Source organism: Streptomyces calvus (genome assembly GCF_006782915.1).
Classification (GTDB): Bacteria; Actinomycetota; Actinomycetes; order Streptomycetales; family Streptomycetaceae; genus Streptomyces; species Streptomyces calvus.
The window spans coordinates 55796-168945 of record NZ_VCNP01000035.1; the positions used below are offsets into that span (position 1 = coordinate 55796).

109 protein-coding genes and 1 tRNA gene (2 of these 110 running past the window's edge) are annotated in these 113150 nt (G+C 71.8%); 29 read left to right on the forward strand and 81 right to left on the reverse strand.

Translation table 11 applies throughout. The annotated features are described in order from the left end of the window. Together FGW31_RS15845 and FGW31_RS15850 are read left to right on the forward strand one after the other, a co-directional pair. On the forward strand, positions 1-1456 hold the 3' portion of the coding sequence (locus FGW31_RS15845; RefSeq protein ID WP_220450325.1) for an FAD-dependent monooxygenase. It extends 56 nt beyond the left edge of the window; the window shows 1456 of its 1512 coding nt (coding positions 57-1512); its start codon lies off the left edge, out of view; the stop codon is at positions 1454-1456. Between the two features lie 72 nt (positions 1457-1528). Continuing rightward, positions 1529-1816 (forward strand): zinc-ribbon domain-containing protein, encoded by a 288-nt coding sequence (locus FGW31_RS15850; RefSeq protein ID WP_142194063.1) that lies wholly within the window; start codon positions 1529-1531, stop codon positions 1814-1816. Here the strand turns inward: FGW31_RS15850 and FGW31_RS15855 are convergent. Both FGW31_RS15855 and FGW31_RS15860 read right to left on the reverse strand, forming a co-directional pair. Next, positions 1813-2523, reverse strand: a complete 711-nt coding sequence (locus tag FGW31_RS15855) for a TIGR03943 family putative permease subunit (RefSeq protein ID WP_233452494.1) — start codon at positions 2521-2523, stop codon at positions 1813-1815. The two genes, FGW31_RS15850 and FGW31_RS15855, sit on opposite strands and share 4 nt — an antisense overlap. Then, entirely contained in the window at positions 2520-3485 is a 966-nt protein-coding gene (locus tag FGW31_RS15860) for a permease (RefSeq protein WP_233452498.1), read from the reverse strand. Before FGW31_RS15860 ends, FGW31_RS15855 begins: the two co-directional genes overlap by 4 nt. A gap of 263 nt (positions 3486-3748) precedes the next feature. Here FGW31_RS15860 and FGW31_RS15865 point away from each other — a divergent pair, with 263 nt between their 5' ends. Beyond that, complete coding sequence (locus FGW31_RS15865; protein ID WP_142194180.1) at positions 3749-5653, forward strand: NAD-binding protein; 1905 nt, start codon at positions 3749-3751, stop codon at positions 5651-5653. 184 nt (positions 5654-5837) lie between these two features. On the opposite strand, the gene FGW31_RS15870 is transcribed toward FGW31_RS15865, so the two are convergent. After that, positions 5838-7667 (reverse strand): S9 family peptidase, encoded by a 1830-nt coding sequence (locus FGW31_RS15870; RefSeq protein ID WP_142194064.1) that lies wholly within the window; start codon positions 7665-7667, stop codon positions 5838-5840. Between the two features lie 259 nt (positions 7668-7926). Between FGW31_RS15870 and FGW31_RS15875 the strand changes: the two genes are divergently transcribed. Continuing rightward, entirely contained in the window at positions 7927-8769 is an 843-nt protein-coding gene (locus FGW31_RS15875) for an SURF1 family protein (protein ID WP_142194065.1), read from the forward strand. A gap of 121 nt (positions 8770-8890) precedes the next feature. On the opposite strand, the gene FGW31_RS15880 is transcribed toward FGW31_RS15875, so the two are convergent. The 4 genes from FGW31_RS15880 to FGW31_RS15895 form a co-directional block, all read right to left on the reverse strand. Then, positions 8891-9937, reverse strand: a complete 1047-nt coding sequence (locus tag FGW31_RS15880) for a hypothetical protein (protein ID WP_142194066.1) — start codon at positions 9935-9937, stop codon at positions 8891-8893. Between the two features lie 557 nt (positions 9938-10494). Further along, the gene (locus FGW31_RS15885; protein WP_182675249.1) at positions 10495-11091 is read right to left on the reverse strand and encodes a SigE family RNA polymerase sigma factor; all 597 of its coding nucleotides are present in this window, start codon (positions 11089-11091) and stop codon (positions 10495-10497) included. A 535-nt stretch (positions 11092-11626) separates the two neighbouring features. Further along, complete coding sequence (locus FGW31_RS15890; protein WP_142194067.1) at positions 11627-12709, reverse strand: aspartate-semialdehyde dehydrogenase; 1083 nt, start codon at positions 12707-12709, stop codon at positions 11627-11629. Continuing rightward, positions 12709-13986, reverse strand: coding sequence for an aspartate kinase (locus FGW31_RS15895; protein ID WP_142194068.1), 1278 nt, complete (start codon positions 13984-13986; stop codon positions 12709-12711). Before FGW31_RS15895 ends, FGW31_RS15890 begins: the two co-directional genes overlap by 1 nt. A 316-nt stretch (positions 13987-14302) precedes the next feature. Between FGW31_RS15895 and FGW31_RS15900 the strand changes: the two genes are divergently transcribed. Continuing rightward, the gene (locus FGW31_RS15900) at positions 14303-14887 is read left to right on the forward strand and encodes a M23 family metallopeptidase (protein ID WP_233452495.1); all 585 of its coding nucleotides are present in this window, start codon (positions 14303-14305) and stop codon (positions 14885-14887) included. A 79-nt stretch (positions 14888-14966) separates the two neighbouring features. Here FGW31_RS15900 and FGW31_RS15905 read toward each other — a convergent pair whose 3' ends face one another. From FGW31_RS15905 to FGW31_RS15915, 3 genes are all read right to left on the reverse strand, one after another. Next, entirely contained in the window at positions 14967-15626 is a 660-nt protein-coding gene (locus FGW31_RS15905; protein WP_142194069.1) for a DUF5063 domain-containing protein, read from the reverse strand. Continuing rightward, positions 15619-16218, reverse strand: a complete 600-nt coding sequence (gene recR / locus FGW31_RS15910) for a recombination mediator RecR (RefSeq protein WP_142194070.1) — start codon at positions 16216-16218, stop codon at positions 15619-15621. Before recR ends, FGW31_RS15905 begins: the two co-directional genes overlap by 8 nt. Before the next feature lie 68 nt (positions 16219-16286). Further along, positions 16287-16628: a YbaB/EbfC family nucleoid-associated protein gene (locus FGW31_RS15915; protein ID WP_142194071.1), complete on the reverse strand. Its 342-nt coding sequence runs from the start codon at positions 16626-16628 to the stop codon at positions 16287-16289. Positions 16629-17005: 377 nt separating this feature from the next. On the opposite strand from FGW31_RS15915, the gene FGW31_RS15920 reads away from it, so the two are divergent. Continuing rightward, positions 17006-17752 carry an SLATT domain-containing protein gene (locus FGW31_RS15920; RefSeq protein WP_142194072.1) on the forward strand — a complete coding sequence of 249 codons (747 nt, stop codon included), beginning with the start codon at positions 17006-17008 and terminating at the stop codon, positions 17750-17752. A 331-nt stretch (positions 17753-18083) separates the two neighbouring features. Here the strand turns inward: FGW31_RS15920 and FGW31_RS15925 are convergent, their stop codons facing one another. The 4 genes from FGW31_RS15925 to FGW31_RS15940 form a co-directional block, all read right to left on the reverse strand. After that, positions 18084-19622, reverse strand: coding sequence for a substrate-binding domain-containing protein (locus tag FGW31_RS15925; protein WP_142194073.1), 1539 nt, complete (start codon positions 19620-19622; stop codon positions 18084-18086). A 169-nt stretch (positions 19623-19791) separates the two neighbouring features. Then, positions 19792-21663: a serine/threonine-protein kinase gene (locus FGW31_RS15930; protein ID WP_142194074.1), complete on the reverse strand. Its 1872-nt coding sequence runs from the start codon at positions 21661-21663 to the stop codon at positions 19792-19794. A 78-nt stretch (positions 21664-21741) separates the two neighbouring features. Beyond that, positions 21742-22224 (reverse strand): MarR family winged helix-turn-helix transcriptional regulator, encoded by a 483-nt coding sequence (locus FGW31_RS15935; protein WP_142194075.1) that lies wholly within the window; start codon positions 22222-22224, stop codon positions 21742-21744. Then, positions 22221-22826, reverse strand: a complete 606-nt coding sequence (locus FGW31_RS15940; protein WP_142194076.1) for a type 1 glutamine amidotransferase family protein — start codon at positions 22824-22826, stop codon at positions 22221-22223. The genes FGW31_RS15935 and FGW31_RS15940 overlap by 4 nt, the downstream gene beginning before the upstream one ends. 197 nt (positions 22827-23023) lie before the next feature. On the opposite strand from FGW31_RS15940, the gene FGW31_RS15945 reads away from it, so the two are divergent. The 3 genes from FGW31_RS15945 (at position 23024) to FGW31_RS15955 (ending at position 26033) form a co-directional block, all read left to right on the forward strand. Beyond that, positions 23024-24379, forward strand: coding sequence for an aspartate aminotransferase family protein (locus FGW31_RS15945; RefSeq protein WP_142194077.1), 1356 nt, complete (start codon positions 23024-23026; stop codon positions 24377-24379). A 169-nt stretch (positions 24380-24548) separates the two neighbouring features. Beyond that, a complete protein-coding gene (locus FGW31_RS15950; protein WP_142194078.1) occupies positions 24549-25340 on the forward strand; it encodes a GntR family transcriptional regulator in 792 nt (263 codons plus the stop codon). A 42-nt stretch (positions 25341-25382) separates the two neighbouring features. Then, positions 25383-26033 (forward strand): hypothetical protein, encoded by a 651-nt coding sequence (locus tag FGW31_RS15955; RefSeq protein WP_142194079.1) that lies wholly within the window; start codon positions 25383-25385, stop codon positions 26031-26033. Positions 26034-26036: 3 nt separating this feature from the next. Here FGW31_RS15955 and FGW31_RS15960 read toward each other — a convergent pair whose 3' ends face one another. From FGW31_RS15960 to FGW31_RS15980, 5 genes are all read right to left on the reverse strand, one after another. Then, positions 26037-26327 (reverse strand): hypothetical protein, encoded by a 291-nt coding sequence (locus FGW31_RS15960; RefSeq protein ID WP_142194080.1) that lies wholly within the window; start codon positions 26325-26327, stop codon positions 26037-26039. Positions 26328-26483: 156 nt separating this feature from the next. Continuing rightward, positions 26484-29750: an N-6 DNA methylase gene (locus FGW31_RS15965; RefSeq protein ID WP_142194081.1), complete on the reverse strand. Its 3267-nt coding sequence runs from the start codon at positions 29748-29750 to the stop codon at positions 26484-26486. Between the two features lie 47 nt (positions 29751-29797). Continuing rightward, positions 29798-30547 (reverse strand): RloB family protein, encoded by a 750-nt coding sequence (locus FGW31_RS15970; RefSeq protein ID WP_142194082.1) that lies wholly within the window; start codon positions 30545-30547, stop codon positions 29798-29800. Beyond that, on the reverse strand, positions 30547-31848 hold the full coding sequence (locus tag FGW31_RS15975) for an AAA family ATPase (protein WP_142194083.1): 1302 nt from the start codon (positions 31846-31848) through the stop codon (positions 30547-30549). Before FGW31_RS15975 ends, FGW31_RS15970 begins: the two co-directional genes overlap by 1 nt. Positions 31849-31957: 109 nt before the next feature. Then, positions 31958-33241 (reverse strand): adenylosuccinate synthase, encoded by a 1284-nt coding sequence (locus FGW31_RS15980; RefSeq protein ID WP_142194084.1) that lies wholly within the window; start codon positions 33239-33241, stop codon positions 31958-31960. Between the two features lie 185 nt (positions 33242-33426). Between FGW31_RS15980 and FGW31_RS15985 the strand changes: the two genes are divergently transcribed. After that, positions 33427-34287, forward strand: a complete 861-nt coding sequence (locus tag FGW31_RS15985) for a diacylglycerol kinase family protein (RefSeq protein WP_142194085.1) — start codon at positions 33427-33429, stop codon at positions 34285-34287. Positions 34288-34298: 11 nt separating this feature from the next. Here FGW31_RS15985 and FGW31_RS15990 read toward each other — a convergent pair whose 3' ends face one another. After that, the gene (locus tag FGW31_RS15990) at positions 34299-34889 is read right to left on the reverse strand and encodes a Uma2 family endonuclease (protein ID WP_182675247.1); all 591 of its coding nucleotides are present in this window, start codon (positions 34887-34889) and stop codon (positions 34299-34301) included. Positions 34890-34972: 83 nt separating this feature from the next. Then, positions 34973-35470, reverse strand: a complete 498-nt coding sequence (locus tag FGW31_RS15995) for a GbsR/MarR family transcriptional regulator (RefSeq protein ID WP_142194087.1) — start codon at positions 35468-35470, stop codon at positions 34973-34975. 103 nt (positions 35471-35573) lie between these two features. Here FGW31_RS15995 and FGW31_RS16000 point away from each other — a divergent pair, with 103 nt between their 5' ends. Both FGW31_RS16000 and FGW31_RS16005 read left to right on the forward strand, forming a co-directional pair. After that, the gene (locus FGW31_RS16000) at positions 35574-36515 is read left to right on the forward strand and encodes an ABC transporter ATP-binding protein (protein WP_142194088.1); all 942 of its coding nucleotides are present in this window, start codon (positions 35574-35576) and stop codon (positions 36513-36515) included. Next, positions 36512-38116, forward strand: a complete 1605-nt coding sequence (locus FGW31_RS16005; protein ID WP_142194089.1) for an ABC transporter permease — start codon at positions 36512-36514, stop codon at positions 38114-38116. The genes FGW31_RS16000 and FGW31_RS16005 overlap by 4 nt, the downstream gene beginning before the upstream one ends. 22 nt (positions 38117-38138) lie before the next feature. Here the strand turns inward: FGW31_RS16005 and FGW31_RS16010 are convergent, their stop codons facing one another. From FGW31_RS16010 to FGW31_RS16100, 19 genes are all read right to left on the reverse strand, one after another. Further along, positions 38139-39362, reverse strand: coding sequence for a cytochrome P450 (locus tag FGW31_RS16010; protein WP_142194090.1), 1224 nt, complete (start codon positions 39360-39362; stop codon positions 38139-38141). Between the two features lie 38 nt (positions 39363-39400). Next, a complete protein-coding gene (locus FGW31_RS16015) occupies positions 39401-40066 on the reverse strand; it encodes a response regulator (RefSeq protein ID WP_142194091.1) in 666 nt (221 codons plus the stop codon). Continuing rightward, the gene (locus FGW31_RS16020; RefSeq protein ID WP_233288625.1) at positions 40063-41469 is read right to left on the reverse strand and encodes a sensor histidine kinase; all 1407 of its coding nucleotides are present in this window, start codon (positions 41467-41469) and stop codon (positions 40063-40065) included. Before FGW31_RS16020 ends, FGW31_RS16015 begins: the two co-directional genes overlap by 4 nt. A 112-nt stretch (positions 41470-41581) precedes the next feature. Next, entirely contained in the window at positions 41582-42244 is a 663-nt protein-coding gene (locus FGW31_RS16025) for a response regulator (protein WP_142194093.1), read from the reverse strand. Next, complete coding sequence (locus FGW31_RS16030; protein ID WP_161176043.1) at positions 42241-43590, reverse strand: sensor histidine kinase; 1350 nt, start codon at positions 43588-43590, stop codon at positions 42241-42243. The genes FGW31_RS16025 and FGW31_RS16030 overlap by 4 nt, the downstream gene beginning before the upstream one ends. Then, positions 43583-44908 (reverse strand): acyltransferase family protein, encoded by a 1326-nt coding sequence (locus FGW31_RS16035; RefSeq protein ID WP_142194095.1) that lies wholly within the window; start codon positions 44906-44908, stop codon positions 43583-43585. Before FGW31_RS16035 ends, FGW31_RS16030 begins: the two co-directional genes overlap by 8 nt. Beyond that, entirely contained in the window at positions 44901-45896 is a 996-nt protein-coding gene (locus FGW31_RS16040) for an alpha/beta hydrolase (RefSeq protein ID WP_142194096.1), read from the reverse strand. The genes FGW31_RS16035 and FGW31_RS16040 overlap by 8 nt, the downstream gene beginning before the upstream one ends. A gap of 853 nt (positions 45897-46749) precedes the next feature. Continuing rightward, positions 46750-47628: an alpha/beta hydrolase gene (locus FGW31_RS16045; RefSeq protein ID WP_142194097.1), complete on the reverse strand. Its 879-nt coding sequence runs from the start codon at positions 47626-47628 to the stop codon at positions 46750-46752. A gap of 176 nt (positions 47629-47804) precedes the next feature. Next, complete coding sequence (gene kynU, locus FGW31_RS16050; RefSeq protein ID WP_142194098.1) at positions 47805-49001, reverse strand: kynureninase; 1197 nt, start codon at positions 48999-49001, stop codon at positions 47805-47807. Beyond that, the gene (locus FGW31_RS16055; protein ID WP_142194099.1) at positions 48994-49824 is read right to left on the reverse strand and encodes a tryptophan 2,3-dioxygenase family protein; all 831 of its coding nucleotides are present in this window, start codon (positions 49822-49824) and stop codon (positions 48994-48996) included. Before FGW31_RS16055 ends, kynU begins: the two co-directional genes overlap by 8 nt. Positions 49825-49973: 149 nt before the next feature. Next, positions 49974-50387: a DUF3151 domain-containing protein gene (locus FGW31_RS16060; RefSeq protein WP_142194100.1), complete on the reverse strand. Its 414-nt coding sequence runs from the start codon at positions 50385-50387 to the stop codon at positions 49974-49976. Positions 50388-50404: 17 nt separating this feature from the next. Further along, positions 50405-51910 carry an MFS transporter gene (locus tag FGW31_RS16065; protein WP_142194101.1) on the reverse strand — a complete coding sequence of 502 codons (1506 nt, stop codon included), beginning with the start codon at positions 51908-51910 and terminating at the stop codon, positions 50405-50407. A gap of 63 nt (positions 51911-51973) precedes the next feature. Next, on the reverse strand, positions 51974-53005 hold the full coding sequence (gene fbaA, locus FGW31_RS16070) for a class II fructose-bisphosphate aldolase (RefSeq protein ID WP_142194102.1): 1032 nt from the start codon (positions 53003-53005) through the stop codon (positions 51974-51976). Between the two features lie 180 nt (positions 53006-53185). Continuing rightward, positions 53186-53734, reverse strand: a complete 549-nt coding sequence (gene pyrE / locus FGW31_RS16075) for an orotate phosphoribosyltransferase (protein WP_142194103.1) — start codon at positions 53732-53734, stop codon at positions 53186-53188. A 10-nt stretch (positions 53735-53744) separates the two neighbouring features. Continuing rightward, positions 53745-54539: an aldose epimerase family protein gene (locus tag FGW31_RS16080; RefSeq protein ID WP_142194104.1), complete on the reverse strand. Its 795-nt coding sequence runs from the start codon at positions 54537-54539 to the stop codon at positions 53745-53747. 53 nt (positions 54540-54592) lie between these two features. Next, the gene (locus tag FGW31_RS16085) at positions 54593-55495 is read right to left on the reverse strand and encodes an SRPBCC domain-containing protein (protein WP_142194105.1); all 903 of its coding nucleotides are present in this window, start codon (positions 55493-55495) and stop codon (positions 54593-54595) included. An 86-nt stretch (positions 55496-55581) separates the two neighbouring features. Further along, positions 55582-57246 (reverse strand): polyamine aminopropyltransferase, encoded by a 1665-nt coding sequence (locus FGW31_RS16090; protein WP_142194106.1) that lies wholly within the window; start codon positions 57244-57246, stop codon positions 55582-55584. 59 nt (positions 57247-57305) lie between these two features. After that, the gene (locus tag FGW31_RS16095) at positions 57306-57839 is read right to left on the reverse strand and encodes a DUF2617 family protein (RefSeq protein WP_142194107.1); all 534 of its coding nucleotides are present in this window, start codon (positions 57837-57839) and stop codon (positions 57306-57308) included. 435 nt (positions 57840-58274) lie between these two features. Then, positions 58275-58520: a hypothetical protein gene (locus FGW31_RS16100; RefSeq protein WP_142194108.1), complete on the reverse strand. Its 246-nt coding sequence runs from the start codon at positions 58518-58520 to the stop codon at positions 58275-58277. 136 nt (positions 58521-58656) lie between these two features. On the opposite strand from FGW31_RS16100, the gene FGW31_RS16105 reads away from it, so the two are divergent. Beyond that, positions 58657-59850 (forward strand): pyridoxal phosphate-dependent aminotransferase, encoded by a 1194-nt coding sequence (locus FGW31_RS16105; RefSeq protein ID WP_142194109.1) that lies wholly within the window; start codon positions 58657-58659, stop codon positions 59848-59850. 51 nt (positions 59851-59901) lie between these two features. Here the strand turns inward: FGW31_RS16105 and FGW31_RS16110 are convergent, their stop codons facing one another. Together FGW31_RS16110 and clpB are read right to left on the reverse strand one after the other, a co-directional pair. Continuing rightward, on the reverse strand, positions 59902-60426 hold the full coding sequence (locus FGW31_RS16110) for a YbjN domain-containing protein (RefSeq protein WP_142194110.1): 525 nt from the start codon (positions 60424-60426) through the stop codon (positions 59902-59904). Between the two features lie 174 nt (positions 60427-60600). After that, positions 60601-63198, reverse strand: coding sequence for an ATP-dependent chaperone ClpB (gene clpB / locus FGW31_RS16115; protein ID WP_142194111.1), 2598 nt, complete (start codon positions 63196-63198; stop codon positions 60601-60603). A 163-nt stretch (positions 63199-63361) separates the two neighbouring features. Between clpB and FGW31_RS16120 the strand changes: the two genes are divergently transcribed. Then, the gene (locus FGW31_RS16120) at positions 63362-63778 is read left to right on the forward strand and encodes a pyridoxamine 5'-phosphate oxidase family protein (RefSeq protein WP_142194112.1); all 417 of its coding nucleotides are present in this window, start codon (positions 63362-63364) and stop codon (positions 63776-63778) included. 166 nt (positions 63779-63944) lie between these two features. Here FGW31_RS16120 and FGW31_RS16125 read toward each other — a convergent pair whose 3' ends face one another. Further along, entirely contained in the window at positions 63945-64280 is a 336-nt protein-coding gene (locus FGW31_RS16125) for a Rieske (2Fe-2S) protein (RefSeq protein ID WP_142194113.1), read from the reverse strand. A gap of 1 nt (position 64281) precedes the next feature. Next, entirely contained in the window at positions 64282-64428 is a 147-nt protein-coding gene (locus FGW31_RS35030; protein ID WP_167530057.1) for a hypothetical protein, read from the reverse strand. A 105-nt stretch (positions 64429-64533) separates the two neighbouring features. Between FGW31_RS35030 and FGW31_RS16130 the strand changes: the two genes are divergently transcribed. Then, positions 64534-65547 (forward strand): helix-turn-helix domain-containing protein, encoded by a 1014-nt coding sequence (locus FGW31_RS16130; RefSeq protein WP_142194114.1) that lies wholly within the window; start codon positions 64534-64536, stop codon positions 65545-65547. Positions 65548-65564: 17 nt separating this feature from the next. Beyond that, a complete protein-coding gene (locus tag FGW31_RS16135) occupies positions 65565-66539 on the forward strand; it encodes a helix-turn-helix transcriptional regulator (RefSeq protein WP_142194115.1) in 975 nt (324 codons plus the stop codon). Here the strand turns inward: FGW31_RS16135 and FGW31_RS16140 are convergent. The 7 genes from FGW31_RS16140 to FGW31_RS16170 form a co-directional block, all read right to left on the reverse strand. Beyond that, on the reverse strand, positions 66502-67542 hold the full coding sequence (locus tag FGW31_RS16140; protein ID WP_142194116.1) for a helix-turn-helix transcriptional regulator: 1041 nt from the start codon (positions 67540-67542) through the stop codon (positions 66502-66504). The genes FGW31_RS16135 and FGW31_RS16140 overlap by 38 nt on opposite strands. A gap of 127 nt (positions 67543-67669) precedes the next feature. Further along, positions 67670-68776 carry a sugar ABC transporter substrate-binding protein gene (locus FGW31_RS16145; protein WP_142194117.1) on the reverse strand — a complete coding sequence of 369 codons (1107 nt, stop codon included), beginning with the start codon at positions 68774-68776 and terminating at the stop codon, positions 67670-67672. Between the two features lie 273 nt (positions 68777-69049). Then, entirely contained in the window at positions 69050-69499 is a 450-nt protein-coding gene (locus tag FGW31_RS16150; protein WP_142194118.1) for a heat shock protein transcriptional repressor HspR, read from the reverse strand. A 6-nt stretch (positions 69500-69505) separates the two neighbouring features. Beyond that, complete coding sequence (gene dnaJ / locus FGW31_RS16155; protein WP_142194119.1) at positions 69506-70678, reverse strand: molecular chaperone DnaJ; 1173 nt, start codon at positions 70676-70678, stop codon at positions 69506-69508. A 36-nt stretch (positions 70679-70714) separates the two neighbouring features. Further along, complete coding sequence (grpE, locus tag FGW31_RS16160; protein WP_142194120.1) at positions 70715-71383, reverse strand: nucleotide exchange factor GrpE; 669 nt, start codon at positions 71381-71383, stop codon at positions 70715-70717. After that, complete coding sequence (dnaK, locus tag FGW31_RS16165; protein ID WP_142194121.1) at positions 71380-73218, reverse strand: molecular chaperone DnaK; 1839 nt, start codon at positions 73216-73218, stop codon at positions 71380-71382. The genes grpE and dnaK overlap by 4 nt, the downstream gene beginning before the upstream one ends. Positions 73219-73311: 93 nt before the next feature. After that, positions 73312-74349, reverse strand: coding sequence for an MraY family glycosyltransferase (locus FGW31_RS16170; RefSeq protein ID WP_142194122.1), 1038 nt, complete (start codon positions 74347-74349; stop codon positions 73312-73314). A gap of 468 nt (positions 74350-74817) precedes the next feature. Here FGW31_RS16170 and FGW31_RS16175 point away from each other — a divergent pair, with 468 nt between their 5' ends. Together FGW31_RS16175 and FGW31_RS16180 are read left to right on the forward strand one after the other, a co-directional pair. Further along, a complete protein-coding gene (locus FGW31_RS16175) occupies positions 74818-77100 on the forward strand; it encodes a (Fe-S)-binding protein (RefSeq protein WP_142194123.1) in 2283 nt (760 codons plus the stop codon). A gap of 353 nt (positions 77101-77453) precedes the next feature. Continuing rightward, on the forward strand, positions 77454-78491 hold the full coding sequence (locus FGW31_RS16180) for a Yip1 family protein (RefSeq protein ID WP_142194124.1): 1038 nt from the start codon (positions 77454-77456) through the stop codon (positions 78489-78491). 206 nt (positions 78492-78697) lie between these two features. Here the strand turns inward: FGW31_RS16180 and FGW31_RS16185 are convergent, their stop codons facing one another. After that, positions 78698-79060 carry a helix-turn-helix transcriptional regulator gene (locus tag FGW31_RS16185; protein WP_161176456.1) on the reverse strand — a complete coding sequence of 121 codons (363 nt, stop codon included), beginning with the start codon at positions 79058-79060 and terminating at the stop codon, positions 78698-78700. Between the two features lie 106 nt (positions 79061-79166). Between FGW31_RS16185 and FGW31_RS16190 the strand changes: the two genes are divergently transcribed. Continuing rightward, on the forward strand, positions 79167-79544 hold the full coding sequence (locus FGW31_RS16190; RefSeq protein ID WP_233452496.1) for an STAS domain-containing protein: 378 nt from the start codon (positions 79167-79169) through the stop codon (positions 79542-79544). A 108-nt stretch (positions 79545-79652) separates the two neighbouring features. On the opposite strand, the gene FGW31_RS16195 is transcribed toward FGW31_RS16190, so the two are convergent. After that, positions 79653-80162, reverse strand: a complete 510-nt coding sequence (locus tag FGW31_RS16195; RefSeq protein WP_142194127.1) for a phosphoribosyltransferase — start codon at positions 80160-80162, stop codon at positions 79653-79655. Beyond that, complete coding sequence (gene dcd, locus FGW31_RS16200) at positions 80159-80734, reverse strand: dCTP deaminase (RefSeq protein WP_142194128.1); 576 nt, start codon at positions 80732-80734, stop codon at positions 80159-80161. The genes FGW31_RS16195 and dcd overlap by 4 nt, the downstream gene beginning before the upstream one ends. A gap of 521 nt (positions 80735-81255) precedes the next feature. Between dcd and FGW31_RS16205 the strand changes: the two genes are divergently transcribed. After that, positions 81256-81329 (forward strand) — tRNA-Gly (locus FGW31_RS16205). Positions 81330-81418: 89 nt separating this feature from the next. On the opposite strand, the gene FGW31_RS16210 is transcribed toward FGW31_RS16205, so the two are convergent. From FGW31_RS16210 to FGW31_RS16270, 14 genes are all read right to left on the reverse strand, one after another. Further along, positions 81419-82585: a tyrosine-type recombinase/integrase gene (locus tag FGW31_RS16210; protein ID WP_142194129.1), complete on the reverse strand. Its 1167-nt coding sequence runs from the start codon at positions 82583-82585 to the stop codon at positions 81419-81421. Further along, positions 82585-82797: an excisionase family DNA-binding protein gene (locus FGW31_RS16215; RefSeq protein WP_142194130.1), complete on the reverse strand. Its 213-nt coding sequence runs from the start codon at positions 82795-82797 to the stop codon at positions 82585-82587. The genes FGW31_RS16210 and FGW31_RS16215 overlap by 1 nt, the downstream gene beginning before the upstream one ends. Continuing rightward, a complete protein-coding gene (locus FGW31_RS16220; protein ID WP_233452500.1) occupies positions 82790-84106 on the reverse strand; it encodes a replication initiator in 1317 nt (438 codons plus the stop codon). The genes FGW31_RS16215 and FGW31_RS16220 overlap by 8 nt, the downstream gene beginning before the upstream one ends. 134 nt (positions 84107-84240) lie before the next feature. Beyond that, the gene (locus FGW31_RS16225; protein WP_142194132.1) at positions 84241-84480 is read right to left on the reverse strand and encodes a SpdD protein; all 240 of its coding nucleotides are present in this window, start codon (positions 84478-84480) and stop codon (positions 84241-84243) included. Between the two features lie 14 nt (positions 84481-84494). Continuing rightward, a complete protein-coding gene (locus FGW31_RS16230) occupies positions 84495-84689 on the reverse strand; it encodes a hypothetical protein (protein ID WP_142194133.1) in 195 nt (64 codons plus the stop codon). 10 nt (positions 84690-84699) lie between these two features. Next, positions 84700-84891: a mobile element transfer protein gene (locus tag FGW31_RS16235; RefSeq protein ID WP_142194134.1), complete on the reverse strand. Its 192-nt coding sequence runs from the start codon at positions 84889-84891 to the stop codon at positions 84700-84702. After that, positions 84891-85091 carry a hypothetical protein gene (locus tag FGW31_RS16240; RefSeq protein ID WP_142194135.1) on the reverse strand — a complete coding sequence of 67 codons (201 nt, stop codon included), beginning with the start codon at positions 85089-85091 and terminating at the stop codon, positions 84891-84893. Before FGW31_RS16240 ends, FGW31_RS16235 begins: the two co-directional genes overlap by 1 nt. Positions 85092-85111: 20 nt before the next feature. Next, positions 85112-85738, reverse strand: a complete 627-nt coding sequence (locus tag FGW31_RS16245; RefSeq protein WP_142194136.1) for a DUF2637 domain-containing protein — start codon at positions 85736-85738, stop codon at positions 85112-85114. Beyond that, on the reverse strand, positions 85738-85908 hold the full coding sequence (locus FGW31_RS35035) for a hypothetical protein (RefSeq protein WP_182674657.1): 171 nt from the start codon (positions 85906-85908) through the stop codon (positions 85738-85740). The genes FGW31_RS16245 and FGW31_RS35035 overlap by 1 nt, the downstream gene beginning before the upstream one ends. Positions 85909-85990: 82 nt before the next feature. Further along, the gene (locus tag FGW31_RS16250; protein ID WP_142194137.1) at positions 85991-87361 is read right to left on the reverse strand and encodes an FtsK/SpoIIIE domain-containing protein; all 1371 of its coding nucleotides are present in this window, start codon (positions 87359-87361) and stop codon (positions 85991-85993) included. Positions 87362-87366: 5 nt separating this feature from the next. Continuing rightward, positions 87367-87717: an SCO3933 family regulatory protein gene (locus tag FGW31_RS16255; protein ID WP_142194138.1), complete on the reverse strand. Its 351-nt coding sequence runs from the start codon at positions 87715-87717 to the stop codon at positions 87367-87369. A gap of 128 nt (positions 87718-87845) precedes the next feature. Further along, positions 87846-88574 (reverse strand): GntR family transcriptional regulator, encoded by a 729-nt coding sequence (locus FGW31_RS16260; protein ID WP_142194139.1) that lies wholly within the window; start codon positions 88572-88574, stop codon positions 87846-87848. 87 nt (positions 88575-88661) lie between these two features. Continuing rightward, entirely contained in the window at positions 88662-89099 is a 438-nt protein-coding gene (locus tag FGW31_RS16265) for an ATP-binding protein (protein ID WP_142194140.1), read from the reverse strand. 280 nt (positions 89100-89379) lie between these two features. Beyond that, positions 89380-90120 carry a GntR family transcriptional regulator gene (locus tag FGW31_RS16270; protein WP_142194141.1) on the reverse strand — a complete coding sequence of 247 codons (741 nt, stop codon included), beginning with the start codon at positions 90118-90120 and terminating at the stop codon, positions 89380-89382. 135 nt (positions 90121-90255) lie between these two features. On the opposite strand from FGW31_RS16270, the gene FGW31_RS16275 reads away from it, so the two are divergent. The 3 genes from FGW31_RS16275 to FGW31_RS16285 all read left to right on the forward strand — a co-directional run bounded on the left by FGW31_RS16275 (position 90256) and on the right by FGW31_RS16285 (position 93678). Continuing rightward, positions 90256-91296, forward strand: a complete 1041-nt coding sequence (locus tag FGW31_RS16275) for a DUF1152 domain-containing protein (protein ID WP_233452501.1) — start codon at positions 90256-90258, stop codon at positions 91294-91296. 239 nt (positions 91297-91535) lie between these two features. Beyond that, on the forward strand, positions 91536-92291 hold the full coding sequence (locus FGW31_RS16280; RefSeq protein ID WP_142194143.1) for a hypothetical protein: 756 nt from the start codon (positions 91536-91538) through the stop codon (positions 92289-92291). Between the two features lie 478 nt (positions 92292-92769). Continuing rightward, positions 92770-93678 carry a hypothetical protein gene (locus tag FGW31_RS16285; RefSeq protein WP_142194144.1) on the forward strand — a complete coding sequence of 303 codons (909 nt, stop codon included), beginning with the start codon at positions 92770-92772 and terminating at the stop codon, positions 93676-93678. A gap of 582 nt (positions 93679-94260) precedes the next feature. Here FGW31_RS16285 and FGW31_RS16290 read toward each other — a convergent pair. Both FGW31_RS16290 and FGW31_RS16295 read right to left on the reverse strand, forming a co-directional pair. Continuing rightward, entirely contained in the window at positions 94261-94611 is a 351-nt protein-coding gene (locus FGW31_RS16290; RefSeq protein ID WP_142194145.1) for a helix-turn-helix domain-containing protein, read from the reverse strand. Positions 94612-94620: 9 nt separating this feature from the next. Further along, complete coding sequence (locus tag FGW31_RS16295; protein WP_182674659.1) at positions 94621-94983, reverse strand: type II toxin-antitoxin system RelE/ParE family toxin; 363 nt, start codon at positions 94981-94983, stop codon at positions 94621-94623. A gap of 765 nt (positions 94984-95748) precedes the next feature. On the opposite strand from FGW31_RS16295, the gene FGW31_RS16300 reads away from it, so the two are divergent. Further along, on the forward strand, positions 95749-96582 hold the full coding sequence (locus FGW31_RS16300) for a PIG-L family deacetylase (protein WP_142194147.1): 834 nt from the start codon (positions 95749-95751) through the stop codon (positions 96580-96582). A gap of 541 nt (positions 96583-97123) precedes the next feature. Here FGW31_RS16300 and FGW31_RS16305 read toward each other — a convergent pair. Both FGW31_RS16305 and FGW31_RS16310 read right to left on the reverse strand, forming a co-directional pair. Next, positions 97124-98224, reverse strand: a complete 1101-nt coding sequence (locus FGW31_RS16305) for an SPFH domain-containing protein (protein ID WP_142194148.1) — start codon at positions 98222-98224, stop codon at positions 97124-97126. Positions 98225-98253: 29 nt separating this feature from the next. Then, complete coding sequence (locus FGW31_RS16310) at positions 98254-98688, reverse strand: NfeD family protein (RefSeq protein ID WP_142194149.1); 435 nt, start codon at positions 98686-98688, stop codon at positions 98254-98256. 529 nt (positions 98689-99217) lie between these two features. Here FGW31_RS16310 and nhaA point away from each other — a divergent pair. Together nhaA and FGW31_RS16320 are read left to right on the forward strand one after the other, a co-directional pair. Beyond that, on the forward strand, positions 99218-100516 hold the full coding sequence (nhaA, locus tag FGW31_RS16315; protein ID WP_142194150.1) for a Na+/H+ antiporter NhaA: 1299 nt from the start codon (positions 99218-99220) through the stop codon (positions 100514-100516). Positions 100517-100519: 3 nt separating this feature from the next. Next, positions 100520-100954, forward strand: a complete 435-nt coding sequence (locus FGW31_RS16320) for a PP2C family protein-serine/threonine phosphatase (protein ID WP_142194151.1) — start codon at positions 100520-100522, stop codon at positions 100952-100954. A 133-nt stretch (positions 100955-101087) separates the two neighbouring features. Here the strand turns inward: FGW31_RS16320 and FGW31_RS16325 are convergent, their stop codons facing one another. Further along, a complete protein-coding gene (locus FGW31_RS16325; protein WP_142194152.1) occupies positions 101088-102083 on the reverse strand; it encodes a helix-turn-helix transcriptional regulator in 996 nt (331 codons plus the stop codon). Between the two features lie 159 nt (positions 102084-102242). Between FGW31_RS16325 and FGW31_RS16330 the strand changes: the two genes are divergently transcribed. Then, on the forward strand, positions 102243-102551 hold the full coding sequence (locus FGW31_RS16330; protein WP_142194153.1) for a hypothetical protein: 309 nt from the start codon (positions 102243-102245) through the stop codon (positions 102549-102551). A gap of 374 nt (positions 102552-102925) precedes the next feature. After that, positions 102926-104113 (forward strand): aggregation-promoting factor C-terminal-like domain-containing protein, encoded by a 1188-nt coding sequence (locus tag FGW31_RS16335; RefSeq protein ID WP_142194154.1) that lies wholly within the window; start codon positions 102926-102928, stop codon positions 104111-104113. Between the two features lie 83 nt (positions 104114-104196). Here the strand turns inward: FGW31_RS16335 and FGW31_RS16340 are convergent, their stop codons facing one another. Continuing rightward, complete coding sequence (locus tag FGW31_RS16340) at positions 104197-105486, reverse strand: tachylectin-related carbohydrate-binding protein (protein ID WP_142194155.1); 1290 nt, start codon at positions 105484-105486, stop codon at positions 104197-104199. Positions 105487-105854: 368 nt separating this feature from the next. Between FGW31_RS16340 and FGW31_RS16345 the strand changes: the two genes are divergently transcribed. Continuing rightward, entirely contained in the window at positions 105855-106472 is a 618-nt protein-coding gene (locus FGW31_RS16345; protein WP_185907431.1) for a DUF998 domain-containing protein, read from the forward strand. 38 nt (positions 106473-106510) lie between these two features. On the opposite strand, the gene FGW31_RS35670 is transcribed toward FGW31_RS16345, so the two are convergent. From FGW31_RS35670 to FGW31_RS16380, 7 genes are all read right to left on the reverse strand, one after another. After that, positions 106511-107203: a zinc ribbon domain-containing protein gene (locus tag FGW31_RS35670; protein WP_233452497.1), complete on the reverse strand. Its 693-nt coding sequence runs from the start codon at positions 107201-107203 to the stop codon at positions 106511-106513. Positions 107204-107753: 550 nt separating this feature from the next. Then, positions 107754-108317: a phage tail protein gene (locus FGW31_RS16355; RefSeq protein WP_142194158.1), complete on the reverse strand. Its 564-nt coding sequence runs from the start codon at positions 108315-108317 to the stop codon at positions 107754-107756. Between the two features lie 37 nt (positions 108318-108354). Further along, positions 108355-110328 (reverse strand): putative baseplate assembly protein, encoded by a 1974-nt coding sequence (locus FGW31_RS16360; RefSeq protein ID WP_142194159.1) that lies wholly within the window; start codon positions 110326-110328, stop codon positions 108355-108357. After that, on the reverse strand, positions 110328-110750 hold the full coding sequence (locus tag FGW31_RS16365) for a GPW/gp25 family protein (protein WP_142194160.1): 423 nt from the start codon (positions 110748-110750) through the stop codon (positions 110328-110330). Before FGW31_RS16365 ends, FGW31_RS16360 begins: the two co-directional genes overlap by 1 nt. After that, positions 110750-111067: a PAAR domain-containing protein gene (locus FGW31_RS16370; protein WP_142194161.1), complete on the reverse strand. Its 318-nt coding sequence runs from the start codon at positions 111065-111067 to the stop codon at positions 110750-110752. Before FGW31_RS16370 ends, FGW31_RS16365 begins: the two co-directional genes overlap by 1 nt. Positions 111068-111248: 181 nt before the next feature. Further along, a complete protein-coding gene (locus FGW31_RS16375; RefSeq protein ID WP_142194162.1) occupies positions 111249-113072 on the reverse strand; it encodes a VgrG-related protein in 1824 nt (607 codons plus the stop codon). After that, a protein-coding gene (locus FGW31_RS16380; protein ID WP_142194163.1) for a CIS tube protein crosses the window boundary here: on the reverse strand, positions 113069-113150 show its end. 641 nt of this gene lie beyond the right edge of the window; only the last 82 of its 723 coding nucleotides appear in the window; its start codon lies beyond the right edge, outside the window — the gene reads right to left on this strand; it ends in the stop codon at positions 113069-113071. The genes FGW31_RS16375 and FGW31_RS16380 overlap by 4 nt, the downstream gene beginning before the upstream one ends.

The following is a 113150-nucleotide window of genomic DNA, read 5'->3' on the forward strand; positions in this document are numbered from 1 at the left end:
CCTGATGCTCGCCTGCGAACTGCGGCTCGCCGGTGTCGACGTACTGGTGGTCGACCGGCTCGCCGGGCGGACCGGTGAGTCACGGGCCGGCGGGATGCACGCACGGACCATGGAGGTGCTCGACCAGCGGGGCGTCCTCGACCGCTTCCTGGCGGCCGGCGAACCGCGCCCGATAGGCCACTTCTCGGGGCTGTGGCTGGACTTCGAGCAGTTCGAGACCAGGCACACCCGCAGCCTGATGCTGCTGCAGTCCCGCATCGAGCGGCTGCTGGAGGAGTGGGCCGAAGAGCTCGGTGTGCGGGTGCGCCGGTCGTCGGAGGTGACCGGGATCCGCCAGGACGACACCGGCGTCGAGGCCGAACTGGGCGCCGCCGGCGCCACGTTGCGCGCCCGCTACCTGGTGGGCTGCGACGGCGGGCGCAGTGCGGTGCGCAAGCTCGCCGGCATCGGTTTCCCGGGTACGGCGGCGACGGTGACCGCGCTGCTCGGCGACGTCGAACTCGCCGAGCCTCCCGCCGAGCCGCTGTTCATGCAGCGGCGGCCGGCCGGCGACTTCTCCGTGATCGCCTTCGAGCCGGGCTGGTACCGGGTGATCACCACGGAGCACGGCCGTGTCGCCGGCGCGGGCGAGCAGGTGACGTTCGACGAACTGCGCGCATCGCTGCTCCGGATCGCCGGCACCGACTTCGGTATGCGCAGCCCGCGCTGGATCTCCCGGTTCGGCGACGCGGCACGGCAGGCCGAGCGGTACCGGGAGGGCAGGGTGCTGTTGGCGGGCGACGCGGCCCACATCCACTTCCCGGCCGGCGGCCAAGGACTCAACCTGGGCGTGCAGGACGCGGTCAACCTCGGCTGGAAGCTCGCCTCCGTCGTGCACGGCCACGCGCCGGACACCCTGCTGGACAGCTACCACGCCGAGCGGCACCCCGTCGCGGAACGGGTGCTGCACAACACCCGGGCACAGTCGGCGCTGTCCCGTCCCGGCCCGCAGACCGACGCCCTGCGCGACGTACTCCGCTCCCTCATCCGGTACGACGACGTCAACCGGCACCTGGGCGGCATGATCACCGCACTGGACATCAGGTACGACATGGGCGACGGCCACCCGCTGACCGGGCGCCGGGTCCCCGACGCCGATCTGGAGACCGCCGACGGCCGCACCCGTGTCCACGCACTGCTGCACGCCGCCCGTCCCGTGCTGCTCGACCTCGGCGGCGGTGGCGAGCCGGGGGCCGTCGCCGAGGGCTGGACCGATCGCGTCGACGTCGTCCGGGCCCGGCCGGTGACCGACCACTGGCCGGTCTGGCCGGACGACGAGGTCCCCGCCCCGGCCGCGCTCCTCGTCCGGCCCGACGGCCATGTCGCCTGGGCCGCGTCCACCGGCACCGCTCCCGACCCCGCGGCGCTCCGCACGGCCCTCACCACCTGGTTCGGGCCGGCCGCGGTGAAGGCGTGACACGCATTGCCGTCGCCGGCCGCGGTCTGGTGTGGTTGGGTTGGTGGGCCACGCCCCGGGAAGGATCGAGACATGATCATTTTTGGTACCAAGGGGTACCTGTACCAGCTGGCGATACTGACCCTGGTGTGCGCCCAGTGCGGCAATCCGGCCGCGCACACGCTCAGGAAGCGGGTCACGAAGTTCACGCTGTTCTTCGTGCCGCTGTTCCCGTTCTCCACGAAGTACTCGACGCAGTGCACGTTCTGCGGCGCCGAGCAGCAGGTGACCGGTGAACAGGCCGAACAGCTCCAGGCGCAGGCCGTCGGCGGCGCACAGGGACACGGGCAGCACTCCCCGCAGCAGCCGTACCAGTCCTAGCCCTCGTACGGGTCGGGTGGCGCCGGCACCGGTCTGGCGTGCGTGACCTCGACGTACGGGACCGGGCCGTCGTTGACGGGGTCCTTCGTGCGGCGCGGGCTGTAGGTGCCGGTGACCTCCAGCCAGGTGTCCGGCCGCAGCACCGGGGGCATCGCACCGGACAGGGCGATCTTTATCGGCTGGGCGTCCGCGGCACAGCAGTTGAGGGTCATACGGACCAGGTACGGGGCACCGGCGCGGTCCAGCGCCACGAAGCCGGTGATGACGACGGTGCGGCCGCGCAGGTGCCGGCCCTCGTCGTACACCGCGCGCGCCGCGTACTCCCCCACTCCCAGGCGCAGCGGGCCGTTCGCGGGCAGGTCCGGGAAGCCGAAGGGCTCCTGCAGGGCCGTACCGGTGTGGGTGGCGCTGTAGGAGCCGAGGGCCGGCGGGGCCACCAGGATCAGCGCGAAGAGGGGCAGGGCGAGGAGCCAGGCGACACGGGGCTCGCCGTGACCGTCGTCGCCGGGCGGGCGGCGCCACTCGTACAGCAGTGTCGCCGCGGCCGTCACGATCAGCACCGCGCCCGACAGCAGGAGCAGCGGGCGCAGGCCCGCCTTGACGTAGCGCAGGTGCAGATCGGTCAGGCCGGCGTGCACAACGGCCGCGCCGAGCAGGAACAGCAGGGCGGCCTGCGTCTGACGGTTCGGGCTCAGGGCGGACGTCACAGCAGGACCGCTCCCGTCAGGGCCGAGAAGAGCACCGCCAGGGCGAGGGTCGCCGGGGCGAAGCGCAGGGCGAAGGCACGGCCGAAGGTGCCCGCCTGCAGGGCGAACAGCTTCAGGTCGACCATGGGCCCCACCACCAGGAAGGCGAGCCGGGCCGTCGGCGAGAACTGCGTCAGCGACGCCGCCACGAACGCGTCCGCCTCCGAGCAGATCGACAGCACGACGGCCAGCGCCGCCAGCACCAGCACCGACAGCACCGGGTGGTCCGCCGCCGCGCTCAGCCACCGCGCCGGGACCAGCGCCTTCAGTGTGGCCGCCGCCGTCGCGCCGACCACCAGGAAGCCGCCCGCGTGCGTCACGTCGTGCCGCACCGAACCCCAGAACGCCGCACCCCCGCCCCGCGCCCCGTACGACGGACGGGAGGGCGGGCGCAGCCGGTCGGCGCGGCCGAGGCACTGCCACAGCCAGCCCATCGCGCACGCCGTCAACAGGCTCGCCACGAAACGGGCGAGGACCATCCCGGGACGGTCCGGGAATGCGACCGCCGTCGCCGTCAGCACGACCGGGTTGACCGCGGGCGCGGACAGCAGGAACGCCAGCGCCGCCGCCGGAGCCACTCCCCTGCGCACCAGCGCGCCCGCCACCGGCACCGACGCGCACTCGCAGCCCGGCAGCACCGCGCCCGCCGCGCCGGCGACCGGCACGGCCAGCGCGGGACGCCGCGGCAGGGCGCGGACGAAGAACGACGGCGGGACGAACACGGCGATCGCCGCCGACAGCAGGACGCCGAGCACCAGGAACGGCAGCGCCTGGACGACCACCGCCACGAACACCGTCATCCAGCTCTGCGCCGCCGGAGAGGCGAGCGCGCCGCGCACCGGGTCCTGGAACATCACGGCCGTGAGCAGCACCAGCGTGAACAGCAGGGCCGGGTCGAGGCGGCGGGAGTCCCCGGGCGGCACCTCCCGTCCGGCGTGGTGGTCCGGCGGTGCGGCGGCTTCGCGCGGGGTGCGTGTGCGGGTGGCCACGGGCCTGGGGCACCTCCGGACGTGGGCGCGGGAGAAGGGGCCCGCCGCTCGGGGCCCCTCCCTCCGTACGGACGACGGGCAGCGGCCGTTCAGACGCGGCCGGTCCGTCTGGAACCACCCGGGACGATGAGGCAGTCTCTTCCCCTGTGGTGAGCCTCCTTCCGAACCCGGCCCTGCCCGACGAACCCTCCACGCACATGGTGGTGTGCGGTGACGACGGCCTGGCGCACCGGCTCGCCGCCGAACTCCGCGGTGTCTACCGCGAACAGGTGACCCTCGTCGTGCCGCCGGCCGGGCGGTGCGTCCGGCAGCCGGTCGTCGGGCGGGCCCGCGCGGCCTCCGCGGCCCTCCTCGACCGGGTCGTGACCGCCGTGAACCGGGGCAACGGCGGCCCCGAAGGGGCCTCGGCCGCCGGAGAGCGGGTCGTGGAGGCCGCCGAACCGACGGAGGCCGTGCTCGCGGCGGTCGGAGTGGAACGGGCCGCCGCGCTGGCGCTGGTGTACGACGACGACGAGACCAACATCCGCGCCGCCCTGACCGCCCGCCGGCTCAACCCCCGGCTGCGGCTGGTGCTGCGCCTCTACAACCGGCGGCTCGGCCAGCACATCGAGGAACTCCTCGACCAGGCGGCCGAGTTGGCGGGCGGCGGAACGGTGCGCGGAGGGCCCGGCGCGGACATCGCCACGACCGTGCTGTCCGACGCGGACACCACCGCGCCGGCGCTGGTCGCCACCGCGCTCGTCGGCACCAGCAAGGTCGTCGACGCGGAAGGACTGCTGCTGCGGGCCGTGGAGCGCCGGCCGCCACGGCCGGGCGAGGTCGCCGACCCGGGACTGTGCACGCTGGCCCTGCTGTCCGCGACGAGCAACGACCCGGCCGGCGCGGAGGGTTCGGAGGACAGCGGCGACCAGGGGCCCCAACTGCTGCCCGACGCCACGGCGGTGGCGGCGGCGACCGGACGCGGCACGGTCGTGCTGGAGCAGGTGTCGTACTCGGGGCCGTCGTTGCCCGGCCGGCGCGGCGGGGTGCCGCCGTTCGCCTCGCTGTTCTCGCGTCGGCTGCGGTGGTCACTGGCCGGGCTGGTGGCGGCGGTGCTCGCGCTGGCGGTCGCGCTGACCCTGGTGACCCGGGACCATCCGCTGCACGCCACGTACGTCACCCTGCTCGACCTGTTCGCGATCAACGAGCCGGCGCACAACGAGACCGCCGGGCGGCAGGTGCTGCAACTGCTGTCCGGACTGGTCGGGTTGCTGCTGCTGCCGGTGCTGCTGGCGGCGGTGCTGGAGGCGCTGGGGACGTTCCGCACGGCGTCGTCGCTGCGGAAGCCGCCGCGCGGGCTGAGCGGACACGTGGTGCTGCTCGGACTCGGCAAGATCGGGACGCGGGTGCTGACGCGACTGCGGGAACTGCACATCCCGGTGGTGTGCGTCGAGGCCGACCCGGAGGCGCGGGGCATGGCCACGGCACGGCGGTTACGGGTGCCGGTGGTGCTGGGGGACGTCACGCAGGAGGGTGTCCTGGAGGCCGCGAAGATTCACCGCGCCGACGCGCTGCTGGCCCTGACCAGCGCGGACACCACGAACCTGGAGGCGGTGCTGTACGCGCGGTCCGTACGTCCCGACCTGCGGGCGGTCCTGCGGCTGTACGACGACGACTTCGCGAAGGCCGTCTACCGGACGCTGCGGACCGCGCACCCGGGCGCCCTGACCCGCAGCCGGAGCGTGTCCCATCTGGCCGCGCCCGCGTTCGCCGGGGCGATGATGGGCCGGCAGATCCTGGGAGCGATCCCGGTCGAACGGCGGGTGCTGCTGTTCGCGGCGGTGTCCGTGGGCGGGCTGGCGCAGTTGGAGGGCCGGACCGTGGGCGAGGCGTTCCGGGCCGGCGCGTGGCGGGTGCTGGCACTGGACACGGCCGGACGGGCGGACACGGCCGGGCGGGCGGACACGGGCGCGGGCGCGGAGGACGCTCCCGGTGCCGGGCTGGTGTGGGACCTGCCCGACACGTATGTGCTGCGCGGCGAGGACCGGGTGGTGCTGGCGGCCACCCGGCGGGGCCTGGCGGAACTGCTGGGGCGGCGCCGGGGCGCGGGCGCGAGCCGCTGACCGCCCGGCCGGCACCGGTGTCCCGCGCCGGCGCCGCCGGGGTGGGCGGTTCCGTCACCGGTGCCGCCCCGGCGGCCCCGCCGTCCGCCGTCAGGTCCTGTCGTTCGGACCGTCCCGGTGTCGCGGTGCCCGGGCCGGTCGGACGGCACCCGCCGCACGGCCGGGCTGGTCCGGACGACCGGCCCTACGGCCTGGGCAGGTGGCGTTCCGCGAAGTCGAGTTCCAGGCGTACCTGCTTGATGCGTTCGTCGACGACGAGGGAGCCGTGGCCGGCGTCGTAGCGGTACACCTCGTGCACCGCGCCGCGGGACTCCAGGCGCTTGACGTAGTTCTCGATCTGGCGGATGGGGCAGCGCGGGTCGTTGACGCCGGCCGAGATGTACACCGGGGCCTTGACGCGGTCGACGTACGTGATCGGGGAGGACGCCTCGAAGCGGTCGGGAACCTCCTCCGGCGTGCCGCCGAGCAGCGTGCGGTCCATCGCCTTCAGCGCCTCCATCTCGTCGTGGTACGCCGTGACGTAGTCGGCGACCGGAACGGCCGCGATGCCCACCGCCCACGCGTCGGGCTGGACGCCGAGGCCGAGCAGGGTGAGGTAGCCGCCCCAGGAGCCGCCGGTGAGGACCAGCCGGTCCGGGTCGGCGAGGCCGGAGCCGATCGCCCACTCGCGGACCGCGGCGATGTCCTCCAGCTCGATCAGACCCACCCGGTGCTTCAGCGCGTCGGTCCAGGCACGGCCGTAGCCGGTGGAGCCGCGGTAGTTGACGCGGACGACCGCGTAACCGTGGTCGACCCAGGCCGCCGGGCCCGCCGCGAAGGAGTCGCTGTCGTGCCAGGTGGGGCCGCCGTGGATGTCGAAGACCGTCGGCAGCGGGCCGGTCGCGCCGGCCGGCTTCTGCACCAGGGCGTGGATCCGGCCGCCGGGGCCCTCCACCCACACGTCCTCCACCGGCACCGAGCCGGGCGACTTCATCCCGGGCGGGTCCAGCACCACACCGCCCGTCGTGGAACGCACCGCCGGCGGTTCCGCCGCCGACGACCACAGGTACTCGACGCTGCCGTCCGGCCGGGCCGTCGCGCCGGAGACCGCGCCGCGCGGGGTGGGGATCTCCACCAGGCGGCGCTCGGCCAGGTCGTAGCGGAACAGCTCGCCGCGCGCCTCGAAGCCGTGCGCGATGAGCAGGGCGGAGCCGTCCGGGTACCACTCGGCGCTCACGTCGCCGGGCAGCTCCAGCGCGAGGTCCGTCTGCTGCCCCGTCGCCACGTCCCACACCATGGGCTCCCAGCGCCCGCGCCGCTGGTGGCCCACGAGCAGCCGGGTGTCACCCTCGACCGGCGCGAAGCCGAGCACCTCCAGGCCGAGTTCCCGCGTGCCGCCCTCGGTGTCGTCGAGCTCGGCGACCGTGGTGCCGTCGGGACGCATCACGCGCAGCGCCGAGTGCATCGCGTCGCCGTGCTCGGTGTGTTCCACGGCGATCAGCGAACCGTCGTGGGACAGGTCGCCGACGCCCGCCGACTCGCGGTGCCGGTACAGCTCCACCGGCGCCTCACCGGTGCGGGCCAGGTGGATCGTCGTACCGTCCTCGTCCGTGGAGCGGCCCACGACCGCCGTACGGCCGTCCCGGCCGAGCGCCAGACCGGCGGGGTAGGACGGGTCCAGGCCCGGCGCGGCGAGTTCGTCCTCGCCGCCCGTGAAGCGCTGGCGGCGCCACACGCCGAACTCGTCGCCGTCCTTGTCGTCGAACCACCAGATCCACTCGCCGTCCGGCGAGAGCACCCCGTCCGTCGTGCCGTTGGGCCGGTCCGTCACCTGGCGCTGCTCGCCCGTGGAGCGGTCCCAGGCGTACAGCTCGTACGTCCCCGTCGCGTTCGACACGAACAGGGAGCGGTCGGGGGCGTCCTCCGCCCAGTCGGGCAGGGACACCCGGGGCGCCCGGAAGCGCTTCTCCCACTCGGGCATGTCCTCGGTCTGGTCCGGCCGGTCCGGCGCGTCGGACCCGTTGCTCTCAGTCATGGCCCCATACTGCCCGTCCCGGCGGACATCGCGCCGCCGAGGTCTCCAGCCTGTGGACAACTTCCACATGATCTTCCACCGGACCGTCCACGGCGCTGTCCACCGCGCCGTCCACCGCACCGTCCGCCCGACGGCCGCCCCGGCCCCGTCGGCCCGGCTCGTCCGGCCCCGTCGGCCCGGCTCGTCCCTGCTCGTCCCGGCCCGTCGCGGGCGGACCCCGCGGGACGGGAACCGGCCGCGGACCCGTACCGTTGAGGGCGTGTACCGGTTTCTGCTGACGCCCCGCTGGTGGGGGATCAACGTCTTCGTGCTGCTCGCCATCCCCTTCTGCATCTTCATGGGGTCGTGGCAGCTCGGCCGGTTCGAGGACCGGGTGGACGACCACCGCGACGCCGAGGCGCGGGTCACCTCCGACAAGCGGGAGGCGGCCAGGCCGCTGGACGAGCTGCTGCCCGTGACCAAGGCCACCTCCGGCAAGCAGACCACCGCGACCGGCCGGTACGACACCCAGCTCCTGGTGCCCGACCGGAAGCTGGACGGCAAGGACGGCTACTACGTGCTGACCCTGCTGCGCACCGACGGCGGCCGGGCGCTCCCCGTCGTGAGGGGCTGGCTGCCCGGCGACCCCGACCCGGCGGAGGTGCCCGCGGCGCCCACCGGCGAGGTCACCGTCACCGGCGCGCTCCAGGCGTCCGAGACCCCGGGCAACAACGGCGTCAGCGCCCGCGGCGGCCTGCCGGCCGGCCAGACGGCCGCGATCAGCGCGGCGTCACTGGTCAACCTGGTGCCGTACGACGTCCACGACGCGTGGGTCACGCTCAACCGCGGGGACGCGGGGATGAAGGCGGTGCCGGCGACCGCGCCCGGCGGCACGGGGCTCGACCTGAAGGCGTTCCAGAACCTGGGCTACACCGCCGAGTGGTTCGCCTTCGTGGGCTTCGTGGTCTTCATGTGGTTCCGGCTGCTGCGCCGCGAGCTGGAGTTCGCCCGCGACGCGGAGCTGGGGCTGCTCCCCGAGGAGGAGCGGGAACGGCCCGAGCGGGAACGGCAGGAACAGCACGAGCGGCGCGAGACGAAGCCGTCGAGCCCTTCCGGGGTCTGAACGTCGAGCCGCTGCGGGCCCGAACGTCGACTTCGCCCGGGGGTCCGAGCGCCGGAGAGGCGACCGGCGGGCGGTCCCCCCGGAGGTCCGAACGCCGGAGAGGCGACCGGCGGGCGGTCCGTCACATCGCCGTCAGCAGTCCCGTCCAGTAGACCGTGCCCGTGCAGGCGTTGCTCACCGTGGTCGTGGCCGAGCTCGACCCCGTGGACGCCGTGTACGTCACCGCCACGCTGCCGTCGGTGGTGCCGTCCTCCCTGACCAGCTGGGTTGTCGTACCGCTGTCCGTGCCGGTGGAGGTACCGCTCGTGGTGGTCGGGGGGTCGCTGGGGGACGGGTCGGACGAGGGGCCTCCGGTGCCGCCGCCCGTCTCCTCGCCCGGGGCGGGACAGGGCTGGGAGGGCACCCAGGCGAACCGCACCTCGTAGGCCGCGCCCGGCTTGAGGACCAGTTGCGCCGCTTCCAGGGACGGGTCGGGCAGCCCGGCCGCCGCGTCGCCCGCCACGTGCCGCATCGATCCCACCGCGGCGGGATCGGCGGCGCCCTGCGGGGTCGCGCCGACGACACCCGGGCCGTCGACGGTACAGCTCGCGCCGGAGACGTTGGTGACGCGGAAGGAGCCGTAGACCGCGCCCGTGGAGTCGGGGGCGGCGGTGCTCGCGGCCGCCGGGCCCAGCTCGGCGGCGGTGCAGGCGGGTACGCCGGACGCGGTGCCGGCCGAGGGGCCGGCGCCCTCGGTCGTCCCCGAGCCGGAAGAGGTGCTTGCGCCCTCCTCCTTGTCCTTGTCCTTCTTGTCGCCCTTGCCGCTGCCCTCGACCTCGTCGGAGGGGCCGCCCGTGGTGCTCTCGCCGCCGTCGGTGCCCTTGCCCGAGCCGGTGCCGCCCTGGGCCTGCGAGGCGTGGCCGACGGCGGACGGGTTGGCGTCGGGGCCGCCGGTGGAGGAGACGTGGACCAGGGCGGGCACGGCGGTGCCGAGGAAGAGCGCGGCGGCGGCCGCGCCGACGAGCGCCTGGCGCTTGCGCGCGCGGCGGGCGGGGACGGCTCTGCGCAGGTAGTCCAGGGTGCCGTCGCTCGGTTCCACCTCGCGCACCGCCTGATGCAGCAGGGTGCGCAGTTCCAGCTCGTCCGGGTCGAGCCCGTCGGGGCTCTGTTCGTCCAGGCCGTGGTTCACAGTTCCGTTCCCAGCGTGCGTGTGCTTCGGCTCCTGCTCGCGCGGCGTCACGAGCGCGTGCAGCCGCGTGCCGTGCGGCCCCGTGCCGTACGGCCGTGCCGGTCCCTCGGGCTCGTCCCCCGACCCGGCGGCGGACGCGCCCCGGGATCCGGGCGCGGGCGAGGCCCCGTCGTGCGCGGACTCCGTCCCGGGCCCGTCCGTGGCCCCCGCCGCCTCTCCCGGCGCGGACGCGGTCCCGCCCTCCCGCGCGGGCCCCGGCGCAGGTGAGGCCCCGCTCTCCGGCTCGAAGCCCGGCGCGGATGGGCCCCCGTACTCGGAACCCGACGCGGACGAGCCCTCGTTCCCCGGCTCGAAGCCCGACGCGGACGAGCCCCCGTTCCCGGAACCCGACGCGGACGAGCCCCCGTTCCCGGAACCCGACGCGGACGAGCCCCCGTTCTCCGGCTCGGAACTCGGCGCAGGCGAGGCCATCGCCCCGCCGCCGGGCTCCCGCGCGGCGTCCGGGGAGCGCGGGCCCTGCGGCTCGCGCTCCTCGCGCCGCGCGTCGTTGCCGTCGCTCATGCCGGGGCCTCCATGGCCAGGCGCAGCGCCGCGATCCCGCGTGAGCCGTACGCCTTCACCGAGCCCAGCGAGATGCCGAGCGTCTCGGCGACCTGGGCCTCGGTCATGTCCGCGAAGTAGCGCAGCACCAGCACCTCGCGCTGCCGGCGCTGGAGCCCTTTCATCGCCTGGATGAGGGAGTCCCGCTCCAGCTGGTCGTAGGCGCCCTCCTCCGCGCTCGCCATGTCGGGCATGGGCTTGGAGAGCAGCTTGAGGCCGAGGATGCGGCGGCGCAGCGCGGAGCGCGAGAGGTTGACGACCGTCTGACGCAGGTACGCCAGGGTCTTCTCGGGGTCGCGGACGCGTTTGCGGGCCGAGTGGACTCGGATGAACGCCTCCTGGACGACGTCCTCGCAGGAGGCGGTGTCGTCGAGGAGGAGCGCCGCGAGGCCCAGCAGCGAGCGGTAGTGCGCGCGGTAGGTCTCGGTGAGGTGGTCGACCGTGGTGCCGGCCGCCACGAGGTCGTCGGCGCCGTCACGCTGACCGGGAATGCGGGCGGGGCGCGCTGCGGGCATGGGCGCGATCACCGGCATGCCGCCGGACGCGCCGGGCATGCGGGGTCGGAGTGCCTGGCGGGGCGGCCGGAGGGCCGGGCCACGCGGCGCTGTGAAGTCGAGTACCTCAGCCACGCCAGTTGGACACGCTTCCCCCGGTAAGGGTTGTACGTGCCGGGCGTCACTTCTGCGGCGGCCGGTGCGACCGGCCGCCCGCCCGCGTCAGGCAGCACCGCCGGCAGCACCTCGTATGCCTTCATGCGTCCCGCTCTTCCCCTGTGTCCCATGTGAACGGGCGTCCCCACGCCCGGCTCCAGGCGTCCCCACGCCCGGAAGGCATCGTCCCCGCGCCCCCAAAGGGTGACCGCAAAGACGCTCCCCGCCCCCCGCTTGGTTGCGGGGGGCGGGGAGGTGAATCCTCGTGCCGTGCTCGTGCTGTGCTCGTTGTCGTGCCCGCGCCCGTGCCATCCTCAGCTGCCGGACCGGCACGTTCAAGCCTCGGTTGCCCGGTCGGCACGTTCGAGCGCGCCCGGAGGAACGGAATCACGACTCCTCCACAGATCCTACAAATGATTCCTTCGTGATCCAGAACTTTTCAGCGCTCGGCCACGAGCAGTTCGGCGATCTGCGCGGTGTTGAGGGCCGCGCCCTTGCGCAGGTTGTCCCCGCACACGAAGAGCTCCAGGGCCGTGGGGTCGTCCAGGGCCCGCCGTACCCGTCCGACCCACGTCGGGTCGGTGCCGACCACGTCGGCCGGGGTGGGGAACTCGCCCGCGGCCGGATTGTCGAACAGCACCACACCGGGGGCGGTGGCGAGGATCTCGCGCGCCTTGTCGACGGTGACCTCGCCCTCGAAGCGGGCGTGCACGGTGAGGGAGTGCGTGGTGACCACGGGGACGCGGACGCAGGTGACCGCCACGGGCAGCGCGGGCAGGCCCAGGATCTTGCGGGACTCGTCCCGGACCTTCATCTCCTCCGAGGACCAGCCGTCCTCGCGCAGCGACCCGGCCCACGGCACGACGTTCAGCGCGACCGGCTCCGGGAACGGCCCGGTGTTGTCGCCGACGGCCCGCCGTACGTCACCGGGGCTGGTCCCCAGTTCCGTACCGGCGACCAGCGACAGCTGCTCGCGCAGGGTGCGCACGCCCGCGTGCCCGGCGCCGCTGACCGCCTGGTACGAGGAGACGACCAGCTCGCGCAGGCCGAACTCGGCGTGCAGCGCACCCAGCGCGACGATCATCGACAGGGTGGTGCAGTTCGGGTTGGCGACGATCCCGCGCGGGCGCGTCCGCACGGCGTGCGGGTTGACCTCGGGAACGACGAGCGGCACGTCCGGGTCCATGCGGAAGGCGCCGGAGTTGTCGACCACCACCGCGCCGCGCGCGGCGGCGAGCGGCGCCCACCGCTCGGCGACCTCGTCGGGGACGTCGAACAGGGCGATGTCGACCCCGTCGAAGGCTTCCTCGGTGAGCGCGACGACCTCGGTCTCCTCACCGCGCACGGCCAGCTTGCGGCCGGCCGAGCGCGGGGAGGCGATCAGTCGGATCTCGCCCCAGACGTCCGCCCGCTGGGACAGGATCTGGAGCATGACCGTGCCGACGGCACCGGTCGCGCCCACGACCGCGAGCGTCGGCCGTCCCGTCCGTCCGGCCTCTGCGGGCCGTGCGGTGTGGGCCATCAGCGGCCGGTGCCTCCGTAGACGACGGCCTCGTCGCTGTCGGAGTCGAGACCGAAGGCGGAGTGCACGGCGCGCACGGCCTCCGGGACGTCGTCCTTGCGGGTGACGACCGAGATGCGGATCTCGGAGGTCGAGATCAGCTCGATGTTCACGCCGGCGTCGCTGAGCGCGGTGAAGAAGTCGGCGGTGACGCCCGGGTTGGTCTTCATACCGGCGCCGACCAGCGAGATCTTGCCGATCTGGTCGTCGTAGCGCAGGGAGTCGAAGCCGATGGCGCCCTTGTTCTTCTCCAGGGCGTCGATGGCCTTGCGGCCCTCGGTCTTCGGCAGCGTGAAGGAGATGTCGGTCAGGCCCGTGGAGGCGGCGGACACGTTCTGCACGACCATGTCGATGTTGATCTCGGCATCGGCGATCGTGCGGAAGATCGCGGCGGCCTCGCCGGGCTTGTCCGGCACTCCGACGACCGTGACCTTGGCCTCGGAGGTGTCGTGCGCGACACCGGAGATGAGAGCCTGCTCCACCTGCTTGTCCCCTTGCTTCATCGGCTCGCTGCTGACCCACGTGCCCTGGAGTCCGCTGAAGGACGAGCGGACGTGGATCGGGATGTTGTACCGGCGGGCGTACTCCACGCAGCGGTGGAGCAGCACCTTGGACCCGGAGGCCGCCAGTTCGAGCATGTCCTCGAACGCGATCCAGTCGATCTTCCGGGCCTTCTTCACCACGCGCGGGTCGGCGGTGAACACACCGTCGACGTCCGTGTAGATCTCGCACACCTCGGCGTCGAGCGCGGCGGCGAGGGCGACGGCGGTGGTGTCGGAGCCGCCGCGGCCGAGCGTGGTGATGTCCTTGGTGTCCTGGCTGACGCCCTGGAAACCGGCGACGATGGCGATGTTGCCCTCGTCCACCGAGGCCTTGATCCGGCCCGGCGTGACATCGATGATGCGGGCTTTGTTGTGGACCGAGTCGGTGATGACACCTGCCTGGCTGCCGGTGAAGCTCTGGGCGTTGTGGCCCAGGTTCTTGATCGCCATGGCCAGCAGGGCCATGGAGATCCGCTCTCCGGCGGTCAGCAGCATGTCGAGCTCGCGCCCGGCAGGGATCGGGGAAACCTGCTCGGCGAGATCGATCAGCTCGTCCGTCGTGTCGCCCATCGCGGAAACCACGGCGACCACCTGGTGGCCGTTCTTCTTGGCTTCCACGATCCGCTTGGCGACGCGCTTGATGCCTTCGGCATCGGCTACGGAGGAGCCTCCGTACTTCTGCACGACAAGGCCCACGTGCGCTCCTCGCTCAGTCCGTCGTTTTCCACGGTCCGTACACATGTGTGCAGGGCGTGGTCGGCTGTCAGTCTATCGACCGTCCGAAAATCCCCTTGGTGATATCGCATGGTGAGATCCGGTCGCTCGCGCTGGGGCTCATGCCCATCCAGGCGCCAGGCACTCGGAAAAGCGACCCGTGTCACATTCCCGGGAGTCCTCCGCCGACCGGTCCGCCAACCCCCGCCTGCCTGTTGCGGCACTCCGCTCGCCACGGCCCCGCGATGCGCATGAACATGCCATCGCCACCCCCGCCCCCCGAGAGAGGTGTTGCCCCGTGCGCAGATCGACAGCAGTCCGGCGAGGGCCCGCCGCGACAACAGCGGCCCGGCGACGGCTCGCCGCGGCGGCCTGTGCCCTGGCGGCCGCCGCCGGCATGGTGCTCTCCGGCGCCTCCCCGGCCGCCGCAGCCGACTACTACTACGAACTCCCCTACCCGGCCGGCGAGGCCTACCAGGTCACCCAGGGCCCGGAGGGCACCTACTCGCACACCGGCCCCTACAACGAGTACGCCTGGGACTTCGGCCTCCCCGCGAACTACGAGGTGTCCGCCGCACAGGGCGGCACGATCATCGTCTCCGGCTGGTCCCCGTACTGGCAGAACGGCATCGAGGTGATCATCCGGCACTCCAACGGCCAGTGCACCCACTACGCGCACCTGAACCGCGCGCTCTACAACCCCGGCACCTGGGTCCCGCAGGGCCGGGTCGTCGGCTGGTCGGGCAGCACGGGCGCGTCGACCGGGCCGCACCTGCACTTCCAGGTGATCGACTGCAACAGCCGGGTCGGCATCCCCGCGACGCTTCAGGGCTGGACGCCGCCCACCGGGTCCTGGCCGGTCAGCGTCAACGCGTACGCCTGACACCCGGCGCACGCCTGACACACGCGTGCGCGCCCGCTCCCACGGCCGGGAGCGGGCGCGCACGGACGGCCGCGAGGGCTCAGTGGGCCCGGCGGATGCCGAGCGGCTCCCCGATCTCCTCCGCCATGACCTTGCCGGCCTCGAACTCCAAGGTGTCGTCGCCCATGCCCTGGTCGGTGTCGAGGCCGTCCAGCTCGGCCAGCGGCTGGTTCAGCCGGACGTGCGCGACGACCGACTGCAGGGCGCGCAGGGTGGCCGACGCCGTGGAGCCCCAGTTGGAGAAGTAGGAGAACTGCCACCACCACAGCGCCTCCGAGGTGCGGCCGGCGCGGTAGTGGACCATGCCGTGGCGGAGGTCGGTGATGACGTCGGTGAGGTCGTCGGAGATCCGGGCCGGCACGGGCGCCTTGCGCGGCTCGTAGGGGTCGAAGACCTCGGAGTAGACGTCGACCGGTTCGAGCAGCCGGGCGAGGTTCTCGCGCAGCTGGTCGACGTCGGCCTCCGGGCCCGGGTCGGGCTCGTAGCGCTCGTCGGGCACGATGTCCTCGTGGGCGCCCAGCCGGCCGCCGGCCAGCAGCAGCTGGGAGACCTCCAGGAGGAGGAAGGGGACCGCCGAGTCCGGCTCGTCACCCTTGGCGACCTCCGTGACGGCGACCAGGAAGCTCTCGATCTGATCCGCGATCTGGACCGCGAAGTCGTCGGGGTTCCGGTCGGTCGCGTGCAGCGTGGCGTCAGACATCTAGGAGTCGTCTCCCCTCGAAGGCGCGGCCGAGGGTGACCTCGTCCGCGTATTCCAGATCGCCGCCCACCGGGAGGCCACTGGCCAGGCGGGTGACCTTGAGTCCCATGGGCTTGATCATGCGGGCGAGGTACGTCGCCGTGGCCTCGCCTTCGAGATTCGGGTCCGTGGCCAGGATCAGCTCGGTGACCGTGCCGTCGGCGAGCCGGGCCAGCAGTTCCCTGATGCGCAGGTCGTCGGGGCCGACGCCGTCGATCGGGCTGATCGCGCCGCCCAGCACGTGGTAGCGGCCCCGGAACTCCCGGGTGCGCTCGATGGCCACGACGTCCTTGGGCTCCTCCACGACGCAGATGACCGCGGGGTCGCGGCGGGCGTCGCGGCAGATGCCGCACTGCTCCTCCTGCGCGACGTTGCCGCACGTCGCACAGAAGCGGACCTTCGCCTTGACCTCCATCAGCGCGTGCGCGAGGCGGCGTACGTCCGCCGGTTCCGCCTGAAGGATGTGGAAGGCGATCCGCTGCGCGCTCTTGGGACCGACGCCGGGCAGCCGCCCCAGCTCGTCGATGAGGTCCTGGACCACGCCTTCGTACAACGGACTGCCGTCCTTCCCGGTGTTCCTTCAGTACGTACGGTACGGGGCCGCGGCCCCTGAGAGAAAGGTCAGAAAGGCAGGCCGGGGATGCCGCCGCCGCCCAGCCCCTGGGCCAGCGGGCCGAGCTTCTGCTGCTGGAGCGCCTGGGCGTTCTCGTTGGCCGCCTGGACCGCCGCGACGACCAGGTCGGCGAGGGTCTCGGTGTCCTCCGGGTCGACCGCCTTCGGGTCGATCCGCAGGGCGCGCAGTTCGCCGGAGCCGGTGACGGTGGCCTTCACCAGTCCGCCGCCCGCCTGGCCCTCGACCTCCGTGCGCGCCAGTTCCTCCTGCGCCCTGGCCAGGTCCTGCTGCATCTTCTGGGCCTGCTGGAGCAGTTGCTGCATGTTGGGCTGGCCACCACCGGGGATCACGAATCAAGCTCCTTGGTCGGTCGTTCCGTGGGCCCGCCGGTCCGCGCGCCCGTCGGGGCCTGCGGGTCCGTCGGGTCCGTCGGGTCCGTCGGGTCCGTCGGGTCCGTCGGGTCCGTCGGGTCCGTCGGTCCGGGTTTCCCGTTCGGCACGAGCCTACGTGGTCGGGGCAGCCGTCGCCCCGGCACTCTTTCGAGTGAGTCACGGTGAAGGCCCTATACCTGATCAGCGCCACTTTTCGGGCGAAAAAGAGCGCGAACCCCCGACGCCGCCACCCATTGGGCGGTAGGAAGGGGTCCGGCGCCGGGTACGCGGCGTCACACTTCACGCACGGACAGTCGCCGGGAACAGCAGGGGTCAGTTCAGTAGGGAGATACCGGGTGGGTCAGCCGGAGATGCAGCCCGAGGGTCGGCCTCAGGACGGGCGGGGCGAGGGGGCGGCCGGGCTGCGGCCGGGCGATCCGGCCGGGCGGGAGTTCCCGCTCGGGGACTGGGGCGAGCCGGCGGTCCGGCTGGACGAGTTGTACCGGTGGGTGGAGCGGGGCGCTCTGGACACGGCCGCCTGGTACCTCGCGGACCGGATGTGGAAGCGGCGCTGCGCGTGGGCGCTGCGGACCGGGGCGGCCGTGGGCGTGCTGACCGGGGCGGCGCTGCCGCTGGTCGATCTGACCGGGCTGGCCGACGGGGCGACGCCGTGGGGGTATCTGGCGCTGCTGCTCGCGGCGGCCTGTGTGGCCGGTGACCGGTTCTTCGGGCTGACGTCCGGCTGGATGCGGGACATGGCGACGGCGCAGGCCGTGCACCGGCGGCTCCAGGCGTTCCAGTTCGACTGGGCCTCGGAGTGCGTGCGCGAGGTGCTGGGCCCGGCGGAGGGCACGGCGAGCGAGGCGGCCGAGCGGTGCCTGACGGTGCTGCGGCGGTTCTCCGAGGACGTGACGGAACTGGTGCGGGTCGAGACGGCCGACTGGATGGTGGAGTTCCGCAGCGGGGGCGCGCCGCTGGGTGTGCACACGGCGATGGCGGGCGCCGGGCGTGCCGAGGGCGCACTGCCGCACGGCCGCTTCCCCACCCCGCCGGGACCGGCCCGCCCGAACATGCCGCGCCAGCGCCCACCGGAGCCACGGTGACCCGACACGCCACCGCCGGTCCCGCCCACCGGGGCCGCGCGTAGCGGCCGGTCCCGCGGGGCCGCGTGTAACGGCCGGTCCCGCCCACCGGGGCCGCGGTGAGCCGCGCGTAACAGCCGGTCCCGCCCGCCGGGGCACCGCCCATGACAGCCGGTCCCGCCCACCCAAGCCGTGGTGAGCCGCGCGTAACAGCCGGTCCCGCCCGCCGGGGCACCGCCCATGACAGCCGCTCCCGCCCGGCGAAGCCGCGGTGACTCGCGGGTGACAGCCGGTCCCGCGGGGCCGCGCGTAACGGCCGGTCCCGCCCACCGGGGCCTCGGTGAGCCGTGTGTCACGGCCGGTCGCGGCCGCACAGCCGCTGTCCCGTCGGCGCCCAGCACGGCAGGTGGCCGTGGGTGCGGATCACCTCCTGGCCGGTGCCGCGCGTGAGGTACTCCAGGAAGCTCGACGTCAGCGAGTCGGCCGGCGGCTGACCGTAGGTGTAGGCGTACTCGATCTCCCGGTACGGGTAGGAGCTGCGGCCCTTCTCGATGGCGTCGACGGACGGGGGCTCGCCGTCCAGGTCCAGCCGGTGCAGGCCCTGCGCGCGGGTGGCGAGGTTGTGCTCGCTGTAGCCGATCGCGCCGGGGATCTCGGCGACGGCGTCCAGCACCTGTTCGGTGGAGTCGAGTTCGCAGCGGATGACGGGAGCGGTCGGGTCGTCCTTGTGCAGGCAGTCCACGGAGGAGTGGGCGATCTCGCCGCGGCCCAGCACCCGCCGCTGGAAGACCTGCCGGGTGCCCGAGTTGGCGTCCCGGCTGACCAGGTGCACCGGCAGGTCGGAGCCGCCGAGTTCGCTCCAGTTGGCGATCTCGCCCCGGTACAGCCGCCGTACGTCCGTCGTCGACAGGTTCGTCAGGCCCACCGCCTCGTTCACCACCAGCGAGAACACCGACACCGCCACCCGGGTTTCGCGCAGTCCGGACAGGCCGCTCGGCCGGGGCCCGTCCGACAGGGCCAGCACCGGCGGCGTACCGTCGTCCTCCTCCGCCCCGGCCGCCGCGAGGTCCCGTATCCCGGCCGTCGAACCGTGCGGGTCGACCTCGATGTGCGGGTCGTGCTCCTCGCAGTCCTCCATGTACTGGCCGGCGGCCTGTCTCAGCACCGGTTCGAAGGCCGTGGAGCCGGTGAGGGTCAGGGTGCCGCCGCGGCAGCCGATCGGGGGCCGGTCCTGGAGGACGACGATCACCGCGAGCCCGATCACGCACAGCGTGAGCGTGATGGTGATCAGCCGGGCGGCGCGGCTGAACAGCGGAGCCTTCTCGTCCGGGGTGGCGCTGCGGTTGCGGTGCAGCTCGCCCTCGCTCAGGTCGCCGCTGACCTGGACCTCGTCGTCCCCGTTCCCGCCGGAGAGCAGCACCAGCAGCTTGTAGTAGGCGCCCCGGTTCAGCGGGACGCGCGGCAGGCGCAGGGTGCCGCCGTGGTAGCCGAAGCCGCGTTCCCGGGTGAAGTGTTCGAGGAGGTGGCTGGTGGCGGAGGGCTGGGTGACCGAGACGCCGAGGATGGTGCGGTCGCCGAACTCGACGGTCAGGCCGTGGTTTCCGGGGCCCTGGTAGTCGCCGGGGCCGATGGTCTGCGAGCCGTCGTTCTCGATGCGCAGCAGCACCATGCGGGCGTGCGTCATGCCGGGCGCCGAGTCGAACCAGCCGTCCCGCCGGCTGGTGCGGCTGGTCTGCCGGCCGTCGCCGATCGGCGTGTCCAACTGCACCCGGTAGCCGATCCGTTTGCGGCGCGGGACCCGCCGCTCGTACCAGACCATGACGGCGGAGGCGACGATGCCGAGGAACGCCGTCGCCACGGCCACCAGGTTCTCCGCGCTCAGCCACTGCATGGTGCCCCCGCACGCCCGCACGTTCCGACCGGATGGCCACCGTACGGCTGTACGACGGTGGAATCGGCGGTCGTCCACCGGAGTTCACCGGCGTTCGCCCAACGTTCAACCTTCCAGCGTGCCGAGGAACTTGTCGCCCCTGCGTTGTGGGACTTGGCTGCCCCGGAGGTCAGTCCCGCCGGTACGTGAGCTGTTCGCCGTTGCCGGTGTTCACGCGTTTCAGGGAGCCGTCGGGCAGCAGGGTGATCTCGCTGGCGGAGCCGGGGGTGCAGGCGCTGCGCGGCTGTCCGACCGTGACGGTGGACGGGCCGATCACCAGACGGGTCCCGGATCCGTGGACGGCGGTGAGGTCGGCCTCGAAGACGCAGTGGTAGGTGCCGTTCCCGGTGGGCCCGTCGGCGACCAGGGACAGCACGGTGTCGCCGACCTCGCCCTGCTGGACGGTCAGCCGGCGGCTGTGTTCACCACTGGCGTTGTCGATGGTGGTGGACCAGCTGCCGAGGAAGTCCGCCGGGACCGTCCCGTCGGCCGGCGCGGAACTGTCCGGCCCGCCGGTTTCGGACGGCTGGTCGGTGCCGGGCGCGGCGGGGGCGGTGCTGTGCGGTGTGCCGCTGGGCGACGGGGGTGCGGTGGGGTCGTCGGAGGCCAGGGTGTCGCCGCCGCTCATCAGCGCGTACACGGTGCCGCCCGCGGCGAGCGCCACGACCAGCGCGATCACCACGAGCAGCGCGGTGGACCGGCCGTCCCGGCGCGGCTCGGGCGGCGGCGGGTAACCGGGGGCCGGCCCGAACGGCGGTGGCCCGTACGGCGGCGTCTGCCCGGGGCCGTGGCCGTGGTACGGGTAGCCGTAGGCGGGCGGCTGCGGGTGTCCGTACGGGCCGGGGGCCGGGCCGGGCGGCGGGGCCGGGGTGTTCGGGCCGGCGACCACGGTGGGCAGGTGGTTGGCGCCGGGCTGTCCCGGCGGGGGCGGGGCCGGGGTGCCGGGGGGTGCGGCGGGCGGCGGGGGCGCGGCGGAGTCGTCGGCGGCGCGGGCGTGTTCGGGTGGGGCGGCCGGCGGTGCGCCCGGGGGCGGGGCCGCGGGGGTGGGTGACGGGGCGGTGGGGGTGGGGTGCTGCGGTGTCCGGGGGTCCTCCGTGTCGAGCAACCGCACGGCGTGGCGGCCGAGTTGGGCGACCAGGGCGCCGGGCAGCCAGGGGTCGCGGGAGCGGCCGTCGGCGACGGTGTCCTCCGCGCCGGTACGCTCCAGGACCTGGTCGAGGGTGGGCCGTGCCGCCGGGTCCTTGCGCAGGCAGTCGCGCACGAGGTCGGCGAGGCCCTCGGGCACGCCGTCCAGGACGGGTTCCTCCTGGGCGATGCGGAACATCAGGGCGTGCACCCCGCTGTTGGCCGCGCCGAAGGGCAGCGCGCCGGTCGCCGCGTAGGCGAGGACCGAGCCGAGGCAGAACACGTCGCAGGCGGGCGTGATGCGGTCGCCGCGCACCTGCTCGGGCGCCATGAAGCCGGGCGAGCCGACGAGCGCGCCGGTGCGGGTGAGCCCGCCGTCGGTCACCGTCTCCAGGGCCCGCGCGATCCCGAAGTCGATGACGCGCGGCCCGTCGATGGTGACGAGCACGTTGGACGGCTTGAGGTCCCGGTGGATGATGCCGGCGGCGTGGATGTCCTTGAGCGCGTGCGCCAGACCGGCGGCGAGGATGCGCACGGACCGCTCGGGCAGCGCACCGTGGTCGTGTCCGACGACCTGCTGGAGGCTGGGTCCGGCGACGTAGCCGGTGGCGACCCAGGGCACGGCGGCCTCGGTGTCCGCGTCCAGCACGGGCGCCGTCCAGTCGCCGCCGACCTGCCGTGCGGCCCGCACCTCCTGGCGGAAGCGCGCCCGGAACTCCTCCTGCCGGGCCAGTTCCCCGCGCACCAGCTTCACGGCGACGGTGCGTCCCCGGTCGGACCGGGCGAGGTAGACCTGCCCCATGCCGCCGGCCCCGAGCCGCGCCAGCAGGGTGTACCCGCCGATGCGCGGCGGATCCCCGGCCCCGAGCTTCTCCATCGCCGCGCCGCCTTCCCCCCGCAGTGAGCAACAGATCGAGGATAGTGCGGGGCACGGACAGCGTGAGCTGGGTGTCGTCTACGGTTCCGTAACAGGCGGGCCGAGCGTGTCGAGCACCGCCGACAGGCGCTCCAACGCCTCCACCGCCCGGGCGAGTTCGGCCCGTCCCTCCGCGGTGCCGTACGCCTCCTCGTACGCCCTGGCCAGCCGTTCGGCGAAGGCCGCGTGGCCGGGGTCGATGCGGCTGATCGCGGCGCGGCCCTCGGCGGTCGGGGCGAGGAGTTTGGCGCGGCGGTGCGCGGGGTTGGGCCGGTACTCGGCGAGGCCGCGCCGCACCAGCAGGTCGGCGACGCGCTGCACGCTCTGCCGGGTGATGCCCATGGCCCGGGCGATCCCGGAAACCGGAAGCGGCTCGCGGAGGACCGCGCCGAGCACCTGCCACCAGGCGGCGGTGAGTCCGGCGGGCCGGGCCAGTTCCTCGGCGACCGCGAGGAACCGGCCGTTCAGCCGGAACGCGCCGAGCGCGCCCCGGCTGAGCAGGTCCTGGTGGTCCCGGCTCATCCGGCCACGGCCTTCTCGTACTCGGCGTACGCCTGCGGGTCGGAGTCGTGGAACAGGCGGTACCACGCGTCGTTCGCCCGCTCGTCGTGGACGCCGAGCAGCCGGAAGATCTCGCGGGCGAAGGCGACCGGCTCGGTGGGCCCGGCGGTGACGAGGACGCCGTCGGTGACCGCGTCCGCCTCCACGTAGCGCTCGCCGCCCGCGTAGCCCGTGGCGGCCAGGTGGAAGGAGACGGCGCCGGTGTGCGCGCGGTCGTCGAGGAGGCCCTCGCGGGCCAGGCCCGCGGTGGCGCCGCAGATCGCGGCGACGGGCACCCCGGCGTCGAGGAAGGCGCGGGCGGTGCGGGCGAAGGGGGCGAGGTCGTCGCCGGTGTCCCACAGGTCGGCGCCCGGGAGGATCAGCAGGGAGCTGTCCTCGGGCCGCAGGCCGTCCAGGGCGAGGTCGGGCAGGATCCGCAGGCCGCCGGTGCTGGTGACGGGCGCCGTGGTGGGGCCGACGGTGCGGACCGGGTAGCCGGCGCGGGCCAGGTGGGCGGTCGCGTGGCCGGTCTCCCAGTCGGCCAGCGTGTCGTACACGGCGAGGTGGACGGGCTTGTGCGTCATGACCGCTCCTTGGGATGGGCAGACCGAACCCTTGTGACAGCAGCCTGTCATTTATGCAGCATGCTGTCAATGCTTCGGCGTTGCCGCGGTGAGCAGGCCACCGGCGGGCGCCGGTCGACAACGTGTCGCGGAATGCGGTCGACCGCAGACAGGCCGCCGATGTCGCGGACCCGCCCCCGGGGCCTACCCTCGGCGGCATGACCCCTCAGCCGAACCCCGAGATCGGGGCCGCCGTCAAGGCCGCCGACCGCGCGCACGTGTTCCACTCCTGGTCCGCGCAGGACCTCATCGACCCGCTCGCCGTCGCCGGGGCGGAAGGGTCGTACTTCTGGGACTACGACGGCCGGCGCTACCTCGACTTCACCAGCGGGCTCGTCTACACGAACATCGGCTACCAGCACCCGAAGGTCGTCGCCGCGATCCAGGAGCAGGCGGCGCGGATGACGACGTTCGCGCCCGCGTTCGCCGTCGAGGCGCGCTCGGAGGCGGCCCGGCTGATCGCCGAGCGGACCCCCGGTGACCTGGACAAGATCTTCTTCACCAACGGCGGCGCCGACGCCGTCGAGCACGCGATCCGCATGGCCCGGCTGCACACCGGACGCCCCAAGGTGCTCTCCGCCTACCGCTCGTACCACGGCGGCACCCAGCAGGCGATCAACGTCACCGGCGACCCGCGCCGCTGGGCCTCCGACAGCGGCACGGCCGGTGTCGTGCACTTCTGGGCGCCCTTCCTGTACCGCTCGCGCTTCTACGCCGAGACCGAGGAGCAGGAGTGCGCGCGCGCCCTGGAGCACCTGGAGACGACGATCGCCTTCGAGGGGCCGTCGACCGTCGCCGCGATCGTCCTGGAGACCATCCCGGGAACGGCCGGGATCATGCCGCCGCCGCCCGGCTACCTCGCCGGGGTGCGCGAGCTGTGCGACAAGTACGGGATCCTCTTCGTCCTGGACGAGGTCATGGCCGGGTTCGGGCGGACCGGTGAGTGGTTCGCCGCCGACCTGTACGACGTGGTGCCGGACCTGATGACCTTCGCGAAGGGCGTGAACTCCGGCTATGTGCCGCTGGGCGGTGTCGCCATCTCCGGCGCGGTCGCCGAGACCTTCGGCAAGCGGCCCTACCCGGGCGGCCTCACCTACTCGGGACACCCGCTGGCCTGCGCCGCCGCCGTCGCGACCATCGGCGTGATGGCCGAGGAGGGCGTCGTGGAGCACGCGGCGCGGCTCGGCGCGGACGTCGTCGGGCCCGGGCTGCGCGAGCTGGCCGAACGGCACCCCAGCGTCGGCGAGGTCCGCGGCGTCGGCATGTTCTGGGCGCTGGAGCTGGTGCGGAACCCGGAGACCCGGGAGCCGCTGGTGCCGTACAACGCGGCCGGTGAGGCCAACGCCCCGATGGCCGCGTTCGCCGCCGCGGCCAGGGAGCACGGCGTGTGGCCCTTCGTGAACATGAACCGCACCCATGTGGTGCCGCCGTGCAACGCGAGCGAGGCGGAGCTGAAGGAGGGGCTCGCGGCCCTGGACGCGGCCCTGTCCGTGGCGGACGGCTACGTGGAGTAGCCGCCGGCAGCGACAGCGCGACCGGAGCACCAGGGGCGCGGGCGATGTTTCGCCCGCGCCCCTTCGCACGCCGCGCGCCCCACCTGACCGCGTAAGGTGGCGTGCTTGAAGGCATGTGCGCCATGTGCGTGCACACCACTCGACACGCGACCAGGGAGACGCCCCGACCATGCCCGGCTTCAGCGGCAGCGGCGCCGTGACCCGCAGCACCCTGCGGCAGCAGATCGCCGACGCGCTCCGTGACGAGGTGCTGGCCGGGCGGCTGCAGTCGGGTCAGGAATTCACCGTCAAGGAGATCGCCGAGCAGTACGGCGTGTCCGCGACGCCGGTCCGGGAGGCGCTGGTCGACCTGTCGGCGCAGGGGCTGCTCGACGCCGACCAGCACCGCGGCTTCCGGGTGCACGAGTACTCCGCCGAGGACTTCCGGGACATGGTCGAGGCCCGCAGCCTGGTGACCTCCGGGATCTTCCGCGCACTGGCCGAGGGCCACGGCACGCATGCGGCCGTACCGCCCGGACCGCCCAGGAGCCTCCCGCCGGACGAGTCCCGGGTCGCCGCCGTGCTCGCCGGGGTGCGCCGGCGCGGCGAGGAGGCGCAGCGCGCGGCCGTCGCCGGGGACGTCACCGTGCTGATCGGCTACGACCTGCGCTTCTGGCGCGAACTCGGCGCCCTGTTCGGCAACCCGTACCTCACCGACTTCCTCAACCGGCTCCGCGTCCAGACCTGGGTGTGCGTGGTGCAGCATCTGCGGCGGCTGCCCGATCTGCGGGGGCGCCTGTGGGCGGGGCACACCGATCTGGTCGACGCCTTGGTGCGCCGTGACACCGACGCCGCCCACGCGATGGTCGAGTCGTACAACGCGCACGCACTTCGGCTGATCGAGAGCCTGACGGACGGCGGGATGGGTAAGGGACCTGCACGGGGGGAGCCGCCCGTGCCGGGCGCCGATACCCTTCCCTGACCAGGACCCGTCCCGACGACCGTGCTGTGTGAGGAGCCCTCTTTGGCCTGTGACCTGTGGCTGGTGCCGCTCGTCGACGTGTTGTGCCACACGCCCGACAATCCGTTCGCCGAGGAACTCGCGCAGTACAACGCGGTGCTGGCCGAGTCGGGTCTGCCCCCGGTGCCGGTCCACCCGTACATGCCGGGCCTGTCCGGCGACGTGGCGCCGGTGGCGGGTTTCGACTACGACGCGCTGCACTTCCTGCGCCGGGTGTACCTGCTCCAGGTGTGCGGCCTGCCGGTCACACCGGTCGACGAACTCGGCGGCGACTACGAGCAGTTGCTGGAGATGTTCGAAGCGACGGCGCAGCAGTCGCACCTGGTCTGGCACTACGACCACGCGGGCGCCTACGTCCCCGTCGACTTCCCGCAGCCGCTGTCCAGTGACGAACTCCTCGCGGGCGGCGGCCCGTTGGGCTCCTCGCACGCCCTGCTGCGGGAACTGGAACTGGTCGCCCCGGCCATCGGCATCGACCCGTCGAACCCCCCGGCGGCGCCCGAGCCCCCGCTCGGGCCCACCGAACTGGAGGAGCCGGCCGGGCCGGCCCCGTACGACCCCAGCCCCTTCGCCCGCGAACGCCACGTGTGGCTGGGCCTGCACGCGGCGGCGACACGGAGCCTGGCGCAGGGGTCGATGATCGTCTTCAGCTGAGCGTCAGCGCAGCTGCGACAGTCCCTTCTGCAGGTCCTCCGCGTTCATGATCGGGGTGATCTCGAGGCGGGCGTTCATCTCGGTGAAGAACGGCTCGCCCGTCGGGGGGAGTTGCGAGCTGTCCTGCATGTCGAAGACCAGCAGCATCGTCCGCTGCCCGCCCACCGGGCCGAAGTAGGCGGCTTCCGGCTGGAGCCGGTCGAGAATGCCCTTCACCACCTCGGGCATCCGCCCGCCGTGGATCAGCTCGTTCGCCTTCGCCGTGTCCAGGGTCGCCTTGAGCAACACGCGCATCGGACTCACCTTCTTCCAGTCGATGCACGCACCGAATTTCAGCATATGCCCGTTACGCCATGTTCGTTCCCCCGGCTGTGGATGCGGCGCTTTCGGGCCCGTGCCCGTAGCCGGGCAGACCTCCGACCGGTGCCCGACACGCTCCGGTCGCGGCGGTCAGCCGCTGAGGACCTTCGTCAGCGCCTGCCTGATCACCCTCAGCTTGGCGAGCTGCCGCCCCCGCGCCACGCGCTGTTCGTGCCATGCGCCGATGCGTCTTCCCAGCTCGCGCTGGTCCATGATGCCGGGCAGCTCCATCTCCACGTCCACCAGGCGACCGGGGGAGAGAACCGGGGTGTCCCCCGTCATGGTCCGCGCCACGTCGAAGATCCGGCGCTGGACGTGAGGCAGTCGCAGCCACGCCCACAGGTAATCGGTCGACAACAGTTCCTCACCCGGCCTGAGGCACACGACCTGCGCGCTGAAGGTCGCACGAGCCAGTTGCCCCCGCCACACGGCGACTCGCAGCTTCCGATCGGGTGCTACGGCAGCCAGCAGCACATCACCCGCCCTCAGCAGCGCGTCGGCTCCCACCGGGCCGCCCGCATCGAGCCGGTGCAGGCGGGACGGATCGAGGTCGAGCCCATCCGCCGTGATGTTGGCCATCCGAATCACGGGCGCACCGACGGCCCCCGGGCGTGCGCGATGGGAACCCCCGCCGCGCGCGTGGGTGAGGACTTCGCCCAGCGGGCGTCGTGCCACCCGGTCCGCGCCCCCGCGTATCAGCGCGAGAGTCCCCGCCATCTCGTCGAGGTCCAACTTGGCCAGAGCACCTTCGGCCGCCTTCTCGGCGTCGATCAGTTCGTGTACGGCGGCCAGGAGCTCCCGCCGGCCGGCTGCGGTGCCCGCAGCCCTGGAGGTGAGGTTCCAGGTGCGCCGGGCGGACCAGGGGTTGTTCTGTGCCACGCCGTCCCCGTGGCCGTACAACTGGGCCTCGATCTCGCGGAAGGACAGCAGGTACTTCTCCTGCCACCGCTCGTACACCCGGACCAGCTCGAGGCGCCTTCTGGTCAGCAGTTCCTCGAGCCCGTCGGTGACGCGCTTCTTGAAGGTGCCGAGTACGATCTCCCGCGCCGCAGGCTCCGAGGCCGACGCATCCCGGGCGTTGCTCAGCCGAGGCAGGAAGTCTCCTTCCAGTGAGGTGATCACCTTTCTGGCCGAGGTGCGCCGGCGCCGCAGTTCCCGCACCGTCGCCGCGGCGGCCGCTTCATCAGCCGTCGAGTCGTCCTCCCCATCGGATTCCTCCCCCTGGGTTTCGGCCCTCGCACGGGTCTGGTCCAGGACGGCCTGTGCCTCCTGCAGCTGCGCGGTCAGCCCGGTGAGCTCCGCCTCCGCCGCATGCAGCTCGTGCAGGAAGTCGGGCAGCAGCACCCCGACCACCTCGCGCTCGTACGCCTGCTTCCGCTCCGCCTTCGCGGTAGCAAGCGGTTGATCCGAGAGCGGGTCGGTTCCGCCGGTGAGTGTCGCCTCGACCAGCCGGACCCAGCCGTCGACCACTCCCACGGCACCGTTGGCCGCCAGGGCCTTGAGATCGCTCTTCAGAGCACGCCACCAAGCCGACGCCGCACCCATGAGTTCCAGTCGGTCAAGAAGGCCGACCGCGGACAGGCTCGTCCGGAAGGAATCGACCAGGTCAGCGCGCAGGAGCGAGAGTCGCTGGCCAGAGACGCGTTCCGGACGCTCCCCGGCTTCAGGGGGCGTAACCTGAGTGATTCTGTCGGCCGCCCCACTCCACCACTCCTCGAAGGCGTCCCTCAGCTGCTGCTCCCGCCCGCGCACCATCTCGGCCAGTCGGACACCGTCCGGCCGCTCACGCTCGGGAGGGAAGTCGACGTACGCAGGATCGTCGGGACGTACGACGAAGAGATCGCTCGCCTTCAGCCCGTACGCCTCGAGCAGCGCACGGTTGGTCTCGATCTCCGCGACCGGTACTCCACCCTGCAGATACGCCTTGATGTCCTGCGGCTCGGGCGGCGGTGCGCTGTCGACGTACCGGCGCACGCTGAGGTTGTGATCGCTCTCCGCCAGCTCCGTCAGGGACACCACGCGTGAGAAGCGGTCCGTCTCGGCGAAGTCGTGGAAGGTGGCAACGATCTTCTCCACGTGTTCGTCGAGCAGGACGTTCTGTACCCGTCCGGAGTGGGATTCGCGTTCGGCGTTGATGAACAGCACCTTGCCCCGTCGCTCCGGGGCCTTCCTGCCCTGGGCACGGAGCACGAGGACACACGCCGGGATGCCGGTGCCGTGGAAGAGGTTGGGCGCCAGTCCGATGACGGCTTCCAGCAAGTCGTTGCGGATGAGGTGTTCCCGGACGCTCCGCTCCGCTCCGCCTCGGAACAGCACACCGTGCGGCATGACGGTGAACACCGAGCCGCCACGGTCCCTCACCATGTACAACATGTGCTGGAGGAACATCAGGTCCGCCCTGCCGCGCTCCGAGGTGACGCCGTAGGGCATGCGTTCCGCGGAGTCGGCCACGTGCGCCGCGCTGTAATGCATGGCGAACGGCGGATTACTGAGGACGAGGTCGTACGACTCACCCGCGTGCCGAGGGTTGGTGAGTGTGTCCCCCACCTCGAGGCGGAACCGCCGATGCCCGTGGAAGAGCATGTTCAGCGTGGCCATCGTCCATGACCCGTGGTTGGCATCCTGGCCGTCGAGGGTCAGGCCGGAGGAGTCACCGCCGTGCTCGTCGACGTACTCCTTGGCGTGGAGAAGCATGCCGCCGCTCCCCATGCACGGGTCGTAGACGCGCTGTTCAGGCGCCGGTCGCGCGAGTCGCGCGAGCATACGGGCCACCGCGCGCGGGGTGTAGAACTCGCCGCCCCGCATGCCCGCGGCATCGGCATAGTTCTGCAGCAGGAACTCGTAGGCCGTCCCGATCAGGTCCGGGCTCTCCAAGTCTCCCGTGCCCAACTGGAGACGACCGAAGTGGCCGATGAGCGCGGCCAGTTGCCTGTCCGCGGACGCTCCGGTGCCCCCCGTGCGACGGAAGGTTCCGTACGGGTACAGCCCGCGGAGGTGCTCGTTCGCCTCATGGGATGTCAGCGCGGTCAGGGCCAGCTCGAGGTGGCCGGGACCGATGTCGTCCACAGCGCCTGCAAGACGCGCCCAACGCGCCGGTTCGGGTACGTACACGGCGCCGCGGTCGATGTAGTTCTGGGGCGCCTCGGCCATGCCCCGCGCTGCCTCGACAGAGCAGCCCGTCGCCAGCGCTTCCGCGAGGATCGCTTCCCTGTTCCTCTCGAACTCGTCATTGGCTCGTTTGAGGAAGAGCAGGGACAGGATGAGGTCCCGGTACTCGCTGACGTCCATGGCGCCGCGCAGGATGTCGGCAGCTTTGAGCAGATGGCGTTCCAACTCCGCCAGCGTCGTCTTGGGCACGTGCGGCTCTCCTCGTCTGCTGTGCAACGTCACGGTGTGGAGGTGCCCTAGTAGCCGCTGAGGAGCAGCCCGCACTCCACGAACCGCCAGACGTCCGTGTAGGGGTCCCAGGCATGGGGATGGGGCGAGGAGTGACCGCCGTTGATCTTCTGGGCGTGCTTCCTGGCCGTCCGGTACCGGCTGAGGTCGTCCTCGGCGGCCGGGGTCAGCACCTGTCCCTCACGGACGTGTTTCGACTGCTGCTCGGTGACCGTCCGCACACCGCGTCCGTACGTCGCGGCGAAGCCGGGACGCGTGCGCAGCTTGCTGTTGGCGTCACCGCAGACCCCGCCGAAGGTGGACGTGTAGTTGGTGTAGTGCAGCAGTCGCCACAGTTCGAAGCAGGGGTGCGAGTAGGCGACGCGGACGCCCTCCTTCTCGGCGAGGCGCAGGGCTTCGGGGATGCCCTGATGGTCGTCCCGGTCGAAGAGGACCCACACTTGGGGCCAGTTCCAGTCCTTGCCCTGCCTGAGGCCGGCGTCCTTCGCCTCGCGCTCGACCTCGCGCAGGGTGACCACCGCGTCCTGGACCATCCGCAACGGCTTGCGGTGCTTGCCCTCGGCGTTGGGGTTGGCGATGTGGTGCTGCACCGTCCGTCCCGGTTCGGCCCACGTTCCGTTGCGGACGATGATGTCGATGTACTCGGGCTCGGTCACCTCGCCCTCCGTGTACACGTACACCTGGCGCGCCCGGCTCTCCCGGCCCTTCGCGCCGCCCTTCTTGCGGGAGACGCTGTCCCCTCCCCGTGGCCTCGCCATCAGAGCCCTTCCGCCCCCGTCCGTGCGTCGTCGTCCGCCGGGCCGGTGCCCAGGGCGGCCGTCTCCTGTGTGCGCAGCAACCGTCGGCCGATCTGACCCTCCGACATTTTCGGCACGGCTCCGAAAGACCCGGCCAGGTAGGACGACATCAGGTCCTCCTCCTCCGTCGGCTCCCAGTCCGCGACCGGGGTCAGCGTCGTGGCACCTCGCTCGTCCTTCTCCGTCAGCCAGATCTGCCCCGGCTGCAGCAGCCGTCCGCCGCCCGGAGTCCGCAGGAGGGACAGGTCATGGGCGGTGAAGACGAGTTGAGCGCCGTTACGGTTGAGCCAGGGGGCCTGGAAGAGGCGTACGACCTCGGCGGCGAAGCGCGAGTGGAGGCTGGCGTCGAGCTCGTCGACCAGGAGCACCGCTCCAGTGTCGAGAGCGAGCAGCAGCGGGCCGATCAGGGCGAACCAGGAGCGCGTTCCCCAGGACTCGGCGTCCCAGTCGAGCACGGTACGGTCGCCGCCGGTCTCGTGCACGAGACGCACTGTGGGTCGGCCGGAGGACGTCTGCTCGACCTCCACCCCGACGATGCCCAGGTCGGCCACCTTCAGGAGTTCTTCGGCCCGGCGCCGGAAGCTCTCGTCGCGCAGCAGCCGAAGGGCCGTGTAGTCCTCGCGCTGGGTCCGCTCCGTCTCGGGCGTGACGTCCCAGAAGTTGTTCTTGAACCAGTCGAACACGGGGGTGAGCTGCTCGTGCCCGTCGTTCGCCGCACGGGTCAGCAGCAAGGCGTCCGGGCGGGTGGTGCGCGCCAGCCGGGCACGGTCGCGGAGCCGGTCGCCGGGGAAGTCGAAGTCCTTCTCCCGGGTGGCGTCCCGTTCGAACCAGACCTGGCGGCGGCCCTTGGGATAGGCGTAGAGCCACTCGGCTTCCACACGTCGTTGCCCGAGTTCGAAGCCGTAGCTCCAGCGCACCCCGTCGGCGAGGACGAAGTCGGCCTCGTACAGGGAGGTCTCGGCGGCGGCCTTGGGGTCGAGGGCGAACTCGTCGCGGGGAATGCCGTCGTAGGAGGTCCAGTCGGCGTACGACCGCAGCACGCAGTGGCGCATGTTCCTCAGCGCGGCGATCAGGTTCGACTTGCCGGAGGCGTTGGCGCCGAAGACACCGAGGACGGTGTGGACGGGAAGCCGTCGGCCGTCGGAGAGTTCCGTCTCGCGTGCGGTGGCGCGTTCGTTCTCGTCGTCCTCGGGCGCGACGAACGACAGTTCCTGCTCGTCGCGCAGGGACCGGACGTTGGCCACCCGGAATCTCAGCAGCATTCCGCTTCCTTCACGACGGACACAGTGGTCGCCTCCCCCGAACGGGACGGCTGGCCGGGTTCACCGCACCGGCCATCCCATCAGATCTCCGGGTCCCCGGAGGGAGAACTCAGAGGAACGAGTTGATCTCGATCGTCTCGTCGCGGCCCGGGCCCACGCCGATCGCGGAGATCGGGGCGCCGGACATCTCCTCCAGCGCCTTCACGTACGCCTGGGCGTTCTTCGGCAGGTCGGAGAAGGACTTCGCCTTGCTGATGTCCTCGCTCCAGCCCGGCAGCATCTCGTAGACGGGCTTCGCGTGGTGGAAGTCGGTCTGCGAGTACGGCAGCTCCTCGACGCGCCGGCCGTCGATCTCGTACGCCACGCAGACCGGGATCTGCTCCCAGCCGGTGAGGACGTCGAGCTTGGTGAGGAAGAAGTCGGTCAGGCCGTTGACGCGGGTGGCGTAGCGGGCGATGACCGCGTCGAACCAGCCGCAGCGGCGGTCCCGGCCGGTGGTGACGCCCCGCTCGCCGCCGATGCGGCGCAGCGCCTCGCCGTCCTCGTCGAACAGCTCCGTCGGGAACGGACCGGCGCCGACGCGGGTCGTGTACGCCTTGAGGATGCCGATGACGCGGCTGATCTTCGTCGGGCCGACGCCGGCGCCGGTGCAGGCGCCGCCCGCGGTCGGGTTCGACGAGGTGACGAAGGGGTACGTGCCGTGGTCGATGTCGAGCAGCGTGCCCTGGCCGCCCTCGAAGAGGACCACCTTGTCGTCCTCCAGCGCCCGGTTCAGGACCAGGACGGTGTCGGCGACGTACGGGGCGAGCTTGTCGGCGTAGCCCAGCAGCTCCTCGACCACCTGGTCCACGGCGATGGCGCGCCGGTTGTAGAGCTTGGTGAGGATCTGGTTCTTGACGTCGAGGGCCGCCTCGACCTTCTGGGTGAGGATCGACTCGTCGTACAGGTCCTGGACGCGGATGCCGACGCGGTTGATCTTGTCGGCGTACGTCGGGCCGATGCCGCGGCCGGTGGTCCCGATCTTGCGCTTGCCGAGGAAGCGCTCGGTCACCTTGTCCACCGTCACGTTGTACGGCGTGATGATGTGCGCGTTACCGCTGATCAGGAGCTTGGACGTGTCGACGCCGCGCTCGTTCAGCCCGCTCAGCTCGGAGAGCAGGACCGACGGGTCGACGACGACGCCGTTGCCGATGACCGGCGTGCAGCCGGGGGACAGGATTCCGGAAGGGAGCAGGTGGAGGGCGTACTTCTGGTCGCCCACGACTACCGTGTGGCCGGCGTTGTTGCCGCCCTGGTAGCGCACCACATAGTCGACGGAACCACCGAGCAGGTCCGTCGCCTTTCCCTTGCCTTCGTCACCCCACTGAGCACCGAGCAGCACAAGTGCGGGCACGCGCGTACACCCCTTCCGGGCGGGGCATGTCCAAGGTCAGGGGCGCACACGGAGGATCACCGCCGCGTGCACCGCGACCGCCGTTGGCCGCCAACCGTCGGACCGGATGCCCCGGAATAGACGAAGCCCCTGGCGCAATAGCGCAAGGGGCTCTTGCACACCGATGCTACCCGAGGAAGCGAGGCATGGCCGAGGTGGCGACTTCCGCGACGTCCGATCAGCTCCTGGTGGTCATCGATCCGGTCGCCCGCCGGGCCGACGGCGAGTCCGTCAGAATCGCGAAAGACGTGCTCAACGCGGGTGCGGCCGGGACCAAGCTGTGTCTGCCGGACGGTCCCGAGGAGTTCGTCCGGGCGCTGGTGCGGCGGGGTTCGCGGCGGCCGGTGGTGATCGGCGACGACCGGGCGCTGGTGCGGGCGGTGGCGCTGCTGCACCGGCAGCGGGAGCTGGCCGACTGCGCGCTGTCGCTGGTGCCGGTCGGTGCGGCGCTGTCGCTCGCCCGGTCGCTGGGCGTGCCGACGGGGGCGGTGGCCGCGGCGCGGGCCGTGCTGGACGGGGCGGAGCGGCGGATGGACCTGCTGGTGGACGACAGCGACGGGGTGGTGCTCGGCACGCTGCGGATACCGCCGGTCGGGGGCGTGACATCGGTGCGGGACGCGGACGGCGGGGCGGGCCGTCCCTGGCTGCGGACCTGCCAGTCCCTGGTGCGGACCCTGGTGCCGGCCCGGCCGCCCGGGACGGTGTCCGCGCCGGAGGCGGGACCGGCACGACTGCGGGTGGAGGTCGACGGGCGGACGCTCGTCGACCTCGGGCAGCCGGTGGAGGGCGTCTCGGTCGTGCCCGGTGTCCCGGGGGCGGCCCGGGTGGAGGTACGACCGGCGTCGGTGGGCGCGGAGGCGTCCCCGCTGTCGGCCGAGGGCCGCACGGTGACCGTGTCGGGCGCGCACTTCCGCTACCGGGCGGACGCGGTCGTGTCGGGTCCGGTACGGACGCGCACGTGGGTGGTGCGGGAGGCCGCCTGGGGGCTGGTCCTGCCGGCGAGCTAGGCCGTGTCCCGTCAGGGGGCCGTGAACTCGGCCGTGTCCAGCAGGCAGTCGAAGGGCGCGGGGATCGGCAGCTTCTCGCCGAAGGGCCTGGTGCAGCGGGAGGCGTAGCCCTTGGCGGAGGGCGTCCAGAGGACCGTGGCCTGCTCCTCCTGCATGTCGAGGATCAGGTAGACGGGGACGCCCGCCTTCCCGTAGGTCTCGACCTTGTCGGACAGGTCGTCGTCGCGGGTGGAGGAGGAGGTCAGCTCGGCGACGAAGGTGAGGGCTTCGCCGTCGAGGTGGTTGCTGGTGCTTCGACTGACGCTCCGGTGTCCGGCATGGATGTCGGGCCCGTACGCGCGTTCCACTCCCGGGAACACGTACAGGAAGGGCGCGCTGCTGATCCGGTGTTCCTCCGGGAGGTACGGCCGGAGCTGGTCGCACACCAGCTCCATGACGTCGAGGTAGTACCCCTTCGACCACGGCGACACGACGATGTTCCCCCTGATGATCTCGGCCCTGTAGCCGTCGGGCACGTCCAGTCCGTCGAGGGTGTCGAGCAGGCCCTCGAAGCCGGCGGGCTCGGTGCCGTTTGTCGTCGGTCGCTCTGCCATGACTGTCATGATGCGCCCTCCCCAGGAGACGGACCAGCCGCAACTCAGAGTATCCGATCAACTACGGACCAGGGGTCGTCTTCCCGGTCGGCTCACGCCCGCCCGAACCGTTCTGCGCGGTGGGCTCGCCAGCGTTCCATCATCGCCACGACCTCCCGGTCGATGAACTCGAAGAAGGCCAGGGTCTCCGTCAGCCGGCGGCCCGCCGGGGTGTCCGGGCCGAGGCTGGTGACGCCCTCCCGGAGCGCGTCCTCCCAGCGCTTGATCACGGTCTCGCGGTTGGTGAGCGCCTCGTACCACTGGTCGCCGTGCACCCGGTACCGTTCGCGGCGCGAGCCGGGCTCCCGCTCGCGGGAGACCATGTGCACCTGTGCCAGGTAGCGCACCGCGCCGGAGACCGCGGCGGGTGAGATCTTCAGCGCCTCGCTCAGTTCGGCGGAGGTCAGCACGCCCCGGTCGGAGGCGAGCAGGGCGGCGAAGACGCGGGCCGGCATCCGCTGCAGGCCGGCTTCCACCAGCTGGGCCGCGAAGTGCTCCACGAACCTCGAGACCGCCTCCGGGTCCCGGGCCGGCTCGCTCCGTTCCGCCATGCTCCGCTCATCTCCCCTGCTCGGACGCCGACGATCAGTCTAGCCCGCATTTATACACTTCCTTAACTTCACAAATTTCTGAAAGAAGCGTACGTTCCAAAGCATGACCAAGGCCATCACCGTGTCCGGGCTGCACAAGTCGTTCGGCCGGACCCACGCACTGGACGGGCTCGACCTGAGCGTCGAGTCCGGCGAGGTCCACGGCTTCCTCGGGCCCAACGGCTCCGGGAAGTCCACGACCATCCGCGTTCTGCTCGGACTGCTGCGCGCCGACTCCGGCGCCGCGCAGGTACTGGGCCGCGACCCGTGGACCGACGCCGTGGAGATCCACCGCCGAGTCGCCTACGTCCCCGGCGACGTGACGCTGTGGCGCAACCTCTCCGGCGGGGAGGTCATCGACCTGTACGGCAGGCTCCGCGGCGGCCTCGACACCGCGCGCCGGGCCGAGCTGATCGAACGGTTCGAGCTGGACCCGACGAAGAAGGGCCGCACCTACTCCAAGGGCAACCGGCAGAAGGTCGCGCTGGTCGCCGCCTTCGCCTCCGACGTCGACCTGCTGATCCTGGACGAGCCGACGTCCGGCCTCGACCCGCTGATGGAGGAGGTCTTCCAGCGCTGCGTCGCCGAGGAACGCGAGCGCGGGCGGACCGTGCTGCTGTCCTCGCACATCCTCAGCGAGGTGGAGGAGCTGTGCGACCGGGTCAGCATCATCCGCAGGGGGCGGACCGTGGAGAGCGGCTCGCTCGCCGACCTGCGGCACCTGACCCGCACCAGCGTCACCGCCGAACTCGCCGGGCCGCCCGACGGGCTCGCCGGCCTGCCCGGCGTGCACGACCTCGACGTGCGCGGGCACAGGGTCCGGCTCCAGGTCGACACCGACCGGCTGGACGGAGTGCTGCGCGCACTCAGCGAGACGGGTGTGCGGTCACTGACCTCCACCCCGCCGACGCTGGAGGAACTGTTCCTGCGGCACTACCAGGACGACCGGCACGACACCGGCGGCGTCCCGGACACGGCCGCCGACGCGGAGGTGACCGTCCGATGAGCGCCGCGGCCTTCTCCGTACGGCCCCCGAGCTCCCGCCGGCTCGCGGGCACCGGCACCCTCGTGCGGTTCGCGCTGCGCCGGGACCGGCTGATGATCCCGGTGTGGGTCGGGGTGAACGCGCTGATGGTGCTGTCCATGCCGAACACCCTGAAGGGCCTGTACGGCACCCCGGCCGAACGCGCCGACCTGGTCGGCCGGATGGCCACCAACCCCTCGCTGCGCGCCATGGTCGGCCCGGTCTTCGGCGACTCCCTCGGCGCCCTGACCACCTGGCGGGCCGGCGTGTACGCGGGCGCGCTGGCCGCCGTGGTGAGCCTGCTGGTCGTCGTACGGCACACCCGGGACGAGGAGGAGAGCGGGCGTCAGGAGCTGGTGGCGTCCGGGATGGTGGGCCGCCGCGCGCCGCTGACGGCGGCGCTGCTGGCGGCGGCCGTCGCGAACGGGGTGCTGGCGCTGGTGGTGGCGGCCGGGCTGGCCGGGCACGGCGCGGGCGGCGCGGTGGCGTTCGGGCTGGGGCTCGCCGGTGTGGGCATGCTGTTCGCGACCACGGCGGCGATCGTGGCGCAGCTGACGGAGAGCGCGCGGCTCGCGCGGGGGCTGACCGCCGCGGTGCTCGGCGCCGCGTTCGTGCTGCGCGCGGCGGGCGACTCGGCGACCGACGACGGCTCCTCGCCGCTGACCTGGGCGTCGCCGCTCGGCTGGCTGGAGAACCTGCGGCCCTTCGCCGGTGAGCGGTGGTGGGTGCTGGGCCTGTTCGCGGGTGCCGCGCTGCTCCAGGGCGCGGTGGCGTACGCGCTCGCCGGGCGCCGGGACCTCGGCATGAGCTTCCTGCCGAGCCGGCCCGGACCGGCCGCCGGGCGGCTGGGCGGCGCGGCCGCGCTGGCCTGGCGGTTGCAGCGGGGCGGCGTGCTCGGCTGGAGCACCGGCTTCCTGCTCGCCGGGCTGGTGTACGGCGGCATGGCGGACGGCGCGGCCGAGCTGGTCGGCGACAACGAGGGCGCCCGGGAGATCTTCCAGCGGATGGGCGGGCAGACCGGGCTGACGGACGCGTTCCTCGCCGCGATGGCCGGGATGCTCGGCCTGGTCGCCGCGCTGTTCGTGGTGGCGTCGGTGCTGCGGCTGCACGGCGAGGAGACCTCGGGGCGGGCGGAGCCGGTCCTCGCGGGAGCGGTCGGGCGGCTGCGGTGGGCGGCAGGACACCTGGCGGTGGCGTTCGGCGGCTCGGCGCTGCTGATGCTGCTCGCCGGCGCGGGCCTCGCCCTCGGCCACGGCGAGCGGACCGGCGCGCTCCTCGGGGCGTGCCTGGTGCAGCTCCCGGCGGTGTGGGTGGTCGGCGGCGTGACGGTGCTGCTGCACGGACTGGTGCCGCGGGCGGCGCCGGCCGCCTGGGGCGTGGCGGGTGCGGTGCTGCTGATCGGCTGGGTCGGGCCGGCGCTGGACGTGCCGCAGGCGGTGCTGGACCTCTCGCCCTTCGGCCACCTGCCGAAGCTGCCGGGCGGTGAGATGGCGTGGCCGCCGGTGCTGTTCCTCACGGCGCTCGCGGCGGCCCTGGTGGCGGCGGGACTGGCCGGGCTGCGGCGCCGGGACCTGACGACGTGACGGGCCGCCGTCGGCCGGCCGGTCACCCCACGTCCACGGTCAGCCCTTCCAGGCCCCTGATCACGAAGTTCGGCTTCCGCCGCGGCTCCGCCGCCAGGCGCAGGGTCGGGGCCTTCTCCAGCAGGGCCGTCATCGAGGCGGCCAGTTCGATGCGGGCCAGCGGTGCGCCGATGCAGTAGTGGATGCCGGCGCTGAAGGAGATGTGCGGGTTGTCGGCGCGGGTCAGGTCCAGGCGGGACGGGTCGGTGAAGACCGCCGGGTCGTGGTTGGCGGAGCCGAAGAGCATCGCGATCTCCGCGCCCCTCGGGATCACCTGCCCGTCGATCTCGATCTCGTCCAGCACCCAGCGTTCGAAGAGCTGGAGCGGAGTGTCGTAGCGCATCAGCTCCTCGATCGCCGTGGGCACCAGGGAGTGGTCGGCGCGCAGGGCCGCCAGCTGGTCGGGGTGGCGGAACAGGGCCCACCAGCCGTTGACGGTGGCGTTCACCGTCGCCTCGTGGCCTGCGTTCAGCAGCAGCACGCAGGTGGAGATCATCTCCTGCTCGGTGAGCCGGTCGTCGTCCTCGTCGTGGGCGGCGATCAGGCCCGAGATCAGGTCGTCGCCCGGGTTCCTGCGCCGCTCGGCGATCAGGTCGTGCAGGTAGTCGGAGAACTCCACCGACGCCCGGACCGCCTTGGCGGCCGCCTCCTCGGACGGGTTCAGCTCATACATCCCGCAGATGTCCGCCGACCAGGGGCGCAGCGGGGCCCGGTCGGACTCCGGGATGCCCAGCATCTCGGCGATCACCGCGACCGGCAGCGGCTCGGCGACGTCCTTCAGCAGATCGCCGCCGCCCGCCTCGACCAGCGCCCCGGCCAGGTCGTCGGCGAGGTTGCGGACGTACGGCTTCAGCCGTTCCACCGTGCGCGGCGTGAACGCCTTGGACACCAGGCGCCGGATGCGGGTGTGGTCCGGCGGCTCCAGGTCGAGCATGCCGTGATCGTTGAGGGTGTGGAACGGCTCGTGCTCCGGCGGGGGCGTCGTGCGGCCGAACTCCTCGTGGCTGAAGCGGTGCAGATACGTCCGTCCCAGGCGCCGGTCGCGCAGCAGCGCCGAGACGTCCGCGTGGTGCGCGACCAGCCACTGGTCCGTCGGCTCGAAGTACCGCACCCGGCCCCGCTGCCGCAGCTCGGCGTAGGCGGGGTAGGGGTCGGCGACGAACGCGGGGTCCCACGGGTCGAACGCGAGGTCGTCAGGAGCAGCCATGGACGGACCGTAGCCCGCATCCGGCCCGCCGACCAGGGTCAACCCGGCGTGACCAGCCGGGCCTCGTACGCGAACACCGCCGCCTGCGTGCGGTCCCGCAGGCCCAGCTTCACCAGGATGCGGCTCACATGCGTCTTGATCGTCGACTCGGCGACCACCAGCCGTCCGGCGATCTCGGCGTTCGACAGGCCCTGCGCGATCAGCACCAGCACCTCCGTCTCCCGCTCGGTCAGATCGCCGTACGCCGCCTGCGCGGACGGCATCAGGCGCGGGCCCTCGGACAGTTTGGAGAACTCGGTGATCAGCCGCCTGGTCACCGACGGCGCGAGCAGCGCCTCCCCGGACGCGACGATCCGCACCCCGTCGGCGAGCTGGCGGGCGGAGGCGTCCTTCAGCAGGAAGCCGGAGGCGCCCGCGCGCAGCGCCTGGTAGACGTACTCGTCGAGGTCAAAGGTGGTGAGCACCAGGACCTTCGCCGCACCGTCGGCGGCGGCGATCTCCCGCGTCGCCTCGATGCCGTTCAGCTCGGGCATGCGGATGTCCATCAGCACCACGTCGGGGGCGAGTTCACGGACCCGCTCCACCGCCTGGCGGCCGTTGACGGCCTCGCCGACGACCTCGATGTCCGGCATCGCGTTGAGCAGGACCGAGAAGCCTTCGCGCACCATCATCTGGTCGTCGGCGATCAGGACGCGAATGGTCATGCGTCACCTTCGTTCACTGCGGTGACCGGCAGGAACACCGCGATCTCGTAGCCGCCGTCGTCGGTCGGGCCGGCCGTCATCTCACCGTTCAGCATGGTGACCCGTTCGCGCATGCCGGTGATGCCGTGGCCGGCGCCCAGGGGAGAGGGCGGGCGAAGCGCTCCTTCAGGGGTGGTGGCCGGGTGGCGGGCGGGCTTGACGAGGGTCGGCCGGGGCATCGGGCCGTTCACCACGCGCACGCCGAGGCCGCCGAGGACGTACCCGATCTCCACGCGGGCGCTCGCGCCGGGCGCGTGCCGGAGGCTGTTGCTCAGCGCCTCCTGCACGATCCGGTACGCCGACAGCTCCACGCCCTGCGGCAGTTCGCGCACCGCGCCGGTCACCACCTTCTCCACGTCCAGACCGGCGTCGCGCACATTGACGAGCAGGGCGTCCAGGTCGGCGAGGGTGGGCTGCGGGGAGTCCGGGGCCTCGTAGTCCTCGGCGCGGACCACGCCGAGGATGCGGCGCAGCTCGGTCAGGGCGGCCACCGCGTTCTCGCGGATGGTGGCGAAGGCGCGCTCCAGCTCCGGCGGCGGGTTCTCCACCCGGTAGGGCGCGGCCTCGGCCTGAATGGCGACCACCGACATGTGGTGGGCCACCACATCGTGCAGTTCGCGGGCGATGGTGGTGCGCTCCTCCAGCGCGGTGCGCCGCGAGCGTTCGTGCGCGGTGACCGTCTGCTGGGCGGTCACCTCCTGCTGCGCGGTGTGGCGGACGTGCCAGAGGGAGACCACGAGCAGGGCGAACGCGGACGTCACCATCATGGGCCCGCTGTTGGTGTAGTAGTACGCGCCGCTGAAGACGATGTCCGAGAGGAAGGCGTACGCGGCGGTCAGGACCCACATCCAGGCCGCGGTGCGGGGCCGGGTGCGCAGCGCCACGACGACCAGGACCGCCAGGTGGCAGACGAACGCGCCGGGCATCCACGGCCAGTCGCCGCCGCTTCGGTTGAGGATCGCGACCACCGGGGTCACCGCCAGCGACAGCCAGAACGCGCCGACCGGCCGGATCAGCGTGGCCAGCACCGGCAGCGCGCACATCAGGCCGGAGAGGAGCGCCGGGACGTCCCCGCCGGGCAGGCCGCCTCCCACCGCGCCGGCCAGGCAGGCGATCAGCGCGACCGCCCCCACCACCGCGTGCGGCAGGTGTTCCGCGGCCCGGCGCAGCCGGCCGGGCAGCCGGCGGACGAACGGTCCGTCGGTGTGCCGGCGCGGCAGCGGGCGGTAGGCGAAGGCGTCGTGGAACAGGTCCTGGCGCAGTCCGCTCAGCGCGTCCTGGGCCAGCCGGTACTCCGGGCTGCGCGTCCTGGCGCCGGCCGCGGGCGTCGCGGCCCGGGAGCGCGTGTGGGTCGTCTCGGTCACGCTCACACGGTAGGCCGACCGGGGGACGGCGGTCGTCCCCGGTGAGACGGGTTCCGGAAGGTCCTTCTCAGGTACTACGCGGCCCACGCCGGGCCGCCGTGCGGTATCCGGATCAGTACCCGGAGGGCCGGACCAGCCCGGACTCGTACGCGAACACCGCCGCCTGGGTGCGGTCCCGCAGGCCCAGCTTCACCAGGATGCGGCCGACGTGCGTCTTCACGGTCTGCTCGGCCACCACCAGCCGGACCGCGATCTCCGCGTTCGACAGGCCCTGCGCGATCAGCGCGAGCACCTCCGTCTCCCGCTCGGTGAGGTCCCCGACGCGTTGCCTGAGCGGGGTGCGGGGCCGGGCGTCGAGACGGGAGAACTCGGCGATCAGCCGGCGGGTGATGCCCGGCGCGAGCAGCGCGTCCCCGGCCGCCACCACCCGTACCGCCTCGGCGAGCTGGTCGGCGGAGGCGTCCTTCAGCAGGAAGCCGGACGCCCCGGCGCGCAGCGCCTCGTACACGTACTCGTCGAGGTCGAAGGTGGTCAGGACGAGCACCTTGATGTGCGGGGTGGCGGTGGTGATGCGGGCGGTGGCCTCGATGCCGCCGAGTTCGGGCATGCGGATGTCCATCAGGACGACGTCCGGGGCGAGTTCGGCGACCTGCGCGACCGCGTCGAGTCCGTCCACCGCCTGGCCGACCACCTCGATGTCGGGCTGCGTGTTGAGCAGCACGGTGAAGCCCTGCCGGACCATCTGCTGGTCGTCGGCGACGAGTACGCGGATCATGCGGGTCCGTCCTGGGTGTCGGGAGCGGGGTCGGGTGCCGGGCCGGCGGGCGCGGCGGCCGGGAGGTAGGCCTCGACCCGGTAGCCGCCGGACCAGGGGCCGGCCGTCAGGGTGCCGCCGAGCATCACCGCCCGCTCCCGCATGCCGAGCAGTCCGTGTCCGGCGCCGGGTGACGGGGGCGCCGCGCGGGTCGCGCCGGTGTCGACGACCTCCACCCGCAGCCCGCGCGGATCGTAGGCGAGGGCGACGCGAGCGCTCGCGCCGGGCGCGTGCCGCAGCACGTTGCTCAGCGCCTCCTGCGCGATCCGGTACGCCGACAGTTCCACGCCGGGCGGCAGCGGGCGCCGCGTCCCGGTGATCTCGGTGGTCACGGTCAGTCCGGCGGCACGGGTGTTCTCCACGAGCGCCTCCAGCCGGTCGAGGGTGGGCTGCGGGGCGTGCGGGGCGGTGCCGGGTGCGTCCCGGCGGCCGTCGGCGGCGGGTTGTTCGGAGCGCAGCACGTCCAGTACCCGGCGCAGCTCGGTCAGCGCCTGGACGGCGTTCTGCCGGATCCCGGCGAGGTTGTCCTTCAGCTCCTCGGGCGGGTCCTGGACCAGGTGCGGGGCGACCTGCGCCTGGATGGAGATCACCGACATGTGGTGGGCCACCACGTCGTGCAACTCCCGTGCGATGCGGCTGCGTTCCTCCAGGAGCGTGCGCCGGGCGCGTTCCTCGGCGGTGAGGGTGGTCTGCTGCGCGAGTGCCGTGCGGGCCTCGCGGCGGCTGCGCAGGGCCATGCCGAACATGACGGCGACCGTGAACAGGACGGCGGCGGTCACGCCGGTCGGCTGGAAGTTCCGGGCGCCGATGAGACCTTCGACGACATAGGTGGCGAGGACCGTCAGACCCAGCGTCTCCAGGGACACCCGGGGGCGGACGCGCAGCGCCAGCAGCAGCAGGACGAAGAGGTGCGCGACGAGGCCGGCCGCCGTCCAGGGCCAGGTGAACCTGTGTCCGTCGGCCTCCATCAGGGCCCGTACCGCGGACTGGCCCACGAGCATGGCCGCCATCGACAGCCACCACGCCGGCACCGGCCGCCACAGCGCGAGCACCATGGCCCCGGCCTGGGCGAGCGCGATCAGGAAGGCCGACCCGATGTCGAGCCCACCGCCGTCGGCGAGTTGGGCGGCGTCGCCGAGCAGCACCCCGAACGCGGCCAGGCACACCACTCCGTGCGGCACCCAGCGCAGCCACACCGACGGCGGCAGCGGGTCCGCCCGCCCCGTCCACAGGTCGTCGCGCAGCACCCGCAGGCACCGCCGGACGACCTCCGCCCCCTTGTTCGTCACACGGTTCAGCCTAGACATGGCGCCGGACATGACGTACTCCCTCCGTCGGTCCCCGGTCGGTCGGACGGTGCGCGACGACGACCCGGGACCGTCCGTGCCGTCCGCCGCCGCCCCGCTCCCACGACCGGAACGCCGACCGGCACAGCGCGAGGACGAGGACGAACACGGGCAGCCAGGCCAGGCGGGCGGCGACCCAGTCGAGGCCGTCCGGCACGGTGTGCAGTCCGGGGAGGCGGCCGGCGAGCAGACCGGTGGCGGTGGTCGCCATCAGCGCGGTCTGGTGCCAGAGGAAGACCGTCATCACGGACAGGTTGACCAGCGCCACCGCCGCCCAGGCGACCGGTCGGCGCATCGCGCGGCGCAGCCGCTCCCGCAGCAGCAGCGCGAGCCCGCACTGGGCGATGCCGAAGGTGACGGCGGCCAGCGTCGGCGGGTCGAGGTTGGAGACGGCGGCGCCGGGGACGCCGACCATCGACGCCGGATAGCCGGCCAGGAGAAGCAGCGCCGCCGTGGCCGCCGTGCCGCCGAGCAGCAGGGTCCAGCCGGAGCGGCGGCGTTCCAGCTCGCCCCGCGCCCAGGCGGCGCCCAGGGTGTACGGCACCAGCCAGCCGGCGGCGAGGTTCAGCCAGCCGAGCGCGGCCGGGGCGCCGAAGCCGAAGCGGAGCAGGTCGACGTGGAGGACGACGGCGAGCGGCCACAGCGGGTGCAGTCGGGACAGGAGCGGAGTGGCGGCGGTGAGGGCGGCGAAGACCAGCAGGAACCACAGCGGGGACAGGGCCAGTTTCACCAGCGTGCGGACGGTCGCGTACTCGGCGCCGGACAGCAGCAGCGCGGCCGTGACGGCCGTCCACAGGCCGAGCAGCGCGGTGACCGGCCCGAACAGCCGGGCCAGCCGGCCGCCCAGCCACCTGCGGTACGGGATGCCGCGGGCCCGGGCGGAGGCGTGACCGCGGGTCGCCACGTGGCCGCCGACCAGGAAGAACACGGCGAGGGTCTGGAACGCCCAGGAGAGCGGGGCCAGCCACGGCAGGTGCTGGAGCGGGCTGGCGGTGCGCAGGGTGCGGCCGTCCGCGACGAGGGCGGTGACCAGCCAGTGGCCGAGGACGACACCGAGGACGGCGGCGGCGCGCAGCGCGTCCACGGCGCGGTCGCGGCCCTCGGGGGTGACCGCGTCGACGCGTTCGGCGGCGCGACGGGCGGCGGCCCACGGGCCGGTGCGCGGTGAGGTGCGCGGTGAGGTGCACGGTGAGGTGCGCGACGAGGTGCCCGGCAGGGTGCGCTCGGTGGTGCTCGGGAGGGTGCGCGGGGTGGTGCGCGGGGTGGGCTGTTCAGTCACGGGTCACCGCCTGGGTCCGGCCGAGGACGATCCGGGTGAGGTTGGTCAGGGAGGTGGAGCCGGGTGCGAAGTAGTCGCTGTGCCCGCCGTCGCCGGCCGCGAAGACGCGGGCGCCGAACGCCGGGGAGAGGGGGTCGGTGCCGAAGCCGACGGTGGTGCCGAACAGGCCGGCGCTGAGGTGCGGCACGTGCTCGATCCAGTCGTCGGTGCCGCGTGCGGCCCAGACGCGGGCCCGGGTGCGCAGGCCGGCGACGGTGCGGGCGCCGGTGCCGGGGCTGCCGACGAGGGCGATGTCGTCGACGTCGAGACCGGCGGCGGCGCGGGCGCAGACGACGGAGCCGTAGGAGTGGCACAGGAGCGAGACGCGGGGCCGCGGGCCGACGACGGCGCGCACCTCGCGTACGGCGGCGCGGAGTTCGGGTGCGGCCTCCTCCGCCCGGTCCGTGGTGGCGACGGCGGTGCTGACGGTGCCGGGGGTCTCGTAGCCGAGCCAGGCCACGACCGCCGTACGGGTGCCGGGCGGTGCGTCGTCGGTGAGCCGCCGGTGCAGGGCGAGGGCGGCGGCGCGGAACCGGCCGTAGGTGTCGAGGCCGGTGTCGGAGCCGGGGACGAGGACGGCGATGCGGTCGGCGTGCGCCAGCTCGCCGAACACCTCGGTGACCAGCCCCGGACCGCGCCCGTCGAAGGACAGCAACTGCCGTTTGCTGTCCGCGAGTTGGCGGTCGACGGCGGCCCGCTCCCGGTAGCCGTGCGCGGCGGCCGTGCGGGCCGCGGCCCCGGCGGCGGCGCGGTGGGCCGCGTAGGTGGCGTGGAGGGTCGCCGCGGTCGGCGGCGCGAGCACGGCGGGCGCCGGCGCGGGCACCCGCGGCCGTCCCGCCCCGGCCAGCGGCACGGCCACCGCGCAGGCGACCAGCGCCGCGAGCGCCCCGCGCCGCCATCGCCGCCGTCGCGCACGGTTCCCGCTGTCCGGCCCGCGTCGCCGCCCCATGCCCACCGCACCTCCCGGTCCGCCCGCCGTTCGGGCTGCCGGGAAGGGAAGTTACGGAGCGGCGCGCGTAACCCGCGTCCCGCCGGGGGACTCACCTGCGGGGTAGCTCTCAGGTATGAGGGGTATGACCACCGGGCGCCCGCGCGCCGGAAGTCACCAGCCGCCGGACGACCGCCACAGCCACCCGCCGGGAAGTCACCAACCGCCAGGCGACCTCCACAACCACCCGCCCGACGTCACCAGGCGAGCTGTGCGACCTCCACAACCACCCGCCGGGAAGTCACCAGCCGCCGGGCCTCCTCGCCACCCGCCCGAAATCACCAACCGCCAGGCGACCTCCCCAACCACCCGCCCGACGTCACCAGGCGACCTGGGCGCCCTCCGCAACCACCCGCCGGGAAGTCACCAGCCGCCGGGCCTCCTCGCCACCCGCCCGAAATCACCAACCGCCAGGCGACCTCCCCAACCACCCGCCCGACGTCACCAGGCGACCTGGGCGCCCTCCGCAACCACCCGCCGGGAAGTCACCAGCCGCCGGGCCTCCTCGCCACCCGCCCGAAATCACCAACCGCCAGGCGACCTCCCCAACCACCCGCCCGACGTCACCAGGCGACCTGGGCGCCCTCCGCAACCACCCGCCGGGAAGTCACCAGCCGCCGGGCCTCCTCGCCACCCGCCCGAAATCACCAACCGCCAGGCGACCTCCACAACCACCCGCCCGAAGTCACCAGCCGCCGGGCCACCTCCACAACCACCCGCCCGACGTCACCAGGCGAGCTGTGCGACCTCCACAACCACCCGCCGGGAAGTCACCAGGCGAGCTGGGCGACCTCCACAACCACCCGCCGGGAAGTCACCAGGCGAGCTGGGCGATCTCCTCCGCGACCACCGCGCAGGCGTCCGCCGCCGGGTCGATGAGCGGGAAGTGGCCGACGTCCTCCAGCAGCGTCAGCCCCACCACCTCGCCGGCCTTCGCCGCCGCATCCGCGTACGACTCGGCGACCGCCTGCGGCACATCGGTGTCCGTGCGGCCCTGGACCAGGGTGGTGGCGATGCCGGTGGGCAGCAGCAGCGCCGGGTCGGCGTAGGGCCGGCGCTCAACGAAGTGCTCGCTGCCGCCGAGGAGTTGGCGGGCGGCGCCGTCGCACACGCCCAGTTCGTCGGCGACCGCGAGGTCGGCGATCGGGGCGAGCGCGACCACGCCGCGCAGCGGCGCGGGGCCGTCGGTGCGCCAGGGCGCGTCGGCCGGGAGGAGGTGCCGGGCGGCGGCCCACAGCGCGAGGTGGCCGCCGGCGGAGTGGCCGGTGAGGACGGTGCGGCGCGGGTCGGCCCCCGGCAGGTGCGCCCGGGCCAGCCCGTCCAGCGCGTCCAGCGCGACGGCGACGTCGTCGAGGGTGTCCGGCCACCGGCCGGCGACCGCGTCCCCGCCGCCGCGCTCCCCCGGCCCGCGCCGGTACTCGACGCTGGCCACCGCGAAGCCGCGGCCGGCCAGGAAGGCGGCGAAGGGGCTGATGTGGCGCCGGTCGTAGGGGCCGCGCCAGGCGCCGCCGTGCAGGACGACGACCACGGGTGCCGGGCCGCCGGGCCCGCCGGGTCCGCGCGGCGCGTAGAAGTCGATCAGCTGGTCCGGGTCGTCGCCGTAGGCGGCGGTGGCGTCGGGGGCGACGGGCCGGCGGGTGAGGGCGGACTGCTCCTCGGCTGCGGCCCGGGCGGCTGCGACGTCGTCCGACATGCTCAACCTCTCAGCGATGAAACGTATTTGGCGAACCAGTGAAGTATCCGGCCGTTGGCCGGGACGGTATCAGGACGGTGACGTGCGCCGACATCGGGATATCACGCACCGTGAACCTTTACGGAAGGGGCGGCGGTACGGCCCGCCGCCCCTCCCCGACCCGGGACCGGACCCGGTTACTCCGCCAGTACCTCCGCCAGCACCCGCGCCGCCCGCTCCACGTCACCGAAGCCGACGTACAGCGGGGTGAAGCCGAAGCGCAGCACGTCCGGACGGCGGAAGTCGCCGACGACGCCGCGCCCGATCAGCCGCTCCATCACCACACCGGCGTCCGGGCAGCGCAGCGCGACCTGACTGCCCCGCTCCCCGTGCGCCCGCGGGGTCACGCACTCGACCCGGCCCCCGGGGACGTACTCCTCGACGCACTCCAGGAAGAAGTCCGTCAGCGCCAGCGACTTGGCCCGCACCTCCTCGACCGTGACGCCGTCCCACACCTCCAGCGCCGCCTCCAGCGCCAGCATCGACAGGATGTCCGGGGTGCCGACCCGCCCGCGCACCGCGCCCGCCGCCGGCGCGTAGCCCGGGCGCATCCCGAAGGGCTCCGCGTGCGAGTTCCAGCCCGGCAGCGGCGAGTCGAAGCGGTCCTGCCACTCGGCACGCACGTACAGGTACGCCGGTGAGCCCGGCCCGCCGTTGAGGTACTTGTAGGTGCAGCCGACCGCCAGGTCCACGCCGTGCTCGTCGAGTCCCACCGGCAGCGCGCCCGCGCTGTGGCACAGGTCCCACACCACGAGCGCCCCCGCCGCGTGCACGGCGGCCGTCAGCGACGGCAGGTCGTGCAGCCGACCCGTGCGGTAGTCGACGTGGTTCAGCAGCACCGCCGCCGTACGGTCGCCGAGCGCGCCCGGCACCTCGGCCGGGGTGACCGGGCGCAGGGTGCAGCCCGTCATCCGGGCCGCCGACTCCGCGATGTAGCCGTCCGTGGGGAACGTGGTCGCGTCCACCACGATCTCGTCCCGCCCGGCATCGGCGAGCCGCGCCAGCCGCACCGCGCCCACCAGCGCCTTGAACACGTTGACGCTGGTCGAGTCGCCGACCACGATCTGTCCGGGCGCCGCACCGACCAGCGGCGCGATCCGGTCGCCGATCCGCTCCGGCGCCGTCCACCAGCCGCCCTCCGTCCAGGACCGGATGCGCAGCTCGCCCCACTGCCGGCGCACCACGTCCTCGACCCGGCCGGGAACCGCGACGGGCAGCGCGCCCAGCGAGTTGCCGTCCAGGTACACCACGTCGTCCAGCACGAACTCCGCCCGCTTGGCGGCCAGCACGTCGGAGGCGTCCAGCTTCTCCGCCTTCGTGACCTGCTCAGACATAGGACCTCGCCGTCCACAGCTCGGGAAAGACGCTCTTCTGCGCCCGCTTCTCCAGCCACGCCACGCCGGCCGAACCGCCCGTACCGGTCTTGGCGCCCATCGCGCGCCGGGTGGCGACCAGGTGGTCGTTGCGCCAGCGCCACACCAGCTCGGCAACATCGGTCAGCGCCTCGCCCAGACGGGCGACCTCGTCGCGCTCGTCACTCGAGTAGACGGCCGTCCAGACGGCCTCCACCTGCGGGGACGGCTCGTACCGCTGCGACACGTCGCGCCGCAGCACCTCGTCCGGGACCGGGTGGCCGCGCCGCGCGAGGAACCGCAGCACCTCGTCGTACAGGCTCGGCTCGTGCAGCGCCTTCTCCAGCTCGGCGTGCACGCGCGGCGCACCCCGGTGCGGGACCAGCATGGAAGCGGACTTGTCGCCGAGCAGGAACTCCATCCGCCGGTACATCGCCGACTGGAAGCCGGACCCCTCGCCGAGGGCGCCGCGGTAGGAGTTGAACTGCGCCGGGGTGAGCCCGCTCAGCGGCTTCCAGGAGGCGTTCAGCGCCTCCAGTTCCCGCACGGACCGCTTCAGCGCGTCGACCGCGGTCGGTACGTCGTCCTCCCGCAGCGCCTTCGCCGCGGTCTCCCACTCGTGCACGACGACGGTGAACCACAGCTCCATCACCTGGGTGGTGACCAGGAAGACCATCTCTCCGGGATCGTCGGAGAGGGTGTGCTGGAGGTGGGTGAGGACGTCGGCCTTGACGTAGTCCTCGTAGGGGGTCGTCCCCTGGAAGTCGAGATGCGGGGTCTCGGGCTCGTGAGCCTCGTGGGACATCGCTGTCTCCTGAAATGTACTCCGGGTAGCGGTCCGCCCCTGCCGTTACCGGCACGGGGGCCCCGGTCCCCACGGGGCATCCTCCGCAATCGTCCCCCACAGCCGCAAGGCCCGCCTGCTCACAGGCGGGCCCCGCGGTCACGACCGGCTCAGCCGAGGACCTGCGCCGCCGTCGGCGAGGAGTCCTTCAGGAACTGCGAGCAGCGCTCGTACTCCTCCTGCTCGCCGATCGCCTGGGCGGCGCGGGCGAGGGCGTGCAGCGCCCGCAGGAAGCCGCGGTTGGGCTCGTGCTCCCACGGCACCGGCCCGTGGCCCTTCCAGCCGTTGCGGCGCAGCGCGTCCAGACCGCGGTGGTAGCCCGTACGGGCGTACGCGTACGACTCCACGACGCTGCCCCGCTCGTACGCCTCGTCGGCCAGCCGGGCCCAGGCCAGCGAGGAGGTGGGGTGCTTGGCCGCGACGTCGGTGGCCGAGGTGCCCGAGGCGAGCAGTTCGCGCGGGCCGGGGTCGTCGGGCAGATGGGTCGGGGGCGGTCCCCCGAGGAGGTTCTCGTGAATGGACATGGGTCCAGTCTGGTACATCAGCGCGGCTCGGTGCCGCGCGGCCGCGGGGCGGCCGTCCCGTGTTCCTCGCCGCGTTCCGTCTCCGGCTCCAGCGGCGGCACGGCCACGCTGCCGTGCGTGTGGCACTCCGGGTGCCGGCAGTCGGGTGCCGGGCGGCGCACGGTCGCCCAGGCGACGGCCGCGCCCACCACCAGCACGCCCGCGCACAGCGCCATCGCCCGCCGGAAGGCCGCGTCGAAGGCGTCCGGCAGCCGGTACGCCTCCGGTCCCATCCCGGCGAGCAGCGGCAGCGCGGCCACGGCCACCAGGCCGGCCGCGCGGGCGGCGGCGTTGTTGATGCCGCTGGCCAGACCGGCCCGCGCGGTGTCCACGGAGGCGAGGACCGTCGCGGTCAGCGGCGCCACCAGGGTGACCATGCCGAGGCCCAGCACCAGCAGCGCGGGCAGCACCTCGGCGGCGTACGAGGCGTCCGGTCCGACCCGCAGCATCAGCAGCATCCCGGCGGCGCACAGCAGCGGTCCCACGGTGAGCGGGAGGCGCGGGCCGATCCGGTCGCCGAGTTCACCGGAGCGGGCGGACAGCAGCAGCATCAGCGCGGTCGTGGGCAGCAGCGCGGTGCCGGCGGCGAGCGCGGACCAGCCGACGACGACCTGGAGCTGCAGCGCGGCGAGGAAGAAGAACCCGCCGAACGCCGCGTACACGCACAGCGTGACCACGTTGACGGCGGTGAACTGGCGCGAGGCGAAGATGTCCGGCGGCATCATCGGGCCCGGCCGGCGCTTCTCGACCAGGACGAAGGCGACCGCGGCGACGAGCCCCGCGGCCCCGGTCACCGCGACCGCCCAGGAGCCGTCACCGGCCTCGATCAGCGCGTACGTGACCAGCGCGAGGGCGATCGCGCCGAGCGCGGCACCGAGCACGTCGAACCGGCCCTCGCGCTCCCCGCCCACCGACTCCGGCACGTGCCGGACGGCGACGGGCGCGCACAGCAGGGCGAGCGGCACGTTGAGCCAGAACACCCAGCGCCAGCCCGGCCCGTCCACCAGCCAGCCGCCGACGAACGGGCCGACCGCCGCGCCGATCCCGCCGAAGCCGGACCACAGGCCGACCGCGCGGCCCCGGTCGTCGGGGTGGAAGGTGGCCTGGATGAGGGCGAGGGAGCCGGGGGTGAGCAGCGCGCCGCCGACGCCCTGGAGCGCCCGGGCGGCGATCAGCACCCCGGCGTTCGGGGCGAGGCCGCACAGCAGGGACGCGGCGGCGAACCACAGCACGCCGACGACGAACACCTTCCGCCGCCCGTACCGGTCGCCGAGCGCCCCGCCGAGCAGGATCAGCCCGGCCAGCGTGACCATGTACGCGTTGACGGTCCACTGCAGCGCGGCGAGGTCGGCGTCGAGGTCGCGGCCGATGCGCGGGAGGGCGACGTTGACGACGGTGGAGTCGAGCAGGGCCATGCTGGAGCCGAGCACCGTGGTGAGCAGGATCCACTTGCCCCGCGCGGAGGACAGCCGGACGTCGGGCATGGGGCGAGCATACGGAAGAGCCCGGCACCGCGGGCGGTGCCGGGCTCCCGTGCTGCGGGCCGGTTACTTGATCCGGGTGCCCGTCGAACGCAGGTTCTGGCAGGCCTCGACGACGCGGGCCGACATCGACGCCTCGGCCAGCTTGCCCCAGGTGCGCGGGTCGTAGGTCTTCTTGTTGCCGACCTCGCCGTCGACCTTCAGGACGCCGTCGTAGTTGCGGAGCATGTGGTCGACGACCGGACGCGTGAAGGCGTACTGGGTGTCCGTGTCGATGTTCATCTTCACGACGCCGTTCTCCAGCGCGGTGAGGATCTCCTCCGGGGTGGAGCCGGAGCCGCCGTGGAAGACGAAGTCGAACGGCTGGGAGCCGGCCGGCTTGCCGTACTTGGCGGCGACGCCCTCGTTCAGCTCCTTCAGCAGCTCGGGACGGAGGACGACGTTGCCCGGCTTGTACACGCCGTGCACGTTGCCGAAGGACGCGGCGAGCAGGTAGCGGCCCTTGTCGCCGAGGCCGAGGGCCTCCGCGGTGCGGATCGCGTCGTCGACCGTGGTGTACAGGGAGTCGTTGATCTCGTGGGAGACGCCGTCCTCCTCGCCACCGGTCGGGGTGATCTCGACCTCGAGGATGATCTTCGCGGCGCGGGCGCGCTCCAGCAGCTCCTGCGCGATGGACAGGTTGTCGGCGAGGGTCTCCGCGGAGCCGTCCCACATGTGGGACTGGAACAGCGGGTTGCGGCCGGCCTTGACGCGCTCCTCGGACACCGCGAGCAGCGGACGCACGTACCCGTCGAGCTTGTCCTTCGGGCAGTGGTCGGTGTGCAGGGCGATGCTGACGTCGTACTTCTCGGCGACGATGTGCGCGAACTCGGCGAGCGCGACCGCGCCGGTCACCATGTCCTTGTTGTGCTGGCCGCCCAGGAACTCGGCGCCGCCCGTCGAGATCTGGACGATGCCGTCGCTCTCCGCCTCGGCGAAGCCGCGCAGTGCCGCGTGCAGGGTCTGGGACGAGGTGACGTTGATGGCCGGGTAGGCGAACTTCCCCGCCTTCGCCCGGTCCAGCATCTCGTTGTAGACCTCGGGAGTTGCGATGGGCATCTGTCCGCTCCTTATACGTGCGGGTTGGCGTGCTGCGTACTGACGGCCCTGACCTGGAACCTTGGATGCGACGTCATTGTCGGGCCCAATCTTCCCAGACTTGTCCGGCGGGTCGACCGCGCGGCTCAAGTCGTTATGTCGCGTGACGCCGGGCCGGTGCGGCGCCGGACGGGCCGGACGTCAGTCGAGGCCGAGCTCGTCCTTGGAGTAGGCGAAGAGGTACGGCACCCCGGCGCCCTCCTGGATCTTCTCGGCGGCGCCGGTGGCCCGGTCCACGATGGTCGCCACGGCGACGACCTCCGCGCCGGCCTCGCGGACGGCCTCGACGGCGGTGAGCGGGGAGCCGCCGGTGGTGGAGGTGTCCTCGACGACGAGGACCCGGCGGCCCTTGATGTCCGGGCCCTCGACGCGGCGCTGCAGCCCGTGGGCCTTGGCGGCCTTGCGGACGACGAAGGCGTCCAGCCTGCGGCCGCGCGCGGCGGCGGCGTGCAGCATGGCGGCCGCGACCGGGTCGGCGCCCATGGTCAGGCCGCCGACCGCGTCGAAGTCCAGCTCCGCGGTCAGGTCCAGGAGCACCTGGCCGACCAGCGGGGCGGCCTCGCCGTCGAGGGTGATGCGGCGCAGGTCGACGTAGTAGTCGGCCTCCAGACCGGAGGAGAGGGTCACCTTGCCGTGCACCACGGCCTTGTCCTTGATCTGCTGCAGCAGCGCGCCGCGAACTTCGCTCATGCCAGCCAGCTTAAAGCCGGGTCCAGGTCCAGGTGGTCGAGGCCTCCAGCGGCTCCAGGGGGGTGACCAGGCGCGGGTGGGTGTTCAGCCCGTCGGGCGGCCCGGTCTGCGGCTCGACGCACACGGCCTCGCGCTGCTCGTCGTAGACCACCACCCACTCCTCGCGGCTGGTGACCTTCAGCTCCAGTCGTCCCGGCCAGGTGAGGGTGACGTCGACGCCGCCGGGCATGCCGAAGCAGTCGTCCCACGGTCCGGGCTTCGGGTCGGTCCGGTGGCCGGTGGGCAGGTGGTCCTCGCCGCGCTCCTCCTGCCAGGCGGGCGCGAAGTCGATCCGCACGTCCTCACCGCCGTCGCCGAGGGAGCGGTTGAACCAGGGGTGCCAGCCGATCTGCGCGGGGAAGGACGACTCGTACGTCTCCACGCTCATGGTCAGGGTCAGGGAGTCCGCAGTGAGCGCGATCTGCTGGGTGACGCGCCCGGGGTACGGCCACGGCTCCGTGAGGTCGTAGGTGATCACTGCCTCGTCGGTGCTCGTGCGGGCGGTGCGCCAGGCGGCGTCGCGGGCGGTGCCGTGGATGGCGTGCGGCGGGGCGTTCAGCGGCATCCGGTGGACGGTGGCGCCGTCCCGGAACCGGCCCTCACGGATCCGTCCGCACCAGGGCACCATCGGGAAACAACCGAACCGCTCGCCCTGCCGCAGCAGCTCGACGCCCCCGACCCGCAGTCCTCCGACCCGTCCGCCGTTGCCCGGCAGTACGGTCACCTCCGCGTCACCCGCGGTCAGCGTGATGTCTCCGTTCCTCACGCGACGACCCTACTGGTGCGATCAAGAGGGCGCCGTCACGACGGGGGCGGCGGTCAGCGGCGCCTGCGCAGGGCCCGGAAGGCGACGACCGCCGAGGCGACCGCCAGCGCCGCCGCGGGAGCCGCCCAGCGCATCGGGGCCGGGGTGGCGACCGTCTGGGGGGCGGGGACCGGCGCGTAGCGGCCGCGGGGCGGGGCGTGGTCCACCTCCTCGGCGCTGCGGCCGATCATCGTGCGGCGGGCGTGCGCCGCCTCGGCGACGGAGTCGTCGTCCTCGTCCTGTGCGGCCGCGTCGAGCGACGGGGGCGGGATCTCCGTCTCGAAGACGGAAGGTGCCTCGGGGACGGGAGGCGGTGCGTCGTCCGCCGCGGGGGCCGTGTCCTGCGTCTGCGGGGCGGGCGGCTCGGACGCGGGCGGCGGCGGGGTGTCCTCGGCGTCCGGGGTGGTCTCGAAGTCGGTGGTGGCGCGGGGTTCGAAGTCGCCGGCCGCCAGGAGTTCGGGGGACTCCGGTGCGGGTCCGGGTCCTGCCGCCTCGGCCGCCGCCGTGCCCAGGTTCTCCGCGAAACGGTTCAGCAGGCGGGTCCCGGCCGCGGCCACCGCGTCCTGCGGGAGTTCCGTGAGCCGCCCGTCCGCCGTGGCCGTACCGGCGACGGTCAGGGTCGTGCCGCCGTCCGCGGGCCGCAGGCCCAGCCGGAGTGCCAGCCGCACCGAGCCGCTGCCGCGGGTCTCCGTCGCGTCGCCCTCGACGGTGTAGGAACCGTCGTCCCGCGCGGACACCCGGACGGCACCCCGGTAGGTGACGGAGTGGCTGCCGACGCGGATCTTCAGGCGGCCGGCGACGGGGTCCGCGCCGGCGTCGTGCTGGAGCCCGGGCACCGCCCGGGCGACCCGTGCGGGGTCGTCCAGCACTTCCCTGAGCCGTTCCACCTCGACCGGAACGAACACCTCGTGCTCCATGAGTGCGGAGCCTACCCACGCGGCGCCGGAGTGCACCCCCGTCGTCGGGAAGTCGCGCGCGTCGGCGCGGGACGTAGTAAAGGGCGTCAGCCGGAGTAGCGGGGATGGACCAGGGTGGACGGCGGCAGGCCGGGGACGCGGATGCGTTCGGCGGCCCGGGTGTCCGCCGCGAGGGCGGCGTCGGTGAGGGTGCGCGGGCGGGGTCCGGCCGGGTCGAGGCGCGGCGCGGGTTCGTGCCGGGCGGCCAGTACGAAGCCCCAGTCGCGGTGGGCGTGCGCGGTCCGTGCCTGCCCCCGGTCCGGGCCGGCGGCGTACCCGTCCTGCCGGCCGCGGACGCGGTACGCGACGGTGCGGAATCCGGCGGCGCGCACGGTGGCGTCCACCGTCCAGAAGTCGCGCGGGCGGGAGGCCATCGCGCCGCCGTGCACCACGAGCCGCCCGTCCGCCGCCAGCATCCGCCGGGCCAGGCCGTAGAACTCCTGCGAGTACAGCTTGGTGTTCTCGGTGATGCCGGGGTGCGGCAGGTCCGAGACCACCACGTCGTACACCGCGGCGGGCGCCCGGCGCAGCCAGTCGAAGGCGTCCGCGACGAAGACCCGTACGCGCGGGTCGTCGAGGGCGTGCGCGTTCAGCGCGGACAGTGCCCGGTCCCGGCGCGCCAGCCGCACCACGCCCGCGTCGGCCTCGACGACGTCGACCCGGTGCACGCCGGTGTGCCGCAGCACCTCCCGCACGGCGAGCCCGTCACCGCCGCCGAGGACCAGCACGCGGTGGTGCGGGCCGTTCATCGCGGGGTGCACCAGCGCCTCGTGGTAGCGCCGTTCGTCCCGGCCGCTGACCCGCAGCCGCCCGTCGAGGAACAGGTTGAGGGGCCGGCCGTCCCGTCCGCCGGTCAGCAGCACCTCCTGCACGTCGGTGTGCAGGGCCACCCGTACGTCCGCGCCGTACATGGCGTGCCGGGCGGCCCGTTCGAAGTCGTCGACGAGGACGGCGGCCGTGGCGAGGACGGCCAGCACGCAGATGTTGGCGGCCACGAGCAGCCGGCGGGCGCGCGGGGGGAGGTCCTGCCGGAACAGGCCGAGCACCAGCGCACCGCCGACGACCGCGTTGACGGCGCCGGTGATCAGCGCGCCGGTCAGCTGGCCGAGGAACGGCAGCAGGAGGAAGGGGAAGGCGAGTCCGCCGACGAGGGCGCCCACGTAGTCCGCGGCGGACAGGTCGGCGACCGCGCCGCCCGCGTCCTGCCGGCGGATCCGCTGGATCAGCTCCATCAGCAGCGGCACCTCGGCGCCGATCAGCAGCCCGGTGGCGAGGGAGAAGGCGACGAGCAGACCGCGCGGGCCGCTCGCCCAGACGCCGCCCCAGTCACCCGTCCAGGCGAACACGGCGTACAGGACCATCGCGCTGCACCCGCCGACCAGGGCCAGGCCGGCCTCGACGGCGCCGAACGCGGCGGCCGCGTGCCGCCGCAGGCGTTTCGCGGCGAGGGATCCGATACCCATCGCGAAGACCATCACGGACAGCACGACGGACGCCTGGGTGACCGAGTCGCCCATCAAGTACGTGGCCAGCGCGACCAGTTCGAGTTCGTACACCAGTCCGCAGGCCGCGCAGACGAACACGCCCGCGAGGACCAGGAACCGCCCGGTGCCCTGCCGGACGGGCAGCCGCAGCGCACCGCTGCCGGAGCCGCTCCGTCCGCCCCGGGTCCGGGCGGGACGGGGCGGTGCGGCGGCCTGCGGTTCGATCACCCCAGCGACGTTACGTTACGCCTCAAACGCGCAACGTCACCCACACGCGTGATGTTTGTTTACACTCGCCCGATATTGGTACGAGCAAGCATCCGCACTCCCACCTTGGTCCGCGTCGCCACCAACTGCCCGTCCTGCGGGTAGGCGTGCCAGGTCCGCCAGTGGACCTGCCCCTCGTGGCACTGGGCGAGCATCGCGGTGAACGCGTACGGACTGCCGGGGAAGACCCCGACGAGGCCCTGCGGGTGGTCGGAGACCAGGGCCAGCAGCTCCTGGGCCCGGCCCGCGAAGGAGCCCGGCGCGAGCACCTCCACCCGGGCCGCGAACTCGTACTCCCAGTCGCCGACCCGCTTGGCCACGCCCAGCGGCAGCGGCGTACGACTGCCCGGGATGCACGCCACCGTCTCCGAGCAGAGGCCCCGCTCCTCCTCCACCAGCACCTGGTGGGACGCGCCGAGGAGTCTCAACTGGAGTTTCACACCGGTCAGTTCGAGATCGAGGGTGGCGAGCGCGGGAAGCGGCTCGCGTCCCAGGGCCCAGGCGAGGTCGGCCGCGCGCGTGTCGGAATAGGCGGTGTTCAGGGTCGTGAGCATGGATCGGCTCCGCAAGCACACAAGGAGGGGAGAGGTGGGTCCGCGCACCTCGGTCGCACCGGGGAACTCGGCCCGTCAGCCCGGTCGCCCGGCCGGAAGAAGGGTCCGCGGGGAGTCCGAGGGCTGCGTTGGCGTTTTATAGGGAATCATGAACTGTGGCGCCACCACAGCGTTTTTACCCAAGTTCGTGGGCTTTCCATCCCCTAGGGGGCTCCCGCGATCAACTGTTCAACCTCGGCGTGCGCCCCCGAGTCACGGCTCACCCCCGTGCGCCGTCCCGACGCTCCGCCCGGCCGGAACCGGACCCGCCACCATCGCGGAACCGGACCGGCCACCGCCGTTGCACACCGCAGCGGGGCCCGCCCCAGGTGCGGACCCCGCTGTCACGGATGCGTCGCCCCCGAAGCGGAGGCGGACTGCCGGTATGTACCGGAGTCAGCTGCCACCACCGCCGCATCCGCCGCCTCCGCAGGACGACCCGCCTCCGCAGGACGAGCCTCCGTCGGAGGACGATCCACAGGCGGTTCCGGCGCCTCCGCCGCCGCCCGCCCACCAGCTGCCGTCGCCGCTGCCCGAACCCGAGCGGCTGCGCGCCGGCCGCCGCCCGGCCCTGCGGGACGCACCCACGACGACCGCGACGAACAACGCGAAGAGCACGACCAGGATGATGCCGAAGGTCATGGCGCCATCCTCCTTTCCCCCGTGAGCCGGTCGAGGCGGCCCCCCGTGGGCGCCTCCCTCACGTACGTGACCGGGACATGCCCGGCGCCCGCGCGGGCCAAAGCAGAGTTGAGGAAGTCCAGAGCTTCGGCGCAGGATGGCCGCCATGACCTCCAGCGCGCGCCCCCTTCTGAACCGCCGGCTCGCCGAGTTCGGGACGACGATCTTCGCCGAGATGTCCGCCCTGGCCCTGCGGACCGGATCCATCAACCTGGGCCAGGGCTTCCCCGACACGGACGGCCCCGAGGAGGTCAGGGAGGCCGCCGTGAGGGCTCTGCGCGACGGCCGCGGCAACCAGTCCCCGCCGGGCCCCGGCATCCCCGAGCTGCGCACCGCCGTCGCCGCGCACCAGCAGCGCCGCTACGACCTGTCGTACGACCCGGACACCGAGGTCCTGGTCACCGCGGGCGCCACCGAGGCGATCGCCGCCGCGCTGCTCGCGCTGGTGGAGCCCGGCGACGAGGTGATCGCCCTGGAGCCGTACTACGACTCCTACGCCGCCTGCATCGCCCTGGCCGGCGGCACCCGCGTCCCGGTGACGCTCCGCCCGGCCGACGGCCGCTTCCGCCTCGACCTCGACGAACTGCGCGACGCCGTCACCGACCGCACCCGCCTGCTGCTGCTCAACACCCCGCACAACCCGACCGGCACCGTCCTCACCCGCGAGGAACTGGCGGCGATCGCCGCGCTGGCGGTGGAGCGGGACCTGCTGGTGGTGACCGACGAGGTGTACGAGCACCTGGTCTTCGACGACGCCGGACACGTGCCGCTGGCGTCCTTCCCGGGCATGCGGGAACGCACGGTGACGATCTCCAGCGCGGGGAAGACCTTCTCCTTCACCGGTTGGAAGGTCGGCTGGGTGACGGCGGCGCCGGAGCTGGTGACGGCCGTCCGCTCGGCCAAGCAGTTCCTGACGTACGTCTCGGCGGGCCCGTTCCAGTACGCGGTCGCCGAGGCCCTGGCGCTGCCCGACAGCTACTTCGAGGCGTTCCGCGCGGACCTGCTCGCCAAGCGGGACGTCCTGGCGGCGGGCCTGGAGGAGGCGGGCTTCTCCGTCTACCGGCCCTCGGGCACGTACTTCGTCACCGCCGACATCCGGCCCCTGGGCGAGAGCGACGGCATCGCCTTCTGCCGCGCCCTGCCGGAACGCGCGGGCGTCGTCGCCATCCCCACGGCCGTCTTCTACGACCACCGGGAGATGGGCGCGCCCTTCGTCCGCTTCGCCTTCTGCAAGCAGAAGGCCGTGCTGGAGGAGGCGGCCCGGCGGCTGAAGGCCGCCGGGGCCCGCTGAACACGTCCGCCGGGCACGGACGAGCCTCGCTCCTCCGCGCCCGGGGACGGGCTACTCCTCGTCGGGCTTGTCCGCCTCGTTGATCTCCTGCTCCAGGCCGAGCTGCTCGACCAGCCACTTGTCGAACTCGATCGCGGCCCGCACCCAGCTGACCGTCGAGGAGACGAAGTGCTCCAGGCTGACGCCCATGCCGATGAGCATCTGCGCCTCACCGATGAGACGGACGGTGCCGTCGTCATGGGTGTGGGTGTACACCTTGGGCCACAGGGTGCGCCGGTTCCAGTCGTCGACGGACTCGAGCAGCTGCGGCTTCTCGTCGATCTTGTGCGGACGGTCGTAGAACGTCCGGACGGAGAAGATCTGCTGGTCGCCCTCGCCGCGGAACATGAAGTAGGTGCGGAACTGCTCCCACGGCGCCGCGAGGTCACCCTCTTCGTCGACGACGTACTTGAGCTCCATCTGGTCGAGGAGCTGCTTCACGAGGTCCTGATCCGGGACGACGGGGCCCGCCGGTCCTTGGGGCTGCGGCTCGGGCTGGCCCCCGAAATTCGGAATCGAGGACGGGTCGATGGTCACCGTGAATTTCCCTTCGTACGGATCCCGCCATCCTCCCCCATGCGGGGAGGGGGGTGGCAAGCCCCGACGGGCCTGTCAGCCGAGGGCTGACTCGATCCGGTCAGTGCCGGAGTACCCGGTGCGGGACGGGCCCAACGTCCACGGGGACGCCGGGCCCGGAATCACACGGTCCACTCAGAGTGACTTCCCGGTGGCGGGACCCACGAGGAGGCCGTCCTCGAAGCGGTCCACGCGGACCGTGTCGCCGTCCTTGATCTCGCCGGAGAGGATCTCCCTGGCGAGCCGGTCGCCGATCGCGCTCTGCACCAGCCGGCGCAGCGGGCGGGCGCCGTAGGCCGGGTCCAGGCCCTCCTCGGCCAGCCAGGCCAGGGCCCCGGGCGTGACCTCCAGCGCGAGCCGGCGCTCGGCGAGCCGCTTGCCCAGGCGGTCGATCTGCAGCTGCGCGATGCGCTCCAGCTCGGCCTTGGTGAGGGCGGAGAACACCACCAGGTCGTCCAGGCGGTTGAGGAACTCGGGCTTGAAGGAGGCCCGCACCACCTCCAGGACCTGCTCCTTCTTCTCCGCCTCGGTGGTCATCGGGTCGACCAGGTACTGGCTGCCGAGGTTGGAGGTGAGCACCAGGATGGTGTTGCGGAAGTCCACGGTGCGGCCCTGGCCGTCGGTGAGCCGGCCGTCGTCGAGCACCTGGAGCAGGATGTCGAAGACCTCCGGGTGGGCCTTCTCCACCTCGTCCAGCAGCACCACGCTGTACGGGCGGCGGCGCACGGCCTCGGTGAGCTGGCCGCCCTCCTCGTAGCCGACGTAGCCGGGAGGCGCGCCGACCAGGCGGGCCACGGAGTGCTTCTCGCCGTACTCCGACATGTCGATGCGGATCATGGCCCGCTCGTCGTCGAAGAGGAAGTCGGCGAGGGCCTTGGCGAGTTCGGTCTTGCCGACGCCGGTGGGGCCGAGGAAGAGGAAGGAACCGGTGGGGCGGTCGGGGTCGGCGATACCGGCCCGGGAGCGCCGCACGGCGTCCGAGACGGCCCGTACGGCCTCGCCCTGGCCGATGAGCCGCCTGCCGAGCTCGTCCTCCATCCGCAGCAGCTTCTGCGTCTCGCCCTCCATCAGGCGGCCGGCCGGGATGCCGGTCCAGGAGGCGACGACGTCGGCGATGTCGTCGGCGCCGACCTCCTCCTTGACCATGGTGTCCCGCGCGACCTCCTCCTCGGCCTCGGAGGCGGCCTCCAGGTCGCGCTCCACGGCCGGGATCTCGCCGTAGAGCAGCTTGGAGGCGGTGTCGAAGTCGCCGTCGCGCTGGGCGCGTTCGGCCTGGCCGCGCAGCTCGTCCAGCTTCTCCTTCAGCTCGCCGACCCGGTTGAGGGACTGCTTCTCCTTCTCCCAGCGGGCGTTGAGGCCGCGCAGCTCCTCCTCCTTGTCGGCGAGGTCGCGGCGCAGCTTCTCCAGGCGCTCGCGGGAGGCGGCGTCGGTCTCCTTGCCGATGGCCAGCTCCTCCATCTTCAACCGGTCGACGGCGCGCTGGAGTTCGTCGATCTCGACCGGCGAGGAGTCGATCTCCATGCGGAGCCGGCTGGCGGCCTCGTCGACGAGGTCGATGGCCTTGTCGGGCAGGAAGCGGGAGGTGATGTAGCGGTCGGAGAGGGTGGCGGCGGCGACCAGCGCGCTGTCGGCGATCTGGACCTTGTGGTGCGCCTCGTAGCGGCCCTTGAGTCCGCGCAGGATCGCGATGGAGTCCTCGACGGTCGGCTCGGCCACCAGCACCTGCTGGAAGCGCCGCTCCAGCGCCGGGTCCTTCTCGATGCGCTCGCGGTACTCGTCCAGCGTGGTGGCGCCGACCATGCGCAGCTCACCACGGGCGAGCATCGGCTTGAGCATGTTGCCCGCGTCCATCGCCGAGTCGCCGCCGGCGCCCGCGCCGACGACCGTGTGCAGCTCGTCGATGAAGGTGATGATCTGCCCGTCGGAGTCCTTGATCTCGGCGAGGACGGTCTTCAGGCGTTCCTCGAACTCGCCGCGGTACTTGGCGCCGGCGACCATGGCGCCCAGGTCGAGCGCGACGAGCCGCTTGTTCTTCAGCGACTCGGGCACGTCGCCCTTGACGATCCGCTGGGCGAGTCCTTCGACGACGGCGGTCTTGCCGACGCCGGGCTCGCCGATGAGGACGGGGTTGTTCTTGGTGCGGCGGGACAGCACCTGGACGACACGCCGGATCTCCTGGTCGCGTCCGATGACCGGGTCGAGCCTGCCCTCGCGGGCGGCGGCGGTGAAGTCGGTGCCGAACTTCTCCAGGGCCTTGTACTGGCCCTCGGGGTCGGCGGTGGTCACCCGGCGCGCTCCTCTCGTCTCCTGGAAGGCATCCTGCAGCTTCTTCGCGGTGGCGCCCTGCCCGGACAGCACCTCGCCGGCCGCTCCGCCCTTGGCGGCGATGCCGATGAGGAGGTGTTCGGTGGAGAGGTACTCGTCGCCGAGGTCGCGGGCGCGGGCCTGGGCGTCCGCGATGACGGCGAGCAGTTCGCGGTTGGGCTGCGGCGGCGCGACGGTGGACCCGGTCACGCTCGGCAGGCCGGCCAGGACCCGCTCGGCCCCGGAGCGCACGGCGGCCTGGTCGGCGTCGACCGCGGCGAGCAGGTCCGTGATGTTCTCGTTCTCCTGGCCCTGGAGCAGGGCGAGCAGCAGGTGGGCCGGGGTGAGGTCGGGGTGCCCGTCGGTCACGGCGCGGTTGCCGGCGGCGCCCAGCGCGTCCCGGCTCCGGTTGGTCAGCTCGGCGTCCACGTTCGCGTTCTCCTCCTTGGTGACCCTTCAAGCGGCCTTCGCCGCCGACTTTCGGTGCCGACTCGGTGCCGACTGTCGTTGCTGACTCGGCCAACGTACACAAACTTGAGTCTATTCCACTCAAGGTGGTGGGCGGGAGCGTCCGAGGGGCTAAGTTCCGGGCATGGCCACCACGTACTCGGTAGATCCGGGCGATCCGGACGCGTCGTACCTCAGCTTCTGGCGCGAGAAGCACCTGTGCACGCTGACCACCGTCCGTCCGGACGGCACCCCGCACGTCGTGCCGGTGGCGGTGACGTACGACCCGGGGGCGCGGCTGGCCCGGGTGGTCGCGAACCGGTCGAGCGCGAAGGTGCGGCACGTGCTGGCGGCGGGGGCGCAGGGGGCGGCCGTCGCGGTGTGCCAGGTGGACGGGCGGCGGTGGGCGACGCTGGAGGGGCGGGCCGTGGTCCGGGACGAACCGGAACGCGTCGCCGAGGCGGAGCGGCGCTACGCGGAGCGCTACGGGCGGACGCCGCGGCCGAATCCGTCACGCGTGGTCATCGAGATCGCGCTCACCCGCGCGATGGGACGGGGATGAGCCGCACGGGCCGACCCTCACCGAGCGGCCGTTTCCGGCCATAGCGCGATCTGCGCGATACCCGGACATGTCCCGTAAAACTGCAGCGGCGTCACCGTGTTCAGGTCACGGTGACGCCGCTGCGGGGGGAAGCACCTGCGCGATCTTTTACGACGGGGGAATCGCGTCAGGCACTGCGGGGGGTGGCCGAGATGGTCCGGGGGGCCGGGGAGTCGGACTCCGTCTGCCGGCGGTCCCTCTGGTCCAGGTTCACAAAGATCATTCCGTACCGGATGGCACACCGCACGGGCTTCGGCGCTCCCCGGGGCCGCCGCAGACACCGGTACGCCCGTACGTCCCCGTCCTCGTCGCGAGTGACGACGACCGGTTCGCCGAAGACGGTCACCATCAACGAGTCACCGCTGTGGGGGATGGCGGTGACCAGGTCGATGAAGTGCCATCCGGACCGGTAGGCGGTCGCCATCTCCCTGCGGAAGGAGCGGTCGTCGGGTGGAGTGGTCACATCAACGCCCCGAGTCGACGACGATCGACGGCCAGTGGCTGTCGGCCTGTGTCCCGGTCTTCGCGTCGGAGTAACCGCTCAGCGCTCCGAAAGCCGCGACGGCGGAGAGGGCGGCTGCGAGCACCGAGCGAAGCAGTCTCTTGCGCATAGTCGGCTTCGTCCTCACGTGAAAGTCTCCTCGTTCCCCCGTCAGATAAGACGATGGCTCATTCGAACACGTCATGGCCACACAATCGGTGCATCATGTTCCTGCATGTTCAGGACCCTGGGGGGTGGAGATTTCGTGGCAAATCAGACTAAGGCGGAGCATCCCCATGCGGTGACGGAACTGTGCGAGGCAGGCGGCCGACTTTATGCCAACGCGCTCCGTGTGGGGAGACTCGCACGCGAGGAAGCGGAAGCCGCCCCCTGCCTGATCGAACTCGCCCTGCTCCACCCCGACCCGGACGACAAGAACTGGCTGCGCCCGGTGCCGCCGGCCCTCGCCCTCGCCCAGCGCCTGCACCCCATCGAACGCGACATCGCCGAACGCCGGCGGCTGTCCATCCGGCTCGCGGACGCCTTCGAGCCGTTCATGTCGCTCGGCGCCCAGGCCGTCAGCAGCGAGAACTCGATCACCGTGCTGGAGGGCAGCGCGCGCATCAACGCCGCACTCAACCTGGCCGCCACCCAGTGCCGTACCGAGATGCTCACCATCCAGCCCAGCGACGACCGCTTCTCCGAGCGCAGCATCGTGCAGGGACTCGAACGCGACAAACCCCTCATCGAACGCGGCGTGCGGATCCGCACGCTCTACCAGCACACCGCCCGCTACAGCCCGGAGAAACGGGCCTACGTGGAGCAGCTGTCCGCGGGCCGCGTGGAGTACCGGACCATCGACGAGGTGGTGGAACGCCTCATCGTCTGCGACGAGTCCGTCGCCTTCATCCCCCCCCGCGACGACCAGCAGGTCGCCCTGGAGATACGCCAGCCCGGACTGGTCCGCTACCTGATCAAGGTGTTCGAGTTCATGTGGAGCCGGGCGGTGCCGCTGTCCGCCGGCGCGCCCTACGAGACCGCTCCCGGCGGCATCACCGACATCCAGCACTCCATCGCCAAGCTCCTCGTCGAGGGCCACGTCGACGAGGCCATCGCCCGCCGGCTCGGCATGAACGTCCGCACCTGCCGCGCCCACATCGCCAAGCTCGCCGCCACCCTGGGCAGCGGCAGCCGCGCCCAACTGGGCTACCTCATCGCCCAGTCGGGAATCCTGGAGCAGGACCAGTAACCGGGAGCGAGCCACGCATGACCGGCAACGCGCACGACGACGCCCTCAAGGTCCTGGGAGAGGGCGGCCTGGACCTGTACGCCCGCGCCCTGCAGCAGGGCGGCATACCCGCCCCCGCGGCCCCCGAGGCCCCGCGCCTGGTCCGCCTCGGGCTGCTGAACCCCGCCCTGGACGATCCCGACCGCCTGGAGCCCGTCGCCCCGCACATCGCCCTGCACCGGCTGCTGCGGGCCTCCGCCGACCGCGTCGCCGAGGAACGGCGGCGCGAGGAGCGCCTCGTCGAGGCACTCCAGCCGCTGCTGCAGGCCGGCGGCGGCCCGGAACCGGCGACCGCGCTCATCACGCTGCACAGCGACAAGGAACGCATCGGCCAGGTCATCGACGAGGTGATGGCCGAGGCCCGGGAACTCCTGGCCGTCCAGCCCTACAACAGCTACACCAGCGCCGACCCGGCCCTGCACGAGGCCGCGCTGCGGCGGGACCAGGCCCTGCTCGACCGAGGTGGCCGAATCCGTGCGCTCTACCAGCACACGCTGCGTCACGCGCCGCGGCTCGCCGCCCGCTACGAACGCCTCACCGGCGACGTCGAGGCACGCACCCTGGACGAGATCACCGAGCGCCTCATCGTCATCGACCGCACGGTCGCCCTCGTCCCCGCCAACGCCGACCGCAGCTCCGCCCTGGAGGTCCGCCACCCGGCGCTGGTGGGCTACCTCGCCACCACCTTCGACCGGCTGTGGCGGCTGGCCACCCCGATGTATCCGCAGGCCGTCACGCAGCCCACCCTCAACGGCGTCACCCCCCGGCAGCGCGCCATCGCCGCGCTGCTCGTCGAGGGCCACACCGACGCCGTCATCGCCGACCGGCTCGGCATGAACGTGCGCACCGCCCGGGTGCACATCGCCAAGCTCGCCGCGACGCTCGGCAGCCAGAGCCGGGCCCAGCTCGGCTACCTCATCGGACGTTCCGGGATCCTTGATCCGGAAGCGTGAGGGGCACCGGCGCGGGGCGGCGCGGGCCGTCCAGGCCGGCCTGCGCGATCCGGACACCCAGCTGGGTGCGGCTGGCCGCGCCCAGCGTCTCCGACAGCCGGGCGATGTGGGCCCGGCAGGTGCGCACGCTGATGCCCAGCCGTTCCGCGATCACCGCGTCCTGGTGGCCCTCCGCCAGCAGCGCGGCGATGGACTGCTCACGGTGCGAGATGCCCTCGATGCCGGTGTCGGGCAGCGGGGCGGTCAGCGGGATGGCGAGCCGCCACAACCGCTCGAAGACCGTGCCCAGGTACTCCACCAGCGCCGGGTGCCGCAGCTCCAGCGCCATCGAGCGCTCGGCGTTGGCGGGGATGAAGGCGACCGTGCGGTCGAACAGGATCAGCCGCTCGATCACCTCGTCCAGGGTGCGCGCCTCCACCGCGTCGCCCATCAGTTCCAGATAGGTGAGCAGCCCCTGCCCGTGCCGGGCCACGTGCGTGTACAGGTCCCGCATCCGCACCCCGCGGCCGCGCAGCGCCATCGCCCGGTGCAGGCCCTCCGACAGCTCCGCCTCGCGCCGGATGCCGCCCGGCTGCACCGTGAGCACCTCGGTGGTGCACGCCTGGGTGGCCTCGTCCATCGCGGCCTGGATCCGGGCCAGCCCGTCCAGCACCCGGATCGCCGGGCCCTCCGCCGCCGACGGCGACGACGGCACGGGGCGGCCGAGACCGGCGTACCACTCGAAGGCCGCCACGGCCGAGCCGACCCGTCGCTGGCTGGCGCTGATCTCGTCGTACATGCCGCGCAGCAGCCGGGTCATGACCTCCTGCGGGGCGGTCGGCACCAGCCAGTCCATGTCGTCGGGATCCGGGTGCAGCAGCGCCAGCTCCAGCAGGCAGGGCACCGGCTCCGCGTCCCGCCGCGGCAGCCGTCCGCGCCGTACGGCCCGGGAATACACCCGATCCCCGGCCTCGCACAGTCGGTCAGCACCGTGAGGATGCTCGTCCGTCCCGTGCCCGGCCATCGCCCGTTCCACCCCCGGTTCAGCCTCTTCCGCAGCGCAACTATGCGCGGCCGAAACCGGCTGTGCAACACGCTCCCGCCCCGCACCGGCCCGGGGACCGGCCGGGTGGCCGAAAATCGCCGGAGGGTCAGGTCAGGTTGACCGCCGCGCAGGCCGCCTGGAGCCTCGCGGTGCAGATCTCCGACACCTTGTAGATCTTGTCGGCGACGACGGTGTCCCCGATGTTCTCCTTGGTCAGCGCGACCACCGGCACCAGCTGCGCCGGAATGTCCTTGGTGGTGGGGCTGTCCACCCGGTCGCGGGTGAGCGCGTCGAACTGGATGTCACGGCCCTGGACCTTCGCCACCGCCATCTCGGCGGCGCTCTCGGCCTCCTCCGGGTATGACTTGTACACGCTCATGTACTGCTCGCCGGCGAGGATCCGCTGGACCGCCGCGAGCTCCGCGTCCTGGCCGGTGATCGGGGGCATGTCGGTCACACCGGCCGCCTTCAGCGCCTTGACGATGCCGCCCGCCATGCCGTCGTTGGCGGAGTAGACCGCCTCGATGTTCTCCGCGCCGATCGCGTTGATCGCCTCGGTCATGTTGGCCTGGGCGTTCTCCGGCTTCCAGTCCTTGGTGTCGAAGGACTTGGAGATCGTCACCTTGCCCTTGAGCTCGGACATCGCGCCGGCCTTGAACTGCTTGGCGTTCGGGTCGGTCGGCGAGCCGTTCATCATCACGATCTTGTCGGTGATGCTGAGGTCGTCCCCGAGGGACTCCAGCAGCGAGCGGCCCTGCACCTCGCCGACCAGCTCGTTGTCGAAGGAGATGTAGGCGTCGATCGGGCCCTCGGCCAGCCGGTCGTAGGCGATGACCGGGATGCCCGCGTCCTTGGCCTTCTGCACGCCGGGCGCGATGGCGTGGGCGTCGACCGCGTCCAGCACGATGACGTCGACCTTCTTGTCGACCATCGCCTGGAGCTGGCTCGACTGCTTGCCGGCGTCCGCGTCGGCGTTGGCGTACTCGACCCTGCCCTTGTTGTCGGTGAGCGACTCCACCTTCGCCTTGAAGATGGGGTGGTCGAACTCCTCGTAGCGGGTGTTGGCCTTCTCCGGCAGCAGCAGCCCGACGGTGATGTCGTCGCCCTTGGTCGGGCTCGCGTCGTCGCTGCTCCCCGTCGCGTTGAGCACGCCGCAGCCGGCGAGCATGACGGACACGGAGGTGGCGGCCACGGATATGGCGATACGGCGCATGCGAGGGCTCACTTCAGGTGCGTTCCGGACGTGGGCACAGCTTTGTGGCCCATGTGACTGAAAAGACAACGCTTCAGCCCCCACCGTCGTCAAGGGGGACCACTTAACGAGATGGACACAGCACGGTGCGCTGAAATCGTGGAGAACCTGCGGACGGAACGGGGCGGCAGCCTGGACCGGCGCACATACCGCGACCACACATGTGTTCCCGGACAGCGGACGGGCCCGGAGGTTCCATGAACCTCCGGGCCCGGCGCGGTACTTCACGACGCGTCAGTCCGACTGCTGCCGCTTCGGCCTCCACACCACGAGCGCGCTGGTCTGCTGCACTTCCTGGTACGGGACCAGATCGCGGCGGTAGGAAGCGTGCACCGCGGCCTCGCGCTGCCGCATCGCCGCCGCCGCGCCGTCCAGGGCGTCCTCCAGTTCGGCCACGCGGGCCTGGAGGGCGGCGACCTGGTTCTCCAGTTCGATGATGCGCTTGATGCCGGCCAGGTTGATGCCCTCGTCCTGCGACAACTGCTGCACCTGGCGGAGCAGTTCGATGTCGCGGGCCGAGTAGCGGCGCCCGCGGCCGGCGGTACGGTCCGGCGACACGAGTCCCAGCCGGTCGTACTGGCGCAGGGTCTGCGGGTGCAGGCCGGAGAGCTGGGCCGCCACCGAAATGACGTAGACCGGTGTGTCGTGGGTCAGTTCATACGGGTTGCGTCGACGGCCGTCCATCTGACATCAAGCTCCCTTCGCGGCCTGGAACAGCTCCGCCCGCGGATCCTCCTCCGCGGTCGCCTCGCGATACGCCTCCAGCGCGTCACGAGCCTTCCCCGACAGATCCTTGGGAACACTCACCTCGACGGTGACCAGCAGATCGCCCCGGGTGCCGTCCTTGCGGACCGCGCCCTTGCCCCGGGCCCGCATGGTCCGGCCGTTGGGCGTGCCCGGCGGCAGCTTCAGCGTGACCGGCGGACCGCCGAGCGTCGGCACCCGCACCTCGCCGCCGAGGGCCGCCTCGGCGAACGTGACCGGCACGGTGACGGTGAGGTTGTCGTCCTTGCGGCCGAACACCGGGTGGGCGCCGACGTGCACGACGACGTACAGGTCACCGGCGGGACCGCCGCGCTCGCCCGGCGCGCCCTTGCCGCGCAGCCGGATCCGCTGGCCGTCGCTGACGCCCGCGGGGATGCGCACCTGCATGGTCCGCGAGGACTTGGCCCGGCCGCTGCCCTTGCAGACCTCGCAGGGCTCCTCCGCGATCAGGCCCCGGCCCTTGCAGTCCGGGCACGGGTCGGTGAGCGAGAAGCCCCCGCCGGAGCCCCGGGCGACCTGCCCGGTGCCGACGCAGGTCGGGCACACGCGCGGTGTGCCGTTCTTGTCGCCGGTGCCCGAGCAGGCCTTGCAAGGCGCCTGCGACGACATCCGCAGCGGGACGGTCGCGCCCTCGATCGCCTCGGTGAAGCTGAGCGTCACCTCGGACTCGATGTCCTGGCCGCGCCGCGGCTGGGTACGCGTGGTGCCCGCGCCGCCGCGGTTGAACAGGCCCCCGAAGACGTCACCCAGACCGCCGCCGAAGCCGCCCGGCTGGCCGCCGGGCTGCCCGCCGAACAGGTCCCCGAGGTCGAAGTTGAAGGAGCCGCCGCCCGCGCCCGGCCCCGGACGGAAGCCGCCGTTGCCGAAGAGCGCGCGCGCCTCGTCGTACTCCTTGCGCTTCTTGGGGTCGCCGAGGATGTCGTTCGCCTCGGAGATCTCCTTGAACCGCTCCTCCGCCTTGGTGTTGCCCTTGTTGGCGTCCGGGTGGAACTCTCGGGCGAGTTTCCGGTACGCCTTCTTGATCTCGGCCTCGGTGGCGTCCTTGGGGACGCCGAGGACCTTGTAGTAGTCCTTCTCGATGAAGTCCTTGGTGCTCATCCCCGACGTCCCTCCTTCCCTGCGTGAGTGTCGACGTCAGCCCTCCTCCGGGCCACCGCTCTCCTTGTTCTCCGCGTCCGTCTTCGCCTCGGCGCCCTCTTCGGCCGGCTTGGCCGTCTGCGCGCCCGGCTGCGGCTCGGCGACGGCCACCCGCGCGGGGCGGATGGTGCGCTCGCCGATGCGATACCCGGGCTGCAGGATCGCCACGCACGTCGTCTCGGTGACGTCGGGTGCGTAGCTGTGCATCAGCGCCTCGTGGATGGTCGGGTCGAAGGGCTCGCCCTCCTTGCCGAACTGCTGGAGTCCCATCTTGGCGATGACGGTCTCCAGCGACTCCGCGACGGACTTGAATCCGCCCACCAGTTCGCCGTGCTCGCGTGCCCGGCCGATGTCGTCGAGCACGGGCAGCAGCTCGGTCAGGAGGTTCGCGACGGCGATCTCCTTGACCGCGACGCGGTCGCGCTCGACCCGGCGGCGGTAGTTCTGGAACTCGGCCTGGAGGCGCTGGAGGTCGGCGGTGCGCTCGTTGAGCGCCGTGCGCGTCTGGTCCAGCTGGGCCACCAGGGCCGCGTCCTGGCCCGTGTCCCCGGCCGGGGCCGCCCCCTCCTCCGCGGAGGGGGCGGGAGCGGCCTTCGACTCGGCGTCGTCGGAGGGGACGTCGGGCTGCTGCGACTGCTCGTCGAAGCCCGGGGTCTCCTCGGTCACGCCGCACCGTCCTTACGGTCCTCGTCGACGATCTCGGCGTCGACGACGTCGTCGTCGGCCTTGGCCTCGCCGCCGGTGGCGCCGCCGGCCGCCTGGGCGCCCTGGGCGTCCGCGTACATGGCCTGGCCCAGCTTCTGGGAGACGGCCGCGACCTTCTCCGTGGCGGTGCGGATCTCGGCGGTGTCCTCGCCCTTGAGCTTCTCCTTCAGCTCGGCGACGGCGGCCTCGACCTCGGACTTCACGTCACCGGGGACCTTGTCGCCGTTGTCCGCGAGGAACTTCTCCGTCTGGTAGACGAGCTGCTCGCCCTGGTTGCGGGACTCGGCGGCCTCGCGGCGCTTGTGGTCCTCCTCCGCGTAGCGCTCGGCCTCCTCGCGCATGCGGTCGACCTCGTCCTTCGGCAGCGAGGAGCCGCCGGTGACGGTCATCTTCTGCTCCTTGCCCGTGCCCAGGTCCTTGGCGGTCACGTGCATGATGCCGTTGGCGTCGATGTCGAAGGACACCTCGATCTGCGGGACGCCGCGCGGCGCCGGCGGCAGACCGGTCAGCTCGAACATGCCGAGCTTCTTGTTGTACGCCGCGATCTCGCGCTCGCCCTGGTAGACCTGGATCTGCACCGACGGCTGGTTGTCCTCGGCCGTGGTGAAGATCTCGGAGCGCTTCGTCGGGATCGTGGTGTTGCGCTCGATCAGCTTGGTCATGATGCCGCCCTTGGTCTCGATGCCGAGGGACAGCGGGGTGACGTCGAGCAGCAGGACGTCCTTGACCTCGCCCTTGAGGACACCGGCCTGGAGCGAGGCGCCGATGGCGACGACCTCGTCCGGGTTCACACCCTTGTTGGCCTCCTTGCCGCCGGTCAGCTCCTTGACGAGCTCGGCGACGGCGGGCATGCGGGTGGAGCCACCGACGAGGACGACGTGGTCGATCTCGTTGACGGAGATGCCGGCGTCCTTGATGACGTTGTGGAACGGCGTCTTGCAGCGCTCCAGCAGGTCCGCGGTCAGCTGCTGGAACTGGGCGCGGGTGAGCTTCTCGTCGAGGTGCAGGGGACCCTCGGCGGAGGCGGTGATGTAGGGGAGGTTGATCGAGGTCTCGGTGGACGAGGACAGCTCGATCTTCGCCTTCTCGGCGGCCTCGCGCAGACGCTGCAGCGCCATCTTGTCCTTGGACAGGTCCACGCCGTGACCCGACTGGAACTGCTTGACCAGGTAGTCGACGACGCGCTGGTCCCAGTCGTCACCACCGAGGTGGTTGTCACCGTTGGTGGCCTTCACCTCGACGACACCGTCACCGATCTCCAGCAGGGAGACGTCGAAGGTACCGCCACCGAGGTCGAAGACGAGGATGGTCTGGTCGTCCTTGTCGAGGCCGTACGCCAGGGCGGCGGCCGTCGGCTCGTTGACGATGCGCAGCACGTTCAGACCGGCGATCTCGCCGGCCTCCTTCGTGGCCTGGCGCTCGGCGTCGTTGAAGTACGCCGGGACGGTGATGACCGCGTCGGTCACCTTCTCGCCCAGGTACGCCTCGGCGTCGCGCTTCAGCTTCTGCAGCACGAAGGCGCTGATCTGCTGCGGGTTGAAGGGCTTCCCGTCGAGCTCGATCTTCCAGTCGGTGCCCATGTGACGCTTGACCGACCGGATGGTCCTGTCGACGTTGGTCACGGCCTGGCGCTTGGCCACCTCACCGACCAGCACCTCACCGTTCTTGGCGAAGGCGACGACGGAAGGCGTGGTCCTGGCGCCCTCGGCGTTGGTGATGACGGTGGGCTCGCCGCCCTCCAGAACGCTGACGACGGAGTTAGTCGTGCCCAGGTCGATGCCGACCGCACGTGCCATTTCGATTCCTCCAGCTGACTTGAGTGGAACGGACTCAAGCATGCATGACACCCGCCGCAGGGTCAACAGAGCTGAGTCGAGCGGACTCAACTCTTATCCGCTTCTTACACGCAACTGCCCTGTGACCTGCGACGATGCATCGGAAGATCGCTGACGAGGACGGAAAACAAGGGTGACGGGAAGCCGTACGAGCGCCAGTACGACGACGGCGACCACCGCCCCCGTCCACAGCAGCGCCTCCCCGGACACCGCTCCGGTATGCACGCCGACCCCGACGACCGTCCCGCCCAGCGCTCCGGCGCCGAGCAGCATGGTCACCGCACGCGGAGCGAGCCCGAGCCGCCGCAGCCGGTGCCCGAGATGGTCCGGCCGCCCGCGCGTCACCGGCCACCGCGCCAGCCGCCGCCCGAGCACCACCAACGCGGCGTCGGCGCACGCCACCGCGGTCAACGCGAACAACACCCCGGCGCCGGTCCCGATTCCCTGCCCGGCCCGCGCGTACACCGCCGCCGAGGCGACGAGGAACCCCGTGAACAGCGAGCCGCCGGCGCCGAGCCCCGCCCGCGCGGGATGCCAGTTGTGCAGCAGGAACCCGGCGAGCGCGGCGGCCAGCACGCTCAGCAGCACCGCGATCCCCTCCATCAGCTCCACCGCCGCACAGGCCGCCGCCCCGAACGCGGCCACCACCCCCACACCCCCGGCCAGCCCGTCGGCGTGGTCCAGCCCCCGGAAGGCGCCGGCCACCCCGGCGATCCACACCACCGCGAGCGCCCCGCCGGCCACCCCGGTCTCCCCGTACGGCACGACGAGCGCCGCCGCCACCGCCGTACCGGCGAGCGGCACCCACCACCGCAGCCGCCGGACGTCGGCGGCCAGGCCGAGCACCGCGACACAGCCGGCGGCGACCACCGTCTCCACGACCCCGCTGCCGAGCGGCACGACCCCGCTCTCGTCGCCGACGGCCGCGACCAGGCAGGTCACCACCGCGACGGCCACTCCCCCGGACAGCGGCACCGGGCGCCGCCGCCTGCGGTCCACGACGCCCAGGCGCAGGGCGGGGACCCGCAGCAGCGCCGTCAGGACGGCGGACAGCAGCAGGGCAGCGGCAGCGGCGACGATTCCGTAGAGCACGGATATAAGTTAGGGGCATATGGACCGATTTAGCGCGAATAACACGTTCGGATCCCGACCGCCGCCCGGGACGCCCCTCGTGTCGCCGAAACGGGTGGCCGCAACGGCCGCCCGCCGGGACGGACGGCCGGAACGGGCGGCCGAAAACCAGTGGCCGGGACCGAGCGGCCGACAGGAACGGGCGGCCGAGGACCAGTGGCCGGGACCGGACAGTCGGCAGGAACGGGCGGCCGAGGACCGGTGGTCCGGACGGACTCCGTGGCGGCGCGAACCGCCGTGACGGACCCCTCGCTGCACGGACTGCCGGAGTAGGCAACCCTCAGCGACCCAGATCACCCCGTGCCCGGCTACAGTGCGGCAGAAGATGGGGGTAGTCTCGAACGGACTGCATAAGTTACCGCTTAGTAATCACGGGGAAGCCGTTCAGGAGCCCCGACGAATCCCCTCGCAGGCCCGAGGAGCCCCGAAATGCAACTCGCCGCGATCATCGTGTCGATGGTCCTGATGGCAGTCGGCGTCGCCCTGTTCGGCCGTGCCATCCTGCAGATCTTCCGCTTCATGACACTCGGCCAGCCGATCCCGGCCGGATCGCGGACCAACGACCCCGTGCTGCGCACCATCACCGTGGCGAGGGAGTTCCTCGGCCACACCAGGATGAACCGCTGGGGCGTGGTCGGCATCGCGCACTGGTTCGTGGCGATCGGCTTCTACACACTGCTGCTGACCATCGTCAACGCCATCGGCCAGCTGTTCCAGGCCGACTGGGTGCTGCCGATCATCGGCAACTGGGCGCCGTACAACGTCTTCGTCGAGTTCATCGGCACCATGACGATCGTCGGCATCCTGGCGCTGATCGTCATCCGGCAGCTGTCCCGGCCGGGCAAGCCGGGCCGCAAGTCCCGCTTCGCGGGCTCCAACACCGGCCAGGCGTACTTCGTCGAGACCGTCATCCTCATCGTGGGCGTCTGCATCTTCATGCTGCACGCCCTCGAAGGCGCCCAGCACCACGTGGACGGCTACGAGGCGTCGTTCTTCATCTCCTACCCGGTGGTGTCGTGGCTGGAGGGCATGGACGTCTCCACGCTCCAGAACCTCACCTACTTCTTCGCCGGCCTGAAGATCGCGACCTCCTTCATCTGGATGATCACGGTCGCCCTGAAGACCGACATGGGCATCGCCTGGCACCGCTTCCTGGGCTTCCCGAACATCTGGTTCAAGCGCAACGCCAACGGCGACACCTCGCTCGGCGCGCTGCTGCCGATGACCTCCGGCGGCAAGCCGATCGACTTCACCGACCCCGGTGACGACGACGTCTTCGGCGTCTCCCAGGTCGAGCACTTCTCCTGGAAGGGCCTGCTGGACTTCTCCACCTGCACCGAGTGCGGCCGCTGCCAGTCGCAGTGCCCCGCCTGGAACACCGGCAAGCCCCTCTCCCCCAAGCTCCTGATCATGTCCCTGCGCGACCACGCGCACGCCAAGGCCCCGTACCTGCTGGCCGGCGGCGGCAAGACCATGGAGGGCGAGGAGAAGGCGTCCGAGGAGCAGCTGGCCGGGGTGCCCGCGGCGGCGCTGGCCGAGGCCGAGCGCCCGCTGGTCGGCACCGTCGAGGAGAACGGCGTCATCGACCCGGACGTCCTGTGGTCCTGCACCACCTGCGGCGCCTGCGTCGAGCAGTGCCCCGTCGACATCGAGCACGTCGACCACATCGTCGACATGCGCCGCTACCAGGTCATGATCGAGTCCGCGTTCCCGTCCGAGGCGGGCACGATGCTCAAGAACCTGGAGAAGAAGGGCAACCCCTGGGGCCTGGCGAAGAAGCAGCGCCTGGAGTGGACCAAGGAGGTCGACTTCGAGGTCCCGGTCGTCGGCAAGGACATCGAGGACCTCTCCGAGGTCGAGTACCTGTACTGGGTCGGCTGCGCCGGCGCCCTCGAGGACCGCGCGAAGAAGACGACGAAGGCCTTCGCCGAACTCCTCCACATCGCGGGCGTCAAGTTCGCGATCATGGGCGGCGACGAGAAGTGCACCGGTGACTCCGCCCGCCGCCTCGGCAACGAGCCCCTCTTCCAGGAGCTCGGCATGGAGAACGTCATGTCCCTCAACGCCGCCTTCGGCGAGGAGATGGACGACGACGGCAAGGTCACGGCCGAGTCGAAGAAGCCCAAGTCGGCGAAGAAGATCGTCGCCACCTGCCCGCACTGCCTCAACACCCTCGGCAACGAGTACCCGCAGCTCGGCGGCGACTACGAGGTCATCCACCACACCCAGCTGCTCCAGCACCTGGTGGACGAGGGCAAGCTGATCCCGGTCACTCCGGTCGAGGGCCTCATCACCTACCACGACCCGTGCTACCTGGGCCGCCACAACAAGATCTACACGCCGCCGCGCGAGATCATCGGCAAGGTCCCGGGCCTGCGCAACGAGGAGATGCACCGCCACAAGGAGCGCGGCTTCTGCTGCGGCGCCGGCGGCGCCCGGATGTGGATGGAGGAGCGGATCGGCAAGCGCATCAACAACGAGCGCGTCGACGAAGCCCTCTCCCTCAACCCGGACATCGTCTCCACGGCCTGCCCGTTCTGCCTCGTCATGCTGACCGACTCGGTCAACGGCAAGAAGAACGACGGCAAGGCCAAGGAGTCCATCCAGGTCGTCGACGTGGCCCAGCTGCTGCTGGAGTCCGTGAAGACCCCGGCCGACCCGGCGGGCGACGAGGAGAGCGAGAGCGCTCCGGAGCCGGAGCCGGTGAAGTAGCGCTACACCTGAGGCCGGAGGGGCCGTCCGACCGACCGACACCGTCGGTCGACGGGCGGCCCCTCCGCCGTGTCCGGGCCGACTGCTCGACGTCCGCCCCGGCCGGGATGCCCGGCGCCCGCGGCACCCGCCCCGGCGGAATGCCCGCACCCCAGCGGCACCACCCCCACCGTCCCGGCCCCACGTCCGTCTCCGCCACCCCCCTCACCCGCCGTCCCCACTCACCCGCCGCCCCCTCTCACCCGCCGTCCCCCCTCACCCGCCGTCCCCACCGTGACGTCCGTCCTGCGGAGGACCCGACCGCGGCGGCCCCCTACGGCGGACGGAGCCGCGGCCTGACGACCCCTTAGGGGATGTCACAGCTCGGCCGCAATGCCCCTCCCGAAACCCGGGCCCCGGCACGCGACCGCCCGGGACCAGGTACGTTCGAAGGCGTGGCTGGATTCAGGATCGGACGCGGCCGGAACAACAACGGCGCTCCTCACGCGCGACCGCAACACCCCCCGCACGGACAGCAGACGCCGCAGGGGCCGTCGTACGGCTACCCGCAGGCGCCGCAGCCGTACCCGCAGCAGCCGCCGTACGGCAACGGCGGCGGCGCCGGCCCGTGGCCGGCCACGAGCGGCGGCTACGGAGGCCACGGCGGTCCCGGGAGCCACGGCGGTCACGGCGAGCCCGAGTACTTCGGCGACGGCGCCCACCCCGGCGGTCACGGCGCCCCGGGCGTCCCGCACGACCCGTACGCGGCCAACAACCCGGGCCACACCCAGGCGTTCACGATCGGCGAGGACCCCTACAACCAGGGCGACACCTACCGCGCCGGCTCCGCCCCGCCCACCGGCCCGGTCGGCCCCCGCCTGCACTGGAAGGAGCTGCTCAAGGGCATCGTCCTGTCGCCCGCCCAGACGTTCCTGCGGATGCGCGACTACTCGATGTGGGGCCCGGCCCTCGTCGTCGGCCTCCTCTACGGGCTGCTGGCCGTCTTCGGCTTCGACACCGCCCGCGAGGACGCGATCAACGCGACCCTGTCGAACGCCGTCCCGATCGTCCTGACGACGGCCGTCGCGATGGTGCTCAGCTCGTTCGTCCTCGGCGTGGTCACCCACACCCTCGCCCGTCAGCTCGGCGGCGACGGGGCCTGGCAGCCGACGGTCGGCCTCTCCATGCTGATCATGTCCCTCACGGACGCGCCGCGCCTGGTCTTCGCCATGTTCGCCGGCGGCGACGCCCCGTTTGTGCAGATCCTCGGCTGGGCCACCTGGGTGGCGGCCGGTGCCCTGCTCACCGTGATGGTCAGCCGCTCCCACGACCTGCCCTGGCCGAAGGCGCTGGGCGCGTCGGCGATCCAGCTGATCGCACTGCTGTCGATCGTGAAGCTCGGCACGTTCTGACCTGGCGGCCGCCCCCGGACAGGGCTCCCGGTCGACCGGGGGCCCTTTCCTGTGCCCGGGCCCGCCAAGGCGCCAGCGTGCCGTGCCCGTGCGGCGCCCGTCGTCGAAGCGCAACGATGCCTGCGTGACGGCGAGTCGTCCGGGAGACGGGACAGCACGTCGTCCCCCGTGGCGCGGTCGCCCGCCGCGCCGGCATTCCGCGCGCCCTACCTCACGTCGTGGGCGTCCACCAAGCGCGACGGCTGTGCGGAAGCTGCCTGGGAACGGTCGGTCTCGTCCTGCACGAGCAGGGAGAGCAACGAGGCCACGGACAGACCGGCTTCCGCCGGGTGGCGCAGCACCTTGTCCGGCTCGATGCGATACGTGTTCGTACGCCCGTCGCGGGTGTGGGAAAGATAACCGTCCTGCTCGAGATCGGCGATGATCCGTTGAACGGCACGCTCCGTGAGCCGACAGCGGGCTGCGATGTCACGGATCCGGACGTTCGGGTTGTCGGCGATGGCCGCCAGTACACGCGCGTGATTGGTGACGAACGTCCATCCGCTGTGAGATTCAGGGACTCCGACCATGCACGGCATTTTAGCCGCCCTCCATTGCCGGAACCTCGATACATGACATACTTTTCGCGTAACATCCTTCATGATCCTTCGGGATCATCCCAGGAGGGACCCAAAGGTGTACGTGGACGAGGGCGCCGCACCTGGGCGCAAGAGCAGCGGAGTCGCCCCGCAGATACTCGGTGGGATCGAGGTGTCGCGGTACGAGTGGCGCGGCGCCGGCGTCGTTTCAGCCTGCGGCTCCTGTGACATACAGTCCATCCAGCCGCTGGCGGACGCGCTCAGCGCCGCGGCCAGAGACCACCACAGGGTGATCCTGGACGTCTCCGGCATCGGCTTCGCGGACTCCGCGCTGCTCAATCTGCTGATCCTCGCCCACCAGAAGGTTCAGCTGTACGTGGTCGCGCCGACGCGGCAGCTGCAACGGCTCCTGGAACTCACGGGCATGGACTCCGTCCTCGACATACGGGCGACGGTGGAGGAAGCCGTCGCCTGAAAAGTGCCGTTCCCTGGGGCCACCGACACGTGAACCCCCGGCGGACGCCGGGGGTTCACGTTCACATCCCGCTTCCGCGGGGAAAGCCGTGCGAGGGCTTGTCACACGTCAGAGGGCTTCCCGGTTCGGCCGGGCCGTTCCCTGCGACCTGGACACCGGTGGCAGCACACTCCACGGGAAGTTGATCCACTCGTCGGTCCGCTTCCACACGTACTCGCACTTCACCAGCGACTGCGTCTTCTCGTAGACGACGGCGCTGCGCACCTCGGCGACGGCGTCGAGGCAGAAGTCACGGACGAGCTTCAGCGTCTTGCCGGTGTCGGCGACGTCGTCCGCGATCAGCACCTTCTTGTCGGTGAAGTCGATGGCGTTGGGCACGGGCGCCAGCATGACCGGCATCTCCAGCGTGGTCCCCACGCCCGTGTAGAACTCGACGTTCACCAGGTGGATGTTCTTGCAGTCGAGCGCGTAGGCGAGCCCGCCCGCGACGAACACACCACCGCGCGCGATGCTGAGCACTATGTCGGGCTCGTACCCGTCGTCGGCGATGGCCTGCGCCAGCTCGCGGACGGCCGTGCCGAACTGCTCGTAGCTGAGGTTCTCCCGCATCCCGCTCACACCTGCGTCCGATGGAAGTTGACGTAGGACCGCGAGGCCGTGGGCCCGCGCTGCCCCTGGTACCGGGACCCGTACCGCTCACTGCCGTACGGGTGCTCGGCCGGCGAGCTGAGCCGGAACATGCACAGCTGCCCGATCTTCATCCCCGGCCACAGCTTGATCGGCAGCGTCGCGAGATTGCTCAGCTCCAGCGTCACGTGCCCGGAGAACCCGGGGTCGATGAACCCGGCGGTGGAGTGCGTCACCAGCCCGAGCCGCCCCAGCGAACTCTTCCCCTCCAGCCGCGACGCCAGATCGACGGGCAGCGTGATGACCTCGTACGTACTGGCCAGCACGAACTCACCCGGATGCAGAATGAACGGCTCGTCGCCCTCCGGCTCCACGAGCCGGGTCAGATCCGTCTGCTCGACGGACGGGTCGATGTGGGGATAGCGGTGATTCTCGAACACCCGGAAGTAGCGGTCGAGGCGTACGTCGATGCTGGACGGCTGCACCATGGATTCGTCGTAGGGATCGATCCGCACCCGCCCGGCGTCGATCTCGGCCCGGATGTCCTTGTCTGAGAGAAGCACGCCCCGAGGATACGCAAGGCGCGCGGAGCAGCGACAACCGCCGCCGCGCCGCGCGCCCACGCCCTCTGTCTCTACCGCTCTCCCGTGCCCTTCGCTACCGCTTCTGAAGGGTCACCGGCACGACACTGCGAAGCCGCGCACAGCGCGGACACCGCACGAGCCGGCCGGGGCCGAGTCGCTCGGCCTGCTGCATCGGGAACGAGGCGGCGGTGAACACGTGCCCATCGGCACAGCGGACGACGGTGCGCTCCATCAAGTCCAAGAGTCCCTTCCCCAAGAGCCGCGTCTGGCTAACTGCCCTGACGACAAAAGGCACATTACGGGATCAAAGAGACGCCGCTCCAGGCGGCACCCCGGCACCTGCCCGACCCCTCCACCGTACGCCCCAACGCCTGCCCCCCGCAGCCGCATCCACCCCTGAAACACCGTCAGGCCCCCGGGGCTCGAACACCGGAGGCCTGGCATGAGGTAGAGTGAAGCAGCGTCCAGATCACCGCCCGCGGGCGGACCCTGGATCTTACGCGGGTGTAGTTTAATGGTAGAACATCAGCTTCCCAAGCTGAGAGCGCGAGTTCGATTCTCGTCACCCGCTCCATGTGAAACCCCCAGGTCATTGACCCGGGGGTTGTTTGTTGTCTGGACCAGTGAGCGGGCTGCGCACCACAACCGCACCATAGGGACGCGCTACCCGTCGGCGGTCATCTCGCTGTGGTGCGGGTGGTCGCCGGTGTGGTTCTTCGCACGCTCGGCACGGACCATGTCGTCGAGCCCTGCCGCCACGTCGCGCTGCCGCTCCTCGTCGGAGTGCTGATAGATCAGCGCGGCTTTCTCGGACGACTGGCCGGCGCGGACCATCGTGTCCTTGAGGGTGGCGCCGGAACGGGTCGAGAGCGTGTGCCCGGTGTGACGGAGGTCGTAGAACCGGAAATCGTCAGGAAGCCCGGCGGCCGTGCGCGCCCGTCGCCACTTCCGCCCGAACGAGGTGCGCCGGAAGGGCGCTCCCTTCTCCCCGATGAAGACCAACCCGTCCGGCCCCTTCTCGGCGAACCAGGCGAGATGTTGCCGCACCTCCTTGTGCAGGAAGGCCGGGAGGACGACGGCCCGCACACCCGCACCCGACTTGGTCTCGCCGGGAGCACGCTTGCCGTTAGTCCGTTCCGGCTCTGCGACGCGGACGCGGATCACCATGCGGTCGAGGTCGACGTCCCGGCGGCGGAGGCCGGCCAGCTCCTCGGGGCGCATCGGGCCGTAGGCGCCGAGGTAGACCATGAGGCGCCAGCGGATGCCGATCGCGTCGGCGAGGGCGTCGACCTGGGCGACGGTGGCGATACGCCGTTCAGCGGCCGACTCCTTGCCCGCGCCCTTGATACGGCAGGGGTTGCGGCTGATCAGGTCGTCGTCGACAGCCGTCTCGAGGATGCCCTTGAGGAGGCGGTACGACTTGGCGACGGTCGTCTTGGCCTTGGTGGTGCGCAGACGCTCGGCACGCCACTCGCGCACACGCGGAGCGGTGATCTCGTCCAGGTCGAGGGCGCCGAAGGCCGGGAGGATATGCAGGCGCAGGAGGTGGCGGTACAAGTCCTCTGTACGGACCGCCAGCTCTCGTTCTTCGACCCACTTCTCCGCGTACGTGCCGAAGTTGACCGCGCCGGCGTCGGGTGCGCGCCAGTCCCCGCGGCTGAGGTCGGCTTCGACCTGGGACAGCCAGACCTCTGCGTCCTTCTTCGTCTCGAAGGTCTCTTCCGCACGAATGCGCTCGCCATCGGGACCGAGGTAGGAGGCAGTCCAGCGACCGGAGCGGTACTGACGCACCGCGCCGAAGCGGCGACGCCTTCCCTTCTTGTTGGCCATCAGGCAGCCCTTCCGTAGCGAGAGCGGGATCGCCTGATCGGCTCGACCGTGCGGGCCCGGAGGAACTCGTCGACCGCGCTCTCCGGGATGCGGACGTGCCTGCCCACCTTCACGTACCGGATGCGCCGCTCCTCGATGAGGCGACGGGGGAAGCGGGTTGTGGTGCCGAGCAGTTCGGCGACCTGGTCGACGGAGAGATGGCGCTCAGCCATGGGTGGGCTCCCCTTCGGTTCCGGGGGCGGGTTCGAGGGTTTCGGTGAGCCAGGCTTCGGCGTCGGTGAGGCCGGTACCGGCGTAGACCCAGTGGGCGAGGACGAGCGTGGTCGTCTCCGGGCCGTCCTCGTTCGCGGTTGCGGCTTGGGCGCGGCGGTATTCGGCGCGGGCGGTGCGGAGGGCGCCGAGGGTGGTGGAGTAGCGGCGGGACTTGGTGGAGAAGTGGCCGCGGAAGCCGAGCATGTGGGCCCAGGCGCGCAGGCGGAGGTGTTCGAGGTCTTTGCGGGCGCCGAGGGTCCAGGCTGCGCGGATGAGGCGTCGGGCGTGGTCGGTGATGTCGAGCTGGGCGAGTTCGGCGAGGAACTTCAGCGGGCGGTCGAGAGCGCCGGTCGCGGTTTCGGCGCCCTTGGTGGCGTACTTGGCGATGTACGCGGCCACGGCGCGCTCGGTCAGCTCCTGGCCGCCGCTGAAGTCGGCGGAGCGGATGGTGCGGACGTCGAGCTGACGGCCGAAGGCGAAGGTGTGCGCCCGGCCGTCGATCACGGGGCCGTCGACCCGGGCCGAGGTGGCGGCGGCGCGGATGGCATCAGTGAGCAGCTCGGCGGTGGCCCAGACCGGGGGCGGGGTGTCACCGCCTTCCGGGCCGTCGATGCGAATCACCGCATGGAAGTGGACCGCACCGCGCTTCTGGTACTCGGCGACCTTCGCGAAGGACACACGCGCGTACTCGCGGAAGTCCCGCTGTGTCAGGCCGGCCCGCTTGGCGACCTCCCGGCGGAGGTAGATCGAGAAGCGCCGCCACAGGAGGCCGGCGTGCGCGTTCCACAGGACGGCCGCTTCGTAGTCGTAGGTGTCCGGGTCGAGTGGGGTGCCGAGGACGGGGTCGTCCTGGTCGTGAAGGGTGCCGCAGCGGCAGCGGCGAACGGTCCGTGCCGGACCAGTAGGGCGGTTGTGGACCGGGCCGAAGCCGGGGGCGGTGAACGTGGCGAAGACGCGCGGGTGTGCGGCGACACGTTCGGGGACGCCCTTGCCACCACGCAGGCCCGAGGTGATCAGGTGGAAGGTGTCGCGGCGGTAGACCTCTGCACAGGCCGCACAGCGGGTCGTGCGGCGGTTGTTGCAGCGGACCAGAAGGTGACCGGCCGGGAGGCTGGAGGAGTCGAGGTGGTGGAGGACGTTGCCGATCTCACCGGTGCGGGTGTTCACGTCGTACTCGGTGCGGTGGCCGTCGAGGCGGATCGGGTGGGTGCAACCGCCCAGTCCGGAGAGTTGGTGGGCGAGCTGGGGGAGGTTGCCAAGAGAGGCCAGCTTGGAGAGTTCCGCCAGCGGGGGCGGAGTCTGCCGGGTGATGATGGGGGTTCCTTTCGGCTGTTACGGCGGTTGGGAGGGACGGCCCCGGGGCGGCGGGATGCTTGGCGGCTTGTTGCCGCCCCGGTGGCCGGTCAGCGCTTGGTCGCGCTGGTGACGAGGGAGCGCAGGACGACGGCGGCGACGGCCACCGAGACGGCCGTGACGGCGACCGCCGCCAGGAGCGCGGTGAGGACGACGCCGACGACGACCACGGCGGCGACCGGGCCGACGTACGGGGCGAGGGCGCGGCCGGCGGAGGGCGCCGGGTTGTGGGTGTGGTGGTGGGTGGGAGTGGTAGGGGTCGGGACGTCGGGCAGCTTGGGACGGAACATGGCGGATCTCCTTGTCAGTCGTGGGTGCCGTTGATGACGTCGACCCCGGAGCGGGTCCCGGAGTCGATGAGCGGGGCGAAGACGGTCCGGGAGAGCAGGAAGCCGAAGAGCGCGATCACGACGACGATCCAGACGCGGACGCCGAGGAAGCGGACCGCGCCCCAGGCGATGAGGCCCAGGACCAGGACGAGCGGCAGTGAGACGGTCACGGGGGCTCCCTCAGCGGACGCGGCAGCGGTGGGTACGGGCGGCGAGTTCGGCGGCGGCGCGGCTGTCGTAGTCGGCGGCGAAGCCGCAGCGCGGGGCCGTGCAGGCGGCGGTGTGCTTCTCGCGGCCCCGGTCGTCGTAGTAGGTGGCGACCTGGACGGGGCCGATGCGGACGACGCGGCGGAAGCGTGGGGTGCGGGGCATCAGGGCAGCTCCTTCGGGCTCTCGTGGTGTTCTCCGGTGAAGTCGGTGACGTGGTCGAGGAGCCAGCGCCGGATCTCTTCGCCTTCGTACTCGTCGGCGGTGAGGATCACGGGTTCGGCGATGAGCATCGCTTCGGTGAGGCGGTTCTGACGGGTCAGCTCGGCGGCGCGGTTGAGCGCGCGGAGCGTGGACGGGCGCACGGTCGGAGGTCCTCCGTAGATCAGATGAGGTGTGCGGCAATGGCTTCGGCGAGCGGCATCGGGACGCCGAGCCGGGCGCGAAGGGTCGAGGTGTCGATGGCAGTTCCGGTCCGTGTCCGGTGTTCGTCAGCGACCTTGCGGGCCAGGGCGACGAGTGCCGGCGGGACGGAAGCGGGGGCGGAGGCGGTAGGCAGCTCAGGGGCTGTCGGCGCGGCTGGATCTTCGGTCTCCGGGCACCCGGTCGTCTCCGCTTCCGGTGCCTTCGGTGCTTCGGGGAGCGCCCGTGTTCCGTGGGCGAGCAGCGTTCCTCCGAGGAAGGCGACCGCGGGCCATCCGGCGACGAGGATGCGCAGCCAGGCCGGTACGTCGTTCAGGTCGAGGAGGCCGGCGGTCGCGACGTTGGCGCCGAGGGAGGCGACCAGGGCGACGAGGAACCAGCACCAGGCCGACGCCTTCGCGCCGCCGGTACGGAGCCGGTGCCAGGCGGCGACGAGGAGCAGGTCGACGGAGACCGGGTAGGCCCACGCCTTCCATCCGTCCTGTCCGGCAGCGGCGGCGAGGTCGTGGAGGTGGGCGAAGGACAGGGCTCCGGCGATGGCGGCCTGGACGAGGACCGCGTCCGCGCGCACGGCGGTGAGGCGGGCCATCAGGCCGACTCGTCGGGGAAGAGGCCCGGCGGAGGCTCGGGCAGGGACACGGCCAGCGCCGGGCCCACGACCTCCACGAAGGTCGCGTCAGCGCCAGGCGTCTCGGCGTACGTGGCGAAGTGGCCCAGCAGGAGCACGGTACGGGCGAAGTCCTCGCAATCGGGGCACACGGTGGGTGTCTCCTTTCTTGAGGCATGGCGGGGGTAGGGACTTGGCGCGGGACGGCCGCGCCAGCCGTGGGAGTGGTGCGGGCTACGAGGCCGGGTGCGGCGCGGGCACGGGCCAGGACGACTGCACGGGGACGGCCGGGGTCGACGGCCGGAAGGGGGCGAGGGCCGGTACGTCGGGGGCGAGGAGGGATGTGGCGCGGCAGGTGGCCGCGGCTTCGGCGAGGGTCAGGTGCGGCGTGCGGATGCGGGACCAGCCGCCGGAGGTGTCGCCGACGGCGGCGAGGCCGGGCCGTTCGGCGGGGATGGAGCAGGCCGCGTAGACCGCTTCCGGGGCGATGTCGCCGAGGGCCATCTTGGCGGATGCCTCGTCGTTGACGCGGTGGCAGACGCGGCCGGTGAGCTGGGCGCGGAGCATGGTGGCGCCCTTGCCGAGTTCGGCGCCGAAGCGCTGGCCACAGACCTCCAGGTAGATGCCGGCGGCGCGGCCGAGCTGGGCGAGGCGGATGAGCTGGGTGACCATCTCGTCGCGCCGGTCCTCGTCCTTCCTGCTCGCGACGAGGAAGAGTTCCGCCACCTCGTCGATGAACAGCACGATGGGCGGTGGCCGGTCCTCGTCGGGCAGTCCCCAGATGTCCGAGGTGATCAGTTCGTCGGGGGTGCCGGGGGCGATGCCCTGCCGGGCCTTGATCAGGTCGTAGCGGTCCTCCATCTCGGCCACGAGGACGGGCAGTAGGTCAGCGGCCTGCTGCTGGTCGACGGCGAGAGCGGAGAACCGGTCGGCGAAGGGCGACAGTTCGACACCGCGCTTGCAGTCGATGCCGACCAGGACCACGGGCTGAGTCGCCAGTCCGGCGATGAGGTTGCGCAGGTACATGGACTTGCCGGACAGCGTGGCGCCGAGGACGAGTTCATGCGGTACGGCGCGGTAGTCCCGGACGAACGCGGTGGCGTCCTCCCGCAGCGCCACCGGCACCCGCAGCAGCCCGCCCCGAGCACGCCGGGGCATCCGTACGTCGCGCAGCACGTCGAAACCGACGAGCCGCAGTTCGACGACCCCGGGCTTCACGTCACGTACGTACACGGCGTGGACGCCCCAGGCGTGCCGCAGCCGCTCCGCCGAGGCGGCGATGTCGGCAGGTTCCTGCCCGGGAGCCAGCCGAAGCCGCATCCGCAAGCCGGTCGCGGTGGGCCGGATGAGACCACGGCGGGGCGGGACCGGCCGGATCTCCCGGCGGGTGGTGGCCTTGACCGCCACGGCCCGCCAGCGAGGCGGTTCGACGGTCAGGCCGCAGGCGTCCATGGTCGAGGAGTACGAGGCCAGCAGCCGGACCACCGAGGCCGGGAGCCCGACCGCGGACCAGTAAGCGGCAGGGTGGGCGTGCCGGGCGTAGGCCGCGCCGCCTATCGCAGCGAGCGATCCGCCCACCTCCGCCACCGTCAACCAGTCGGTCATGCCGGTCAGCCCGCCTGAGCCATCGGGAAGGCGCCGGGGGTGACGGCGGTGGCACGGTAGGCGATGCCGTGCCGCTGCTGGCCGTTGAAGACGCTTTCCCACGGACGAGCCACCAGGCCGGGCAGGGAGACGGGCGCACCGACGGTCAGACCGTCCGTGACTCCGCTCTCCGGGATGGTGACCTGGATCAGCGACGACTCGCCCTCGTCGATGTAGACGACGCCGACCGTCATCAGGGCCTCACCGCTCACGGCGTCCTTGGCGATCTCCCCGGTCTTCCGGTCGCGCACCTTCGGCGCCGGCGCTTCGGTGAGGAGGACGGTGGCGGACGAGGCGTCGATACGGATCACACGCACAGATGTCTCCTTGAGCTTCTTGAGAGTCGCAACCTGTCACCTGACAAGTTGACTTAGCAAGTTCGAAGCTAGGGATGACAGGTTGACTTGTCAAGTGACATTCGAGGTGAACGGTCCCGCTTCCGGGGTCAGTTCAGACGGTAGGTGTCTTCCAGTTCCTGCCGGTCGGCAGGCAGGAGCACGTCAGAGACTTGCAGTGCCTGCCCGGAGGCGTCACAGGCGATGACGAGGACACTCAGGACCGGTACGCCGTCCGGCAGGTCCAGCAGCTCACGTTCGGTCGCGTCAGGCAGGCGAGCGGAGACGCGCTCCGTCACGTGGTCGAAGCGGACCTTCTTGCGCGTCTCCAGGTGCGTGCGCGTACCGGACTCCAGCACCTCGGCACTCGCCAGATCGGTACCGTCGACCAGGCCGGCAGGGAAGTAGGAGGAGACCAGTTCGACGGCCTCCCCGTCCTCCTCGACCAGGAGGCGGCGCATGAGAGCCTTGGCACGCTTCGGCAGCCCGAGGACCGAGGCCACCCGGGCCGGTACCGATACTTCGGCGACCTGTACGAGCCGCCCGGCCGTCTGCGACTCATCACGCGTGAGCACGTCACGGCCGCGCCGTTCTCTCTCCTCGGCGCCCGCAGGGCGACCGCGCACGATGGTGCCGTACCCCTGCCGGGACTCCAGCCAGCCGTCACGCTTCAGGAGCTCCAGGGCCCGCACGACCGTGGGCCGGGACATCCCGAACGCCTGGACAAGTTGGTTCTCGCTGGGAACGCGGGTACCGGGCGGGTACGTTCCGTCCTCGATGCGACCTTGCAGGGTCTGCGCGAGGCGCACGTACTTGGGGGCCTCCACCTCATATCCCATGAACGCCGCCCGTCACGATTGGCCAAGTCAACTGGTCAACCAGACTAGCGTTGCGCATCCACAGATGCACCAGGGTGGGGTTGCCGCTCATTCGGGCCAGGCATCAGCCATCACGAAGGAGACCACCGTCCCACCGAAGCGACTGGGTCCGGAGTGCCACGACTCGGCCATGGCGTCGACCAGCAGCAGCCCGCGCCCATGCGCGTCATTCGCGCCCGGCCGGCGCATACGCACGTTCGCCGGGAAGCCGGGGTTGTGCACCTCTACGCGAAGCGAGGTTTCCTCCCGGAACCACTCCACGCGCACACGCCACTCCTCGTCCGCCCGTCCGTACAGGATGGCGTTGGTGACCAGCTCGGAAATCATCAGCGCACAGTCGTCGACCGAGCAGGCCGGGTTGTACGGGGCGATGAACTTCCGGAACCAGCGTCGAGCCCGAGGGACGGACTCCGGAACCGGATGCAGGGTCATTGCCCCGAGCCACGGTGATTCCTCGCTGGGGAAGCGGTTGAACCGGTAGGTCATCCGCGCTCACTCCTTGCCGCTGCCGTCGCAGTCGAGGCAGCGCCGCTTCGATGTGGCACGGATGTGGTCGTTGGCGGTGGCGAGGACCACCGACGTACGCGAAGCGACGCGCTTCCAACCGCGCCCCCGGCATCCCCGGCATGCTGCGCGCGTGCCCTGATCCGGCCGCCGACCTGCCACTCCGTGCCCCCTTCCAGTAAGTGGCCTTAGCCACTTACTGGATAGTGGCATTAGCCACTCGCGTCGCGCAAGCAGTTCACTTAACTGACGCACCGTCATGTCACACCAGTGGATAGCCCTGTTCGAACGCCCAACGGTGCGGCGGATAGGTCGCCTCGGCGAACTCCAACGGCCGGTCCTGCATGTCGTAGACGACGTGGTGAACGATCAGCACGGCCGAGCCTGGTTGCAGCTCCAGGTCAGCGGCCTCTTCCTCGGTGGCGCTCCGAGCACACATCCGGTCCTCGGCGTAACTCCCCTGCCGGCCGGTCATGTTCTCGACGTACATCAGGGTCCCCTCCTGGATCCGCCCGGGGTCCGTGAGCTTGGGCGCCCGCTGCCCGACATCCGGGGCGAACCACGAGGTCGACAAGGTGATCGGACCGTCCTGGTTGTTGGTCACCCGTCGGCGGTGCACGGCCCGGCGGTCCTTCACCAGCCCGAGGGCCTCAGCGACGTGGTCCGGTGCGTCCATCCACCCGGCCGACGTGATCACCGCGTACTCACCGGGCGTGTAGATCTTCCCGGTCTGACGGGCCCGGCCGTACAACTCCCGTGCCCGCCGGTTGACTTCCAGGCTGCGCACATAGGTCCCCGAGCCCTGCCGCTTCTCGACGAGCCCCTGATGACTCAGCGCCTCAAGAGCGCGAGCCGCAGTCGGACGGGACACCTTCCAGTCCGCCGCCAACTGCCGCTCAGACGGCACCTCGTCACCCGCTCGCAGGTCGCCCCGAAGGATCTGATCGCGGATGTGGTGAGCGATCTGAAGATACTTCGGCTGCGCCTCCTCGATCTGCGGCACGTTCCCTCCTCGTCCAAGTGGCTATGGCCTCTAGCCACTATAGGGTGAGTGGTAAATACCAGAGCCCGTAATGTTGACCACATGACGCGGTTGATCGTCGCAGCAGGAGGAGGGGGCGACGCAGTCGCCGCCGCAATGCTTCACGCCGCCCTGTACGGCGACGAGGACCAGGCGGTGATCCTCACGTACGCGTGGGACCGCCTGTTGATCGACCCGGTACCGGGTCCGCGCGGCGCGCATGACTTCACCAGCCTGGAGGCCGTCACCCCGTCCGTGTGGTCAGTGCCGGCGACCGCCCGCCCAGTCGCTCCGGCAGGGTCGACGCTCCCTCGCCTCGCCTCCGAACTTCCACAGACACTCGCCCTGCTGGACCCCTCCCATGGAGTCGAGGGCGTAACACGCCAGCTGGAAGAGTTGCTGGCCCACTTGGCGCCGGAGTCGATCGACCTCCTGGACGTCGGCGGAGACATCCTCGCCCGCGGCGACGAACCGACCCTGAAGAGTCCTCTTGCCGACGCGGTGACGCTTGCAGCGTGCTGCCGAGTGAACGCGCCGGTTCGACTCCTGATCGCCGGCCCCGGTCTCGACGGCGAGCTGTCGGCTGACGATCTCCGTCCATCACTGGGCCCTGCCGTCCACACCCTCACGGCGGAGGACGTAGCCCCAATCAGCAACGTCCTGGAGTGGCACCCGTCCGAGGCCACGGGGATGCTCGCGGCGACGGCCCGGGGGACGCGCGGCATCTGCGAGGTACGCGACGCTGGCCTACCGGTACCGCTCACGGACGAAAGCCCGCGTATCCACGAAGTCGACCTGGACGAGGCGCTGAGCCACAACACCCTTGCCCGAGCCATCATGGCGACGACGACCCTGGACGAGGTCGAAGCCCACAGTCGCGAGGTGTGCGGCTTCTCGGAGATCGACTACGAGCGCAACAAGGCCCTGTGGTTGAAGGACCAGGCGCCGGCGCCACTCGACGCCGATACGGTGCTCCGCCAGATTGACGAGTTCGAGTCGGATGCCCGCGCCCGTGGAGTCACACACACGACGTTCCGCCACCTCACCGAGGTCCTGAACCTCAACGGCTCCCAGCGTAGCGACCTACGCCAACTCCTGCTCACTAGGCGTCCGGAGCAGTACACAGCTCCACTCTGGCGCATCCCAGACGCCACCTGAGTTACAACCTTCTTTACTGGTTCAAGGCGGCTCGCTTCGCTCACCGCGCGCGGCCCGGCCCCCGGCCGGGCCTGCGCTCCTGTCTCCGCCCCGCTCCAGCCCGGCCGGCGCCCGCGCCGCGCTCTACAGCGATCAGCCGCTTGAGACAGAGGAGGGGTACGTCGTGGCTGGGGCGGTCGGCTCCACGGCTTTAACTAGTACCTGTCTGGACGAGGTTGGACCCTGCTATAACGGCCTGCATGGCTTCTGTCACACTGGCCGCCGACTGGGCGGCAGCATTAGGCGCTGTTGCGACCCTGGGAGGGGTGGTTGCCACACTCTGCGCCGGCTGGTGGACGTGGCGGGCGGCGGTGCCTCACCGCAAAGCCACGTACTCGGTCGAGATCACACCCCTGCTGTCCTCTACGCACAGCGGACTGAGCGTCAGCCTGGGCGTGGATCAACTTGCCCACCCGCATACTGTCACCCTTAAAGTGACCAACACGGGTAACAGGGAGATCGTCGCGAGCTCCTTCAATGGGGAGCCGATTGAGTTCCAGATGGGCGCCCGCGTCGTCTCCGTCTTGAGTAAGGACACAACAGGTAACCGGCGAGTGCCGCCCACCAGCATCCACGGCAACGCTCTACATATTGACCCTTACGTGCTTCACAAAAAACAGCAGGTGACGTACAAACTTCTCATAGATGGACCGGCACCAGAACTAAAGATCCGTCATTCACTCAGCGCGAGCCTGAAGCCCGACAACACGCAAGCAATGCGATCCGCGCGTTACCTAGCCATGACGGTTGGTGCCGGTATCGCGGCTGCAATGATCAGCATTTGGATAACGCCACTATTGGGCGATTATGAGAGGACTGCGGAACAAGACTTCATTGAAAACGTGAGGAAAGAGGCCTATCAGGATGCCAGACGAGACCTGGAAAAGGAGCTGAAGGAGAAGGGGGCCGCAGGCGTCAGTGCCACCCCTTCTCCCAGCGCGCCGGCAACGCGCTGACGCTCTAGGCTTCTTTCCCTGCCCGAGGGTTCGAGGCGAAATGGCCGTGCCATTCGCATGCCAGACCTCGCGGGAAACCACGGAGAACAGCGGGAACTCGCCCCGAGTGCAACCAGGACCCCAACACCGCTCCGCCACAGGTCAGCACAGCAACCACCGCCAAGAGGCCCGAGCTTCCCAAGCTGAGGGCTCTGGTCGTCGTCACGGGCCGGCCGTAGCCGCTTACTCTGCTCGACAAAAAGCCCGATAGCGTGGCTGAGGCCCGTAGGGGTGCAGCGAGGCATACGCGCGCCTGGTCGGTCGGCGCGCCCGCCGTCGTGGCTGACTGTCGTCGGCTGAGGTTCGTGCCACTGCCGTGCCAGATGCAGGGGGCAGCCACGGTCAACATCGGTGCCCCGCAGTCGAGTAGCCGCTCACTTCCTCGGCCGGCGAAGCCGCAGATCAGCCCGCAGATCACCCAGCCGCTCTCCTAAAGCGGGTGTCGCGCTTCGGCAAGGCCGACGTCGTCACGATCACCGGAACCGGCGCCAAGAGATCCGCCGCCGAACCATCGAAGTCAGCCAGTTCCACGCACCCCACCAGCCACGCGACTACAACAGCACCAAAGCGGCTGCATCCCGAAGTGGTCGCCATCAACTTGCCGCTTCTGTGGTCCCAACTGCTGTCAGTGCAGCCGTTCACAGAGGATGATGCGTCTCACAACAGCACCATCCCAGGGGGGATCATGAGTACCAACATCACGCCGCCGCCGATGCCGGCTCAGCCGCCTCAGCCCGGCAAGAAGAGCCACACCAACGCCTACATCATCGGCGGCGCGGCCATCATTGCCGCCGCCATCGTCGCCACAGGGATCGTCATCTCTGGCCGCAGCGACGACACAGCAAAGCCACAGCCCACCGTCACCGTGACGGAAACCGTCGTGCCTGAGGCCACAGTCGAAGAGGACATCGCAGCAGCAACCGACCAGAACACAGACGCCAAGGTTGGCGAGCAGGCCCGGAACGGCGGAGCCGTCGTCAAGGTCACCAAGGTGGCAGAGGTCGACACCATCGTGCTCGCCGGAGCCCGCAAATCCGCAGGCGCCGACGCCAAATACGTCGTACTCAAGACCGTCGTCAGCAACGAGGGAAAGGCCAGCATGGACCTGACGTGCTCGCTGCCCATCGTCAATGCGCTCATCGACGATCAGGGCCGACGCTTCGACACGATCGAAGATCTTTACGACGTCGCCGGCAACCCAGGATGCAACGCGCAGCTGCAACCCGGCTTCGACGACGAGATGCAGTTCGTCTATCGCGTTCCAAAGGAAGCGGTGGTCACAACATGGGAGTTCTCCGAGTACGACCTTGAGAACGAAGTGACACCCACCCTCGTCAACCTGACCTGACCAGCCACCATCGGGCCTCCACCCCTCAACCAGGAGTCGGGGGCCTGTCGTGCTGTCAGTACCTGCCAGTACAGACGAGGCGAGCGTGGAGTACTCGTCGATTAGGTGGCCTCCTGCGCACTCATTCGTGTGAGCACCGCACCACAAGCGCACCAGATCGAGCGGGGAACAGCGGGGAGTGGCGGTGAGAACGATCGAGCCCGACGAAGGACGCGCCAACTGTATGCGCAGGTCAGCGCCCTAGGGAGCACAGAGCGCCGCAGCTTCCCAAGCTGAGAGCGCGAGTTCGATTCTCGTCACCCGCTCCGCGCGAAACCCCAGGTCGGCGACCTGGGGTTTGTCCTTTGTCGCTGACTCTTCGGCGCTTTTCGCACCCTCGCGCACTCGAAGATTGGGCACGCGGAGGGCACGGACGCTTAGTTGAGACCGGCCAGTCACTACTTCTCACGCCAGTTCATCCCGCTCACCTGCGGTTCGTTTCAAGCTTTGCAGGACCGAACAGGAAGAGCCCTCAGCCTGCCGTTCCCGAGAAACGCTGCCGAACGGTGCGTCGCCTCACCGCGCGCAAAGCTTTCGGGTCGACTACGCCGCTTCGCTGCCCTGATCACCACTTGCCGGCATCCGCAGTGTGTGATCGCCGAAGTCGGCAATCAAGTCCAACCTGCCGCCGAGCGCTTCGACGTAACGTGCAATGACATCGAGAGTGGCGACCTCGCCATGCTCGATCTGGGACACGCGAGCGATACTCACGCCCATCCGGGCAGCCACGTCCCTCTGGGCCAGTCCATACTGCTTGCGCGCCTCAGCGAGTTGATGACCACGGGCTTCCGCCAGCAGTCGACGTGAACCGGCTTCCACCTCAGCGGGAGCCACACCGGCCGAGTACAGCTCCTGCTCCAGGGTCTCCCAGTCCTGCGGGGTCTTCTTGGGCATGCTTACTCCTCAGTCCTCCGTGTCACTGGTGTAGTCGCGGTAGAGCTGTTCAGCCAGAGGAATGCTGTCGCGGTACCAACGCTCCCAGTTTCCTGCCTTGTCGCCCCCGAGGAGCAGCAGGGCTGAACGAGTCGGATCAAAGGCGAAGATAATTCGCATCTCGGATCGCCCACCTGACCCCGGCCTCAGCTCCTTGAGGTGATGCAGTTCCGATCCCTTCAGCCGGTCCACGAGGGGACGCCCCAGAGTGGGGCCTGCGTCACGCAGAGCGGCAACGGCCTGGGCGACCTGGGAGGCAGAACCGAGATCCTCCTTGATCAGCCGCCTGAACCACTCCGCGTACTCATCGGTGACCTTGATCGCCCAGCTCAAGACGGCTCCCCTCGACACTCACGAGTTTAAGGTTTTCCTTAACTTGCGGCAAGCCGACTGTTTCGACGTTGATCCCACCAACAGCGACCGAGTCCGGCTCGACATCGTGCCCGCCTGAGAACGCACCGTGCTCACCAGTCTTCGCGCCCCGTGCCCATAGCGTTCCCGTAAGAGCGGACAACTTCGGTCAACAGCAACGTGTCCGACCCGCACGACCGGCCGAGCGCATGCCATCTGCACAGGGACATAGGGACCAGTCGAGCGCCGTCGCTTCCCAAGCTGAGAGCGTGAGTTCGATTCTCGTCACCCGCTCCACGAAGAAGGCCCAGGTCGCAGACCCGGGCCTTTTTGCTGTCTCTGGTGTTGTCCGCCGCCGCGTGCCGTCTCGTGCCCGGAGGCGCGGCAGGTGGCTTGCCGATCGCTGTGCTTCGCCTTCCGGACGGTGGTGGCGAGGTCGGCGCGGTTCATCTTCCGTGGCGGAATCTCACAGCCGGCACCGGACGGAAGCCGAATGCGACGTGGTGCCGAGACGTGCGGGTCGTGCCTGTCCCCGGTCGCGTTGAACGCCGACGCTCGGAAGGCCGAGTGGCCGCGCCGGGAACAGCCGGTGTGTCCGGCGCGGTTGCACCTACCGAGGGGCCGGCGCCACACGGCGGAACGCTGAGGCCGCAAGGCCGTCCGCCCTCACCAGGATCCGGGCTGCAGGATCGCGGCACGCCCGCCGCGTACTCGGGCCAGGACTCATATCCGCAGGAGGACTGTTTCATGACCGACCGGCCTTTGACGCTCATGGCAGTACACGCCCACCCCGACGACGAGGCCACAGGAACCGGAGGTGTCCTCGCGCGGTACGCGGCGGAAGGAATCCGCACGGTTCTCGTGACGTGTACCGACGGCGGTTGCGGTGACGGACCGGGGGGTGTCAAGCCGGGCGAGCCGGGGCACGATCCGGCGGCGGTCGCCTCGATGCGTCGTCAGGAACTCGAAGCGAGCTGTGACGTCCTGAAGGTCAGCGATCTGGAGACGCTGGACTATGCCGACTCCGGGATGGCGGGCTGGCCGAGCAACGACGCCCCCGGATCCTTCTGGCGGACCCCCGTGGAGGAAGGCGCGAAGCGCCTCGCGGAACTCATGCGGCACTACCGACCTGATGTGGTCGTCACCTACGACGAGAACGGCTTCTACGGCCACCCCGACCACATCCAGGCCCACCGCATCACGATGGCGGCGCTGGAGATGGTTGCGCTGACACCGAAGGTGTACTGGACCACGATGCCCCGCTCGGGGATGCAGCGGTTCGGTGAGATCATGCGCGAGTTTCATCCGGACATGCCGGAGCCGGACCCTGCCGAGGCCGCCGCGATGGCCGAGATCGGCCTACCCGACGATGAGATCACCACGTGGGTGGACACCACCGCGTTCAGCGGTCAGAAGTTCGACGCGTTGGCCGCGCATGCCAGTCAGGGCGAGAACATCTTCTTCCTCAAGATGGGGAAGGAGAGGTTCGGCGAGCTGATGGGCATGGAGACCTTCGTACGTGTCCGGGACACCACCGGCGCGGCCCTGCCCGAGAACGATCTCTTCGCCGGACTGCGCTGATCCGCCCGTAGGACCGGCCGGGCGAGCGCATCGACCGCACGGCGCGACGGAGCGGGTCGCTTACGGCGCTTCGGCGTTACTTCCCAGGCGGGCTTCCCGCGCCTGCGGTCGCCGACGTGCCCATGGCGTGCCCGTTCGACGTGTCGTCCACGGTCGAGGCGGGTGCGCCGTCGGCGCAGGTGGGCGGCTTGGACTTCGTGGGGCCATGGGAGCTGCCTCCCGGCCACGGGCGACGGCTGTCCCTGCGAGGACCAGGCCCGCCCGGCCGGCCCTCGGGCCGAGGAGCGGGTCCGCGTCGGACGACTCCGGCCGGAGCAGAGACCGGGCCTACGCTGACGTCGGCGCGTGCCTGGGAGGCCGGCTGAACTGCGTCGAGACCTGCGTCCGCAGGCCCACTCAACAGGCCGCCCTTTTGTTCTCGGACCCCCTGCCACACCAACCAGGCCAGTGTGATCCCGATCAGGGCGGCTACGGCGAACAGAGCGACAGAGCGGGCGCCGATCCGTAGGTGCGGCTCTCCACACGGGTTCGCGTCGGCTCGCTACGTCCGCCCTCGGCGCGGCATCTGTGGCGACTTCGCGGCCTCGGCCTCCGCCTTGGCGTCGCTCACCGCGGCGGCGGCCTGTTTCTCGGCCTCGTCGGCAGCCGTGGCGGCGTCGAGGGAGACCGTCGAGCCCGCGTCGAGCTGCGGGACTCGGAGGTCGTCCGACGCGTCGTCGACGCCGGCGGTGGCTTCCTCGTCGGACGGTACGGGCCTGGCAGGGCCTGCCGGCGACTCGTCACCGAACGCACGCGTGACGGTCCGTACTGCCTCGGTCAGCTCCCCCGGGATCACCCAGAACGTGTTGTTGTCGCTGTCCGCCAAGTGCGGCAGTGTCTCCAGGTACTTGTAGGCCAGGACCTTCGGGTCGGCATTGTTGCGATGGACAGCCTGGAAAACGAGTTCCACCGCCTTGGCCTCGCCGTCCGCCCGAAGGATCATGGCCTGCTGCGCGCCCTGGGCCTCCAGAATGTCCTTCTGCCTGGTGCCTTCCGCGGTGAGGATCTTGGCTTGCCGCTCCCCCTCGGCGTGCAGGATGGCCGCACGCTTGTCACGCTCGGCCCGCATCTGCTTCTCCATCGCTTCCTTGATGGTGTGCGGCGGATCGATGGCCTTGATCTCGACGCGGTTGACCCTGATGCCCCACTTGCCGGTGGCGTCGTCGAGGACGGCGCGGAGCCGGGAGTTGATCTCCTCGCGCGAGGTGAGCGTCTCCTCCAGATCCATGCTGCCGATGACGTTGCGCAGCGTCGTCACGGTGAGCTGGTCGATCGCCTGCAGGTAGTCGGCGACCTCGTAGGCCGCCGCCCGCGGGTCCGTGATCTGGTAGTAGAGCACGGTGTCGATGTTCACCACGAGGTTGTCCTCGGTGATCACCGGCCTGGGATCGGACGAGTAGACCTGCTCGCGCACGTCGAGCTTGGTGTTGATCCGGTCCGCCACGGGCAGGACGAGGTTCAGGCCGGGTTGCAGTGTCCGGCGGTAGCGGCCGAACCGCTCGATGTTGTAGCGGCGGGCCTGCGGGACGATCCGCACGGTCGAGGCCACGAGGAAGACGACGACGAGGGCCGCCACGAAAATGGTGATGACCACGGGGTCCACAGTGCCTCCGTTGCTGTGTGTTCAGCGGTTCACGGAAGGAGTTCGCGGGGGTAGACGACGGCCTTGGCGCCGTCGATCTCCATGACATCCACCAGCGCACCCACCGGGATCACCAGGCTCTCGTCGAGGGCGCGGGCGGACCATTCTTCGCCGGAGAGTTTGATCAGGCCACGGGTCGCGGTGACCTCCTGCACGACCTCCGCCCGCTTGCCGATCAGCGCATCGCTGCCTTCGCGCACGAGGGGCTGCTCCGCCAGCCGCAGCGCGACAGGACGAACGATGAGGAGCCCCGCCGCCGCCGCTGCTCCGAGGGCCACGAGCTGTCCGAGCATGCCGATCCCGAAACCGGCGACCACGGCGGCGACCAAGGCAGCGCCCGCCAGCAGGCCGAAGAACAGTGTCAGGGTGAAGAACTCCGCGGCAGCCAGCGCCGCGGCGGTGATCAGCCATACGAACCACGGCATGGAATCAGCCTCCTTCAGGGGGCCCTCTCACCACGCTACCTCCCGGAACACCGGGCAGACGGAGATGGCCGCCGGGTTCTCACGCGGTGAGGAGACGCCCTGATCGGCAGAGGTACGCGGCCGTGTGCGCGGCTTCCGCGGTCGTGAACGTACTGGCGGACGATCGAGGAGGCGCCCGCGGGACCGCTCGTGCTCGATCCGCGCCCGCAGGAGCGGACCACCACGGCCGGCAGCGGTGCGCTCGCGTCGGCGCCCACGGACTTTCGCCGGCAGACGGCGTGCAACAGCCTCCGCGTCGGTGGGTTCCACACCGGTCGGTACAGGTACAGCTCCTGCCCTCGGGGGCTCTCACTCCTGCGCGGCCTTCCCGGCCTTCCTGCTCCTGATCAGCCGGGCGACTGGGTGCGGGCTACGGTGGGTGGCATGTGACGAATGCGCCGGCAAGGGCCGGATCGCACCGGACCATCCGGTAGGCACCGGAGAGGGTTCGTGCCCGTGCCCGTCGCACGGCGGCCCGGAGGTCCTCCCGATGTCTGCTGCCCCGCGCGGGCCGTCCGTCTTCCTCGGGCTCCTGCCCCGGCCGGAACGCGTCCGGGTGGCCCGGGCCCTGCGCACGGAGACGGTCGGTGGCCTGGTGCTGCTGATCGCCGCCCTGGTGGCGCTGGTGTGGGCGAACACCCCGTGGCGCGGCACCTACGAGGCGCTGCGCGACGCCCACTTCGGGGTAGCGGCACTCGGACTGGAACTGTCGGTGCAGCACTGGACCGCCGACGGGCTGCTCACCGTCTTCTTCCTGGTCGCCGGGATCGAGCTCAAACGCGAACTCGTGGCCGGCCGGCTGCGCACCCCGGCCACCGCGGTCCTGCCCGTGGTCGCCGCGGCGTGCGGCATGGTGGTGCCCGCGGGGATCTACCTGGCCACGGCCGCGGTCGGCGGCGGCCGGGCCGACGGCTGGGCGGTGCCGATGGCGACCGACATCGCTTTCGCACTCGCGGTCCTCGCCGTGCTCAGCACCCACCTGCCGACCGCGCTGCGGGCCTTCCTGCTCACGCTTGCGGTCGTGGACGACCTCGGAGCGATCCTGGTCATCGCGGTGTTCTTCACCGGCCGCCTGAACCCGGCAGCCCTCGCAGGGGCTGCCGGCGGGCTGGTCGTCTTCTACCTGCTGCAACGGTTCAGGGTGCGCGGATGGTGGTGGTACGTGCCCTTGGCGGTGGTCGTCTGGACGCTGACGTACAACGGCGGGGGGCACGCCACCGTGGCCGGGGTGGCGATCGGGCTGATCCTTCGCTGCGCCCGCGACCAGGATGCGGGCGAGGACGCCTCGCCCGGGGAGCGCGCCGAACACCTGCTGCGTCCGGTGTCGGCCGGTGTCGCCGTCCCGCTCTTCGCGCTGTTCGCCGCCGGGGTGAGCATCTCCGCTCCCGTGCTGGGCCAGGTGTTCACGCGTCCCGAGCCGCTGGGCGTGGTACTGGGCCTGGTCATCGGGAAGGTTCTGGGGATCTTCGGGGGGACCTACCTCGCCGCCCGCTACACCCGGGCCCGGCTCAACCCCGACCTCGCCTGGGCCGATGTCTTCGCCCTCGCCGTTCTGGCCGGAATCGGCTTCACCGTCGCCCTGCTCATCGGCGAGGCGGCCTTCGCCGACCCGGCGGACACCGAGCGGATCAAGGCCGCCGTGCTGGTCGGCTCACTGCTCGCCGCCGGCATGGCCGCGGTGCTGGTCAAGCGCCGTAACAGCATCTACCGCAGGCTGTGGGACGAGGAGCACCTCGACGCGGACGCCGACGGCATCCCCGACGTCCACCGGCGCGGTACGGCGGGCTGAACCGTGCCCGGCGCCGCCGCTGAAGAAGGCAGCCCGCACACCGGCCGGTGGACGCTGCGGTGGACCGGCGCCGCACATCCGCCGCCCCTGCTGCCGGCTCAGGACGGACGGGCGCAGTACCTCGAAGCCGGGCAGGGACTCCTCCTCGGCGCCGGTCCGGGCACCGGTGGCAGCCGGCCGGACGCCGTGCGGTCGCTGCCGCCGGGTTCCACTTTGCTGCTCCACACCGACGGTGTGATCGAGATCCCCGGCAGCGACCTCGACACCGGACTCGCCCGTCTGCGCCGCCACACCCTCGCGCTCGCCCACGAACCGCTGGACACGCTGTGCGACCACCTGCTCGCCCGCACGCCGCCCGGCGGCACCGACGACGTGGCCCTGCTCGCCCTGCGGCTGCCGCCGCCTGAGAGCCCTGCCGGCGCCGGCCGCGGGACGTGACGCTCAGTCTCCAGGACCAGGACGCGAACCGGCCGAGCGGGGCCGTGTCAGGTGTGTCGCCTTCGGCGCACCTCCACCCCCAGGACGCAGTGCCTCGACGGTCCTGGGCACCGGCCGCGGGGCGTGGCGCACGTCAGGGATGAGGCGGCAGCCAGCCCTGCTGGACGGCGCGTACGCCTGCTTCGAAGCGGCTGCGGGCGCCGAGGCGGTCCATGAGTTCGGAGGCGATGCGGCGGGCGGTGCGGTGGGACACGCCGAGGCGTTTGGCGATGGCCTCGTCGGTGTGGCCCTCGGCGAGGAGGCGCAGGGTGGTGGCCTGCTGGCCGGTGAGGCCGTGCGCGTCGGTGGGGACGACCCGGCCGAGGGGCTGCGCGGACTCCCACGTGGTTTCGAAGAGCGCGCACAGGGCGGTGAGCATGCCCTGTCCGGTCAGCAGGACCGCGCCGGCGGCGGTGTCGTCGCTGCTGACGGAGATCATGGCGATCCGCCGGTCCATGAGGATCATCCGCGTGGGAAGCGAGGCCACCGTGCGGACCTGGCCGCCGAGCCGGGCCAGCCAGTTGGCGTGTTCGACGGTGGGCCGGTTGGTGCGCACGCTGTCCAGGTAGATCGTGCGCATCCGCACGCCACGGCCGAGCAGGTCCTGGTTGAGCGGCCGGGAGGCGGCCATGTTCTCCGAGGTCTGCGGCCCGCCCGGCGCGAACGTCAGTAACTCCTCACGCACCTCGCGGGGGAGCGCGGCCAGCCGGTCGCGGATCCGGTCGAGGCCCACCAGGTGCTCCACACCGGGATGGCTGCCGGCCGGCTGCAGTTCGGTGTACTCGGAGATGAGCTGGGCCGCGGCCGCCCGCGAGGCCTCCAGGCGCTGCCGCTGCGCCGCCAGCCGGGCCTGCTGCCGGGCCACCAGGATCTCCATGCCGATGTCCGGCGAGACCGCCCGCAGCCGTCCCGCGTCCCCGGCGGCGGGGCGCACCAGCGCCAGCTCGCTCAGGGTGTCGAGGGCCTCGCGTATCTCCTCCTCGGGCAGCCCCGCGGCGTGGCCGAGGTCCGCGACGCCGGCGGCCGGGTGTCTGAGCATGGTGCGGTACACCGTCTCCGCGACGGAGTCGAGTCCGAGTGCAGTCAGCACGTGAGCCCCCCGTTTTCTGCACACAACGTCCCCTGTCGAGTCGCGATCTTCGCAGAACGGCAGCGCTTCGGCACAGGGTGAGGACGGAACGGGCCACGGCCGCAATCGGCCATCCGGCGAGTGCGCCCGTCGGCCTCTTCCGTTGAGACGCTGAAGCGCATGTACCTCGTCCACGCGCATCTGGAACTCCCTGCGGGCGCGCATCTGCCGCCAGGTGTGCGCGGGTTGGTGCGCTCGGCCATCGTCGACGGGGACCGTGTCGAGCACGTCGCCGTGCATCCCCGCTCCGCCTCCCGGCTCACTCTGGGCTTCTATCTGCTGGCCGACGGGTTGGAGGAGGCCGAGGAACGGGCCGTCCGCGTCTGCGGCCGACTGGTGGGCGCGGTCCCGCAGTTGGCGGCGGCGCGACTGACGGGTGCGGAGGTTCCGCTGGTGCCTCTGGCGTTCGAGGCGCACCCGGTGGACTGAGGCGGCCCGCGTGGACGCATTCGTCCAAGGCCCTTTCCGTCCACCGGGGAGTCCTTCTCACGGGCCCGGGCGGCGACGAACCTGGGATCACCGGCCAGGACGCGCGTCACCGCGGGACGCGACAGCGGGCCGGACCCGTCACCTCTTCCCGGAAGGAACGGACAGCCATGCCTCGCACCCGTGTCTCCAGGGCCACCGCGGTCGCCTCTCTCGTCGGTGCCCCGGCTCTCGCCGACCCGGCCGACGACGCCGGCTGGCAATAGCCGCCCGCCGCCCCGACGGCCGCCGCCGCGGTCCCACCGCCGGCTCGTGCACCACGCCTGCCCTGCTCGTCCGCACGGGCACCCACCTCAATCACCGCGGGGGGAACAGAAGTGAAGAACAGACGTACCAGCGGCCGCAGATCCGCGGTCCTGCTGACCGCCGCCGCCCTCGGCACCGGACTCCTCACGGTGACCGCCCCCACCGCCGACGCGGCCACCACCTGCTCGGGCGGCGTCAACATCTACGGTGTGCTCGCCGACGGCAGGCTCACGTTCAGCCAGATCAACCCGGCCACCGGCGACCTCGCCAAGGTGCTCGTCGGACCCGACCTCGGCTTCGAGCCGCAGGCGATGGCGACCCTCAACTTCAACACCGTCCTGGTGACTTCCACCACCGGCGCCCTCTACCGCGTCGACATCAGGACCAACAACACCAGCCTCGCCCTGCTGAACCCGCCGGTACGGATCGCCGACAGCGGCTGGACCCACGACAAGCTCACCTACGACGGTTACGGCCACCTCTACGGCACGACCGCCGCCGGCCTGCTGCTGCGGTACAACGTCACCGAGGACAAGCCCGCCGGCTCCCAGCACATCGGCGTACGCACCGAGATCGACACCGGCTTCGTCCTGAAGACCCTCACCGCGACCGGCGACGACCGGCTCGGCGCCACCACCTCGGACGGGCGGCTGCTCGACTACACCGTCGCCGGTGCCGGTTCCTGGAAGAGCAACACCCTGAAGTCGTCCGGCTGGTCGGGCTTCAACCAGCTCGTCTCGCCGGGCGGCGGTCTGTACTACGGAAGGCTCTCCACCGGAGCCATGTACTGGTACAAGGACGCCAACCCGGCCGACGGCTCCGGCGCGGACATCACGTACCACCTCGACGACCCGGTCAACACCAGCGGCTGGACGCAGAAGCTGCTGTCCGCGCAGCCCCGCACGTACAGCTGCACCACGTCCGTGGACAGCGTCGACCGCAACGACATCGGCGAGGTCAAGGCGGCCGGGCGGCAGCTGATGAACGAGAAGGACGCGGCCTGGGCCAACTCCACGCAGTGGGCCTGCCTGGAGAAGCTGTGGGACCACGAGAGCGGCTGGCGCTGGAACGCCACGAACCCGTCCTCCGGCGCGTACGGCATCCCGCAGGCGCTGCCCGCCTCGAAGATGGACGTCGCGGGCGACGACTGGCACGAGAACCCGCTGACCCAGATCCGGTGGGGTCTGAGCTACATCGACGGCCGCTACGGCTCCCCGTGCAACGCGTGGAACTTCTGGCAGGCGAACAACTGGTACTAGACCGGCGGTACGGGCACGGCGACAGGGCGGTCCTCCCCTCGGTCGAGGGGGAACCGCCCTGTCGCCGTGCCGGTCGCCGTCCGTCAGGCGATCTTGTCGTAGCGCAGGGCGACGTAGGACGAGGCGGCGTGGCTGTCGATGGTGCCGCTGTACACGTTCGCGGTCCTGTAGTTCATGTCCGACTCCGGGCTGCTCTGGGAGTAGTAGTAGAAGGTGCCCGCATCCTGGTCCTTCCAGCCCGCGAAGAGGACCGCGTGACCCTCACTGCTGGAGTTCAGCGCGTCACCCGGCCTCAGGTTGGCCTTGGAGATCTGAGTGCTCGCGCCGGCGAGGGTCTGCGTCGTCAGCGACGTGGTGAGGTGCCAGGCCATGGACACGAAGCCGGAGCAGTCGGTGCGGTAGGAGTCGTCGCCCTCGATGTCGGTGGCGTAGGCACTCTGGCTGTACTGGATGTTGCGGCTGTACCAGTCCTTGGCGCGGGTGATGACCTCGCTGCGATGGATCGTGCCGCCCTGCACGGACTTCGGCGGGGCCGCCGGCACGTAGGCGCAGTTGTCCGCGTAGGCCGACAGCAGGGTCTGCGTCCAACCGGAGGCGTCGACGGGGTCGTTCGGGTGGTACGCGATGTCGCTGCCGTCCGCGTCGGTCGGGTCGGCGTCGTGGTACCAGTACAGGCCGCCGTTGGTCCGGCCGTAGTAGAGGCCGCCGCCGGGCGAGGACAGCGAGTCGACCGCCGACCAGCCGCTCGTCTTCAGCACCGCGCGGTCCCAGTCGTTCACGCCGTTGATCTTGTAGCTGAGCAGGCGTCCGTCCGAGGTGGAGGCGATGATGCGGTCGTCGCCCGCAGCGGCCAGGGTCTTCAGGACGAAGCCCGTGTCGATCACGACGTGCTGACCTATGTGGGCGGACCCGGCGGGCTTGTCCTGCGACACCAGGTACTGGTGGAGCTGTCCGTCGACCGTGCCGTAGAGGTGGCCGGCGCCGTCGTAGACCATCTTGTCGAAGGTCCAGCCGCCGTCCCAGATCTTGACGACCCCGGCGAGGCCGAGGGACGTGTTGTTGGTCTGGACGTCGACGCGGTAGAGGTCGCCGGTGGTCGAGGTGACCAGCACCGTGTTGAAGTTGAGCGTGGCCATCGCCTTCGGTGTGAAGCCGAGGCCGGGGCCGATGAGCGTCTTCAGGCGGTCGCCGGTGTTCGGTGCGATCTGCGTGTACGTCAGCCTGCCGTCCGACAGGGTGCCGTAGATCGACACGTCACCGGTGCACGACGCGACGGCCTGTGCGGTCCCGCCCGTGACGGTGACCAGGCCCAGGGACATCGCTCCGACGGCGAGGACGGCGGACGTACGGCGCACGGCATTGCTCAGCTTCACGGTTTCTCCTGCGGCACGGAAGTCGAGTGGGCGCACGCACGTCCCTGACCCGCGCAGCTGCCCTGCAGGTGCAGCTGAGCGGGATGTTCACGGGAGCGGCGCCCGGTGGCGGGAACCACTCTCGTCGCGCCTCGGGGGTGCCGGAAGAGTGAAGAGCCGGCCGCAAGGGTCCCTGGCCGGTTGCGTCCTGAGGCGTGTCCGCCGGTGGTGGGAGGACGTCCGGCAAGGCGTCCCGCGCGGCCGTGCCCGCTTCTGCTGCGCGGCCACCGCAGGAGCCGGGCATGCCGTCCGGCACCGGCTTGGGTGCGGCCACGTCCCGCTGGGCGCGGCGGCGGCGTGGGGGAGACCGGGCGTTCTACGGTGAGTCGGTGCGACCTGTGCCCAGGTGGGCGTTGCTTTCGTCGGTGTGCGCGCCTGTCCTGTTGATCGCGGGCTGGACGGTCGCGGCGCTTCTCGAAGGGCCCGCCTACGACCCCGTCACCCAGACGATCAGCGTCCTGGCGGCCTACGGGGCGGCGGGGTTCTGGGTGATGACCGGAGCGCTGCTCGCCCTGGGGGTCTGCCATGTGCTGACCGCCTGGGGGCTGCGGGCGGCCGCGTTCGCCGGGCGGGTGGCGTTGGGCGGCGGCGGAGTGGTGGCGTGGGTGGTGGCTCTGCTCCCGCCGCCGAGCAGCGGCGGCTCGCTGCGGCACGGTTCCGTCGCCGTGGTCGGCTTCGTGCTGCTGGCGGTCTGGCCGGTGCTGGCCGCGCACCGCAGTGGGACGGCGCCGTGGGGACTGCGGCCCGTGCCCTCGCTCGCGGCGACCGTCGTGATGGGTGTCGGAGCGGCCTGGTTCCTGATCGAGATGCAGCGTCAGGGTGCCCCCGGGGTCGCCGAACGCCTTGTGACGGCCCTTCAGTCGCTGTGGCCCTTCGTGGTCGTGGTGTCCTGTGTGCGCCACGCCGGCCCGGAGGAGGGTGGAGGTGGTGCGGGTGCGGGGGGCTGACGGGGGGTGGGGACGGTGGTGTGGGAGACGGTTGCCGGTCAGCCGCGTTGGAAGAACTCCACCTCCGCCAGGGCCAGGTGGCGGCCGTCGGACAGGCCGACGGGTGAGCGGAGGACCAGGCGTATCGACGTCACGTCGCTGATGCCGGTGGGGAACGTCTGCGGGCCCGCCTTGTCGGCGAGGGTGAGTTCCTTGTGGTGGCGTTCTCCGTCCTGCGTCGTCACCTCCATGTCCAGTTGGAGCGCGCGGGCCTGACGGTCGTACTGGTCCGGCGACTTGGACACGCCGTTGATGATGCTCAGGTCGATCAGCCGGAACGGTTTGCGGAAGGTGTAGGTCACCGAGGCGCCCGCCGCCGGCGCGCCCCAGTAGCGGTTGCTCAGGCCGTCCGTGGTGTTCGTCGCCGGGTGCCGGGGGATCTCGGCGCTCGCTTCGACGGACACGGGCGTCACGGGCTTCGGCTTGCTCAACTTGTCCCGGGTGTCCTCGACCAGGGCGCGTCCGGCGGGCAGCAGCCAGACGCCGCCGACGCACAGCGCCGCCAGCACGGCCAGGATCACCAGGAGGCGCACCGCGCGGCCCGATCCGGCCCGCACCCGGCGGCGCAGCGGCCACACGGTCCGCCACCACGGCAGCGGAGCGGCCTTCGGGGCGAGGTTCAGCGCGGTCGCGCAGCGCCGGCAGAAGCGGCGGCCCGGCGCGTTGAGCGCGCCGCAGGCGGGACACGGCACGCCCGCCCCTTCGTCCGGCACCGCCGCTGCCGGTCGTACGACGGGACGCGGGGCCACCGGCTTCGCGGGGCGTACGGGCAGCACCGGGTCCGGTGTCGGGGCGGCGGGGGTGCGGGCCGAGGGTGCCGGCGGGGGCCCGGGGGGTCGTGCGCTCGTTCCGGATGCGGCGGCGGGATCGGGGCCGGTGGGGTGTGGGGGCCGGGTGGGGGGAGGTGTTGCGGGGCCGGGGGCAGCGGAGCCGGGTGCGGGGCGGTCGGTGCGGGTGGCGGCCGGGGTGGCCCGGGGCGGGGCGCTCGTGGGGTCGGGGCGGCCGGTGGCGGGTTTCTCGGGGTCGCCGGAGGGTGAGCCGTCGGCGGGCGCGGCGCCTGCCTCACCGGCCTCGGGAGGTGCGGCGGGCGTCGACTCGTCCGCCGGGGTGGGCGTGGAGGGCTGCGGGGGCGTGCTCGGGGCGGGGCTCGAGTCCGACCAGCCGAGGTACGCGCCGCAGTTGCCGCAGAAGTCGTCTGTGGGGTCGTTGGACGCCCCGCACGAGGGACACGCGCGCACGGCGTCACCTCCCTTCGTCGGCGGGCGGGCCGGGCAGGATCTCCACCCGGCAGACGGTGTGCACCGGGCACATGGCGCGGACGATCGCGTGGACCCTGTCCGGGTCGACCCGTGCCTCGCGGCCGGGCCACACGCGGACCACGGGCCCGGTGCTGGACGGTGGTGGCAGGTCGGCGCCGGGGGTGCTCGACCACACCGCGCCGCCGTCCCCGGTCACCTCCGCGTGCACGCCGAGCGCCAGCCGCAGGCCCTCGACCAGGCCGCGGCCGGTGCCGCGCCACCGGTGCAGCTCCACCGCGCGGACGACGGCCTCGCGGCGCAGTTCCACCGGCCGCCGCGGGTCGTCGGCGGCGCCCACCCACGATGCCAGCCAGGCCAGGAAGTCGGCCGGGGTCACCCGCGGGTCGAGGTAGGCGGCCAGGTTGTCCAGGGTCGCGAAGACGGGAGCGAGGACGGTGTCGAGGCCGGCGGTGAACCGCTGCGCGAAGTCGTCGTCGGCGTACACGGCGGGCAGTTGCTCGCCGATCGGGTGCCTGCTCGGCAGGCCGGGCACGGCGGCGCGGCTCATCGTCGTGCCTCCGCTTCCACGGCGGTGTCGGCGACGCTCATCCCCGTACCTCTCCCCCGGTTCCCGGCTCGGTCGCCGTGACGACCACCTGGTGCTGGTAGGAGAAGACCAGCGCGCCCGGCGCCACGTCGATGCGGTCGGTCGGCGCGCCGCGCCGGCCGGTGATCGGGTCGGCGGGGAAGAGGCGGATCTCCTCCACGAGCGCGTTGCCGCCGGCGCGTTGCAGCACCCCGAACACCTCCCCGTACTGCACCGGCCGCCCGAACGGCCAGCCGCGGCCGTCCGGGCCGCCGTGCAGCGGGTTGAGGTGCCGGAACAGCGCGTCGAGCGCCGCCTCGCGCACCGCGTCGGTGTCGCCCGGCGCCGCCAGCAGCCGGGCGACCACGGTGACGCCCTGGTAGACCGGCGGCTCCACCACCACACGGGTGCCGATCAGGCGCCGCTCGTCGAGGCTCGCGGTGATCGCTTCGAGGACCTGGTCCGAGGGGATCAGCTGCTCGAAGCGGAGCCGGTCGTCGCCCTCGTCGGCCACCGCGTCCGGCACCACCAGGACCCGTACCGCGCCCGCGCCGTCCGCGGCGGGCAGGCAGCGGACCCGGCGCACCGAGGGCGCCGCCCGGCGGCTGATGATCTCGTAGTCCTCGGCGGTCACCGCGCGTTCCTGCATCCGCAGCGCCTGCGGGGCCCGCAGCTTGGCGTTCTCGACGGTCTCCCCGGCGACACCCCCGCGCGCCGCCTCCCGGTTGGTGACGCGGGCGACGTACGGGACGGAGCTGCGCAGCACGGAGATCGCGCCGCGGGCGACGTTGCCGGCCGGGCCGCCGCCGGTGCGGTAGCGGGCCACCCGCACCTGTGCGCCCTTGGCCGGGACGGCACCGCACTGCCGCAGGGTGCCGTCCGGTTCGCGCAGCACCGGCGGGAAGGCGAACTCGCCGGTGGTGGCGTCCACGCGGACGTGCCGGTCGTCGGGGCCGGAGCGGCCGAAGTGCTCGACCACCTCCCAGCGTTGCCAGCCGTCGGCGGAGGACACCTCCACCACGGGCGGCTCGCCGTCGAGGAGGACGGGCGGGCGGCCGAGCCGGAACGTCTGTCCCGCGACGCCCTCGGAGGTGCCGAGCGGTACGTCGGTCACGGTCTCGGCGTGCTCCACGGACATGGTGCCGCCCACGGTGAACACCGCCGCCTCGCGCACCGTCGGCGACTCCGAGTAGAACGGCTGGCCCGGCTCCGCCTCGGTGACGCGGCAGCGCAGCCAGCCGGCGCGCGTCCCGCCGATCACCGACGCCGTGTGCCCGGCCGGTACGTACACGACGACCTCGCCGGGACGGTTCAGCCCGCCGGTGGTGTCCTCGCCGGTCTCGCACACCCGCCAACCGCCGCCGTCCCACGCCTCCCAGACGAGCGGCGGCTGGCGCGGGTCCACGCCGACGCCTTCCACCCGGCTGTCCAGGCGCACGGCGACGATGCAGCCGGGCACCGCCGTCGGCAGGCCGAACAGCAGCGCGTCACCCGGCTCCGGCGCCGCCTGGAAGCACGGGATGTCGCGGCCCTCGGCGAGCGTCCCGGTCCGGTCGGTCTGCTCACCGGTGCGGTACGCGGTCACCAGACGCGTCAACTCGGAGGGAAGAATGTCCAGTTGGCGGGTGGTCGCGAACACCACGGTCTCGTCGGTCTCACCGCCCGCGGTGGTCACCTCCGTGCCCGCGGGCAGCGCCACCGTGTCGGGCTGCGGTGCCGACAGCCAGAAGTCGACCTCGGCGCCGGCCGCGGCCGGCGGGAAGAGACGGATGCCCAGCAGGTCGAGGAACGCGGTGTAGTTCTTGTCCGGGACCCGGTTCAGCCGGTACAGCAGCTGGTCCACGAGGTACGCGAACGTCTCGATGAGGGTGACGCCCGGGTCGGAGACGTTGTGGTCGGTCCACTCCGGTGCGCGCTGCTGCACGTACCGCTTCGCCTCGTCGACGAGTTGCTGGAACCGCCGGTCGTCCAGGTTCGGGGAGGGCAGGGCCATCAGTCCGCGCCTCCGTCGTCGGCGCCCGGTTCGGAGGGGATCGTGTAGAAGGGGAAGACCAGGTTGCGCCGGTCGTTGGTGGAGCGCACGGTGTAGTGCACGTCGATGTAGAGGGTGCCGTCCTCGACGGCGTCGAAGGCGACGACCACGTCGTCCACGGCGACGCGCGGCTCCCACCGTTCGAGGGCCTCGCGCACCTGCTGTGCGATGCGTCCGGCGGTGGCACCGTCGCCGGGGGCGAAGACGTAGTCGTGGATGCCGCAGCCGAACTCGGGCCGCATGGGGCGTTCGCCGGGCGCGGTGCCGAGCACCAGGCGGATCGCCTCCTCGATCTCCCGCTCCCGTTCGACCATGGCGATTCCGCCGGTCGGCCCGACCCGCAGCGGGAACGCCCAGCCGCGCCCGATGAACCGCTCGCTCATCACAGGCCCCCGATCAGGACGTTCGGGGCGCCCGTCAGGATCGTCGCGCCGCACGCGGTCCGGTCGCGGGCCCGCGCGGCCGGCAGTCCGCCGATCAGGACGGCCCCGGTGACCGCCGCGGCCGGGTTGGGCAGGATCACGTTGGCCGGGCCGGTGGCGGCGTGCGGCGGCATCGCGCAGGCGTGCTGGCTGCCCGTGACGGCGGCGGGGCGGCCGCCGATGAGCACGCGGGCCACGGCCGCGGCGGCGCCGGGCGGCGGGGTGGCGATCACACCGCCGTGGTCGGTGGGGTCACCGGTACGGGCTGCGGCCGGCATGCGTTGCTCCTCGGAAGAGTCGGGTTCGGTCGATCGGATGAGGCGGGTCGTCGGATGAGGCGGGTCGGATGAGGCGGGTCGTCGGATGAGGCGGGTCGGAGGTGGCGGGTCGTCGGATGAGGCGGGTCGTCGGATGAGGCGGGTCGGATGAGGCGGGTCGGTCGATCCGGCTGGGCTGCGGTCAGTTGATCCGGACGAGCCTGGCCTTCAGGACGCCCAGCAGGCCGCCGTCGACGGTGACGTCCGTGCTGCCGGTGACGCTCACCGAACGGCCGCCGACCTTCACGCCGACCTGGCCCTGGATGTCCACGTTCCGGCCGGACACGCTCACGTCGCCGCGTCCCGCGTCCAGGGTGATGCCCTGTCCGTCGAGCGTGACCGAGGTGAGCGGGCTCCGGCCCTTGGCGTACACCGTCAGTTCGATGCGGTCCCGCCGGTCGTCGAGGAACACTTCGAGGCGTTCGTCGCCGGTGGTGAGCCTGACACCGGACGGGCCCGGCGCCCTCGCGTCCAGCAGCTCCACCCGGTGTCCCGAACGGGACACGACGGAACGGCGGTTGACCCGGCCGGTCGTGCCGTCGATCAGCGGGACGTCGTGCGGCGACGGCTTGTCGACGCCGTTGTAGAGCCCTCCGATGACGTACGGGCTGTCCAGCAGGCCCTGTTCGAAGCCGACCAGGACCTCGTCGTTGACCTCGGGGCTCACCACGCCTCCGCCGCCCTTGCCGCCCCACTGCACGGTGCGCACCCAGTCGGTGGTGTACGTGTCGTCCAGCCAGGGGAACCTCAGCTTCACCGCGCCGCTCTCGGCGCCGCCCGGCTCGCGGACGTCCGTCACCACGCCGATCGCCAGGCCCGGCATGCGCGGCCCGCGGCCCGGCGCGTCGGCGCCGGTCACCAGGCCCGTCAGGGAGCGGTCCGGGTCGGCGCTCACCCACACCGTCGTCCGGTACCCGCGGTGCGGCTCCAGGACGTGCTGCACGGCCGTCGCCGTGTACTTGCCGGAGAACGCCCGCCCGACGTTGCCGAGCGCCACCGGTTTGCCCGCCCGCAGCCGGGGGTTGCCCTCCGCCACCGCTTCCAGCTCTCCGAAGGCCGCGCTCACCTGGGCCGCCGCCGCGTCCGCGACCGCCGTCGTCTCCGCCTGGGTGCGGTACGGGGTGTCCGTGACGGTCAGCTTCGCCGAGCTGCCGAACCGGGCGGCGAACGCCGGGCTCAGGCCCGGCACCACCGTGTCGCTGTCCACGGACGGCTGCCGGGCCACCAGCGGCCGCTTCGTGGTGACGTCCCAGCCGCGCACCTCCACCTGCGACGCGCCGGCCGCGGCCGACAGCGCGGCGCGCAGCGCCAGCAGGTTCCGCCCGTACTCCAGCACCATCGGGTTCCGGGTGGCAGGGGTCGACGGCGCGGGCGCCCCGGACGCCTTCTTCGGCCGGGTGAACTGCAGCAGCCCCTTGTCGTCGACGCGCACCTGCGCACCGCTCTGGGCCGCCAGGTACTGCAGGAAGTCCCAGTCGGACACGTTCGCCTGCGAGAGCTGCTTGTAGGTGACCGGCGCGGCCTCCACGGTCCCGCAGGTCAGCCCGGCGCCGGCGGCGACCTTGCGGACGATCGCCGCCGCCGTCATGTTCCGGTACGCCACCACCTTCCGGCCCCGCTGGAGGCGGTGCGCCTTGGAGTAGGCGCGCACCACCGTGAAGGAGCCCGTGCGGTCCCGGTCCACCTCCAGGGCCGTCACCTCGCCGTCGAAGAGCCGCTCGCGGGCCTGCCCGGACACGGTCACCACCGACACCCTGAGCGGGGTGCCGATGGTGATGCCGGTCGCCGTCAGGAACTCGTGGTCGGGGTCGCGGAAGGTGAGCACCGCCGCGTCGGGCAGGCCCACGTTCTCGTCCACCACGCAGCTCACCAGCTGGGCGGCCCAGACCGGCGGAAGCTCGGCGGGCGCCTCGATGACGGGGTCCGCGGCGAACGACCGGCCGCCCCGCCCCTCGGATGTGGTCACCGCTCCTCCTCACCGCCCGCGTCCCGCAGTCCCGGCACCACCAGTTCGGTGCCGGGCGCGAGCGCCATCGGGTCGTCG

What these genes read in the sequence shown, in the direction of transcription:
- FGW31_RS16370 (WP_142194161.1), bottom strand. Translation starts at nt 111,067, where the DNA reads ATGCCGGCCGCAGCCCGTACCGGTGACCCCACCGACCACGGCGGTGTG.
- FGW31_RS16280 (WP_142194143.1), top strand. Translation starts at nt 91,536, where the DNA reads ATGGCTTCTGTCACACTGGCCGCCGACTGGGCGGCAGCATTAGGCGCT.
- FGW31_RS16005 (WP_142194089.1), top strand. Translation starts at nt 36,512, where the DNA reads ATGAGCGCCGCGGCCTTCTCCGTACGGCCCCCGAGCTCCCGCCGGCTC.
- FGW31_RS15850 (WP_142194063.1), top strand. Translation starts at nt 1,529, where the DNA reads ATGATCATTTTTGGTACCAAGGGGTACCTGTACCAGCTGGCGATACTG.
- FGW31_RS15865 (WP_142194180.1), top strand. Translation starts at nt 3,749, where the DNA reads ATGGTGGTGTGCGGTGACGACGGCCTGGCGCACCGGCTCGCCGCCGAA.
- FGW31_RS16055 (WP_142194099.1), bottom strand. Translation starts at nt 49,824, where the DNA reads ATGTCCCACGAGGCTCACGAGCCCGAGACCCCGCATCTCGACTTCCAG.
- FGW31_RS15975 (WP_142194083.1), bottom strand. Translation starts at nt 31,848, where the DNA reads ATGCTGCTGAGATTCCGGGTGGCCAACGTCCGGTCCCTGCGCGACGAG.
- kynU (WP_142194098.1), bottom strand. Translation starts at nt 49,001, where the DNA reads ATGTCTGAGCAGGTCACGAAGGCGGAGAAGCTGGACGCCTCCGACGTG.
- FGW31_RS16105 (WP_142194109.1), top strand. Translation starts at nt 58,657, where the DNA reads ATGGCCGCCATGACCTCCAGCGCGCGCCCCCTTCTGAACCGCCGGCTC.
- FGW31_RS16330 (WP_142194153.1), top strand. Translation starts at nt 102,243, where the DNA reads ATGTACCTCGTCCACGCGCATCTGGAACTCCCTGCGGGCGCGCATCTG.
- FGW31_RS16040 (WP_142194096.1), bottom strand. Translation starts at nt 45,896, where the DNA reads ATGGGGCGGCGACGCGGGCCGGACAGCGGGAACCGTGCGCGACGGCGG.
- FGW31_RS16140 (WP_142194116.1), bottom strand. Translation starts at nt 67,542, where the DNA reads ATGGCCGGGCACGGGACGGACGAGCATCCTCACGGTGCTGACCGACTG.
- FGW31_RS16065 (WP_142194101.1), bottom strand. Translation starts at nt 51,910, where the DNA reads ATGCCCGACGTCCGGCTGTCCTCCGCGCGGGGCAAGTGGATCCTGCTC.
- FGW31_RS15995 (WP_142194087.1), bottom strand. Translation starts at nt 35,470, where the DNA reads ATGGCGGAACGGAGCGAGCCGGCCCGGGACCCGGAGGCGGTCTCGAGG.
- FGW31_RS16310 (WP_142194149.1), bottom strand. Translation starts at nt 98,688, where the DNA reads ATGCCGTGGTTCGTATGGCTGATCACCGCCGCGGCGCTGGCTGCCGCG.
- FGW31_RS16360 (WP_142194159.1), bottom strand. Translation starts at nt 110,328, where the DNA reads ATGGCCCTGCCCTCCCCGAACCTGGACGACCGGCGGTTCCAGCAACTC.
- FGW31_RS16150 (WP_142194118.1), bottom strand. Translation starts at nt 69,499, where the DNA reads ATGGACGGCCGTCGACGCAACCCGTATGAACTGACCCACGACACACCG.
- FGW31_RS16030 (WP_161176043.1), bottom strand. Translation starts at nt 43,590, where the DNA reads ATGTCTAGGCTGAACCGTGTGACGAACAAGGGGGCGGAGGTCGTCCGG.
- fbaA (WP_142194102.1), bottom strand. Translation starts at nt 53,005, where the DNA reads ATGCCCATCGCAACTCCCGAGGTCTACAACGAGATGCTGGACCGGGCG.
- FGW31_RS16210 (WP_142194129.1), bottom strand. Translation starts at nt 82,585, where the DNA reads ATGGCCAACAAGAAGGGAAGGCGTCGCCGCTTCGGCGCGGTGCGTCAG.
- FGW31_RS16000 (WP_142194088.1), top strand. Translation starts at nt 35,574, where the DNA reads ATGACCAAGGCCATCACCGTGTCCGGGCTGCACAAGTCGTTCGGCCGG.
- dnaJ (WP_142194119.1), bottom strand. Translation starts at nt 70,678, where the DNA reads ATGAGCACCAAGGACTTCATCGAGAAGGACTACTACAAGGTCCTCGGC.
- FGW31_RS15950 (WP_142194078.1), top strand. Translation starts at nt 24,549, where the DNA reads ATGCCCGGCTTCAGCGGCAGCGGCGCCGTGACCCGCAGCACCCTGCGG.
- FGW31_RS15960 (WP_142194080.1), bottom strand. Translation starts at nt 26,327, where the DNA reads ATGCGCGTGTTGCTCAAGGCGACCCTGGACACGGCGAAGGCGAACGAG.
- FGW31_RS16130 (WP_142194114.1), top strand. Translation starts at nt 64,534, where the DNA reads ATGTTCAGGACCCTGGGGGGTGGAGATTTCGTGGCAAATCAGACTAAG.
- FGW31_RS15935 (WP_142194075.1), bottom strand. Translation starts at nt 22,224, where the DNA reads ATGAGCCGGGACCACCAGGACCTGCTCAGCCGGGGCGCGCTCGGCGCG.
- nhaA (WP_142194150.1), top strand. Translation starts at nt 99,218, where the DNA reads ATGTCTGCTGCCCCGCGCGGGCCGTCCGTCTTCCTCGGGCTCCTGCCC.
- FGW31_RS16095 (WP_142194107.1), bottom strand. Translation starts at nt 57,839, where the DNA reads ATGCTCACGACCCTGAACACCGCCTATTCCGACACGCGCGCGGCCGAC.
- FGW31_RS16135 (WP_142194115.1), top strand. Translation starts at nt 65,565, where the DNA reads ATGACCGGCAACGCGCACGACGACGCCCTCAAGGTCCTGGGAGAGGGC.
- FGW31_RS16100 (WP_142194108.1), bottom strand. Translation starts at nt 58,520, where the DNA reads ATGACCTTCGGCATCATCCTGGTCGTGCTCTTCGCGTTGTTCGTCGCG.
- FGW31_RS16245 (WP_142194136.1), bottom strand. Translation starts at nt 85,738, where the DNA reads ATGGCCCGCCTCACCGCCGTGCGCGCGGACGCGGTCCTCGTCCAGGCC.
- FGW31_RS16260 (WP_142194139.1), bottom strand. Translation starts at nt 88,574, where the DNA reads ATGGGATATGAGGTGGAGGCCCCCAAGTACGTGCGCCTCGCGCAGACC.
- FGW31_RS15905 (WP_142194069.1), bottom strand. Translation starts at nt 15,626, where the DNA reads ATGTCTGACGCCACGCTGCACGCGACCGACCGGAACCCCGACGACTTC.
- FGW31_RS16225 (WP_142194132.1), bottom strand. Translation starts at nt 84,480, where the DNA reads ATGTTCCGTCCCAAGCTGCCCGACGTCCCGACCCCTACCACTCCCACC.
- dnaK (WP_142194121.1), bottom strand. Translation starts at nt 73,218, where the DNA reads ATGGCACGTGCGGTCGGCATCGACCTGGGCACGACTAACTCCGTCGTC.
- FGW31_RS15945 (WP_142194077.1), top strand. Translation starts at nt 23,024, where the DNA reads ATGACCCCTCAGCCGAACCCCGAGATCGGGGCCGCCGTCAAGGCCGCC.
- FGW31_RS15990 (WP_182675247.1), bottom strand. Translation starts at nt 34,889, where the DNA reads ATGACAGTCATGGCAGAGCGACCGACGACAAACGGCACCGAGCCCGCC.
- FGW31_RS16025 (WP_142194093.1), bottom strand. Translation starts at nt 42,244, where the DNA reads ATGATCCGCGTACTCGTCGCCGACGACCAGCAGATGGTCCGGCAGGGC.
- FGW31_RS16010 (WP_142194090.1), bottom strand. Translation starts at nt 39,362, where the DNA reads ATGGCTGCTCCTGACGACCTCGCGTTCGACCCGTGGGACCCCGCGTTC.
- FGW31_RS15870 (WP_142194064.1), bottom strand. Translation starts at nt 7,667, where the DNA reads ATGACTGAGAGCAACGGGTCCGACGCGCCGGACCGGCCGGACCAGACC.
- FGW31_RS15985 (WP_142194085.1), top strand. Translation starts at nt 33,427, where the DNA reads ATGGCCGAGGTGGCGACTTCCGCGACGTCCGATCAGCTCCTGGTGGTC.
- FGW31_RS16180 (WP_142194124.1), top strand. Translation starts at nt 77,454, where the DNA reads ATGTCACAGCTCGGCCGCAATGCCCCTCCCGAAACCCGGGCCCCGGCA.
- pyrE (WP_142194103.1), bottom strand. Translation starts at nt 53,734, where the DNA reads ATGAGCGAAGTTCGCGGCGCGCTGCTGCAGCAGATCAAGGACAAGGCC.
- FGW31_RS16045 (WP_142194097.1), bottom strand. Translation starts at nt 47,628, where the DNA reads ATGTCGGACGACGTCGCAGCCGCCCGGGCCGCAGCCGAGGAGCAGTCC.
- FGW31_RS16175 (WP_142194123.1), top strand. Translation starts at nt 74,818, where the DNA reads ATGCAACTCGCCGCGATCATCGTGTCGATGGTCCTGATGGCAGTCGGC.
- FGW31_RS16120 (WP_142194112.1), top strand. Translation starts at nt 63,362, where the DNA reads ATGGCCACCACGTACTCGGTAGATCCGGGCGATCCGGACGCGTCGTAC.
- FGW31_RS16265 (WP_142194140.1), bottom strand. Translation starts at nt 89,099, where the DNA reads ATGACCTACCGGTTCAACCGCTTCCCCAGCGAGGAATCACCGTGGCTC.
- FGW31_RS16185 (WP_161176456.1), bottom strand. Translation starts at nt 79,060, where the DNA reads ATGGTCGGAGTCCCTGAATCTCACAGCGGATGGACGTTCGTCACCAAT.
- FGW31_RS16060 (WP_142194100.1), bottom strand. Translation starts at nt 50,387, where the DNA reads ATGTCCATTCACGAGAACCTCCTCGGGGGACCGCCCCCGACCCATCTG.
- FGW31_RS15940 (WP_142194076.1), bottom strand. Translation starts at nt 22,826, where the DNA reads ATGACGCACAAGCCCGTCCACCTCGCCGTGTACGACACGCTGGCCGAC.
- FGW31_RS16145 (WP_142194117.1), bottom strand. Translation starts at nt 68,776, where the DNA reads ATGCGCCGTATCGCCATATCCGTGGCCGCCACCTCCGTGTCCGTCATG.
- FGW31_RS15890 (WP_142194067.1), bottom strand. Translation starts at nt 12,709, where the DNA reads ATGGCCCACACCGCACGGCCCGCAGAGGCCGGACGGACGGGACGGCCG.
- FGW31_RS16215 (WP_142194130.1), bottom strand. Translation starts at nt 82,797, where the DNA reads ATGGCTGAGCGCCATCTCTCCGTCGACCAGGTCGCCGAACTGCTCGGC.
- FGW31_RS16290 (WP_142194145.1), bottom strand. Translation starts at nt 94,611, where the DNA reads ATGCCCAAGAAGACCCCGCAGGACTGGGAGACCCTGGAGCAGGAGCTG.
- FGW31_RS16275 (WP_233452501.1), top strand. Translation starts at nt 90,256, where the DNA reads ATGCTTCACGCCGCCCTGTACGGCGACGAGGACCAGGCGGTGATCCTC.
- FGW31_RS35030 (WP_167530057.1), bottom strand. Translation starts at nt 64,428, where the DNA reads ATGCGCAAGAGACTGCTTCGCTCGGTGCTCGCAGCCGCCCTCTCCGCC.
- FGW31_RS15885 (WP_182675249.1), bottom strand. Translation starts at nt 11,091, where the DNA reads ATGCCCGGCGCGTCCGGCGGCATGCCGGTGATCGCGCCCATGCCCGCA.
- FGW31_RS15930 (WP_142194074.1), bottom strand. Translation starts at nt 21,663, where the DNA reads ATGGAGAAGCTCGGGGCCGGGGATCCGCCGCGCATCGGCGGGTACACC.
- FGW31_RS15970 (WP_142194082.1), bottom strand. Translation starts at nt 30,547, where the DNA reads ATGGCGAGGCCACGGGGAGGGGACAGCGTCTCCCGCAAGAAGGGCGGC.
- FGW31_RS16250 (WP_142194137.1), bottom strand. Translation starts at nt 87,361, where the DNA reads ATGACCGACTGGTTGACGGTGGCGGAGGTGGGCGGATCGCTCGCTGCG.
- FGW31_RS15925 (WP_142194073.1), bottom strand. Translation starts at nt 19,622, where the DNA reads ATGCAGTGGCTGAGCGCGGAGAACCTGGTGGCCGTGGCGACGGCGTTC.
- FGW31_RS16365 (WP_142194160.1), bottom strand. Translation starts at nt 110,750, where the DNA reads ATGAGCGAGCGGTTCATCGGGCGCGGCTGGGCGTTCCCGCTGCGGGTC.
- FGW31_RS16300 (WP_142194147.1), top strand. Translation starts at nt 95,749, where the DNA reads ATGACCGACCGGCCTTTGACGCTCATGGCAGTACACGCCCACCCCGAC.
- FGW31_RS16235 (WP_142194134.1), bottom strand. Translation starts at nt 84,891, where the DNA reads ATGCCCCGCACCCCACGCTTCCGCCGCGTCGTCCGCATCGGCCCCGTC.
- FGW31_RS16015 (WP_142194091.1), bottom strand. Translation starts at nt 40,066, where the DNA reads ATGACCATTCGCGTCCTGATCGCCGACGACCAGATGATGGTGCGCGAA.
- FGW31_RS16355 (WP_142194158.1), bottom strand. Translation starts at nt 108,317, where the DNA reads ATGAGCCGCGCCGCCGTGCCCGGCCTGCCGAGCAGGCACCCGATCGGC.
- FGW31_RS16085 (WP_142194105.1), bottom strand. Translation starts at nt 55,495, where the DNA reads ATGGAGCACGAGGTGTTCGTTCCGGTCGAGGTGGAACGGCTCAGGGAA.